Genomic DNA, 115343 nt, shown 5'->3' on the forward strand with positions numbered 1-115343 from the left:
GTGCCTATGGCCAGACTGAAATGCCGAAGCAGGAAACTGTTATCATCAAAAACGCTACTGTCTGGACGAATGAGAAAGAAGGTAAGCTGGAGAACACAGACGTAATGCTGAAGAATGGCAAGATCGCCAAAGTAGGCAAAAATCTTTCTGAGAACGGTGCCAAAATTGTAGACGGTACTGGCAAGCACGTAACGCCTGGTATCATTGATGAGCACTCGCACATTGCCCTAAACGGCGTAAACGAAGGCACACAGTCTGTAACTTCTGAGGTGCGTATGGCCGACGTGGTAAACTCCGACGATATCAACATTTACCGCCAGCTGGCAGGTGGTGTTACTACATCGCAGTTGCTGCATGGTTCTGCTAACCCGATAGGTGGCCAGTCGGCTATTATTAAGTTGCGTTGGGGCAAGAGCCCTGATGAGCTGATGGTAGAAAACGCTGACGGTTATATCAAGTTTGCATTGGGTGAGAACGTAAAACAGTCTAACAGAAATAATGCGAGCATTCGCTTCCCGCAGTCGAGAATGGGTGTGGAGCAGGTGTTTGTGGATGCCTTCCAGAGAGCTAAAGAGTATGAGCAGACCTGGAAAAACTACAACAGCCTTTCTAAAAGAGAAAAAGCTAAGACTTCTGCCCCTCGCCGCGACCTGGAACTGGATGCTTTAGTAGAGATCCTAAACGAGAAGCGCTTTATTACTTGCCACTCTTACGTGCAGTCTGAGATCAACATGCTGATGAAAGTGGCTGACGAGATGGGCTTCAAGATCAACACCTTTACGCACATCCTGGAAGGTTACAAAGTAGCTGATAAGATGAAAGAGCGTGGCATTGGCGGTTCTACTTTCGCTGACTGGTGGGCTTATAAAATGGAAGTGAAAGACGCTATCCCGCAGAACGCCGGTCTCATGAACCAGTTGGGTGTGGTAACCGCTATTAACTCCGACGATGCTGAGATGGCGCGCCGCCTGAACCAGGAAGCTGCCAAGAGCGTGAAGTATGCTAATGTAAGCGAAGAAGACGCCCTGAAAATGGTAACGCTTAACCCTGCCAAGCTGCTGCACCTGGACGACAGAATGGGAAGTATAAAAACCGGTAAAGATGCCGACGTGGTTCTTTGGAACGACAACCCGCTATCGATCTACGCGAAGCCTTTAAAGACTTTTGTGGACGGTGTTGCTTACTACGATTTAGAGCGTGACGAGCAAATGCGCGTGGAGCTAGAGAAAGAGCGTATGCGCCTGGTGCAAGCTATGCTGAACGCTAAAACTGGTGGTGCCAGAACACAGGCCCCTGTTAACAGAAGAGCCAGCGTAGTGCATTGCGAAGACGTAGAGCACGCCGAGGAAGAGTCGTATTTTGCGCATTAATTGTTAATTGCTGATTGCTAATTGTTGTATTCTATATTTTAACAATCAACAATTAACAATCAGCAATCCAAATTCAAACTGATTCGAAAATGAAGATCCATAAAAGATATATTTCTGCTTTTGTAGCGCTTATGCTGAGCGTGCCTGCGTTTGCACAGGTACCAGCTGCCGCGCCAAAGCAAAGCAAGCCGGTGCTGCTGAAGGGTGCTACCCTGCACATTGGCAACGGCCAGGTGGTAGAGAATGCCGCTGTTGGTTTTGATAAAGGCAAGATCACGTACGCAGGTCCGCAGAGTGGCGCAAACCTGAGCGGTTATGATGTAGTGGACGTTACTGGTCAGCACATTTACCCTGGTCTGATCCATCCTAACTCAACACTTGGTTTGAACGAGATTGAAAGTGTACGTGCCACAATTGACTGGCGCGAAGTAGGCGACATCAACCCGCATGTACGTTCGGTAATTGCTTACAACACTGACTCTGATATCATCCCGACTATCCGTACGAACGGTGTACTGATGACGCAGGTGACACCTGTGGGTGGTACTATTTCAGGTACATCGTCTGTAGTACAGCTGGATGCCTGGAACTGGGAAGATGCCATTGTAAAAGCTGACGAAGGTATTCACCTGAACTGGCCAAACATGTTGATCGCCACTGGCAACAGTGCTTATGATGCCCGACTTGGCCGCATGAGAGAGCAGCGTGAGGAAGCTCTGAACCAATTAACTTCTCTCTTCAGAGATGCTGCTGTTTATAAGTCTGGCAAACATGATAACGAGAACCTGAAACTGGCTTCTACTGCTGGTTTGTTCGATGGATCTAAAAAGCTGTACATTCACGCAAACTATGGCAAGGAGATCATCGAGTCGGTAAACTTCGCAAAGGAGCACGGTGTAAAAAACATTGTGATCGTGGGCGGACAGGATGCCGTTGCGGTTGCTGATTTCCTGAAGGCGAATAATATTGCCGTGATCTACTCTGGTGTGCATGCCCTGCCATCTCGTGCCGAAGAAGATGTGGATATGCCTTACAAAACACCATACCTTTTGCATAAAGCTGGCGTACAGTTTGCACTGGACTATGACCTGAGCATACACGGTATCCGTAACCTGCCTTTTATTGCCGGTACTGCCGCTGCTTATGGTTTAGATAAAGAGCAGGCGCTGGCTTCTGTTTCGTTAAACACCGCTAAAATACTGGGTATCGACAAGCAAGCCGGTTCTGTTGAGGTGGGCAAAGATGCTACGATCGTAGTATCCTCCGGCGACCTGTTAGATATGCGCACGAACAATGTAACCCATGCGTTTATTCAAGGCCGCAAAATCGACCTGAACAACAAGCAGAAGTACCTGTACGAGAAGTTTGATAACAAGTATAAGGAGGAGAAAAAAACTCCTGCTACTGTAACGACTTCTGCTGGTAAGTAAGCTCAAGTATTTATACTTTAATATGGAAGGGGAGTTACCGGTTTGGTAGCTCCCTTTTTTGTTTTGTAGTTGGTTTATACTTTTAGCTATTGCTGCTACTAAATTGCTTCTGTTTCTGTCTTTCTTTCGAGTTGCTGTTCATCCTCAGCCTTATTAGCCTATACTTTCAGCTCTGGCTTTGGTACGCTCCTAGGCCGCGTGGCCTCGTCCTCGGGCATCGCGCTGTCTATTGAAGCTGCTCCTCGCTCCGCTGCGGGCTGCCCTACGGGCACCGCAACAATAGAAGGCGCTCTCTAAAGGGGGGGGCTGCACCCCACCCGAGGACTGGGATGGACACTTCTTAGCCAGCGGCTGTTGCAACTGGCAGCCTAATTCCCCTCCCTTGTTTTTAGGGGAGGGTTAGGGAGGGGTAATTCGTAGGGACAGGTCGCGCCCAGTACTGCACAAAGCGATTCCAGCCACTCGCACCTACCCACGTCACCAGCTGGATGTTGGTGCGAGATAGAGGTTATGCACGGTGCTAAAAGTAAGCCTACGAATCTTGTTAAAAATAAAACCCCAACCTCTGTAATGGCTGGGGTTTTATCAGGAGTATAGAACAAAAAGCAAACGCAACTACAAGTTCTGCATCCAGTTAGTGCGCAGTGCTACCTGCTGTGGTGTTGCCTGCTCGTTCACTTCAAATAAATGTTTCTTTACTTCATCTATGCTCAATATCTTACATGCTATATCTTTTTGCTCGCCGTTACGCTTAATAGTAAAAGTATAAGAGTCGCCGATATTTAATGTGCTTAGTTTAGGTAGAACCTGGTTCGCATTGCCCAGCGAAACAGCTACGCCATCAAGGGCTACAAGCTCATCACCAGGTTGCAGGCCTGCTCTTTGCATTTCTTCTCCTACCTGGGTTAACGAAAGCACACCACCCGGAGCGCCAATAGCATAACCAAACCCTTTTACCTTATTACCTGTGCTTGTGGCGGCGTCGTAATTTATACCTAGTTTGCCAAAGTAAGATGCTACTGGTAACGGCTCCGCATTTTTAATATAGCGGTTCATAAAATCAGCAATCTCCGGGTAAGTTTTAGCTGTGAAGACCTCAAAGAACTCATTCTCAGGAAAAGCTTTTTTAGGGCCATACTCCTTAGAAAGTTCATTTATCACTTCACGAAGGCCACGCTTGCCACCAGATAATTCCAATAGGCGGATATCCAGTAATGTTGAGACTAAAGCACCGCGGTTGTAAATGTTAAAGTACTGTTTGTGCCCTTCCGGCGTGTAAGATGTAAGTGCCAGTTTCTGCAAACTATAGCTTTTGTCCAGTTGGTCGTCTATCATTAACTTTTGCCTGGTATCGGCCAGGTAAGCGGGTAGTGATTTCATGCCGCTGCGTAGCTGCATAATATGCGATGCCCATTCGGTTGTGCCCTCGTAAAGCCAAAGGTGCTGCGATGGCGTTGGCTGTACAAAGTTGAATTGCTCTATAATCTCGCTATGGATATTAAGCGGCGTAATAATATGGAAGAACTCATGCGCTGCAATATTGGTCAGTTGTTGAGCATATTCCGGGGTATAATCTTTTTCCTTCATCACATAACCCGAACTATACGAGTGTTCCCACGCGCCCCAATCCTGATCCTCGAAATGGTACAGGAAAGTATAGCGGTCTACCGGGAAATCAACTACAAACTTATGTGCCGACTCCAGCATAGCCGTCATGTTCGTCATCAGGTCCTGAGACTTAATTTTACCGGTTTTGGAGTAAGTATAAATGTCGATGGTAGTACCGTTATACTTGGTTTCTGCCTTTGTTAGTTGGCCGGCCATGATCGGTGAATCAACGATGTGGTCGTAGCTGGAGGCCTGGAAATAGCCATTCTTGTCGCTGCTAAGGGCAGTGCCCACTAACCATTCCTTAGGATGATCGAGCTTAATACGAGCCGGGGTTGCCTGCAAACCACGCAAGTAGCCAAATACGGCCTGGCCATTTATTAATGCGTGGTCTTGCTCCAGAGAGGTGCCGCACATGGCATAAATCTGATCCTTTTCAACTTTAGTATCAAAAGTTTCGGCAATGCTATACGTAATTTTGCGCACCTTCTCCGGCTTGCTTAGCTGCCATTGGTTCGTGCTGATTTGCTTCGCCTCCAGTTCGCGACCTTTTTTATCATAGGCTTTAAACCCTTCTACGAAGCGACCAATATCCATTGTTTGATAGGTGCCAGGTGCTGTAGCAGCAAACTGGAAAATGTCGTTTCCTGGCTTAAGCCCTTTTACATCCAATGTAACCTTAAAACGGTCATCAGCACGATCGTTTAAGTTGATGGTATAAGTTAATTCTGGCCCTTTAGCTGCCTCTGCACCTGTAGAGAAAGCAAGCATCGCTGCAAATCCGCAGGCGGCAATAATTCTTTTCATATAGCTTGGATAGGTGTTTATCAAGCTGAAAGTATAAAAGGAATTTCCTATTTTCTAATCAAATAGATAAACCTGCTCAACAACTCGACTAACCCATACTTTAGGGGTGGCTGCAGGTATAATTTTATACTTCAATCTCCGGGTTACTTAATTTAAAGTATACTTAAAGCACAATAAAACTATAGAAATAACTGAACTAGAGCTACAAACCAGATACCCGGAAAGCTAAAGCAATTCTATACAGAAACCCTAGGTTTTAATATGTTGGATGAAGGACGAAATGCAGGATTTGCCCTGGCAGTTGGTGCGTCGAGGTTATACTTTACAATAAATGCTGCGGCTGCTTTGCCTGTTAGAGTTGTTGTTAAAGCACCTGCTCAAGGCAATGTAAGCAAGTATACTTTCTTTGTTCAGACTGCTGCAGAGCATACACTTGCAAGTTAGTAGCCAGTATTAAAATTTAGTGCTGAACCAACGTTGGCGGCTGTAGCTCGTTTATAGGTAAAGTAAGAAATTAAAATTTAAAGCAACTTCACCTATGGAAAGAAACGATAGATATCAAGACAACAGGAATAACTACGGTGAAAGCCGCAACAAACCATTTGAAAACTACCGCGACCGTTATAGTGGTCGTGGCAACTACTATGGCATGCCTGATAAAGGCCATGAGTACAGAAATGTAAGAGGCACCGGTAATACAAGTTTTGGTGCCGGCGGACCGGTAGGAGGTTACGGTGCTAGCAGCTACAGAGAAGTAACCGAAAACCAAAGTGGCAGCGACCATTACCATTACGGCGACCCTAACCCATACATGGATAACAACCGAAACAGAAACTATGGCGCAGGCAACGAATTTGGCTGGCGCAGCGAGCGTGACAGCCGACACAGCAGAGGCGATAACTTTGGCAGCGACCGCTACAGCCGCCAAGACAACAGCTATCGCTACAGCGGCAGCGGCCGCCGATACGATGAGTTTGCCCGCGACGAAAACCGTACCGACGATCGCTATAGAAGCTATAATGCCGGAACCGCAGACCATTACGTAGATCGTGGCCCTATCCGTGAACGCCGCGAAGACAATGATTACGGCAGAAGCCGCATGAGTGGAGAGAGCCCTTATTACGAAGGCACCTACGACAACAGTGACTTTAAGTACAGCGGCGAAATAAGAAGCCCAAGAAACAGACGGGACGATAACTACGCTACAGGATCTTATGCTTCTAACCGCGCTTATGTAAGCGAGCAACAAAACAAGGTTGGCTCCAATGATGGTGAACGCAGAAGCAGCCGCGAAAACCGCTACGGCCGCTCAGGTCCGGACTACGGTTCGTGGAGCAGCGCCGGTACCTACGGTTACGATACATATGGCACATAATCAACTTGCCACTATACCAAGAAAGCCTGCAGCCTAAACTGCAGGCTTTTTCTTTAAACATAAGCTGTTTTATACTTTCTAGCTAGATGCTCCGTAAGGTATAAAGTATGATCACACCACACGAAATTAGCTATATGAAAAGTATATGTAAACTTTGCTTTATACTTCTGGTCGCGGCTTGTGTGCAAGCCTGTACTGCAAAGCCTGCCACACAACTAGCCGATGACGAAACAATTCTTGATGCGTATTGGATGCTGCTTTCCGTTGAGGGGCAGAATATACCGGAGGCGCAGGACAATCGGATGTCTTATATCCGTTTTCAGGAAAATGAGGCCGACGTTTTTGGGTTTGCCGGTTGCAACAAGTTTAACGGAAAGTATAAACTTACAGACACCAGCCTTCAGCTGACAGAACTTGCAAGTACCCGCATGAGCTGCCCTAACATAGATGTAGAAAACAGGCTGATGGAGGCATTGCGCAGTACAACCACATACAGAAGATCCGGGGATGTATTAACCTTGTATGCAGGAGATAAAGCGGTAGCTACCTTTAGGGCAGGGAATCCGGTAGAAGCCGGTATTGATAGGCGAGAAAGATAGTTTGGCTACCGTAGCACTACAGTCTTCTTAATGCACACTCAGATAAAGTATAAAAGGAAAGCCCCTGCAGCACTTGCTGCAGGGGCTTTCCTTTTATACTTTATACTTGTTACAGAAGGTCTACTCCAGTATAATTAAACGGTGTAATCTGCTTCAGCTCCTGTTTTATGGCATCGCTTACATTCAGGGTATCGATAAAGCTGTGGATAGACTGTTCCGTCATTTTCTCGTTTTTGCGAGTTAAAGCCTTCAATGCCTCGTATGGCTGTGGGTAACCTTCGCGGCGTAAAACTGTTTGGATACCCTCTGCTACAACAGCCCAGTTTTCTTCCAGATGATGATTAAGAGCGGCATGGTTCAGTTCCAGTTTGCTGATACCACGCTCCAAAGATTTTAAAGCAATAACAATATGCGCCAGCGGCACACCTACGTTGCGCAGCACAGTAGAGTCAGTTAGGTCGCGCTGCAGGCGTGAGATGGGCAGTTTAGCTGATAAATGCTCTAGTATAGCATTAGCGATGCCCAGGTTTCCTTCTGCGTTCTCAAAGTCAATAGGGTTTACCTTGTGCGGCATAGCCGAAGAGCCAACTTCACCAGCTTTTATCTTTTGTTTAAAGTAGCCCATCGAGATATACTGCCAGATGTCTCTTGAAAAATCCAGTAGAATCGTGTTCAGTCGTTTCAGACCGTCGAAGTATGCCGCTAAATTATCGTAGTGCTCTATCTGGGTGGTGTATTGGCTACGCTTTAAGCCAAGTGCCTGCTGCACGAATATATTTCCAAACTCGGGCCAGTTTATACTTGGGTACGCAATGTGGTGTGCGTTAAAATTACCGGTGGCACCACCAAACTTAGCCGAGAAAGGCACCTGTCGCAGCAAATCCAGTTGGGCCTCCAGGCGCTCGGCAAACACCATAAACTCTTTGCCCAAGCGGGTAGGAGAAGCAGGCTGTCCGTGTGTGTGTGCCAGCATGGGCACATCTTTCCAATCTATAGCCAGTTCACTCAGGCGCTGGTGCAGTTGCTGGTAACCGGGTTGTAGCACACGCTCATTCGCATCGCGCAGCGATAGGGGTATAGCCGTGTTGTTGATATCCTGGGAAGTAAGGCCGAAGTGAATGAACTCCTTATAATCAGCCAGATTTAGCGCATCAAACTTATTTTTTATAAAGTACTCAACTGCCTTTACATCATGGTTCGTTATTTTTTCAGTGTCCTTTATCTCAAGGGCATCGGCCTCGGTAAAGTTGTTGTAAATATCACGCAGGGCAGGGTAGAGGCTCTTATCTACGTTTTGCAGCTGTGGCAAAGGCAGTTCGCATAAGGCTATAAAGTACTCTATCTCCACAAGCACCCGGTAACGAATCAGGCCAAACTCAGAAAAATAATCGGCAAGCTCAGATGTGTTGCGGCGGTAGCGGCCATCTACCGGCGATATGGCAGTAAGTGTTGTTAAGTTCATGATAGCAGAGGTTATCAGGCAAAGATAAACAGGTTTGCCAAAGTAAGCCAATAAAGCATTACAGTAGTTTTGTACATGCTGTTTTTACTTTTGATGCGGTTTCTTACGTAGGTATAAGTATAATATGTTGATTATCTGATGGTTTTGGGTGGTAAAGTATGGCAGATAATCTGTTTATTGGCACAATGCTTGTGCACGTGCAGCAAGAAGAATAATCTTATCGTACAAACTGCCGTATGATGTTTTAGAATTGTAAGTGCAATATATAGCTGCCTCTGATTGTTACTTATGCAACTATAATTGCCTGCTCATTTTTTTAGATACAAATCTTATTAGTTAATTCGCACCTGAATATTTTGGACCGACGATTGAAAAATAAAATACTCATTTGGGGTGGCGGCGTGCTGGCCTTTCTACTGGTAATGGTAGTGTTGCTGTTCAGTTTCCGAAGCAGAGTTTTAGACTATACTATTTCGCGTGTTATCTCTAAAGTAGAAAACAAGTATCCTGCCGACCTGAACATTGGCAATGCTGAGTTTGTGGATTGGAACTCTGTAGTTCTAAATAACATCTCTTTTGTGCCCCATGGCCTCGACACGCTCTTTACAACCGACAGCGTTCATGCTACAGTAAGCTTTAGGTCTATCTTTAAAGGCAGGATTGTATTTAAGCGTCTGGAAGTAAGCGATGGCTACCTGACGGCACGAAAGAACGGCGACGTAAATAACTTTGATTTCCTGTTTAAGCGTGCAGAACCCACTCAGCCAGTAGATACCACCAAAGGCCGCAACTATGGCGCACTGCTAAACCGGGTAATAGAAACTGCTTTCGATAACGTGCCCGACCAGGTAGACTTCCGGAACCTGAATGCCTCGTATAAATCTCCGAACAGAGAAATAGATGTGAGAATGCCGTTCCTGCGCATGGATGATGGATATGTGGAGTCGCAGGTTACTATACTTGCTGACTCTATAGAGAACAACATGCGTGTGCGTGGCACCATCGACCCAAGAAACTATAATATCTCAGCCAGCTTGTATGCCTTCGATAAAAAGGGGATACGCATGCCGTACGTGAAAAAGAAATTTGACGGAGAGGTGGCCTTTGATACGCTGCATCTAAGCCTGACAAACAAACGGTTCCGAAATGAGAAGCTTACTGTACAAGGCCGCGCCATGATAGACAACCTGGTGCTGAACCACGAAAAGCTGAACGATGAGGATATACTTGTAAAGAGTAGTGCAGTAGATTACGTAGTAACGCTTGGTGAAAACTTTTTTGAAGTAGACAGTGCCACAGAGGTTCGCGTGAACAGCGCCAAAGCAAACGTATATGCCGCTTACCAAAATAAGCCTTCTAAAATTTACGACCTGAAGGTAAGAACAGAGTGGCAGCAGGCAAACGACTTTTTTGGCTCACTTCCTACAGGCTTGTTCGAAAACCTGGATGGTATAAAGGCGCAGGGAGATTTAAAGTATAACATGCAGTTCCACCTGAACCGGGATAGCCTGGAGCAAGTGGTGTTCAATTCTGACCTGGAAGCCTCAAAAGACTTTAAAATTCTAGAGTGGGGCAATACCAATATTCAGAAAATCAACGGCTCTTTTGTGCATACCGTTTATGAGTATGGCAAACCAGTCAGAACTTTTACTGTTGGCCCCGCCAACCCGTTTTATGTGCCCATTAACCAAATTTCACGGCACTTGCGCAATGCCATACTTACTGCCGAGGATGCTGGTTTCTATAGTCATGAGGGCTTCCACGAAGAGGCTTTCAGGCAGGCGATTATCAAGAACATAGAAGAAGGGGAGTTTGCCCGTGGCGCCAGTACCATTTCGATGCAGCTGGTGAAGAATGTGTTCCTGGAGCGCAAGAAAACTGTGGCTCGAAAGGTAGAGGAGGCTATTATTGTTTGGCTGATCGAGAACTTAGACCTCGTATCAAAAAACCGCATGTTCGAAGTATACCTGAACATTATTGAGTGGGGACCAGATGTATACGGTGCCAAGGATGCCAGCAGGTTCTATTTTGGTAAACAGCCTAACGAACTTAGCCTAAACGAGGCCATCTTCCTGACCAGCATCATTCCAAGCCCAAAACGCTTCCGTTCGTCTTTCGACAGCTACGGAAATCTGCGAAGCCACAAAGGCTACTACTATAGGTTAGTTGGTGGCATTATGCGCCGCCGGGGCCTGATAACGCAGGAAGAGTATGAGTATCTGTATCCGAATGTAACGCTCTATGGCCGGGCTCGTGATATTATTGTTACTGCTCCTGATGCCGGAGACGAAGACACCACACAATTTGAGCTGGAGACCATTGATCTGCTTGACTTTTAAAGTATAAAAAATAAATTGCAGCGGCCCCGGGTTCATACTTTGGGGCCGCTGCTTTTATACATGATAGCCATACTTCCACCACGTGAACAGCAAGCCACAACCTACATCGCAGCAAAACTCTAAAGGCCTGGTAGGTCTAATACCAAGAGCAGGAGCAAAAGCATCGAAGCTGGGGCTAGATTGGTTTCTGGCAGCATTAATAGGCATGATCTTGCTGGCGTATCTATGGCCACAAATAGGCATAGACCGTGAGCCGATCTCCCTGGGAGACATAGCCAATTACGGCGTATCGGTGATCTTCTTCTTTTATGGTTTGCGCCTGAGCCCTGATAAACTCAGGTCTGGCCTGAGCAGCTGGCGACTGCATGGGGTGGTGCAGCTCTGTACGTTTGTACTCTTCCCGTTGCTGGTGTTGCCTTTTCATACTTTTTTTGAAGGCAGTAAGAATGAGCTGCTCTGGTTAGGGACCTTTTACCTGGCTGCACTTCCGTCAACGGTATCGTCGTCGGTGGTGATGGTGTCGATAGCAGGAGGTAACATTCCGGCAGCCATTTTTAACGCCAGCATCTCTAGCCTGATTGGGATCTTTATTACGCCGCTCTGGATGGGCCTCTTCCTGCAAGCCAGCGCCGAGGGGTTCGATATCTGGAGCATTATGGGCAAGCTGGTGCTGCAAGTGCTGTTGCCGGTTATACTTGGCATTGTGCTGCATCGCTATTGGGGCAATTTTGCGGAGAAAAACAAAAGTAAGCTGCGCATCTTCGACCAGATCATTATTCTGCTCATCGTTTATACTTCGTTCTGCGAATCGTTTGCCCGCAATATGTTTAGCGGCTTTAGTATCAGCAACCTGTTTATACTTGGCGCTGTTATGGTGGGGCTTTTCTTCCTGGTGTACGGGCTCATCCACCTGCTAAGCAAGCTGCTAGGCTTTAACCGCGAAGACAGGATCACGGCTATTTTCTGCGGCTCCAAAAAATCGCTGGTGCACGGCACGGTTATGTCTAAAGTTCTTTTCCCGGATGCTAACATGGTAGGCATTATACTTCTGCCGATTATGATTTACCATGCGCTTCAGCTGCTGGCAGCCAGCATTATTTCACAGCGTTTGGCACGTACAGCTGCAGTTGAGGAACGTGCTGCAAGTGTGGGTTAGTTTGTTATACTTTAAGTAGGATACTAGGACCTGCTACATTTGCTAAAGTATAAATTAACTTTAATGCTTCGATTTGGTACCTCCACAAGCTACCACTTCGCATCCACCCTCACCTCAAACTTTAACTTTTCTTTAACTTCTTGTTAACAGACCTTAACTAAAAGCAATGGTCGTGGCTGCTACATTTACATAAAAAAGCAGCCTTATGAAAACTACCTTTACAATAGTCGGAACCTTGATACTGATGCTGGTATCGCAGGTGGGGTTTGCCCAAACACAGGGGGCAATTACCTATGAATCTAAGATGAACATGCACCGCAACATTCCGGCTGATCGTGCCCAAATGAAAGACATGATACCGGAGTTCAGGACTACCCGGAATATCCTCACTTTTAATGACACAGAGTCGCTGTATAAGCCGCTGATAGATGAAGAGGATGATATGGCTGCGGCAAGCGGTAGCGGTAGCGCGGTTATGATGGTTCGAATACCTCAGAACCAGACCTACATCAATACCGCGCAGGAAAGGCGCTTACAACTGCGTGAATTCATGGGCAAAAACTATATCACCCAGGACTCCCTTACCATTCTGCCCTGGAAATTTGGCGACGAGACCAAAACTATACAGGGCTATACTTGCCGCCAAGCCTTTTACACCGACGAAAAATCAGGCAAGACCACTGTAGCCTGGTATACCGATAAACTGCGCCCAAACCTGGGGCCGGATAACTTTACCTCTCTGCCAGGCGCCGTCCTGGAAATTGACTTTGATAATGGACTTCGTGTTACACGTGCTACTAAAGTTGAGTTCAGGGGTCTTAAAAAGAACGAATTAAATGAGCCTGTTAAAGGAGAGAAAGTAACAGACAAGCAGTACCAGGACATGGTGGCAGAGCAGCTGAAGCAACGAGGTGCAAACGGCGGGAATATCATCATCAGGAACTAAGCAGACTACCCTAAAAACATAAAACTATGAAGAAGCTACTACTGCTGGTTTTCCTGATCATCAGCCATGCCTCCTTTGCGCAAAAATATTCTGTAAAGGGGCGTGTGCTGGATAATACAGACGCCGCACTACCAGCTGCCACTGTGCTGGTGCTACAGGCCAAAGACTCCTCACTGGTAAACTTTGGTGCTACCGATGCACAGGGTACATTCGAGATAAAGGGGGTGCACAAAGGAGATTACCTGTTCAAGGTATCGTTTCTTGGCTTTAATCCATACTTTCAGAAAATAGTTTTTCCAGAGGCAAGTGCAGTGTTGGACCTGGGAAGTATAAAACTACAGCCACAGAGTAATGAGTTGAAAGAGGTGCTGGTGCAGGGAGAGAAAAGCCCTGTAGTGATAAAGAAGGATACGGTAGAGTTTAATGCCGGCTCCTTTAAAACACAGCCAAACGCAGCCGTAGAAGATCTCCTGAAAAAGCTGCCCGGTGTAGAGGTAGATGCCGAAGGCAACGTAACAATGCAGGGAGAGCGGGTGCAGCGTGTGACGGTAGACGGTAAAGAGTTTTTCGGAAGAGACCCTAAAATGGCCACGAAGAACCTGCCAGCCGATGCGATTGATAAAGTACAAGTGTTTGATAAGAAATCAGATCAGGCCACTTTTTCGGGTATAGACGACGGACAGCGGGAGAAAACCATTAACCTGCAACTGAAGGAGGAGAAGCGTAATAGTGCCTTTGGAAACGTAATGGCAGGTGTGGGCAACGATGAACGCTACCAGGCAAAGGCAAGTATAAACCGTTTCAGGAAAGGGCAGCAGCTATCTTTTCTGGGTATGGCCAACAATGTGAACAGCCAGGGCTTTGGCTTTGATGAGTACACCAATTTTAACGGCGGCATGTCCCGGATGGGTGGCGGTATGATCGTTATTAACAACACGGGTGCTGGAAGTACAATTAATGGAATTCCGCTGAATACGGGTGGCCGCATGAACGGCTTGATGAACACACAAGCCGGAGGACTTAATTTTAACAATCAGTTTACTAAAAAAGCGGAGGCCAACGGCAGCTACTTTTTTAACAACCTGAACCAAGTCATCAGCCGTGATGTGGAGCGCGACAACCTTTTAAATGCCGGCAACCCACGCACTACAGAGAAAACTTTGCAGGACGGCGGCAACCTGAACCACCGCGGCAACTTTACCCTTGACTATAAGCTGGACTCGCTAAACTCCCTGAAAGTAACCGGCAGCCTGAGCTATAACCAGATTACGCAGGACCAGAGCAGCCAGGTAAGTAACTTCGGCAGAGATAATGAAGTCCTAAACGCCAGCGACACCCGCTCTTACTCTAATGGTAACATCTACAACCTTAACTCAAGTATACTTTTTCGCCACCGTTTTGCAAAGCCAGGCAGGTTTATGTCGGTTAATGCAGATGTGTCGGCAAATCAGAATAACACAGACGGCACCTACGAAAGCGACCTGACTTTTGCCAACCGTGAGGACCAGCAGATAAGGCAGCGCAACGAACAGGACAGCGACACCAGAAATCTGACGCTGGGCGTTTCGCACACCGAGCCGCTGGGCAACAGGCAGTATCTCGAAACAAACTATACGCACCGGGCCAACCTAAGCGAGTCTAACAGGGAGGTATATGATTTAGAGGGCGATGCAGGCACATTAAACACTTCGCTGAGTAACATGTATGAGAGTTTATACTTGTACCACAGGCTGGGAGTGAACTATAAACTAAACCGCCAGAAGTATAACCTTACCTTAAGCACAAGCCTGCAGCAAAGCGACCTGAACGGCGAAGTATGGCTGCGTAATATGGATGGTAAACAAAACATCGACAGAGACTTCTACAACCTGTTGCCAACAGCACGCTTTAATTACGATTTTGCAAATAACCGCCGACTAAACTTTAACTACGAAACGGTGGTGCAGGAGCCAAGCATACGTCAGCTGCAACCTGTGGCCGACATCAGCAACCCGCTTAACATCTATGTGGGTAACGAGAACCTGATTCCATCCTACATGCACCAGGTAAGGCTTAACTACAACAGCTTTGATGCCGGCACACTGCGCAGCTTCTTTGGTATGGTAAACGTGATGCACACCACTAATGCCATTGTGTCCTCGCAAAGTATAGACGAGAACTCCGTAAGAACCACAAAGCCAGTAAACGTTGATTACAGCACCATGATCTCTGCTTTTGCCAACTATACTTACCCCATTAAGAAGCTGAACAGCAGGCTGCACTTCGGAGCTAACGTGCGTGACCAGAACACCATCAGTGTACTGAATGATGTGGCGAATGATGTGAACGTGAGAAGTGCCACGGGAAACATTCGTTATTCGTACCAAAAGGAGAATCTGAATTTTGGTGTTCGGGCTGATATTACCGCGCAGCGCACCAAGTATGAAGATGTGAATCAGAATGATCAGTTTTTCCTGAACAAAACGTATGCAGCCGATGCTAACTACAAATTCCTGAAACACTACAACCTAAACGCTACTTTTGACTACCTGGTGTACGACAACAATGCCACTAACTTTAATCAGACTATTCCATTGCTGAATGTGGCTGTATCAAGGCAGTTTCTAAAGAACAATGCCGGAGAGTTAAAGCTATCTGCTACCAACCTGCTGGACAGGAACACTGGCATAAACCAGACAGCCAATGCCCTTTACATTGAGCGCGAAACGCTGAACTCCTTATGCCGGTATTATATGCTTAGCTTTACTTATAACATCAACAAGCACCTGAACCCAACTAACAATGGAACAGGAGGCTCGATCAGGATTTTCCGCTAAACGTAAGATGTATCTAAAACAAAAATCCCCACCAGATGACCTGGTGGGAATTTTTATGTTTATACTTTATGTGGCTTAAGCGGCTTGCTTTTCCTTTTGTTGCTCTTCTGTTTTCTCCTCGTTCTGGAGCAGTTTCTTATCTAGTATAAAAGGGCCAAACGGCAGGAGAGAGGCTACAAAAGCTGCGGCCACCTTACCAAAAGACCATCTGTGCTCCAGCGTTACCTGCAGCAAGGCAAACATATAGGCAATAAATAACACGCCGTGTGCCCAACCTACATACTTAACAAGCTCAGGGATGCCAAGAATATACTTTACAGGCATGGCTATACCCAAAAGTAGCAAGTAAGAAAGGCCTTCGTAAAAGCCTATCACTCGGAAACGGGAAATTGGAGTCTTCATAAAAAGGTATTCTTATATTTTTGATATACTTTCTGCTTAACAGCGCAAAGGTAGAAAATGTGCCCGGCTATGTAGCATAAAACAAAATTAAAGCTGTGCCTTGTAAAGTTGCATAGGCACAGCTTTAACTTAAGCTACGGCAGACCTCCCCAAACTATCCGGCTGCGACGCCTGCAGCGCTGCTACAACAGTTTGTATCAGTCCTGCATCTAAGCCTGCTACCTGGTCCTGCTGCAGCCAGCCTTCCAGTTGCTTTTGCCATGGGCTGGCCTGTAAAACTGATGGGCTGCTTAGGCCTCCCTGGCCGCTCAGCTTTTTCGTGACTTCGGTGCGGCGCAGCAACAGCTCCATTAACTCCTTGTCCAGGAAGCCGATTTGCTTGCTAAGCTCGTCCAGCTGGTCAACCATTTGGGTGGTTTCGGTTAGTTTAACCTTTGTTACTACCGCGTTCACTAACAGCTCCAGCTCCTGCGGCATTAGTTGCTGTTGTGGGCTGCTTAGCGCCTCCACCGGGTTCACATGAGACTCGAACAGCATACCATCTACACCTAACTCAACGCCGCGCTGGCTTACCGGGTAAAGCAGGCTGCGCTTGCCGGCGATGTGGCTGGCATCGCAAAGTATAGGCAGTTCAGGTAACTGCTGTTTTAGCTCCAGCATGTGCTCCCACTTTGGGTGGTTGCGGTAGGGGTGCTGCTCGTCGGTGGCAAAGCCCCTGTGTATGGCACCTAAGTCTGTGATGCCAGCCTGGTGCAGACGCTCCAAAGCGCCGATCCACAGGCGCAGGTCTGGGTAAACCGGGTTGTTAACCAGCACCGGAATGTTAGTGCCCTGTAAGGCTGCGGCCAGGTCCTGCATAGCAAACGGGTTTACCGTGGCGCGGCCGCTGATGCAAAGTATATCCACACCGTGCTGCAGCGCATCCTGTGCCTGTTGCGCGTTGGCCACATCGCAGGTCGTTTTTAAGCCGGTTTCCTGTTTTACCAGCTGTAGCCACTCAAGACCAGTTGTACCCACTCCCTCAAAGCTGTTGGGCCTTGTCCTGGATTTCCAGATGCCTGCTTTAAAGACCGAAATGCCATTAACATTTTTCAACAGCTGGGCTGTTTTCAGCATCTGGTCTTCGGTTTCGGCGCTGCATGGCCCAGCAATTAACACCATCTGGCCATCCGCCTGGCGGAAGCTGCTCTTTGGTGTTACATTGATGGTGGTTGTACTTGCTCTCATGGCATTTTTAAGTTTAAGTTGCTCTGATGTTTAGAGACTTTTGTAAAACAAAAAGGGGGCCTGCTGCTGCAGGGCCCCTTTGGTATAGTGATGTACGTTTTCAGTATATACAATATGCTACCACAGGAGCCCCGCCAGAGGAACCTTCAGAGAATTGGCAAACATAATGCAATATGACTGGTACATGATTTCTTCTTTAAGCTACAATTAAAAGTATAAAATATCAGAAATACAAATTATCACGCTTTTATTTTACTTTCTGATCCGGCTTTTTCTCTTCCATTGGCAGCTCCGGCAGCTCATCTTTTGGTTTCGGGAACATTAAAGAAGCAATAACCGAAACAGCCAGTATACCACCTACTACCAGCAAAGCAATGCGCATGTCCAGGTGGTAGATGTCGCTTAACAGCAATTTAACTCCAATAAAAGCAAGTATAAGCGACAAACCATAGTGCAGGTAATGGAATAGCTGCATAATACCGGCCAGGGCAAAGTATAAAGCACGAAGGCCTAACAGAGCAAAAACGTTGGAAGTATAAACGATAAACGGATCTTTGGAAATGGCAAGTATGGCCGGAATAGAGTCGGCGGCAAACACCACATCGGTACTCTCAATCATGATCAGTACCAGAAACAGGGGAGTGGCAAACAGCTTGCCGTTCTGCTTTACAAAGAATTTGCCACCCACAGCCGTTTTGGTTACACGCATGTGCTTGCTTACCCAGTTCACCAGCGGGTTGTGCTCCGGGTCTATATCCTGGTCTTTGGTAAAGGCCATTTTAATGCCTGTATACACCAAAAAGGCACCTAGTATGTAAATAATAAAATGGAACTTGGCTATCAGGGCAACACCTACAACAATAAAGATCGCACGAAGTACCAATGCCCCCAATACACCCCAGAACAGGAGGTTGTGCTGGTACTTAAGTGGTACTTTAAAGTAGTTGAAGATCAGGATGAAAACGAAAAGGTTGTCAACGCTGAGTGATTTTTCGATAAGATAACCCGTCAGGAATTCAAGTGCCGGCTCCTGCCCCCTCCAGAAATAGATTAATACGTTAAAGCCCAGCGCCAGCACGATCCAGAAAAGACTGGTTAGCAAGGCTTCTTTAATTTTGACTTCATGTTCTTTTCTGTGGAAAACGAACAAGTCTAGCCCCAGAAGCAAGAGCACAAAAACGTTGAATATGATCCAGAAGACAATATCGTTCATAATAAGCGTGCGTAGGAACGCAAAAAAGGTTTTCAGACCAAGGTATACTTTACCTTAAAAGGCAAATTTAACTTAAAAGCTAGCTTGTTGTATGCCTAAACTACAGAATGATTTTGAAAAAGATAAAATACCGATTCTGTATGTTTAGGCTTGTAGCAGGAGCATTTAACTGAACCTGAAATGAAGGGTAAAAACCGAGTTGCATTAAACGAGAAACAGCAATTATACTTCGTATCTATCGTAATGGCGGAAAATACTGCTCACCTTCATCTTAAGCACGCCTAGCACGGCCTCCTTAAAAATTCCGCTCGACATTTTAGATTCGCCTTTGGTTCTGTCGGTAAAGATGATAGGAACTTCTTTTATCTTAAAGCCATACTTATAGGCCAGAAATTTCATTTCGATCTGGAAGGCGTAGCCTACAAAGCGGATCTTATTGAGTTGGATAGTTTTGAGCACTTTGCGGCGGTAGCACTTAAAGCCGGCTGTGGTATCGTGTATTGGCATGCCGGTGATCAGGCGCACGTACCAGCTGGCAAACCACGACATCAGCACTCGGTTCATAGGCCAGTTTACCACATTTACGCCTTGTACATAACGGCTGCCAATGGCTACATCATAGCCCTCTTCGGCGCAGGCTTTGTATAGGCGAACCAAGTCTTCCGGGTTGTGTGAAAAATCGCAGTCCATCTCGAAGATGTACTCGTAGTTATGGCGCAGGGCATATTTAAAACCATGGATATAAGCGGTTCCAAGGCCCAGCTTACCTTTGCGTGTTTCCAGATGCAGCCTGTTGGGGTACTCCAGTTGAAGATCGCGCACAATATCAGCAGTCCCGTCAGGAGAACCATCGTCTATGATCAGCAGATCAAACGGATGGTTCAACGACATTACCTTCCTCACCATTGCCTCTATGTTTTCCCGCTCGTTGTAGGTTGGGATAATGACCAGCGCGTCTTTCATGCTGCAAATATAGGCAATCAGCTATTCACGAGTGAAGGGCGCTTTAAATTAATTTTATGAGCGAGTTCCTTTGCGTGTTTAATACAATTGGGCACAGAAACGCCTGCCTGCCAATTAGCAGAAATAAATAAGCCGTCTTTCTCCAGTGTTTTAGCAATATCGTGGGCATCCTCAATGTATAAATCATATTGAGGTATAGAGTGCTCCCACAGGTGCGCGTGCTGAAATATGGGCTTATCTGCGTTAATATTATAAAGCCTGCGTAATTCCTCGTGCACTTTGCGCATTTGCAGTGTACGCTCTACCATTGCGTTCTGTGCGTATTGGCTGCCCCCGACAAAAGTAGTAAACATAACCTCGTGTGGGCGGCAGCGGCCATCGAACACGGAGCTAGTCCAGATAGAACCAGCCGCAAAGGTATCTTCTACTTTAGGGTGCAGTGCTCCAAAGCCTTTTAAATGGTGGCCTACGTCGTGGCGGTTATAAACTGTATACACCATGGCCATAGGTGGATAATTAATATTTTGCAAGGCTGCCGCCATGCCCGGAAAAGTAAAGTGCAGCAAATCCGAAGCCTGATGCGCTGGCAGGGCTAATACAAGTATATTATACTCTTCAGTGTCATAATCGCCGGAAGAGGCGCAGGATACTACATACTTGCCATGCGCACGGGTAATCATTTCTACGCGGTGTTGTGTGTGCAGCGACACCAGTTTTCCGGCAATAGCGTTAGGCAAAGTGCTCATGCCTTCAACAAAGCTAAACACCTCCTGCCTGTGATAAGAATCTTTATAATGTACAAGCCCACGTAAAACAGATCCGTATTTTTTCTCCATAGCCTTTAGCTGTGGTATAGCTTTGTGTATAAGCAATTGGTTGGGATCACCGGCATATATCCCATTAATAACTGGGTTCACGCCATAGGCTACAATGTCTTTGCCAAAGCGACGCTCAAAAAACTGCGAAACCGTTTCATAATCTATATCGGCGGGCGGTATGTCTTTTTCCTGAAGTATGCGGTACTTTGTTTTCCAGGAAAAAAAGTTGTTGGAGAGTAATGAGAACGGTGACGTAGGCAGCTGGTGGTACTCGCCGTCTCGCAACACATACCGTTGATGATCGAGTGGGGCTGCAGGCAAGACTTCGTGCTCCAGTTTTAGTTCTCTGATAAGCTCTTTTAGTTCTGTGCAGGTTTGCAGCGAGTTAGGGCCTAGTTCCAGAATGTAGCCATTGGTTTTAAGGGTGCGCATAGTACCACCAACCTGAGCATCTGCCTCAAATAAGTCGTAAGCTATACCCAGTTTTTGTAGGTAATATGCTAAAGCCAATCCCGAAATACCAGCACCTATAATAGCAACTCTCATACACGTTACCCTCTGCAACTTTTCTAACCCTTTTTTGCCCTGGCCTTTACATTAATAGACAGGTTTTTGGGGTTGTCTGTTGCCTATATTCTATTAAATTTTAATGTATTTGAAACGAAGAAATTCTAATTTTAGCACATCAACTACAAAACTTAAGCATGCAGCAGCAGAAATGCATTTTCCTGGACCGTGACGGTGTATTGAACAGGGAACGCGGAGAATACACGTACAGATTGGATGATTTTGAAGTGCTGCCGGGTGTGCCAGAGGCTTTGCGGTTGCTGAAGAAGAACGGATTCCTGTTGATAGTAGTTACGAACCAAGCTGGCATTGCCAAAGAATTATATAAAAAAGAAGATGTGCTGGCCTGCCACAGCAAACTACAAGAAAGCTGTGACACTTTGATAGATGCCATTTACTATGCGCCCGGCCATCCGAATTACTCAGAATCGCTTTCGCGTAAACCAAACAGCCTGATGCTGGAACGCGCCATCGCAAAGTATAACATTGACACCGCTCAGAGCTGGATGGTAGGCGACTCGGAGCGCGACCTGCAGGCAGCTGGTAAAGTAGGGGTACGTTCTATACTTGTAGGAGATAAGTATAACGCAGGTGCGCACGAGTATCAGGTGAAGGATCTTTGGGAAGCGGCACAGGTTATGCTTGGGAAGGAGAGAGTTGCCTGACATTTCGTATTTCATTTTTCCATGTAAGGTTGCCAGTTCACTATTAGCACCTTTTCTTCTGGCAGAAGCAGGTAGCCGTAATCATAGCAAAAGTGGTGGGTATTGCCTTTGCTTGTGCGGTACAGGTGCGTGAAGTGGCGGAAGTCGAAGCCTGCTAGCTGGAGCACCTCGCGCCGCAGTGTGGTTTTTCCCTCGGGGCTGGCACGCTGCAGCACCTGCCGGTTGTAGCGCAATTTGATGTTAATCTCCTTCATCAGGCGTTCGCCTGCGTTCTGTGCCTTCCGATGATTTCTAGCAGTTGCACGGCACTGGTCGCTACAGTAGCGTTTGTCCACTCTGCCTGTGATCAAAACATTACAGTTTTCACATAATTTCTTCTTAGGCTCCATTGGTTTGCTTATTTAGTTAAGGTAAATTATCTGCGTAAATACGGATAGCCCGGATACAACCGGATGTATCCGGATAATTTACGGCTAATACTAATTTTAGTGCTTGCTTGCACTGATATTGTTAGCAAAGCATTATGTACTCTCCTTCTTCTCTGCCGGTTATCTACCTCAACGCCTTAGAGCATGAGGGCAGAAAATATATTCGTATTTGGCACAAGCCTAACCCTTTTATTTTGAAGCGGCTAAAAGAAGCTATTTGGATCAAGTACAGCAAAACCTATAAGTGCTTTGTGATGCACCATAGCCCGCAGAGCATGGAAATGACATTCGCGCACTTACAGGGGCTAGCCCTGGTAAACACGAGGTATCTGTACAGGACAAAAGGCTGAAACCGAGTAAGCTCGTGCCGGTACTAACGGGCGGGCAGCAGGGGGAGCCGCTCCCAAAGCTACCTGGTCTGCCGGTGGTGAAGCTCCAGCCCATACTCACGGCAGATAATAAGACTGTGATAAGCATCACCTTTAAACCTTGTAAGAGTGTTTACGAGACGCTTATGCGCAGCAGCCTTACCAACTGGCAGCGGGAGCAGAAGTGTTTTGCCATACCCGAGGGCGGACAGTACATACAGCAGCTGACCGAGGAGCTGGAGGGCGTGGGCTGGCTGTGGCTGAGCCAGGAGTTGGTGGTGCGCAACGTGGTGCTACTGCGCGGCTCTGGGAGCAGACTTACCTTAAAGGGACAAACTACATCACCTGCCCAATCGACTACCTGGAAAAGCTCTTGTTGCTTAACTATTCCATGAATACGATCCGCACCTACCACTCGCTGCTGCTGCGCTTCCTCAACAGCCACAAAGACAGAGGCATGGATGACATAAACGCCTTTACTGAGGAAAATATTAACCAATACCACCGGCAGATGGTGCAGGCCGGGGCCTATTCCTGCTCGTTTATCAATCAGAGCATCAATGCGGTTAAGTTCTATTATCAGCGGGTGCTGGGCCGCCACGAGGTGCAGCTTAATAATGTGGTGCGGCCCGAGAAAGCCGACAGGCTGCCCACCGTGCTCAGCAAGGAGGAGGTCAGGAAAATCCTGGAGGCCACCTACAATCTCAAGCACCGTTGTATGCTGCAACTGCTCTACGCCGGGGGGCTCCGCATTGGTGAGGTAATCAACTTAAAGCTAACGGATGTGAAGTCGGACAGGAACCTGCTGCTGATTAGGGGAGGTAAGGGCAAGAAAGACCGTACCACGCTGCTCTCGCAGAAGCTGCTGGAGAACCTCAGGATCTATTATAAGGAGTACAAGCCGAAGGAATGGCTCTTTGAGGGGCAGTTCGGCGGGCAATACACAGCAGACAGCTTACGGAACGTGTTTCAAGCCTGTAGGAAAAAGGCCGGGGTAAAGACCAATGCCACCCCACACACGCTCCGGCACTCCTTTGCCACCCATCTGCTGGAGCAGGGCACCGACCTGAGGTATATCCAGACGCTGCTCGGGCACAGGAACAGCAAGACGACCGAGGTGTACACGCATGTGACCAGCTACGCCTTGGACAAAATCGTGAGTCCGCTTCACAATCTTTAGAAAAGAGCTATATTAGTGTTGCGCTATGGAGGTGACGGAAATAAAAGGCGGTCTTGAGAAGAAAGCCTGTATAAAAGGCAGCAATGCTACTCCACACATAGTGCAGATAGTAGGAGTAGATACTCCTGCTATACGGTAGTTGGCAAATACTAAAATTAATGAAAACAATCTTCCTCACCCTTATTATGGCACTTTTCGGATTTGGTAACACTAATGCACAGTCAGTGAAAGAATTTAAAGAGCCTCTAAACACAGCAGTATTTACTACCAAATTTGTGATTGAAGAAAATAAGCCAATCACTTATGTCACTCATGATTCAGATGACGGGGCTTGGCAGTTCTTCAGCGACGATGAATTTGAAGATTTTGAAAGTGTAGCTAAAATAGTTGGACTCGGCGAAATCATAAAAATGGATACGTCCATACTTGAACTGGCTGATATGCCCGAAGGCTACTACGCTTACAGAGAGAGTGTAAACGGTAAATGGGTAATTCAAAAACAGGAAGAATAGCATTTGCCAACACAATGCATGCCCAACCCTCGCTAACGCTCAGGCTCCGCATGCACGCGGCCGTTGTACTTAATTGTAGTTTATGAATTTACTCAATCCATTATTGACTGTTAAGTATGAAGACAGAAACGCTTTACAGATTATTGGGTGGTGGGAGCTAAGAAGGCCTCTCTATAACGTGATAGTTTTAGTTTGTGGATTTATTAGTATGTCAATAATGTCTCTGATGGTTAAACTGGAGCCATGGGAAGACATAGTAGAACCAATAGTAGTTTTAGGCTTTGCCTTTCTATGTAATTTAGGTTACACTCTTGGTTGGATTAGTGAAATAATGAATGTAAAAACTAAAACCTTCGGACCAAAATTGTTTAAAATAGGTTTATACTTTACTTTGTTCTGGGTGTTTTTACCAGCTCTACTACATATAATTTTGTGGATTAGTAGAGGCTTTGAGAGACTGCAATAAGAAAAATTAAGTATAACAAAGTTCATAGTTTAAGCTTCGGCTGCGCCTCGCCCACACTATGCACGAGTAACGTTGGCAGTAAGCAGTAAGAATGGAATGATAAATAGAAGTTACATATTAGTACTTACTGGCTTGGTGCTACTTTTTAACAGTTGTTCAACCAAAAATCCGTTGAGCGAAGCAGAAGTTAAAAGAAAGGCTTTTAATATTGCCCAGTCCTTTGACTCGACAAATATCGAGATTTTCAGGTCTTGGAGCTACGTGCCACGTGGTCAAGCGGGTATATGGTACAGGAACTCTGGAGATAGCAGCGTCTATAGGGTTGTTTATCTACCACAAGCAGACTCAACTAAATTGTGGGTAGTGGGGCAGGAAGAGTTCATAAAGGATTTTAGCACAGAGTTCCCCCTTGACACAACTTTGTGGCGAATAGCGTTCATTAGGGACAAGAGCGGGACACTAAAAATTTCTGGTATTAACAATAATGGGAAAGATGCCTTTGTTGCCAGTAATGTGAATCAAGATTCCATTTTTCCGCAGAGTAACCCATTCGATAAATTTGAAGAACTAACTAACTTAAAGGACTCGCTTGGATTCTTTGGAGTGCAATACTACAAAGGGCTGGGAGGCCTGATTGAGTTTCAGTTATCAGCAGAGCATATTTTAACTTATGTGCCCGATATAAATCTGATAGAGCAACCTTTCCGCAAGGTATGGGAAAGTGACTTCTCAAAGGGACAATGGATTAAGAAAAACTGGAATCTTAGGAAGCTTGATAAGCCTATTGACAATGGATAAAATGCCAGCTGCCAACACTGCACAGGCTCCATTCTCGGCTTCGCCTCGTTCGCAGCCTGTACTAACCGTTGGATGTAATACTTTCATATGGAACTTTGAAAGTAGACTACATTGATTCAAAATATGAAGAAGTTATTTTCACTTGTAGTTATCTCTTTTATAGTTACTTCCTGTAGCACGACAAAGAGTTTGCACTCAAGGGAGTTTGTGCAAACTCAACAAGAGTTAACAGATAAGTTGACCCAAATAAGTAAAACAGCCAGTTTCAACGGCTTTGGCGTAGCTTTAGTCAACGATAAAGAGGTTTTGTACCAAAACGGTTTTGGGATATCTAACATCAAGACAAGCGCCAAGTATACGGAAAATACAGTTCAGAATATTGCCTCTGTCTCTAAGACTGTCATTGGCCTTGCCGTTCTGAAAGCGCAGGAACTAGGCAAACTTAACTTAGATGATACAGTCAGTAAATATCTGTCCTTCAACGTGTTCAATCCAAAATTCCCGGAGGTCCCCATCACTATCCGGCACCTGGTAACGCACACGTCTTCTATAGTAGACACAGAAGAATACCTTACCAGAAATGTGGTACTGAGAGACACAGTTAATTTGGCTAATAACCTTAACATAGACATTTCGCCAACAAAGTTTAATCCTCCATCAACTAAAATTCCCTTAAAGGATTTCTTAAAATACCTGCTTGATACCGGAGGAGAATGGTACTCGAAAGAAGCTTTCTCAAAAAAGAAGCCTGGTAGTACTTATGAATATTCAAATGTTGGGACTTCTCTTGCTGCACTAGTTTTAGAGAAAGCAGTAGGCACTACTTATGGTAAGTTTACTACACAATATATTTTGCGCCCTTTGAAGATGAATTCGTCGGGCTGGAGTTTTGATGCAATTGATTTCTCAAACTATTCCCCCACTTATCAGGATAAACAAACATCATACCCCTACTACTCACTTATTGGGTATCCGGACGGAGGACTGCTAACCACAAGCTCAGACATGAGTAAGTATACCTTGGAACTCATAAAAGGGTATTATGGCAATGGAACCCTACTTTCTGAGCAGAGTTACAGAGAATACTTTACACCACAGCTAACGGCAGAAAACTTCATAAACAGGAGCTCCAGCGAATGCAGCGACGAGTATAATATAGGAATTACAATGGGGTTTGGTTCTACAGGTAATTTCGGGCATACCGGTGGCGACCCTGGAATGTTTTCTGTGATTTGGTTTTTCAGAGACAAAAGAATGGGTAGGTATTTTATAGTTAATACGGATTGGGATTCTAAATCATCAGGTAAAGACCAGAAAGCGATCTATGATTTGCTCGACGAATATTATATGAAGTTAGATAGCTTGAGCAAAGCAACAAAGTAGTACCGCACCTAATAGCGGCTACAAAGTTTTAAAAGGCTTATTGGCCCAACTATTAAACAAAACTGTAATCACGAAGATAAGTATGTCCATCAAGGTGAAATCTCTTGGAGAGACATTATTGTTTTGGACGCTAACGAATTAGAAGGGCCTTTAGCAATTCCCCTCTAACCACCCTACCCGGAGTAAATTATTTTATTGCAAAAGCAACCTTTCTTTAAGGTATGGCATCTTCATTTATATATTGTTATTAAGGTATATACTTATATCTTTGAAGATAAGCTCAATTTACTCCTATGAAAACTTTTCTTAATACATACTCCCTTCGCATACTCAACGCTGTTGCTGTTGAACAACCTCCTAATAGAGAATCTCTAATGCTATAACACCGTTCTATAGCCAAATCTGAGCCAACTGCTGCCGCATGATATAAAAGCACCAGCAGTAGCCGCTCATAGCCTGTATGTATACTTCATCACCTTTATATTACTGCGCATGTCTAGCAACTCGATTAAGGGCCTTCTATTATTTATACTTTTTATACTTCAGATTCCGGTTTTTGCCCAGGGCATCAGGGGCACCATTAAGAGCCGCAGCGGAGAGCCTTTGCCTTTTGCTTCGGTATTTATTACTAACCTTAACAACGGCTCGTCGAGCAACGCCAACGGGCAGTACGAGATTAAACTGCCAGCTGGTACACATACTATTGTAGTAAAGTATATTGGCTTTGAGGCGCAGCAGGTGCAGGTAGAGGTAAAGGACGGTTGGGTGCAGCGCGATTTTACGTTAGGGGAGCAGTCGTTTGCCCTGAAGGAGGTGCAGGTAAAAGGCAAGGGCGAGGACCCTGCCTACACCATTATGCGTAAGGCTATCGCCAAAAAGAAGTACCACCTGCTGCAGTACGACAGCTATCAGATGAAAGTATACGTGAAGGGTACTGGTGAACTGACCAATGCACCGTTCTTCCTGAAGAACAAGCTGAAGGAGGAGGGCGTGAAGCTGAACGAGGCTTATACCCTGGAGTCGGTGAGTGAGATAAAGTTTGCGCAACCGAATAAGTTTGACGAAAAGGTAATCTCCATCCGTACTTCCGGCGACAACAAAGGCTCTGTTTCGCCGATGACCTTTGTGAGCCAGAGTTTCTATAATGATAAAGTGGTGGAGATGGTGTCGCCGCTGGCCCGGACCGCTTTTGGGTACTATAAGTTTCAGTACGAAGGCAGCTTCAGGGAAGGCAACATCGATGTGAACAAGATAAAAGTAACCCCGCGCTCCCGTGGCGACAATGTGTTTGAAGGATATATCTACATCATCGAGAACTACTGGGCCATCCACAGCCTCGACCTAAAAACAAGTATGATGGGCTTCCCGATAAGGGTGAAGCAAACCTATGCCGAGGTAGCGCCAACTGTCTGGTTGCCTACTACACAGCAGTTTAACTTCTCTGGTAAGGTAATGGGCTTCGGCGGTGAGTTTAAGTACCTGGCATCCTGCTTCGATTACAAAGTACAGCTAAATACAAAGCTGGTGGCGCCGAAAGAGATAATTGATGAGAAGGTGGAGGATGTACCGGAAGCTATTGCCGCTATTAAGCCTGCCAAGGATGGGACAAATTTAGAGAAACTGGCCAACCAGGATAAACTCACACGTAAGCAGTTCCGGCAGATGATGGCCGGTTATGAAAAGGAGGCTGAGAAAGATCAGAAAGAGCCCGAAGTAATTTCGGAGCGAAGCTATAAAGTAGACACACTTGCCACTAAACGTGATGCAGCTTACTGGGAAACGATACGCCCGGTGCCGCTAAGCCAGAAAGAGGTAAAGGGTTATCAACGCGACGATTCGTTGGCGCAGGTAAAGTCGGCGATGCTGACAGGTAAAGACTCTACCAATGTTATAAAAAAGAAAAAGTTTAACCCCACACACATTGTTATGGGTGGAAGCTACAATCTCTCTCCCAGAACAAGATTATACTTAGAGCCTGCCTTAGCCAACACCTACTACAATACAGTAGAGGGTTTTAATGTAAATGTAGGCGCGCGCCTGCGTCACCAGTACGATAGCTTGCGCCGCTCTTTTGAGTTTGCGCCAACGTTGCGCTATGGTTTCTCAAGCGAAGACTTTTATGGCAAGGCGCGCGTGTCGCATCAGGTTAAGCAAGCCGGTAAATCGCGCTTACTTTACTTAGACGGTGGCAAATTTGTGTCGCAGTTTAGTGATGAAGATCCTATCCACCCGCACATCAACACGCTAAGTACGCTACTGTTCCGCCGCAACTACATGAAGATCTATGAAAAAACGTATGCCCAACTGGGATATGAGTACAAGCCATCGGCATGGCTTAAAGTGAACGGTAATGTGGAGTGGGCGCAGCGAAACCAGCTCTTCAATACGACTAACTATAGTTTGCTTTATTCTGATGAGAAAAGAACCTTTACACCAAGCCTGCCAAACAATATTGAGCTGGAGGATACTGCCTTTCCGGAGCATGAGGCGCTTGTGCTGGAGGCAAATGTTAGCTATAGGCCGGTGCAGAAATACCGCATCTACAACGGCCGCAAAACTCCTTTGCTAACCAACTCACCGGAACTGCTGCTGATGTACCGCAAAGGTATTTCAGGTGTGCTAGGAAGCGATGTAGATTTCGACCAGGTGCAGGTGGGCATTAACCACGGCTTTACATTTGGGGTACGAGGCAGCCTGGAGTTTGAGTTGCGTGCAGGAACCTTCCTCAACAACAGCAGCATGTACTTTATGGACTATCACCACTTCGACGGCAACCGCACCATACTTAGCAGCCTGAAACCAGCCGGTTCGTTCCGCCTCCTCGACTACTACCAGTATAGTACTAACAGCAGCTACTTTTCTGGCCATACGCACTATAAGTTCCGTAAGTTCCTGCTCACACAGCTACCGCTGGTACGCGCTACCGGCATCCGGGAAAATGTGTTCTTCAACTACCTTAAAACGCAGCACTCGCCGCACATTTACGAAGTAGGTTACTCTCTTGATAACGTGTTCCGGATTATGCGTGTAGAGGCAGCTGCCATGTTCAACAACGGTAAATTCCAGGAAGTGGGACTAAGGATTGGGTTCTCTTCGCTTTTCCAGTTTAACGCAATGTAAAAACTAAAGCGGTGGTATTGGGTTAAGTATAAACCAGCCACCAAAGTAGAACGCGAGTTTATACTTTAGTGTGTGTAGTTGAAGGATGTACGAAAAGTATAACTGAGCCAATAAATTAAAAAAGCAGCGATTGGCACCTTGTGAAAGGCCAACCGCTGCTTTTTAAATAAGTAACCAATAGTACCCGTAAATTGAGTTTTAGGTTAAAAAAGTTTTGCAAGAGTAGTAAATCCTGACAATCTGCTCTAATACTTCTTTTAGTAATTAAATTAGCCTGTTGTTCGGTAGTTATTCATTATCATTTGTTAGCTTCTCATCAACAGTTATTCAGTAAACTGTCTTTCCAGTTGCTTTAGCTCCTGAATCATACTTTCAATTCTCTTCCTTTCCTTTTTCAGAAGCCGCCTGCCCATAAAGAAATAGGCAAAAATCATCCATCCAAAGTAAATTATACCAAATCCTAGTAGAAATTGAGCGGATGCACCTGCCATTACTTCTATAAAGTATAAACCGAGCGCAAGGTTCAGGAGGATAAAGTATAGCGGTTTGTTCCATCTCAGTAGTTTTTTCCGAAAGGCGTAATATACTTCCCACTGACTTAGGTGCTGCTTTGGTACTGCGGTCTCATCGATCTGCTTTACCTGTTGGTAAGTATAGAACATGATAGCAGCCTGTGCCAGGCATAAAGCACTGACCAATGCCATTGCCCCATAAGTATACCAGTGCTCAAAATTAAAATTACCCCAGATAGCTAAGGCCGCAATAAAAACAGCTGTAAGTACAAGGCATACAGAGCCCTTTAGCTGTTCGTTTTGTAGCTTCTGTTTAGTTTGTGTAGCGGCCTTGTTAGTGTCAGGTGTATAGTTGGCAAACTGCTTTGGAGTTTCTTGCTGCCATAAATGTTTAAGTTCATCAAACTCTTGCATAGCTATTGAATATCTCTGTTAGTTGTTTTTTTATCCTGTGAATCTTCACTCTCAAGTTGTTCTCTGACATGCCTGCAATTGAGGCAATATCTTCGTAAGGCAGCTCCTCCAGCACCATCGAAATAATAAGCCTGTCTGTTTCTGGTAATTTGCTTATGCTTTTATAGAGCAGTTGCACGTTGTTTTCCTCGTTGTCCTCTTCCGCAGCCAAGTTGTGTAGTGCATCAGCATCAACTTTTTGAGGCTTAGTTTTTTCCTTGCGGAGGTACAGCAGGCAGGAGTTTACGGCTACCCGGTAGATCCAGGTGCCCCAGCTGGCTTCGCCTCTGTACTTGGGCATGTTGTTCCAAACCGCCATAAACGACTCCTGCAAAAGGTCTTCTGCTTGTGCTGCAGAACCTGTGTAGCCAAGACACAGCTTCCGGATACCAGGAGCGTACTGTTTGTACAGTTGCGTAAAAGTTTCTTGCTGCGTCATACTTACTTCAGGAAGGTATCTATCTCAGCGTTAAACCATTGGGGCTGGTCATACATAATAAAGTGCTTGCTGTCGGCTACATGTATGGTTTTGTTCTGCAATTTGTTGTACTGCTCGTTTAAGATGCGATAGCTGTTCTCTTTAGTCTGATAAATGCTGCCCAATACCAGTACTGGCTGCTTTATTGCCGCTATCTGCTCTCGTAAATCAGTTGTAGATATTTCGACCAGGGTAAGTCCGAGCGTTTTTCGGTCGCTTTTAAATTGCCAGGTTGCTATTTGGCGTGCTCTTAAACTGTCTTCTACCTGTGCTTTCATGGCCTGGGCTGTTCTGTCTATAAAACCCTCTGTGGGTAACGATTCGAAATTCTTAACCACTTGTTCCGGGTTCATGTAAGGGTTGCTTTTCATGGCCGCTGCCGTTACGCTTGGATCTCTCATAGCTGATATAAAGGGCACACCATCTACGCAAATTACTTTCCCAAATAAATCAGGTGCTTCGCTGCTTGCCCATAGGCTTAGAAAGGCACCGAGGCTATGGCCCATTAAGATAGGCTTTTTTAGTTTGTTCTGCTTTACATAGCTTATTAGTTCGTTTTTAACCGTCTGCAGAATAGGAGTATCTATAGCGGGTGCTCCGGCAAAGCCAGCCAAAGTAAGTATATGGCACTCATACTTGTCTTTGAGATGTTCAACAGTTTCTTGCCATACTTCGCCGCTGCAGCTATAGCCCGGAATGAGTAGCATAGGTTTGCCTTTGCCGATTACCTGCACCTGAAATGCTTTGTTCTGTGCAAAGGCTGTAGCTATGCAGAAAAATGTCAGTACTAAAGTAAATGCCTTTTTCATAAGTGATACAATTAAGTGTTTGTTTTAATTTATATCCCTTTGATGCACGACACACGCAATTATTACAGTTGTCTAAAAATAAATTGTAAAATATTTCTAGAGCTTTGGGAGATTAATCTTTTCAGCTCATCATAGTAACCTGCTTTCTATTTAAAGTGAGAAGCATGACTCTCACATAACAAACCCAAAGTACTACACCTGATAAACCAATACTTGTATTGGCAGGGACTACAGGAAATCTGGGTAGTCAGAGAGTATGTTGCTATAACCAAACCCCACAAACAATTAGCTACAGGTTTCGCTGTCATTAGACGCAGGAGTAGTGCAGGAGCTGAGGCTATTGAATATGAAGGGGCAGACAGTCTTAAGAAAGAGCATTTCTGGTTTGGCCGGCGAATTTAATGAGGCTCTTGACCTTATGAGGTTTGGACATGGTGTATACCTGCTTCAGATAATTACAGATAGTGGTAATGTGACCAAGCGGTTAGTGCAGAATATCGTTGAAACACTAATGTATGGATCAGTTATTAGTTTGTCGATTTATGAATCAATGCTTAAAAATGACTTTGCAGTATGGGTTTGTACCCTTAGCTCAATAGAAATGATAGCCTTGAACATTGCTTTCTTTTCAGGAGGTAATTCTACGAGCTTTAAACAAGAAACTTAATTGCCGATAAAAACAAAAAAACCGGCCAATGAGCCGGTTTTATTATTTTTATGCAGACAGCAATCAATTAGCCGTTTGCGCGCTGAACTTCAACGGTGGTTTTGTTAGATGCCGATACTTTAACCTTCTCTTTAGCAGCCTCGTTTTCCAGCTGACCTAAGTTATAGTTATAAGCTGGGCAGTACGTTTTGCAAGATGCCATTGCCAGGCATAGAGCACCGAATACTAATAACTTCTTCATATTACTGTTGTTTTGGGAATTGAGATCAAAAATATAACTTTTCAATTAAAAGCCAAAGACACTTACTAAAAACATCGTTTCTACAAAGTTATACTTCGTAGCCAAGTATCTTCAACATTGATTCATAAGTTTGTTCCGGTGCAAATTGCCAGGTTTTTAAGTTCCCCTCCTCGTCTCTATCTACGAGGATGTGCTGCGGCGATGGTATTAAACAATGCTTTATACCGCCATAACCACTTAATTGTTCTTGATATGCTCCTGTATGAAAGAAACCAATGTATAATGGCTCGTTTTTAGGGATTTTTGGTAAAAATACCTGGAACGAGTGCATCTCTGAGTTATAGTAGTCCTGGCTATCGCAGGTCATGCCGCCAAGCTGTATCTTACGGTATGATTTATCCCAATGGTTCACGGCAAGTAATGGCCAGCGTTGGTTTAGTGCCCATGCATCTGGCAGGTTCGTGATAAACGAGCCATCAATCATGTACCATAACTCTTTGTCGTTCTGTAGCTTCTCGTCAAGTATAGAGTATATGTTGGCTGCGCTTTCGCCTACCGTAAAAATACCGAACTCAGTAAAAATATTTGGTTCCGGAACACCCTCATCTTTACAAATACGCTTAATCGTACGCAGAATTTCTTCTACCATGTACGCGTAGTTATAATCTGCCTGTATAGAGGTTTTAATCGGGAAGCCTCCGCCAATATCAATCGTATCCAGCTCAGGGCATACTTTCTTTACTTCGGCATACTTATGTACAAAACGGCTAAGCTCAGACCAGTAGTACGATGTATCCTTAATACCTGTGTTGATAAAGTAGTGCAGCATCTTCAGCTCAAATCTGTCGTCCGGCTTTATCTGCTGCTCATACAGGTCTATCACATCATTGTAGCGCACACCCAGGCGCGAAGTATAAAACTCAAACTTAGGTTCCTCGTCGGAGGCCAGGCGTATACCTACTTTGGTCTTGTTTTTAACGTTCTCTTTGTAATAGTCTATCTCGCCCAGGTGGTCAAGTATAGGCATACAGTTTACAAAGCCATCGTTTATCAAATCAGTTATCCACTCACGGTAGCGCTTGCGCTTAAAACCGTTACAGATAATGTAGGTGTTCTTGTCTATCTTACCCTTCTTGTACAGCGAACGCACAATCTGCATGTCGTAACCAGAAGAGGTCTCGATATGAATATTGTTCTTAAGCGCCTCTTCCAGCACAAATGAGAAATGCGATGCCTTGGTGCAGTAGCAATAAGTATACGTGCCTTGGTAATCTAATTTCTCGATAGCCTCGTTAAACAGGCGCTTGGCACGCTGAATCTGAGAACTAATCTTTGGCAAGTATGTTAATTTTAAAGGAGTTCCATATTGCTTGATAATGTCCATTAGCGGAATGCCATTAAACAGGAGCTCATTATTCTCTACCTGGAATTCGTCTGTCGGGAAGTCGAAAGTTTGGTGAATCAGGTCGGTATATTTATCCATTCTGTGGTGGTGTAGTAAGAAAACATGCAATATTGATTGTATTTTACCATCTTTGCAAAAACTTTGTTCAGATTATGTGAAACGTTCATTAATTTATTTTAATCACACCCATTTAAGTGTGAAAAATAAATAGGTGAGCTTTGCATGTGGGCCGATAAGATCAAAAAACTAACACATGAAAAAAATCAAACTGATAGAAGTAAAGTCTGAGTTAGGTGCCGGAACACGCGGTGCAAGTATGGGCGTTGATGCCCTGCGCGTAGCCTGCTGGGACAAAGGCTGTGATTATTTTAAGCGCTTTAACTCTATTGGCGTACCGGACCTTAATTATACATTGTTTGATAAGGATGTGTTCCCAAACGCACACCGAATCGATAGCATCCTGACAGTACAAAAGAACATCGCCAACGCTGTAGAGCAGACCATTGATATGGGAATGTTCCCGCTAGTGCTTTCCGGAGATCACTCTAATGCACACGGCACCATAGCAGGTATAAAAGCAGCCCATCCAGATAAAACATTAGGCGTGATATGGGTAGATGCCCATGCCGATATACATTCTCCTTATACTTCGCCTTCTGGCAACGTGCACGGCATGCCATTGGCCATGGCTCTGAACCTGGATAACCTGGACCGCCAGATTAACGAACCGGAGCCGGAGACGATTTTCTTCTGGAACTCTTTAAAAAAACTGGGATATAACGGGCCAAAGCTAAAGCCGGAGCACCTGGTATACATTGTGGTGCGCGACACCGAAGAACCGGAAGATTACCTTATCCAGAAACACGGCATTAAGAATTTTACGTATGCTGAGTTTGTGAAAAAAGGTGCAGAGCAGGTTGCTGCCGAGGCACTTGGCCGCCTGAAAGACTGTGATATTATTTATGTGTCGTTTGACGTGGACAGCCTGGACTCGAAGTTCTCTAAAGGAACGGGTACCCCGGTAGAGGTGGGGCTTACGGTGCAGGAGGCGAAAGACCTTAACTACCACCTGTTGCAGGACCCGCGCATTGTGTGTTACGAGATGACAGAAATCAACCCGACATTAGACACCGAAAACACGATGGCCGAGAACGCCTTCGATATACTAGAGACAGCTACAGAGGCTATCTTGTTCCGAGAATCTAAAAGTACAGCCATACATTAATGCAATTACAATACGCCATTAGCCAAAGCATAAGCCAGGCGCTGCAAGCTTTGTTCAATATTACGGTTGATGCCTCGCAAATTGCCCTGCAGCCTACGCGCAAGGAGTTTGCCGGCTCTTTCACCTTCGTTACTTTTCCTTACACCAAGCAGGTGGGCAAAGGCCCTGAGCAAATTGGCCAGGCGCTGGGTGAGTACCTGAAGGAGAACGCAAAAGAGATCAGAGACTTTAACGTGGTAAAGGGCTTCCTGAACTTGGAAGTTGAGGATACAGAATGGCTGGAGTTATTCCGTGACCTAATGCAGAATCCAGACTTTGGGCAGGCAGAGGCAAGCGGCCGTAATGTAATGGTAGAGTACTCATCGCCGAACACAAACAAACCGCTGCACCTGGGGCACCTGCGCAACAACTTCCTGGGCTACTCTGTGGCCGAGATACTGAAAGCGAACGGGCATGAGGTGATGAAGGTGAACCTGGTAAACGATCGTGGTATACATATTTGCAAGTCGATGCTGGCTTACGAAAAGCTGGGTAACGGCGAAACACCAGAAAGCAGCAGCATTAAAGGCGACCATTTAGTAGGTAAATACTACGTGCTGTTCGATAAGGGCTATAAAGAGCAGATCGATGAGCTGGTAGCGCAGGGCATGGAGAAAGAGGAGGCGAAGAAAAAAGCCCCTTGGATGCTGGAAGCACAGGACATGCTGTTAAAGTGGGAGCAGGGCGACGAGCACGTGGTAAATCTTTGGAAAACCATGAACAGCTGGGTATACGCCGGCTTCGACCAAACGTACCGTACCATCGGCGTTGACTTTGATAAGTTCTATTACGAATCCGAGACATATACTTTAGGTAAGGCGCGCGTAGAGGAGGGCCTGCAGAAGGAGGTGTTCTTCAAAAAAGAGAACGGCTCTGTATGGGTTGATTTAACTGACGAAGGCCTGGACGAGAAGCTGCTTTTAAGAGCTGACGGAACTTCTGTATACATAACGCAAGACCTGGGCACGGCTGAGCTAAAGTATAACGACTTTCCATACGATCAGTCGGTGTATGTAGTGGCTGATGAGCAGAATTATCATTTCCAGGTACTGAAGGCTGCACTAAAGAAACTGGGCAAACCTTATGCTGATGGCATTTTCCACCTGTCTTACGGCATGGTAGACCTTCCTTCGGGCAAGATGAAATCTCGTGAGGGCACAGTAGTAGATGCTGATGAACTGGTGCAGGAAATGATCGACACGGCACGCCAGCAAACTGAGGAACTTGGCAAGATAGAAGGTTTTACACCGGAGCAGGCGAAGGAACTGTATCATACGTTGGCAATGGGTGCGTTGAAATACTTCTTGTTAAAAGTAGACCCGAAAAAACGCATGTTGTTCAACCCGCAGGAGTCTATTGATTTCCGTGGCAATACCGGTCCATTTGTGCAATATACCCATGCCCGAATCTCAGCTATACTTCGCAAAGCCAGTGAGTTGGGAATTGGTGTTGACGTAGCCGCATTTGATACTATCGAGAAATTGCATGAAACAGAGCAGGAGGTTATTACACAACTGGTAAACTATCCGGCTGTTGTGAAAGAGGCTGCTAATCTATATGCACCTTCTGTAATCGCTAACTATGCTTATGAGTTGGCAAAAGCTTACAACCGCTTCTATCAGGAGATTTCCATTTTTAACGAAACTGACGAGCAGGCTCGCAGCTTCCGTATTGCTTTATCGGCAATGGTAGCACGTATGATTCGCCAGAGCATGGGGCTGCTAGGCATAGAGGTGCCGGAGCGTATGTAGTGTAATATTTAGTCTCTTTATAACTAAAACAAAAAGTATAACCTGCTGTTTCTGCATAAGTATAACTAAACTCAAATGAACAAAAACATTGCTTTCTTAACTGCGGCTGCTTTAATGGCATTTTCTGCCTGTAAAGAGCCAAACAAGGCAACTAAATCAACTGAAACTATGGCAACAGAAACAGCATCAAACACCGCAACCAAAAGCGATTTCTATACTTTTAAGATGGAGTCGCTGGGGGGTAAAGAAATTGACTTCTCGCAGTATAAAGGCAAAAAAGTATTATTGGTAAATACTGCGTCTGAATGTGGTTTTACACCGCAGTATGAGGACCTGCAGAAGCTGAACGAGCAGTACAATGATAAAGTGGTGATACTTGGTTTCCCGGCAAACAACTTTGGTGGCCAAGAGCCTGGTAGCAGCGAAGAAATTGCTAGCTTCTGCCAGAAAAACTATGGCGTAACGTTCCAGATGTTTGATAAAATATCTGTAGCAGGAGAAGATAAACACCCGCTTTATACTTGGTTAGCGCAAAATGCACCTAATAACGAAGAGCCTAACTGGAACTTCTGCAAGTATCTTGTTAACGAAAACGGAGAAGTAGTAGCTTTTTTCCCTTCTAAGGCAAAGCCTATGGGAGAAGAAATTCTGGCAGCTATTCAGAAGTAATTTTATCTTGCCGTAACAAATCAATCTCGGCAAACAAATTTATACTTTGAACAACACATCACAGAACATATCACAAAATCCAGGTCTGGTAAAGGCCTGGATTTCGGCTTTTAGGCCGCGTACTTTACCTCTTGCGTTATCTTGTATTGGCATGGGGGGCTTTATGGCAGCTGCGAATGGCTACTTTAACGGGCTTATAGTAGCACTTTGTGTGCTAACGACTTTGTTCCTGCAAATACTCTCTAACCTAGCCAACGACTATGGCGATACCAAACACGGTGCAGACAGCGAACACCGTGAAGGTCCTATGCGTGCGGTGCAGGCAGGCCACATTAAAGCCGAGCACATGAAAACGGGTATGGTGGTATTTAGCATACTTTCGTTGGTTTCCGGATTGCTATTGCTTTGGGTAGCATTTGGTACAGATGGTATGCTGCTGTTTATACTTTTCCTTACCCTTGGGTTGGCCTCTATATGGGCAGCAATCAACTACACAGCCGGAGATAAACCTTATGGTTATGCTGGCTTGGGAGATGTGTTTGTGTTTGTGTTTTTTGGTTTGGTTGGCGTGTTGGGCACCTATTATTTGCAAGCGCAGCAGCTACAGCCTTTGGTTATACTTCCGGCTTTAGTCTGTGGGTTCTTCTCTACAGCTGTTCTTAATGTGAATAACATTCGGGATATAAAATCTGATACACTAGCAGGTAAGAATTCAATTCCGGTTAGATTAGGGCCTGTAAAAGCGCGTATGTACCATTTTATACTTTTGGCCGGTGGTGTGTTGAGTGCGGCAGTTTACGTGGCCATGAATTTCTATAGCTATTGGCAGCTGCTGTTTCTAATTGCCTTGCCATTGGTTATAGTTAATGGTTTAAATGTATGGCGCAAGCAGAGCTCTAAAGAACTTGACCCATACTTAAAGCAAATGGCTATAACTACGCTGCTGTTCGTGCTGCTTTTCGGGATGGGGCAAGTGCTGTAACTATAATTGTAATCTATATACAAGGCCTGTTCTTTAAGTAGAGCAGGCCTTTTTATTTACCGGCTTTTAAACTATAACTATTTCGCTAAATAAATTTTGAGTGTTGAACTTTATTAAGAATCCAAAAGTTGGTGCAATAATCTGAAGTAGCATCTGGCAGGTTAAAATATTAATGCATCTAATTTTTTCTCGCTCTTTCTAAGGTATGAAACACAAATTTACGCTGTTTAAAAAGGTTTTTGGGAGTATCATGCTGATAGGGTTATTCTCTAGCTCTATCGCTGTGGCACAGGTAAGTATGAGCAAGTATAATACTTACTACAGCCAGAATTTCGATGGGCTGCCTAGTAATTCCAATGGCACCTGGGTGAGTGGTACTGAGTATTTTACAGGTTGGAGACTGCATAGGACCAAGCCTGACCTTAACGCCCTTGTAGTTGGCGCAGGATCCTGGAATGCTGGTAATCTCTATAGCTATGGTGAATCTAACTTAACAGATAGAGCACTGGGTGCGTTAGGATCTGCAACAGCAGGTGAATTTGCTTATGGCTTGCTACTTCAGAATAATACTGGCAGCAATATTATGTCGCTTGACATAAATTATGTTGGTGAACAGTGGCGAACAGGCAATAGAACAACCGGTATTCATCATATAACGTTCTGGTATGCCATAAGCAGCGATAAAAACTCCTTTAACTTATGGCCTTCGGGCGATCAAGGCTGGACGAAAGTGAATGAGCTTACCTTCTACTCTCCGGTTTATCATACAGCAGGAATGGCGCTGAACGGTAATGCTGCCGAGAACAGGAGAATGCTTTTCCATACTTTAGCAGTTAATATTCCAGCCGGGCATTACATCATGCTGCGCTGGAAAGATGCAGATGAACCAGAAGCGGACCACGGTTTGGCCATAGATGATGTTAGCCTTACATGGAGAACAGATGCGGGTTCAGGACCGACAATCATGCCAATTGAGCTTAAAAACTTTAAGGCTACCACAAAAGCAGATAAAGTAGAATTGTACTGGGAGACTGCTTCCGAAAAAAACAATGATCACTTTTTAATTGAGCGAAGTACTGACGGGCGTGTTTTTGAAGGTATAGGTCTTATAAAGGGTGCAGGTACCTCACATCGGGTTACTACATATAATTTCTCAGATCAACAGCCCTTAAGCGGTATATCTTATTATAGATTAAAGCAAGTAGATGAAGATGGTACTTATACTTATTCTCGCCTTGTAAGCATTTCCAAGGTTGTGTCTGAAGCTGATGTGCAGGTTTATCCTACTATGGCCACGCATAATTTAAATGTACTGCTGCCTCAGGCGCAGAAGTATAGTAGAGCAGTAGTAGTAGATGTAATGGGAAAACAACTGCTGCAGGCTTCTTTAACCGGTGAGGCTGAACAAAGTATAAATATAAGTGCTTTGAGCAGTGGTATGTATGTGCTAGTGCTGCAGGATGCTAAAGGAAACAAAATCACCAAGCGCTTTAAGAAAGTATAAAGCTAGTGACATAAAACAGGAAGGGCTGCTAAAGTATAGCAGCCCTTCCTGTTTTATGTGGATTTGATTTTATACCGAGAAGCTGTCGCCGCAGCCACAGGTACGCGATGCATTAGGGTTGTTAAAGTAGAAGCCTTTACCGTTCAAGCCGTCCGAGAAGTCAAGTTCGGTGCCGGCTAAGTATAAAAAGCTCTTCATGTCCACTACTACTTTTACGCCTTTGTCCTCAAACTCCTGATCCATGGGTTTTACCTCATCATCAAAATCGAGTTTATACGAAAGGCCAGAGCAGCCGCCACCCGCAACAGAAGCGCGCAAACGGAAGGTGTCGTCCAGCTGTGCATCCTGCTTCAGCTTTATTACTTTCTCTTTTGCTTTATCTGATACTGTGATCATAATATTTTATTTTTTAGGAGACCGGATTAAGCACAACACTGAAAACGGTAATTGTGTTCATATCGCGGCCATAGTATAACTTATCAAGTGCCTCATACATATTACGCGCCCTGAAATAAGATGTCTGCAACTCTTTGTCGTCGCGGGCCATCCATTGCACGGTGTACGAGCTCTCTTTATCGCGGTAACTCTGAACATAGTCCAGCATTTTACGCAGCACATCCACTTTATCGTAACCTGTTTCGGAGTGGAACAGAAACGATTGCTGGTGGCGCGGGTTTACCGTGATCAGGTCGAGGCGCAGCTTGTTGTCTATTTGCCTGAATTCAAAAAGCAGACTGTTGCCACTTATACCTAAATGGTTCTCAATCTGCTTCTGAATACGTGCACTTTCTACGTGCACATCCGTGCTTGACTCCATTGAGTCTCGTTTTTAGTGGTGAGACTTAGGCAGCTCTAAAGCTGGTAAACCATTCTTTACTCTGTAGTCGTTGATGGCAGTTTTAATCGCATCTTCGGCCAATACAGAGCAGTGAATTTTAACCGGCGGCAATGCCAGCTCTTCCACGATGTCCATGTTGTCGATAGATAATGCCTCGTCTACAGTTTTGCCTTTCAACCACTCTGTTGCCAGCGAAGAAGAAGCGATAGCAGAACCACAACCAAATGTTTTGAACTTAGCGTCAGTGATTACCTGGTTCTCGTCTACCTCAATCTGAAGGCGCATTACGTCGCCGCACTCAGGGGCACCAACAAGGCCAGTACCAACGTTGTTTTTAGATTTATCAAGCGTACCTACGTTACGTGGGTTGCTATAATGATCAATTACTTTATCTGAATAAGCCATAGCTTTTGTTAATTACGAATTATAAATTTTTAACTATAGATGAATTAGAAACTACGAACAACTTATAATTCATAATTTCTAATTCATAATTAAAGTCCTAGTGTTCTGCCCACTCAATTGTGTCCAGGTCTATACCTTCTTTAAACATTTCCCACAGTGGAGACAGTTCACGAAGTTTGTGTACAGCTTCTTTTACGTGGTCAATGGCGAAGTCAATCTCCTCGTCAGTTGTGAAACGGCTTAAACCGAAACGCAGTGAAGAGTGCGCCAGGTCGTCGCTCAAGCCTAAGGCCTTCAGTACATAAGATGGCTCCAGGGAGGCAGACGTACAGGCAGAACCAGAAGATACTGCCAGATCTTTCACACCCATCATCAAACCTTCACCTTCTACATACTTAAACGAGATATTAGATACATGTGGCAGGCGGTGCTCCACAGAACCGTTTACATAAGACTCCTCAATCGTAAGAAGCTCTTTCTCCAAACGGTCACGCATAGCTGCGATACGCTTTGTATCAGACTCCATATCTTGCTTTGCGATCTCGGCTGCTTTGCCTAAACCAACAATGCCAGGCACGTTAAGCGTACCAGAACGCATACCGCGCTCATGGCCACCACCGTCCATTTGGGCTGTAACTTTAACACGTGGGTTCTTACGGCGTACGTAAAGCGCACCTACACCCTTAGGGCCGTACATTTTATGAGCCGAGAAAGCCATCAGGTCAATGCCGTCAGCTTCTACGTCTACAGGTATTTTACCAACTGCCTGCGTAGCATCTGTAAAGAATAAAATGCCGTGCTTCTTAGCAATGGCAGAAATCTCACGGATTGGCTGAATCACGCCAACCTCGTTATTAGCATACATTACAGAGATAAGAATTGTCTTATCTGTAATGGCTTCTTCCAACTGCTTCAGGTCAACAAGGCCTTCTGCGTTAACTGGAAGGTACGTTACTTTGCCGCCAAGCTTCTCGATGTGCTTACACGTATCAAGAACAGCTTTGTGCTCTGTGGTAAGTGTAATTACATGGTTGCCTTTAGAAGCATACATTTCGAACACACCTTTGATAGCAAGGTTGTCCGACTCCGTAGCTCCAGACGTAAAGATGATTTCTTTTGGAGAACAATTGATCAAAGAAGCGATCTGCTCGCGAGCATAATCAACTGCCTCTTCGGCATGCCAGCCAAAAGCGTGGTTACGAGAAGCAGCGTTACCAAACATTTTTGTCATGTAAGGCAGCATAGCGTCCAGCACACGCGGGTCTAATGGCGTTGTGGCGTTGTTATCCAGGTATATCGGTAATGTTAGCATATAAATCGATTTTCTCTACTTTTTGTCCTGTTATCTAAACAGTTTAAAGAAATTATTAGTTTTGAATCGGATGCAAAATTAACAAAAAAACCTTACTTAGACTAATTACAAACTCAAAATGAAAAACGTAGAACATATAGGAATAGCGGTTAAAAATTTTAGTGAGGCAAACGGTTTATACTTTAAACTTTTAGGGGTAGGGCCTTACAAAACTGAATTTGTAGAATCGGAAAACGTAAACACCTCTTTCTTTAGAGTAGGCGGCACTAAAATAGAATTACTGGAGGGTACAACCCCTGATAGCGCCATAAGTAAGTTTATAGAAAAGCGCGGCGAAGGCATACACCACATTGCCTTTGAAGTTGAAGATATCTATAAAGAGATGGAGCGCCTGAAGAACGAAGGATTTACGCTGTTGAATGAGCAACCCAAAAAAGGAGCCGACAATAAGTTTGTTTGTTTCGTACACCCAAAGAGCGCCAACGGTGTGCTAGTGGAACTAACGCAGGAGATACGGTAAATTGCTGATTGTTAATTTTTTGTTTTCATTATCAATCAATGATTAACAAGTAGCAATAGACAATTAACTATTAAAACTATGAGCCAATTAGTAAAAGAGATACAGGCCGCTGAGGAAGAAGTTATACTTGGCAACGTTATACTTTACCCCACTGATACAGTATGGGGCATTGGCTGTGATGCTGAAAATGCCGAAGCTGTAAGAAAGATTTTCAAGATCAAGGAAAGGGAAGAGTCAAAATCGATGATCCTGCTGATGGCAGACCTCGACATGCTGAAGCACTACGTTGAGGAAGTGCCAGCCGAATTGAAAAAGCTGATCGAAGAGCAGGAGAGGCCTACTACGTATGTGTTATCGGGTGCCATCAACCTGCCAAAAGAGGTAATGGCAGAGGACGGAAGTATAGCAGTACGTATTACAAAAGATGAGTTCAGCCACCGGCTGGTGCGCCAGATAGGCAGGCCTTTGGTTTCTACATCAGCCAATATTAGTGGGCAGGGTACGGCAGCTTCTTTTAAAGACATTTCCGAAAGTATAAAAGAGCGGGTAGACCATGTAGTGCGCTGGCGTCAGGAAGAAGAGGTAGATGCCAAACCATCGCGGATCGTTAAAATAGAAGCAAACGGCGCTCAGAAAGTACTACGCGATTAATGTGCAGTACTATAGTCTGCAAGTAGCCATTTGTGTAATTCGTGATTCTTAATTCGTAATTGCCATAGCATTACCTTATTTTTGCACCTCAGGCCGCGAAACTGTAGCCTGAGGTGTTTGCTTTTACTGATGGATAAAATAAAATTACCGGAACATTCCATATTTGAGGTTGTAGCTGAGGCTGCTGCTGAACTAGGTGTAGATGCCTATGTAATTGGAGGTTTCGTGCGCGACCTGGTTCTAAAAAGGCCTTCTAAAGATATTGATGTTGTATGTGTGGGAGATGGCATTGCATTGGCAACGGCTGTAGCGCTAAAGCTTCCGCACAGGCCTAAAGTATCCATCTTTAAAAACTTTGGTACTGCCATGCTCCGCGACCACGACTGGGAAGTAGAGTTTGTAGGAGCCCGTAAAGAATCGTACCGGGAGCACTCACGCAAACCGGAAGTAGAAAACGGCACATTAGATGATGACCTGAAACGTCGCGATTTTACTATAAATGCCTTAGGCATCAGCCTGAACAAGCAAAACTATGGCGAGCTGATAGATGAGTTCGACGGATTAAAGGACATGAAGCGCCAGATTATCCGCACGCCATTAGAACCGGGCATTACCTTTTCAGATGACCCGCTGCGCATGATGCGAGCCATTCGATTTGCCTCTCAGTTGGGCTTTGACATCGACCCAGATACGTTTGATGCTATTATCGATTATAAAGAACGCATCAAGATTGTATCGCAGGAGCGTGTAATTGATGAGTTGAACAAGATCATACTTTCTCCGAAGCCTAGCTACGGCTTTAAGCTGCTGTTCGCCTCAGGGCTGTTGCAACTGATCTTCCCTAAAATGGTAGAGTTGCAAGGGGTGGAGACGATAAACGGCAACACACACAAAGACAATTTTTACCATACGTTGCAAGTGCTGGATAATGTAGCCGAGGTTTCTGATGACCTGTGGTTGCGCTGGGCCGCCATTATGCACGATATTGCCAAACCAGACACCAAACGTTACCACCCAAAGGCCGGCTGGACCTTTCACGGCCACGAAGACCGCGGTGCGCGCATGCTGCCAAAGCTTTTCCGTGACCTGAAGCTGCCCCTGAACGAGCACATGAAATTTGTGCAGAAGCTGGTTAAGCTTCACTTACGGCCAATTGCGCTTGTAAAAGAAACCGTAACAGACTCTGCCATTCGCAGGCTACTGTTTGAGGCCGGCGATGATGTTGATGCCCTGATGAAACTATGTCGGGCCGACATTACCTCAAAAAATGACACCAAGGTAAAACGCTACTTGCAAAACTTTGATAAAGTAGAGAAGCGCCTGATAGAGGTGGAGGAGAGTGATAACCTGCGAAATTTTCAACCAGTGATAACTGGTGAAATTATTATGGAAACCTTCAACCTGATGCCTTCTAAAACAGTGGGCGAACTGAAGGAGGTATTAACAGAGGCTATTTTAGAGGGCAAAGTGAAAAATGAATTCGAGCCTGCGTATACGTTTTTGTTAAGGGAGGGGGAGAAAAGAGGGCTTACTGTTGCCAATATTATTACTCCAGTCGAAGTAAATAAGAGCGAAACCGAAGAATAATTTTTTCTAAAGTATAAAAGCGAGGCTAAGTTTTGCTTTAACACTTAGCCTCGCGGGTACTCTCATCAAACAACTAAACAAACACTATTTTTAAACGAGTTATACTTTGGGTTTAGTATAAGCTGGTTTATACTTATCGTCGCTTTACGCTGCTAGGGCCAGAACTATCGATTGTCGTATTTTTAGGGTTTCCGGAGTACACAATACGACTGGCTCCAGAAGCATCGGCACGCAAGGTTGTGGCTGCGTATACTTCGGCAATACTTGCGCCTGTTACGTCTACATCTACGGTATTAGCTCTTAACCCATTTGCATCTACTTTACCGGCTCCTGTGGCATCTAGCCTAAAGTTATCGGCGCGGCCTGTAAACTTACTAACTGCAGCACCAGAGATCTCAGCACGCAGATCACGCACGTTTACATCGGCTGTGGATTGTATGGCACCTGCAAAATTAATTTTAAGGTTGTCTGTTCTGATTCCAGATATATCAGCTTTAATTGCACCAGATAGATCAATAGTATTAATAGCTGGTGACGTGATCTGGATCAGTACAGGATCTCTGTCTCTGAACAGGTTAATGTTTCTCTCAGAATGCTCAATGCGCAGTTCATCGCCTCGAACGGTGGCTTTCATGTGATTTAGATCACTCCGGTCGCCTCTTACGCGCACATCGTAATTGCTGCCCTGTCGCAGTTGCACATGATACGGCCCGGAAACTACAATTGAATTAAAGTCTCTGAAGTCGAACGTCTGTACATTGCTGCTATACTCGCTTTCGTCTAGTAAAACACCGCCGCTTACTGTTGTTGCATCGTCACTATACGATCCTTCATTGTAGCTGCTGTCTTCTGTGTCCAGCGTATCAGCAGCGCAAGTTAGGCACTCCAGCATATCACCTTTTACCTGCCAGGTGTTGCGTACAATTTTATCTCGGCTGTAGTCCTCTTCGAAAGTGGCCGTTGGTAGCAGGTATGTGAACTCTCGTGTAAGGCGCAGTGGCTTGTTCTTTGGTAGTCTAAGCTCAATATTCAACTCCTGATCGCGGAAAACGGCACCTTCTTTAAATTCATAGCTGTTATCGAACCGAAGCACAGAGTCTTTTTGAACTACCTTGTACGAAATCATGCGGGCATTTTGCTGTGCATCAGCCTCTGTTTTACCTTTAGCCTCAGCGCGCTGTATAATCTGGATGTCGCTTCCGCTTGATTCCTGTACATCGATGTAAATTCTATCATAGTCAAGGTTGGTATCGTAAGCATCCAGTACAAGGATGTTATATCCGCTGGCTGGTACAGTTTGCGTGGTTACAACCTCACCGCTTCTACGGAAGTTGGAGCTGTAGATCATTGCAGTGGCAATTACAGTAAACAAAGCTACCAGCCACACCCCAAACATAGACCAACCAACTATAGGACGCATAATTGTGCGCTTGATAAGCAAGCTGATTGAAAGTATAATCAGCAGCAGCAGTGGGATAAGGCCTACAACAAAACCTGCCACCAGTCCGAGCCTGGGAAAGCCTCCTATGAAAACGGAGGCAGGAAAATCACCTAATGAGAAAGACTGTGGTTCATCAACAACGCCTAAGGAAACAAACAGAGCAGAAAACAAGGCTATGGTAAGGCTGATAGACACAATTAAAAGTATAACTCCTGCTGCCACTCTAACTAGTGTAAGCAATATAGCCAGAACAGGGCCTAACGATCGGCCAAGCCAGCTAAAGATTTGTGAGATAAGCCTGATCGGGAGAAGTATAATCTTAGCCAGCGTTGTTTCGTGGCCATTAGTGTCGCGCATGTTCAGGTTGTCTTTAAGAGAGCGCTCAATTCCTGCCAGCGTTACCGGGTCGCCCTGCATTTGCATACGCTCAGTAAGCGTAACAGCCTCTGGCACAGCTATCCATAGTACAATATAGGCAAGTATGCCAAAGCCTCCCAAAAAGATAAATATTAGGAAAAGGATACGCATAACAGCCACATCCACACCAAAGTACTTGGCAATACCAGAGCAAACACCGGCTATCTTTTTATCCTCAGGGTCACGGAACAGCTTCTTTACATTTGTTTCTGGCAGTGTAGCACTTGGTGGCATGGCTATCCAAAGTATAATGTAAAGTATAATACCAAAGCTGGTTATGCCGCCTGAGAACGGGATGCCTATCACAAGTATAACAAACAGTAACCTGATCCAGACCATGTCGATGCCCAGATAATTGGCTATGCCAGAGCAAACACCGGCTATTACCTTACGGTTAATGTCACGGTAAAGCCTTTTAGAACCGGTAGTGGTGTAGGTTCCGTCTGCTGTGTTATTAGCAGCAGGACCTGTACGTGGCATGTCTTCTTCCAGTAAAGGCTCCTCTACCTCAAAATCTGTCACGTTGCCCATGCGGGTAATCAGATACTGTACATCTTCCTGAGATATAACCTGTTTGCCCGGGTTAAGTCTGGCAGAGAAAATTTCGGCAATACGAGATTCAATATCGGCTATTATCTCTTCGTGCCCCTCATAGTTAGAGAAGTACGTTCTGATAGAAGCCAGGTATCTGCTTAGCTGCTCGTAACCGTCTTCCTCAATGTGGAAAATGATGCCTTGCAAGTTGATACTTATATTCTTTTTCATGACTGCTGCGCTTTCTTGTTTTGGATGATGTATTCTGTGGAGTCAACTAGTTCGTACCAGGTTTGCCTTAGCTCGTTCAGGAACGTTGTTCCGGTTTCGGTGAGGCGATAGTACTTTCGTGGGGGGCCAGAGGTAGATTCTACCCAGCTGTATTCTAGAAGCGACGCGTTCTTCAGGCGGGTGAGGAGCGGGTAGAGCGTACCCTCCACAACGATCATTTTGGCCGCTGTGAGCTCTTCTAACATGTCGGACGCATATACTTCACCACGAGAGATAATCTCCAGGATGCAGAATTCGAGAATTCCCTTCCTCATCTGCACTTGTGTGTTTTCTACTTTCATGATGATTCCGTTATAATGTTGAAGCAAAGATATTAAAAGGTACTATGTAAAACAAGGTACTGTTTAAAAATAATTACGACCAATATTATAAATGGTTTTAGATTAAATTAATTATAATTTTTATTCAGTAATTTTGGATAAAAATATTGAGGCCGGAAGTCAACTAAACTGCAGGAACAAGTGTTACAGGAAAATCTTGCTGGATGCTATATAAAGTAAGTGCCAGATTAGTAGCTTGATGTGTCTGAAATAAAGTTTGAGTAGAGTATTTACCGATAATGTATGTATAAGATCACCTTACGCCTTTTTCTGGTGGTGGCTTTTTTTACCTGCTGGTCTGCCGCAACAGCCCAAGTATCCACTCCAAAGTATAGCAATGAGTTTTTAAATATTGGTGTGGGAGCACGTGCATTGGGTATGGGCAACGTGCAGGCTGCCATTGCCAACGATGCTACAGCTGGCTATTGGAACCCGGCAGGCCTGCTTAACCTGCAGTATAAGTATAACATTGCTCTGATGCACTCGGAGCTTTTTGCCGGTATCGCCAAGAACGATTATGGCAGTTTTGCCATGCCCCTGGATGATAAAAGTGCTCTGGGTGTATCCATAATCCGATTGGGAGTTGATGATATCGCCGATACACGCCGCCTGCAAAATGAGTATGGCTATATACAGTACGATAGCATCAGGTTCTTTTCTGTGGCAGATTATGCTATGCTACTATCTTATGCCCGCAAAAGTAATTTGGTAGAAGGTTTGCAGTTAGGCGCTAGTGCCAAATTGATTTACCGCAACGTAGGCGAATTTGCCAATGCTTATGGGTTTGGTATAGATGCAGGTGCTCAACTTACACGAGGCACCTGGCAGTTTGGCGTAATGGCTAAAGATATTACCACCACCTTTACCGCCTGGACGCATAACGTAGAAGCTTTAGAAGAGGCTTACCAGCAAACAGGTAACGATCTGCCTGAAAGCTCCGCCGAACTTACGCTGCCCCGCCTGATACTTGGTGTAGGAAAAAGTTTTGAGATTAATGAAAAGTTTTCAGCCCTTGTCTCGTCTGATATCGATTTTACGTTCGATGGAAAGCGTAATGTATTTGTGAAATCTGATCTGATGTCAATAGACCCACACATCGGCGTGGAGTTGGCTTATGCAAAGGCTGTTTTTGTGAGAGCCGGATTAAACAATTACCAGGAAACGAAGAATTTTGACGGTAGCATGAACAAGCGCATACAGCCAAACTTTGGGGTTGGTTTTAAAACAAATGGCCTTAACCTAGATCTTGCCCTTTCCAGGGTAAACGGTAAAGAAGCTAATGCCATTGCAAGCGGTGGCATTTCTTCAGTTATAATCTCATTTGGCTACGCATTCAACTAATGAACCACTTAAAACCGTTTCAGTTCATGAACTGGCTCACTACGTGTAAGCGAACTTTGATTCTGCTCATTTTCTGCTTGCTCAGTTCTGCATCCACTGTGCAGGCTCAGCAAACCTACGGGAACGAATGGATAAAGTATGATCAAACATATTATAAGATAAATGTTGTTACTACTGGCTTGTACCGCTTAGACTATAACTACCTTAACAGTCTTGGTTTGGCCGAAGCAGATCCCCGTAACATTCAGCTTTACAGACGAGGGAAAGAGGTTCCATTATACGTGGCAGGGCAGGGTGACGGCAAGCTGGACCAGCAGGACTATATAGAGTTTATCGGAGAACGTAATAATGGTGCTCTTGATAGATCATTGTATAAGAACCCGGAGCATCAGGTACACCAGTTACATAGCTTTTATACAGATACCGCTTCCTACTTTCTGACTGTGGCTCCTACTGCTGGTAAGCGTATGCGGGAAATTAACCCAGAAAAGGGAAACAAACTTTCAGAACCATACCATCTTCAGAAGGCTATCAATGTTAGTGTTGATAGGTATAATCTAGGTAAATTCCATGGTTCAAACAGAATGCCATGGATAGATGAGGGTGAAGGGTGGTTTTCGAGCTACTCTATTAACCCCAGAAACTATAGTATAACGGGTATAAGTAATGTTGAAGCAACCGGACCTAAGCCTGTAATTGAATACGCTACAGTTGGAGCGTATCATGAGTACCATAACTTTAGCGTAAACGTAATTTCTGGTACAGCGAGAACACTAAATACTTTCTCATACGATTACTTTAGTAAGGCTAAAGATAAAAAAACACTAGAGTTCAACGATATTAACGCACAGGGTGCTATAACGCTGCAAATTGTGCCTGTAACCACACCTACTAAAGGGAATGCTATCAGTTTCTCATATGGTATATTAACATACCCCCAAAAGCTAGTTTTTTCGGGGGCTTCTAAATTTTTATACACAGATTCAACCCGCATTCAAAATCCATACTTTGAGTTCAGTAACATGCCCTCAACAGTAGTGGCATATGATCTTACAGATGCAGGGAATATTGTGCGTGTAGAAGGGAGAACAACTGGAGCCGGTAAAGGATTTGTTATCGAGACTAGCGATAAATCGCATAAGGTTTTTCTCGCAAATACTTCTAGTGCTCAACTACCGGTAGGAAAGCCTAAAAAAGTTAATTTCAGGCCTATTAATCCTGCCTCTACAAATTATATCATTCTTTCTAACAAAGTATTAGTAAATCAGCTTAATGCTCCTAAGCAATATGCGGCCTATAGAAGCTCTGCAGCAGGTGGAGGTTATGATACGCTTCTGGTTTATATTGATGACATAATAAATCAATATCATTATGGTGAATTTTCTCCTGCTTCTATAAAAAACTTGGTGTCTCATCTCTCTTCTTCTCCAAATACTAAGCAGATGATGATTCTTGGAAAAGGTATTGAGTACAACAGAATCAACCATAGAAATGCCACTCAACGATTGTTAGATATTGTTCCTACTGGAGGAATGCCCTCTTCTGATGTGATGTTCACAGTTGATTATCAGAAAAACAATTTTACACCACTGATGCCTATAGGGCGTGTTTCCGCAACATCTGCTAATGATATTATAAGTTATTTGAATAAGATAAAGGAGCATGAAGCATTGCCAGATGGTGTTGAGTGGAGGAAAAATATACTTCAGCTTGGCGGTGGTAAGTCTATCGGTGAAATTAAACAGATATCTTCTTATCTAAATTCATATGCTGATATAGCTGAAGGCCCTCTTTTAGGTGCTAATGTTGTAGAGAAATACAGAGAGAATGTAAGTGAAGTAACTGAAAATATTAATGTGTCTGATGAGCTTAACAAAGGTTTATCTATGATAACATTTTTTGGGCACAGCTCAACAAGTTCTATTGACCTTGACATCGGCTACGCATCTACTGCTATTAACAACTATAAGAATAAGGGTAAATACCCCATAATGTTAATGAACGGGTGTAACGTTGGTGATGCGTACATCCCAAATACTGTATCCTTCGGCGAAGATTGGTTAAATACTCCGGATAAAGGTGCAATTGCACTCATTGCACATTTGGGTGCAGGATATATGAACTTTTTGGACCTATATTCTTCATACTTTTATTCTGTTGCTTTCAAAGAAGAGAAGTTTTATGGCTCAACTATAGGTCAGGTACAGCAGGAGGTTATTAAACGAGTAGCCTTGAGCACAAGCAACGATATAGCAACAGCCATGATTCTTGAAATGGCATTGCAGGGAGATCCTGCCCTGAAAGTATATAATCCTGCTAAACCAGATTACTTGTTTAAAGATAACAGCTTTAGCGTATCAAGCACGAACGGCGAAACTGTTACTGCGGCAGCCGATGAGTTTACCATCACTGTTAATGTAAACAACCTTGGCAAGGCCATTACTGATTCTGTTACTGTTTCTGTTAAAAGAACGCTTACAGATAATACAGTAATAACATATGATCCAGTAAAAATTGCTCCTATCATCAAAGACAGAAAGGCTCAGTTAACTTTAAATAATAAAGGAATGGCAGCCTTAGGTCTTAATTCTTTCGAAGTTAAGCTAGATGCAACTGATGAGATTGAAGAACTGAATGAAGGAAACAATATAGCTACTTTCAGGCATTTCTTTCCTGTAAGTGGTTTGGTGGCTTTAAGCCCTGCAAATTATAGTATTGTAAATACAGCCAACGTGAAAGTGGCTGTACAAGCTACCCAGCTTAATGCAAATGACAAGGGCTTCTATTTTGAACTGGATACAACCCAAACATTCAAGAGTTCTCTTAAGCAAACGTACACTACAGGCTACGCACTGATGCCAAGTTGGGATGTTGCACTACCTAAAGGTGCCTCTGATACTGATAGTACAGTTTACTACTGGCGTGCTCGGTTCGATACGTATGCTACAGGAGAAGATACAGTATGGGCAAAAGGCTCTTTCCGTTACATACCAAACTCTGGAAACGGTTGGTCACAAAGCCATTATGGACAGTTTACTACTGCTACTACTGAAAAAATTTCAAACGAGGGATCTCAAAGTATAAATTGGAATTTTCAGCGCACTAAAGCTGAGATAGCGGTTAAAACCATAGGTGGAGATTTCAGATATACCGAACCACCTTATGGAATCTTTGTAGATGGTGACATGCTACTTGAGTGGACTTGTGGTAATCCTACTGTTAGTGCTACTCCACGCATTTTTGCAATTGTGATTGATGCCAAAACGCTGCAAAAAGTTGAAGGCATGGGTAGTTTTTATTGTGCCAGTGTCCCTTACATTTATGAATTTGGGGATATGAATGTTGCGGCGAACAGGGAGAAGATCGTAACATTTATGAACTCTGTACCTGCCGGACATTATGTTGTAGCGATGAGTGTGAATAAAGTGCCGTTTGAGAGCTTTACAGCACAACAGAAAGCAGCATTTGGCAGCATCGGATCAAATCTCATAAACAACCTTAAAAATGGGTACCCATTTGGGATTATAGGGCAAAAAGGCGCTGCACCTGGTACTGCCAATGAGCAAACTGGTGTTGCCGACGACAGTACGCCAATTACATCACAAATTGTAATGATGGATGAAATTCTGTACTCTCGCCTAACTGAAGGATCAATAACCTCTACCCTGGTTGGTCCTGCCTTAAAGTGGAACAGCCTGCACCACAATATCGAAAAGAATGGCGCTGGTAACGACTCGCACAAAATGAGTGTAATAGGCGTGAAAGCAGATGGAGAGGAAGAACTGTTAATAGATAATATCAATGAGAAGAACTTTGATCTGACTGGTGTTGATGCTACAAAGTATCCATCGCTGAGGCTGAAAGCATATGTGTCAGATACAGAAGATAGATCTGCCCCTCAGCTAAAACAGTGGATTGTACTACATGATGCGGCACCGGAAGGAGTAATCCGACCCGATTTAGTTAATGTGAATGAGGCAATCTTGACTGACCAGGCATTAAAAGGTAGCATAACAGTACCAATGGCCTTCCAAAATCTGACCCAAACTGCTTTCCAGGACTCTGTTACGGTAGAAGTCACACTTACTGGCGATAAATCAGACCCTGTGGTTACAAGGTTTAAGATCAAGCCAATAGGAGCAAATGAGGTAGTTAACTTTATTTATTCTGTTTCTACCCTGCAGTTAGAGGGCGAGTATAAACTGAGTATTTTTGTGAACCCAAGAGTGTTGCCTGAGCAGCAGTACTTTAACAACGTGTTTGAGGTTAACTTTAAGGCTAAGATGAGGCTACACCCTATACTTGATGTAGCTTTTGATGGTATTCATATTATGGATGGGGAGTTAGTGGCACCGAGTCCTCTTATAAGTATAACTGTAAAAGACGAAAACCAGCTAGTACACTTGCAGGACCCGTCTGGTATGTCTGTGGTTATGATAGACCCGGATGCAATTGAGCAAGAAATTGACTTGATGGCAAATAAGAGTGAAGTACGTTATTTCCCTGCTGATGATAAGAATGATTTTAGACTTGAGTATAAGCCTGAAAAGCTAAAGAACGGAAAGTATGTTATGGAGGTTCGTGCGAGCGATGTAGCAGGACGGGCCTCTGGTGTATCACCTTATCGCATCACGTTTGAAGTAGAAAACGACTCTAAAGTCACTAACTTTTACCCGTTCCCGAACCCGTTCTCTTCCAAAACCAATTTTATCTTTACCCTAACCGGAAGCCAGGTGCCAGAGCACCTGAAAATACAGATCATGACTGTAACGGGTAAGGTAGTAAAAGAGATTACAAAGGAAGAAATTGGGCCAATAAGAATAGGTAATAACAAAACAGAGTATGCCTGGGATGGTACTGATACGTATGGCGATAAGCTTGCCAACGGGGTTTATCTTTACCGAGTAGTAATGAGCCAGGTAGAAACTGGCATGAAGCACATGTACAAAAACGGGGATAAATCGTTTAAGAACGGCTACGGCAAAATTTACATACTGAGGTAAGTAATATCAACAACAAAAAGAAGGGGCCGCTAGTACTAGCGGCCCCTTCTTTTTATACTTTACTTTCTTCTCAGCGTCTTAAAAGTATAGTTATACTTGTTCTTTTCGTCTGGCTCATGTTTTTCCTCTGCTATTACCTCCCAATCATCGGCATTTAAATCTGGGAAAAAAGTATCGCCATCAAAGCTATGGTGAATTTTGGTAAGCTCAATGCAATCTGTTAAGGGTAAAGCCTGTTTATAAATTTCCGCACCGCCTATTATGCAAACTTGCTCATCCAGCTCTTTTGCCTTCTGGATAGCCTCCTGTACAGAAGGCGCTACAATACATCCTTCGGCTTCATAATCCTCTTGGCGGGTAATAATAATAGAAGTACGGCCAGGCAGTGGTTTCCCAATAGATTCGAAGGTTTTACGACCCATTAGGATCGGATGCCCCATCGTCAGCTGCTTAAAGTGCTTTAGGTCAGCGGGGAGGTGCCAGATGAGTTGGTTGTCTTTGCCGATAACGTTGTTCTCTGCGGTGGCTACTATTATACTTACCATACTTACTTAACATTAAAAGTATAACCTCTTAATAAATCCTGAACTGACATACGTTTTTTACCCTCCATTTGCAGGTCAAGTATAGATATGGCGCCGGCTGCAGTTTGCACGTGCAGGTACGTTTTGTTGTCGGTATGGATGGTACCTGGCTCCGAAGTATAAGCGGCGTTCTCCAATGCTTCTACTTTAAATATTTTAAAAGTTTTGTCTTGAAAGCGAGTCCAGGCGCTAGGATAGGGGCTTAGGCCACGAATGAAGTTGCGCACCTGCTGTGCCGGTTGGTTCCAGTTGATCTCACAGGTCTCTTTAAAAATTTTAGGAGCGTGCTTGGTTTCAGAAGTAGTTATTTGTGGCTGTGTTATTACTTCCCCTACTTCGATAGCCTGAACCGTACGCAGCGCTAGCTCAGCACCTGTATACTTTAGTTTCTCATACATGCTTCCAAAGTCATCTTCCTCCAGCACCGGCACCCGCTCCTGAAAGATAAGATCACCGGTATCAATTTCATGCTTTAGGAAGAATGAAGTTACGCCTGTCTCTTTTTCGCCGTTAATGATAGCCCAGTTGATAGGCGCCGCACCACGGTATTGCGGTAACAGAGAGCCATGTATATTGAAGGAGCCTAGTTCAGGCATGCTCCATACTACCTCCGGCAGCATCCTGAAAGCCACAATTATTTGCAGGTTTGCCTGATAGCTTCGCAGCTCCTCCAGAAATGTTTCCGATTTTAAGTTAGTAGGCTGCAGTACCGGAATATTCTGCGACACAGCATACTCCTTTACCGGCGACTGGTTTATCTTCTGCCCACGGCCGGCTGGTTTATCGGGGGCAGTTACAACAGCTACTACTTTGTACTTATGCTCGACAAGTGTTTGTAAGGTAGGCACGGCAAAATCAGGCGTACCCATAAATATGATGCGTAAATCTTCTTTCATATGTGTTAAAAAGTATAAAGCAACTCAGGGTTTAATGCCTGAGTTGCTCTTTAGTTATACTTTGAAAATTTATTTTAGTCAATTAGAAATTGGGTTACTCAAAGTCTGGGTACATCAGGTACTGCTTGCGCATTTTTTTATAGTTGCTTAGCTCTGGTTCCCAGGTTGCTCTGATTTCGGCTTCTGTTTTACCGGCAATTACCTGCTCTCTTAGCTTAGAGGTGCCTGCCAGTTTCTCAAAGAAATTGTTAAAGAACTTGTCTTTATTCGTTGAGTTCTGGTACATATCCAGCAAGTATGATAGATCAACTTTATCGGCAACCTTTACATTAGTTAAGTCTTTACCATAGCAAACCACATCTTTATGAGGAGGATTAGTGGCGCCTGGTGTGCTTACCGGTTTAAAGCTAAACTCTTTTTTAGTATAGTATGGGCTACCAATAACCTGAAACGGCGTTGGCGTACCACGGCCTACACTTACATCGGTACCCTCAAAAAAGCAGATAGAAGTATAAAGTTTAATAGCCTGATCGTTTGGCAAGTTAGGTGATGGTTTGATAGGCAGCGAGTAAGGCATTTTATGCGTGTAATTGGCCACAGGAATAACTGTTACCTTTGCCTGGCGCTGTCCTTCCAGCCACTTTTCACCGTTAATCATGTTGGCTAGTTCGCCAACAGTTAAGCCGTGCACAATCGGAATGGGGTGCATGCCTACAAAAGAAGTATGCTCTTTTTCCAGAACCGGGCCATCTACGTAGTGGCCATTTGGGTTCGGTCTGTCAAGTATAAGTACTTCTTTACCGTTTTCGGCGGCGGCCTCCATTGCATAATGCATAGTGCTGATGTAAGTATAATAACGTGTGCCTACATCTTGTATATCGAACAATAGCACGTCCAGATCCTTTATTTGCTCTGCTTTTGGTTTTTTGTTAGCGCCATAAAGTGAAATGATTGGCAGACCCGTTTTAGTATCTTTTGCATCTTTTACGTATGCACCTGCGTCGGCTTCGCCTCTAAAGCCATGCTCTGGGGCAAAAATGGTTGTTACTTTTACGCCGTGTGCAAGCAAAGTATCAACTAAGTGCGTGTTGCCGATGGTAGACGTTTGGTTTACAATCATGCCCACACGCTTACCTGCCAGCTTTTGCAAGTATAAATCCAGTTGCTCTGCACCAGTTTGCATTTGCTTTGCTACAGGTGTGTTTGCAACTTCTGTTTGGGCCTGCGGTGTTTCCTGCTGCGTGGCAGTAGCCTGCTTTGGCGAACAGGCATTTAAGGCTAAAAGCGCCGAAGCGTAAATGAATAGCATAGGGTGTGTCATAGTCATACAGGATAAATCAAAATTCATACCTATCTTTAAGGCAGATTAGAAACAAGCGCGAGTGAACATCTCCAAGTATATATCCGATAAAATATCCGAAGTGCAGACTGGCACGTTTACGTCGTCGGTTACAAAAATAGCAATTATAAGCATAGCAGCAGGTATTGCTATCATGATTGTGTCTTTTGCCATACTAGAAGGCTTCCGAAACGAAATCCGTGAAAAGATTTTTAGCTTTGGTTCGCACCTGCAGGTATCTAAGTATGACACGAACAACTCCTACGAAGGTGCTCCTATCAGCAAAAATATAGGCCTGACAGATTCTATACCTGGGGTAAAGCGCATACAGCCGTTTGCTCGTAAAACAGCCATTATCAAAACTGAAAATGAAGTGCTGGGTGTGGTACTAAAAGGGGTTGGCCAAGACTATGACCTGAGTGCCATGCAGCAGAACCTGAAAGAGGGAGAACTAATTTCCTATAGCGATTCTGCTTCGTCTATGGATGTGCTGCTGAGCCAGACAATTGCTTCTAAGCTTCAACTGGGGGTAGGCGATGAGGCAATTTTCTACTTTATCCAGAATCCGCCACGTGCACGCAAGCTAAAAGTTAAAGGCATATTTAACACTGGTCTGGAAGAGTTTGATGAGGTTTTTGTATTAGGTGATATCGGCCTAATACGTGAATTGAATAACTGGCCTGATACCTTGGCTGGCGGTATAGAGATAGTGCTGACGGACTTTAACCAGATTGACCAGGTGGCAGAGGAGGTGTTTGACCAGATGAATTACGACCTGCAGTTGGAAAAAATCACAGATCGCCATGCACAGCTGTTCGATTGGCTGAAGTTGCTGCAAAAGAACGTAGTAATTTTCCTGGTGCTCATCATCTTTGTAGCTACTTTTAACATGGTATCTACAGTATTTATCATGATTATTGAGCGCATAAACATGATTGGTGTGCTAAAAGCCGTTGGTGCCACTGACGCTCAAATCCGGAAGATCTTTATCTTTAGAGGGTTAAATCTTACTATCAAGGGGTTGTTATGGGGTAACCTGATTGGTCTTGGCTTCTGTGCGCTGCAATATTATTTCGAATTCATTCCGCTAGACCCTGAAAACTATTACATGGACCGCGTACCGATTAGTTGGGACTTTACAACGATATTGGCCTTGAATGTGATTACATTACTGCTCACGATGCTAGCCATACTTATACCTGCCGCTATGGTGGCTCGTATTAAACCGGTAAAAGCAATTAAGTTTGATTAAAGTATAAATAGCCAACAACAGAAAAGCCCCGGCAACTGCCGGGGCTTTTCTGTTGTTGGCTATTTCGTTACTGGCTTGACATCTGAGCTGCTCAGCATTTCTCGCTTAGGTACTGGAAGTGCTATGTTGTTGGCTTCGAAAGCTGCTTTTGCTTTCTCGGTTAAATCCCAGAACAGAGGCCAGTATTCGGTACGGTTACACCAAATGCGTGTACTGATGGTAATAGCATGCTCTGCAAAATTTGTGACCACAATGGCTGGTTCCGGCTCCGGAAGAATTCTGGTCTCTTCGTTAATTAGACTCTGCAGTATCTGACGTACTTTACCGATATCATTGTTTACAGAAACAGTAAAGAGCAACTCAATACGGCGGGTTTCTTCTACAGAAAAATTAACAACCACTGCCGATGCCAACGGGCCATTGGGCATATAAATGGTTTTGTTATCTGCAGTTTTAAGAACTGTGTTAAAAATATTGATCAGGTGTACGGTTCCGCTTTGTCCCTGCGCCTCAATAAAGTCGCCTACCCGGAATGGTTTGATTGTAAGTATAAGCACCCCACCGGCAAAGTTTGAGAGACTACCCTGTAATGCTAAACCGATTGCCAGACCAGCAGAACCTAATACGGCAATAAAAGAGGTCATCTCTAGCCCGATTTGGGAGATCACCACTACGATCAGCAGCACCCATAGCGCCACACCCATAATGCTGCTCAAAAATGGTCTCAGCGACGGGTCCACGTTACGGCGCACCATCAGGTTACTGATAAAGCGGTTTAAGCTTTTAACAATCCATGATCCGATGGCAAATATAAAAATTGCTACGATCAGCTTCATTCCGTACAGTACCACAAAATCACTAATTAGGCTTCTGTACTTTTCAATATCAAACATTCTTAAAGTATAAAATAAGGGTAAAACAATAAGGCGCTGCCTGCTGAGCAGCGCCTTAAAAGGCATTTTAGTTAAAAATTACAGTTTTTGCAAAACTATGCCAAGTGGCGGCACTGCAGAATTAAATTTGGATTAGGGCATTGTACCTCATACTTAGCTTTTTCTGTTGTAGTTCCAACACCAGGATAGTCGCCATATTTTCCTTCCATGCTGCACATCACCTGAAAGTGCAGATGCGGCGGCCAGTTGCCGTTCTCAGGGTAGGGGCCAACTTCTGCAATTTTCTCACCTTTAGCAAAGCGTCTTCCTACCTCCAGGCCATCAAGTGAAGTTCGGCTCATGTGGCCGTACAAAGTATAAAATTTAACTCCTTCCAGTTCGTGCTCCAGAATAATAGTGGGGCCATAGTCTCCGAAGTTATTGTTATCCTGAAAACTGTGCACAGTAGCATCTAATGGGGTAAACACAGCGGTGCCAGCATCCAGCCACACATCTACACCTAGGTGCAGGTTGCGGCTTTCGGCGGCTACGTCAAAGTGGCTGCTTCTGCGGTAAATAAACCTGTCCTCCAAATACCCGCCCACGCCTATACTTGCTTGCTTCTCATGCAACATTTGTTGTACGGCTGTATTAAAAGCATTCGTATCAAGTAGATCTGTTTCCTGCAGGGGGGCGTTACCTGATGTAAAGTCTAATGTGCAAACTGCATCTGAATTTAGGTCTGCATCCAGCACAGGCGCAAAGGCATGGCTATTGCGGCTTAGTATTTCACTAAGGTTATTTGTGTTATCCATAAGCTAATGAAGACGCGATAACCGCAGATGCAGTTTGCACAGAGGTTATACCATCTCCTCTTCTACATACTTAGAAAGTGTTTTTAGACTCTTTGTTTTACCGAATAGTTCTTCTGATTTTTTGCTGTAGGCAAGTGCTGCCTCTTGCAGGGTTTCGAAAGTGCCTAGGTTAATGCGTTGTTTGTTGTAGTGGATAATGGCACGATACTTTTGCGCTTCTTTATGCACACCACGCACACCTAGTTTGTTCTCTGTTTTGGCAGTGTTTCTTACAATCTTGCAGAGTGGGGCCCACTCCAGGTTTTCACGGCGGCAGTCAAGCTTATTGCCATTAATAAAGTGCACATACAGCTTTATGTCGCTTTCCGGCTTCTCCAGTAACTGTTCCCCGATCATTTTGTGCAGGTAAATAGTCTCGTTGCGGTACTTGCCGTCTTTTAATGGCCAGTTCTTCTGGAAGAACGCATAGCCATTAGAGTGAATTCGTAAATGTTTCAGGAACTCGATCTGCTGCAGATACGCGTTATTCTGAATGTACTCGTAGGTGTGGTCATCCACTACTACGGTTTTTTCACAGTTTTTGAGTGTCAGTTTGTAGAGCATTATTGTTTTCAATAGTTTTTTGCAATGGGCGGCGCGGCTTGGCCTTAGAGTAAGCCAGGTCTCGTTCTGGTGCTTGAAAGCACAGTACAAAGGTGCATTTTTTTTTTATATCAATTGCAACTAATATTTAATTAATTACATTAAATATAAAAAAAATTTAGTGAACGTTCTAAATTTAACTGACACCATCTAAGAACATGATAGAATATCGTAACTTTCAGTTCTAAATCATGTTTATAAGCAAATTTGCAAGAGATAAAGCATAACAAAATGAGTAGTTCATACTTAAATCTGAAGGTAGTAGAGATCACCCACGAAACCTCAGATGCCGTTACCATACACTTCGAACATCCTGAGAAGCAAACTATACCTTACCAGCCCGGTCAGTTTCTGACGCTTATCCTGAACATTGATGGAAAAGAGGTACGCCGGTCATACTCTTTAAGTAGCACCCCACATGAGGCACCGCGCCTAGCGGTTACAGTTAAGCGTGTATCAGGTGGTTTGATGTCTAATTACCTGCTCGATACTGTAAAGGTAGGCGACGAGATAAAAGTGATGCAGCCTATCGGTAATTTCTGCCTGACGTGTGCACCAGACAATCAGCGCCATGTTATACTTTTTGGTGCGGGTAGTGGTATAACACCTTTAATGTCTATACTTAAAGCTGTATTGCGCGAGGAGCCAAACAGCCAAGTGGCGCTACTGTACGGAAACACAAACGAAGAATCGGTTATTTTTAGAGAGCAACTGCAACAACTGGAGTCCGAGTATGCAGATAGGCTTAAGATAGCTTATATTTTTAGCCAGCCGAAGCAAGCCTGCGAAAACCGCGGCCGCATGAACCAGAGCCTGATCATAAAGATTTTGGAGCGCCTGCAGTTAGCAAAGATTAGCAATGCTGTATACTTTATGTGCGGACCCGAAGGCATGATGGAAGAGGTGCGCCATGCACTGGATGTATTACATGTACCGGCTCAAAATATTTTTAGAGAGAGTTTTGTAAGTAATAGACTGTTAGAGCAGCAACAGCAGTTGGCGCAACATGGAGATGTTCTCTCTAGTGATGACGACGGAGAGATAACTTCCCAGACTGTTACCATTATTTATGAAGGAGCAGAATACCAGGTAGAGGTGCAGCCTGACCAAACTATATTAGAGGCAGCCCTTGAGCAAGATGTTGACTTACCATACTCCTGCCAGGCTGGCCTTTGCACCGCATGCCGCGGCAAATGTTTAAGCGGAAAGGTACACCTGGATGAGCGTGAAGGCCTTTCGGATGCAGAAATGGAAGAAGGATATGTGCTGAACTGTGTGGGGCATCCGTTAACAAGTAATGTCGTAATCGAGATCGGTTAAAAAAAATTAACGTATATACATTAAATAAGGCCACATCTTCGCGTTGTGGCTTTATTATTTTTTGCACTATCGTAAGAAGTTCCTATATTACCTTTTTATTATATATTTTATAACTATGACCGTAGCCTCCAAAGCCTTAACCATTCCAAAACGAAAACAACGTACCTATCTTTCAGAGGATTTTGAAGTTCAGAAATGGGAGACCATTCAGCCATACTTTGAAGAATTAAAGTCTAGGCAGATAAATAGTGTAGAGGAGTTGGAAAAGTGGATGTACGATCGCAGTGAGCTGGAAAGTGTGCTGTCTGAGGAGATGGGGTGGCGCTATATTCGTATGACCTGCGACACGCAGAATGAAGAAACTACAAAAGCTTTTCAGTACTTTGTGTCAGAGATAGAGCCCAAGATTGCACCTTTGGATCATGAGCTTAACCTAAAGCTGATGCACTCCCCTTATGAGCCTGCCCTGGAGCGTGAAAAGTATAAAATATATTTGAGAGGTGTGGAACGTGCGCTTGAGATTTTCAGAGAAGAAAACATACCTCTTCAGACTGACATCAGTACAAAGCAGCAGCAATTTGCCACAATTTCTGGAGCTATGACTGTAACGCTTGACGGGGAGGAGATTACGTTACAGCGTGCTGCCGATCGTTTAAAGAGAACAGACAGAACTGTGCGTGAAGAAACATGGCGTGCTGTGCAGGAGCGCCGTTACCAAGACCGTGAGAAATTGGACAGTCTTTTTGACGAACTGCTGAACCTGCGCCACCAAGTGGCTGTGAATGCGGATTTCGAGAACTTCCGCGATTACATGTTCGCAGCCATGGGCCGCTTTGACTACACGCCTCAGGATTGCTTTGATTTTCATACTTCTATCAAAGAAACCATTGTGCCCCTGCTTACTCAGATAGATGAAGAGCGCAAACAACAGTTGGGAGTAGAAGAGCTTCGGCCTTGGGACTTAGATGTAGACCCGACAGGCAAAAAGCCGCTGGAACCATTCAAAACTGGCGATGAACTGCTGGAAAAAACGGTGCAGGTGTTCTACAAATTGGATACTTACCTAGGCGACTGCTTAGCTATTATGCGTGAAATGCGCCACCTGGATCTTGAATCCAGGAAAGGTAAAGCCCCAGGTGGTTATAACTATCCTCTAGATGAGATCGGGGTACCGTTCATTTTCATGAATGCAACATCCAGCTTACGCGACGTTATTACAATGCTGCACGAAGGCGGCCATGCAGTACACTCATTCTTAACCCGTGAGTTACCATTAAATGCTGCCAAACACCCACCTTCCGAAGTAGCAGAGCTTGCTTCTATGTCGATGGAGTTAATATCGATGGATTACTGGGATACTTTTTTTGAGGATGAGGACGAACTGAAGCGTGCCAAACGTACGCACCTGGAAAGTGTGCTGGAAACTTTCCCATGGGTGGCTACAGTAGATAAATTTCAGCATTGGATTTACGAGCACCCAAACCAGACACAGGAAGAACGCCAGCAGGAGTGGGTAAACATATTTGAGACTTACAATCACCAATTAGTTAGCTGGAACGGGATAGAAAAGTATAAACCGTTTATGTGGCAAAAGCAACTTCACATCTACGAGGTACCATTCTATTATGTGGAATATGCTATGGCCCAATTAGGTGCTATTGCGGTCTGGAAAAATTATAAAGAGAATCCAGCTGAAGGGCTTGCCGCCTATAAAAGCGCATTAAGCTTGGGCTATACTGTTTCTATTGGCGAGGTTTACGAAGCTGCTGGAATCAAATTTGATTTCAGTACGGAGTATATTAAAACATTAGTCGATTTTGTGAAAGAGGAGATGGCAAAGATATAATCTGGCTGACTAATTTTTCCTAAGGCTCCCTTGTTACATAATGTGTGGCAAGGGAGCTTTTTTGTTTAGAATGTAGAGTAGTGCTACTGGCGTAACTAAATGTGTTGTTTAGAGCAGGAGTTGAAAGTAAGGTGCTACAACTCTTAATCAAGCTTTAGTTTAAAAATAAGATTTTATAAGATGAACAGCAAGAGTGCTAAAAATCAGTGAACTATGATTTCAGAATGATCAGGAAAGCCAGATAAGGTACTATTTGTGTGGCTTTTATTTGTGTCATCAACAAGGTGAAATAACAGCGGTTCTGTTTAAGTCGTACTACATACTATGAAAACAAATAATATAGTGTTTTGGGCTTGGGTAGTGCTATGGTTCAGCTTTACCTCGTGCTCTAGAAACTCACTGATGGATATTGAAGACTGGCAAGATACAGAGGCTGTACTAGTAGATACAAACGTGGCACCCAATGATGTGGTAGGATCATGGCAAGGGTTTATACCTTGCCCCGGCTGCATTGGCTATACTTATGACCTGGTTTTGATGGATGATTATAAATTTGAAGAAAGAGTTATTTACGAAGATAGAAAAGGGGAGCCCGTAACCCGCATTGGTACTTGGAAAGTAACAGAGGGCATCGTAGAGCTAAGCGGTAATGAGGCTGAACAAAAACGCTTCTCTTTGGATGCTGCAGGAGAACTACGTATGCTAGACCTATCTGGTAAGCCAGTTAATCAAGACCTGAAGGCGCAGTACAGTTTAAAGCGTAACACAGCCCTCAGAGAAGAAAATACGCAATTTTGGGAAGGCAAAAGTAGCGTAGGCGTTGATTTTGTTGCTACAGGGCACAACCCTAGTTGGGTGCTGGAAATTGACAAAGAAGGTGAGGTGCTTTTTAAAACACGTCCTGAAGAGGCAGTAATGTTGAAGGCCAAAACTCCTGTACCCATTAACAAAGGGGAAGCAATCAGCTACCGTACTACAACAAATTCTGGTGAGCTGTCGGTAGAGCTAATGGAACAACCTTGCACCGATGCGATGTCTGGCGAAGAAAGGCCTTATACAGTGCGAGTAACTGCGAATGGTAAGGTTTATAATGGCTGCGGGTTGTACTTAGGTGATAGCCAAAACAAGTAAATCACAACAAAAGTATAAATAACAAGGCCGCCTGCTAAAATATAGCAGGCGGCCTTGTTATTTATACTTGTATTAAAGCGGTTTAAATTGCTCAAACATCTGTTTGCAGTTGTTACAGTAGTGCATAGAGCGGCATAATGTCGGCCCAAATGGAGTTTTTAGATCGGTGTTATCGCTGTCGCAGTAGGGGCACTTTACATGCTCCAGAATATCCAGATCAAGTATAAGATCATACTTTGGAGGTGGAGCTAAACCAAATTCTTTTAAATGCTGGCGGCCCTTTTCACTAAGTTTGTTGCTGTCCCATGGTTTATCAAAGGTCATATTAACCTTATACTTGCTGATTCCGTGCTTCTCCAGCGTACGCTCTACATCTTTTTTCATGTAGTCCATGGCAGGGCAACCGGCAAAGGTAGGTGTCATATTCACAGTTACGTGGTCATCTTCCGATATCTCCACACCCGTGATCACTCCCAAGTCCACCAGTGACAAAACCGGTATTTCAGGGTCTTTTACCTCCTCCAGCAGGGTTAATATGTTTTCCTTGGTCAGTTTCATTGTTTTAATTCGGACAAAAGACTATTTGACAAAGGACAAAAGAGATGAATTAATTATAAATTGAGTCATTTGTCTTTTGTCAAAGAAGAACTACCACTCAGCGGTAGGATCTATCTTAAATACTTCGGCCATCTCGTCCAGCAGCGGTTGCAAGTGCTCTGTGTGCTCACCGTAGCGTCCGCCGAATTTAGGTGTTATACTTTCCAGGTCGGGCAATTTCAGGTCTGTTTTCTCAATTACAGCCTGTATGCGCTTCAGCCATTCAGCTTTCACTGCTTCTTCACCGGCATAAACACCAGCTTCGATCAACTCCTGCTCATACTTTGATTTCTCGAACATGCCCAAAGCATAAGGCAGCGCATCGGCTAAAGCAGACTGTAAACGAAGTATAGCTTCCTCAGTAGACGTTCCCAGGTTTTTAATCCAGGTATTGGCGTGCAACACGTGGTATTTAACCTCACCCTTTAGCTTAGTAGCTACTTTAGCAATCGGTTCGTAGCTTGACTGTGAAAGCATCTCAAAACGGATTATCTCAGAGTTATCGTACAAAAAGTGGCGAATCAGGCTGAAATCATACTCGCCGTTTGGCAGCTCCACTAATTGGCTGTTATGAAACTGATTAGCATTGCGGGTGAAGGCAACTGTGTCTGGTTCAGCCTCGCCAAGCTCATGCAGCAAAGTATAAAATGCCAGGCTGTGGCCAATTTTATCCTGCGCCATTGATGAGAAAGCAATATCCTCTTCTAATATCGGGCCGAAGCCAGTCCATTCGGAGTTGCGGTGGCCAAGTATAAGCTGGTCATCAGCCAGTTTGTATAACAGGTCTTTTATCGCTTGCTCGTTCATTATTGGGCAGTTGTAGGTTTGTTCGCTTCTTTATACTTCGTGATCTTGTCCATTACTTTGTAGGCAATGGCTTCACGATATTTCTTCTCCGGAATAGTGGTCCACATGTCCTTGTCCTCATCCGCAGACTGCAGCACATCTTTCGATTTTACCACCCACACATTTACAATAGGGCCTTTCTCTCCAAATTGCTGCTTCGCCTCTTTTAGCGCCTCTAAGTAGGAGGTAGCTAGTACACGGCCGGCATGGTTATGGGCTTTGCCACGCTTCTTCAGATGGAAGATCTCGTATGGCTCAGGTTGCTCACTACGTTTTGTCGGCTCTTCCACACGCATCATGTCATATACATTTTCCTGATCGCCTGCATAAGGCGTTACCTGTATATTTTCGGTGCGTGCTATCCATAAGCCAACGCAAGGGAAACGACGGCTATACTGCTCTTTAGCGAACAGGAAAGCCACATCCTCGTTTGGTGCATGTACAGGGCCAACATACGTATGGGCTGCGCCTTCTTTTTTCTGGTGGAAGGCCTCATATGTTTCAAACTGATCCAGCTCTGGCTTTTCCTCCATCGGTGGTACTTCGCCATCCGGCAGGTTCAGTCGGGTTACTCTCGGGTCAAGTGACTTTAAGCTCATTCTTCGATAATTATGAATGATGAATTATTAATTACGAATTGCAAGACTATACTTTAATAATCATTCAGAATCCATAATTCTTAATTTATAATTGCTGCTATGCTAACGGCTTCACGTATTTTGCTTTTGGGTTAAGCAGAGCTCTGCGAACCCAGGCACCGCGCTCTTCAGCAGTACGGCGTACAGCAAGGCGCTCAGCGTTACAAGGTCCATCGCCGTTAATTACGCGCTTAAATTCATTCCAATCCGGCTCTGTAAATTCCCATTGGCCGGTTTCCTGGTTTTTCTTCAGCTTCGAATCCGGCACGGTCAGGCCAAGCTCCCAAATCTTTGGCACGTACATATCCAGGAACTGCTGACGGCACTCATCATTGGAAGCCATCTTCACTTTCCAGCGCATTAGCGTTTCGGTGTGCGTACTCATTTTATCAGACGGTCCGAAGAAGGTCATAATAGGTGGCCACCAACGGTTAAGCGCAGCCTGAATCATTTCGCGCTGCTTTGGAGATCCAGTTGCCATGTGTACCACGGCGTCGTGGCCATACTTCAGGTGGAAAGCCTCCTCAGCGCAGATACGCTCCAAAGCTCTTGAGTAAGGGCCATAAGAACCTTTGGCGTTTGCCATCTGGTTTACAATAGCACCCGCATCAATCAGCCAGGAAATAATGTTAGAGTCTGCCCAGGTAAAGGCAGGATAGTTAAATACGTTTGAGTATTTTGACTTGCCATTGATCAGGTCAGTAAGCATTTGCTCACGTGATTTACCCAGTGTCTCAGCGGCAGAATATAGGAGTTGTGCGTGTCCTACCTCGTCCTGCACCTTAGCCATCTGCGCCATTTTACGGCGGAAGCCAGGGGCACGGGTAATCCAAGTACCTTCCGGTAATGCACCAATAATTTCTGAGTGCGCGTGCTGCTCAATCATTCGGATCAGCTGCTTGCGGTATAGCTCCGGCATCCAGTCAGTTGGCTCAATTTTTTCGCCGCGTGCGATGCGTGCTTCAAATTCGGCCAGCTTTGCAGGGTCTTCAGTCTGCAGGTCGTCGAATTTTGTGGCTTCAAAAACGTTTCCTCCTCCGTACATAATATCTATAGTTTAAAGGTTCAAGTAAAAAAGGTGCCGGACCGCGTTACCAGTCCGGCGGTTAGTTAGTTTAGTTAGTGGTATTAAGGTGAGTCGGGGTAATCAAAAAATCTCTTTGTGTATTATTTAATCCGGTCAAAAGCATGGCCGATAGGTTATCAGCAATTTCTTCTGGCTGCATTTTACCTTCTGGCTTGTACCAGGTGTGAATCCAGTTAAGACCAGAGAATATCATCAGGGTTGCAAACTTCTCGTCAGGTACAGAAAATTCACCGCTGCTAATTCCATCACGAATAATAGACCTAAAACGGCCTTCATACTTATCACGCAGCGAAAGGTATTCTGCTAAGTGCGGCTCGCTTAGATGGCGCCACTCATGTAGAAAAACAGCCGATGCGGCCGTGTTTTTCGTTAGCACTTGCACGTGAGCCGTGATGGCACGCTGCAGGCGCTCTGTGGCAGTTCCGTTTATACTTTCGGCAGCATCCAGAGCATCAAAAAACTCTTGCGCCATTCTAAAGCAAACCCGCTGTAAAATTTCTTCTTTAGACTTAATATGCGAGTATATACTGGCAGCCTCAATACCTAATGCATTGGCCAAGTCACGCATCGATGTTGCCGAAAACCCTTTCATTTTAAAGAGGGCTGTAGCTGTTTTCTCAATTTGTTCTTTTCTGCTCAATACTGCTTCCATGTATAATTAACAAATATAAGCAACCTAACGTTCGTTAGCAAGTATTTTTATTCAATAACGTTTCATTTGTACAAAGGTTGGTGATGTACGTAAGGGTTAATAAGTGTTATATAGGTAGAGTGGTGCTAAACTCATTCTTATACTATTTATACTTTATTATATTTGAATGAATTGTTAATCTAATTATATGATGACTGAATTGACGAACGATACTATTGCACATACTATGGAGTTTGTACATTATGAGATAAAGGAACGTGTGGGCTATATCACCCTGGCGCGCGCTGAGAAAAGGAACGCCCTTAACTATGAGGTAGTAACGGAATTGAAAAAGGCTTTTGCCATTGCCGAGGAGGATGAAAACTGTAAAGTGGTTGTGCTGCGTGCAGAGGGGAAAGTATTTTGTGCCGGTGCTGACCTAGAGTATATTCAAAAGCTGCAGGAAAACGATTACCACGAAAACCTGGCAGACTCTACCCACTTAATGGAGCTCTTCAGGCTGATTTATACTTTAAAGAAAGTGGTGATTGCCCAGATACATGGCCATGCCATTGCAGGCGGTTGCGGCCTGGCGGCTATTTGCGACTTCGGCTTTACAGTTCCTGAGGCTAAATTTGGGTATACCGAAGTGAAAATCGGTTTTATACCTGCCATTGTTAAAGTGTTCTTGCTTCGCAAAATAGGAGAGTCCAGGGCTAAGCAGCTGCTGCTTACAGGTGATCTAATTTCTGCATCTGAGGCTGAAAAGTATGGATTGGTAAACTATGTGGTGCCTCACGAAGAGCTGGAAGAGCGCGTATTCGCCTTTGCTCAAAAGTTATGTACTGAAAACTCTAAGCAATCAATGGAGGTAACAAAAGAGATGATTGCGCGGGTGCAGGAAATGAGCCTGGAGGGAGGTTTGCAATATGCCGCCGAAATGAATGCCATTGCAAGAGGAAGCGAAGACTGCCAGCGTGGTATTGCTTCTTTTTTAAACAAAGAGCCGATTAAATGGTAAACTTTGTTTAATTTTTAAAACTAAATGTTAAACTTGTTGTTTGCTTAATATGATTGCTGGAATAGGAATCATGCTGCTCACCTTTATCGCGATGGAGGGAGTAGCCTGGTTAATGCATAAGTATGTATTGCACGGATTTATGTGGTTCCTGCATAAGTCACATCATACAAGCCATAAGCATAAATTCGAGCTCAATGACCTGTTTTTTGCCTATTACGGCACATTGGCTATGCTGTTCTTTGTATTCGGAACAGACCCCATTGATTACAGGTTCTGGATAGGTGCTGGTATTACTATGTATGGTGTGGCCTACTTTCTAATACACGATGTGTTTATTCACAGGCGCATAAGGTGGTTTGGTAAATCGTCTAACATTTACTTAAAAGCCTTAAACATGGCGCATAAGGTGCATCATCGTGTAAACGGAAAACATGGATCAGAATCCTTTGGGATGCTATGGGTAGCCCCACAATATTTTAAGAAGGCGAAAGAGATTGTTCATAAACAACAAGAGGAGAAACGTGGCCCAGTACACCATCAAAGAACTAGAGCACCTTTCGGGCATTAAAGCGCATACCATTCGTATTTGGGAGCAGCGCTATAATATACTTTGCCCGAAGCGTACCGAGACTAACATCCGGTACTACGACGATGCTGACCTGAAATCAATACTTAATATTTCGCTGCTGAATGAGCGGGGATATAAAATCTCTAAAATAGCTCAGATGCCACCGGAGCAGATTATGCAAAAGGTGCAACAGCTTTGCGAGGAATCCTGTCGCGGGTCTCACCATATCAGCACTTTGGTTAAAGCCATGATCGATATGGATGAGGAGGCCTTTGATAAAGCCCTATCAACGGCTGCTTTACAGCTAGGGCTGCGCGAAACCATGAATGAAGTAATCTACCCGTTTTTGACCAAGATCGGTATTTTATGGCAAACAGGTAATATTACTCCGGCCCATGAGCATTTTGTAAGTAACCTCATTCGCCAAAAATTAATTGTAGCTATTGATGGGCAGGTTGTACGACCTATTGAAAATGCCCCTGTTTACGTGTTGTATCTACCAGAGGGCGAGTTGCATGAACTGGTGTTGCTTTACGTAAATTACCTGCTGCGATCTACCAATAACAAAGTTGTTTATCTGGGTCAGAATCTTCCGTTTAAAGACTTAGAACTTACTTGTAGGCAATTCAATGCGAAATATATCTTTACTGTTCTTACTTCTGCCCCTGAGCGCGACAACGTGCAAGACTACCTAGATCAATTATCAGCCACTTTTCCTGAATGTACTGTATATGTGTACGGGCATCAGGTGCAGAGTGTAGATCTTGTTATTCCTGATAATTTAGTAAAGATAGGTTCACCTAAAGAGCTATTTACTATTTTTAATTAGATGTACTTATACTGATATGATACAAAGCCCTGTAACAATTGATTTCTGTTACAGGGTTTTTCTTTGCTGTTTACAGCAGAAAAATGTACGTACACAGGCTTTACAGTGTTGTTTGTCTATTTTGTTTAATGTATTATTAAAAAAAATTAAACAATAATGATTTTTTAAATTCTTATCACGTATATTTGTTTATGGTTTTATGATTAAAAGGTAAACAAAATGACTGCTATAGAATTCAATAATTTAATACAGGCTGTAGCGAAGTCCCTTAACCCGGCTGCTATGAACCTGACCAGAAATTCTGATGATGCTAAAGACTTGGTTCAGGAGACAATGTTAAAAGCATTATCAAATAAGGATAAGTTTAAGGCAGGCACAAACCTGAAGGCATGGTTGTATACGATTATGCGTAATACTTTTATTAACAACTATAACAAGATAACAAAGCGGAGCAGCAACATCGACAGCGCTGATTACCTGAAGTATCTTAATACTGACGAAAATTATGTAACGCAAAACAAAGGCACATCAACTTTCGTCATGCATGATATTAACAAGGCAATAGGTAAACTAAGCGAGGAGCACCGCACCCCGTTTATGATGTACTATGTGGGGTATAAGTACCTCGAGATTGCTGAGAAACTCAAAATTCCTATCGGAACTGTTAAAAACAGAATACACATAGCACGCAAAGAGCTAAAAGAGATACTAAAAGTATACAAGCAAGATGCTTAAACAATAATCTGATTAGATGTCTGTAACTAAAGTAATAGTGATCGGTTCCGGATTTTCCGGCCTTTCTGCTGCCACCACCATGGCTGATATGGGCTATGAGGTAACGGTGCTGGAGAAAAATGATACCCCCGGTGGCAGGGCCAGAAGTTTTACCACCGATGGCTTTACTTTTGATATGGGGCCAAGCTGGTATTGGATGCCTGATGTTTTTGAGTCATACTTTAACAGGTTTGGCAAAAGCGCTGCAGACTATTACAACCTTAAGCGCCTGGACCCTTCTTACACAGTTATTTTCGGAGAAGAAGATTTTGTGGATATACCGGCTACCATGCCAGAAATGCACAAGCTTTTCGAAAGTATGGAAAAGGGCAGTGCTGAGCAATTAGACAAGTTTCTGGAGCAGGCGGCTTATAAGTATGAAGTAGGCATTAACCAACTGGTATACAAACCGGGCCGCTCGGTTACAGAGTTTATGAACCCACGCCTGCTCTTAGATGTGCTGCGGATGGATGTTTTCCAGTCTTTTTACAAGCACATCAGGCGTTACTTTAAAAACGAGCGCATACTTAAACTGATGGAGTTTCCGGTTCTTTTTCTGGGAGCCCTTCCGCAGAATACCCCCGCGCTTTACAGCCTCATGAATTATGCTGATATTAAGTTAGGTACTTGGTACCCAATGGGAGGTATGCATAAAATTGTGGAGGGAATGGTGCAGTTGGCAGTAGAGAAAGGTGTAAAGTTTGAATTTGGGCAGGATGTGCAGCAAATAGAAGTAGTTAATGGCAAAGCAACCCATGTAGTAACTGTTTCCGGTGTTTTTGATGCTGATGTGGTGGTAGCGAGTGCAGATTATCACCATGTGGAGCAGCAACTGCTTCCAAAGCCTTATAGAAGCTACTCCGACAGCTACTGGAATAGCCGTGTAATGGCACCGTCCGCATTGTTATTTTACCTGGGCATAAACAAGCGTTTGCAGAACCTGCAGCACCACAACTTGTTTTTTGACGAAGATTTCGGCCCGCATGCCCATGAAATATACACAGACCCGAAATGGCCGGAAAAGCCTTTGTTCTATGTGTCAGCTCCATCTGTAACAGATGCTTCTGTAGCGCCGGATGGCTGCGAAAACCTGTTCGTGCTGGTACCTGTTGCTCCTGGCCTACAGGATACGCCTGAGATACGGGAGCTATACTTTAATAAAGTAATGGACAGGTTAGAAAATCTGACGAAGCAAAAAATTCGTAATGCTATAGTATACAAGCGCAGTTATGCGCATACTGATTTTATTTCGGATTATAATGCTTTTAAAGGCAATGCCTACGGTTTGGCAAACACGTTAATGCAAACCGCTCTACTAAAACCTAGCCTAAAAAGCCGGAAAGTACACAATTTATACTATACAGGCCAGCTTACAGTACCCGGACCTGGCGTGCCGCCATCTTTGATATCTGGGCAGGTGGTTGCAAAAGAGATCGCTAAAGAATACGCAGCACCAGTTGCGGTAAAAGTATAAATACCCAAACCAAATCAAGGCTTATGGATTTATTCAGAGAAACCTGTTTACAATGTAGTAAAATAGTTACTGAAGCTTACAGCACGTCATTCACGTTGGGTATCAAAACCCTGGATAAAAAATTCCATCTGCCTATCTACGCTATTTATGGCTTTGTACGTTGCGCCGACGAGATTGTAGACACCTTTCATGAGTACGATAAACGTAAGCTGCTGAAGGATTTCAAGAAACAGACTTTTAAAGCAATTGACGAAGGTATTAGCCTGAACCCCGTGCTGCATGCTTTTCAGTGTGTGGTAAACGAGTACGGTATAAACAGAGAATACATCGAAGCTTTCCTGAAAAGTATGGAAATGGACTTGGATGATCATGCCTACGACAGGTCGCTTTACGAAGAATACATTTATGGTTCTGCTGAAGTAGTGGGGCTTATGTGTCTGAAAGTATTTTGTGAGGGAGATGAGGAGCAGTTTAATAAGCTGGAGAAACCTGCCAGAAGTTTGGGGGCTGCATTTCAAAAAGTAAACTTCCTGCGGGATATGCGCAGCGACCATGATGAACGTGGCAGAGTTTACTTCCCGAAGGTAGATTACAAAAGCTTTAGTAATAAATGTAAGGCAGAGATAGAAGCGGACATACTAAAGGATTTTGAGGATGCTTATGCAGGAATAATGGCTTTACCGAAGTCTGCCCGGATGGGAGTTTACCTTGCTTATGTGTATTATCTCAAGCTTTTCCGGAAGATACAGAACCTGCCGGCAACCCATATACTGAAAGAACGCGTAAGAGTACCTGACAACACCAAGCTAGCATTATTGCTTGGCTCATATCTAAAGTACAGACTTAACGCTATTTAATGATTAACCTTTTATTTTTTTTACTGCTGGGCCTTGTTATAGAAGTTTCTCCGGCAGACAATACCCGAATTTATAATTTATCAACCCTGAGGCAAGAGTACCTGAAAGCAAGTAAGGATGAGGCCGCTGCAAAGCGGTTTCACAAGAAAATGGCCGCTTACGAAGAGAAGCATCCTGTGAGACTGGCTTATAGAGGTGCTTCAGAAGCTGTAATGGCTAAATATGCATGGAACCCCTATAGCAAACTGAAGCACGTAAAAACTGCTGCGGGTATTTTTGAGGAGGCAGTCGGCATGGATGAGACTAACCCTGAAATACGGTTCCTGCGGTTTACGGTAGAGCATTACATACCGCGTTACTTAAACCTGAGCGGTAATCTTGAAGCTGATAAAGCGGCGATTATTGAAGGACTTAAGAAGCATCCGAAGTCTGGTATGCCAACAGAGATGGCCAAAACCATACAAAGTTTTATGCTCACAAAAGATCATTGTACCGAAGCTGAAAAACAAGTAATCAAAAGTATAGTTATCAACTAATTGTGATAATAGGTAAATAGCGTATCGGGCACTGCTCTGCAGTTTCCGACGCCACTTGCTACTCTTAAACTAATTGAAATGTACATCTACCTGTACTTAAACATTTTTACCATACTTTTTCCGCTGTTGCTGTCTTTTGATAAAAAGGTGGCTTTTTACAGGGGGTGGCGTGCACTTTGGCCTGCCATTGCTATAAATGCAATATTCTTCATAGTATGGGATGCTATATTTACTGAACAGGGTGTATGGGGATTTAACGAAGAGTATCTTACAGGTTTATACCTATTTAACCTGCCTATAGAAGAGGTTCTATTCTTTATTACTGTGCCCTATGCCTGCGTTTTTATTTATGATGTGCTGAATGCCTATATACCAAAGGATTTTCTGCAGCCTTACGCTAAAACGATTGGTTTCTTATTGATTGTTGTACTACCAATAATAGCGATTTTCAACATCGGTAGAGTTTATACTTCTATTACGTTTGTATTGCTCTCGCTGGCACTGCTGCTGCACTTAAAGTTTTTTGATACCCGCTACCTGGGCCGCTTATTTATGGCTTACCTGGTCCACTTGGTGCCGTTTTTATTAGTAAATGGTGTACTTACCTACCTGCCTATCGTGTGGTATAACAACAACTATAATCTTGGCATCAGGATAGTATCCATTCCTGTAGAGGACACGATGTATTCTATGCTGATGCTGCTCGTTACGATTTCTATTTATGAAGGTATCAAGCAGCGGAAGAGAATAAAACAATTTCAACCTTCAGTTGTATAAAGAGTATGAACGCTCTGCAAGTAACCATCGATTCAAATTCTGGCTTCTGCTTTGGGGTAGTATATGCCATACAAATGGCAGAAGACCTGCTAGATGAACAAGGATACTTGTATTGCTTGGGTGATATTGTCCATAACGATGTAGAGGTAGAGCGCCTTCAGAAGCGCGGGCTCCGTATAATTGATCACGATCAGTTGCGCCAGCTAAACAATGAGGCCGTATTGATAAGAGCTCACGGTGAGCCTCCTGAGACTTACCAGATAGCATTAAATAATAACCTTACTCTTGTAGATGCATCTTGCCCGGTGGTGCTTAAATTGCAGAATCGTATTAAAACGTCATACGATAAGCAAGAGCCCATCTTTATTTATGGTAAGCATGGCCATGCAGAGGTGCTAGGTTTATTGGGGCAAACGAATAACAATGCAGTTGTATTTGAAAACGTAGATGAACTGTTGCAACACCAGCTTCCGCCAAAAATCACGTTATACAGCCAAACTACCAAAAGCACTAATAGCTTTTATAATATAAAACATAAGCTGGAGCAAAGCGGCTACGAAGTTAATGCCAACGATACTATTTGCAGGCAGGTATCTAATCGGGATAAAGAGCTTCGGCTTTTTGCAGCAAAGTATGATAAAGTAATCTTTGTTTCGGGTACTAAGTCATCTAATGGTAAGGTTTTGTACCAGGTTTGCAAGGATACTAACTTTTATACTTACTTTGTTTCTAAGGTAGATGAACTGCAGCCAAATTGGTTTAAAGCTGGCGATACCGTAGGTATTTGTGGTGCAACTTCAACTCCGATGTGGTTGATGGAGGAAGTAAAAGAAGCTCTGCTACACATGGAAGTATAATTTCAGCTTATCAAGTTAAACGGTAAAATGGCAATAACAAGGCAGAACGATTGGAGGGGTGTGGCCATTGCAGCGGTTATTTTAGTGTGCTGGGCTGTACTTTTAGTTTATCTCCTTACTGCTTTTGAGGTAAATTATACTTCGCCGCTTACCTACATTTTCATTTTTTTACAAACACACCTTTATACCGGATTATTTATTACTGCTCATGATGCTATGCACGGAGTTGCGGCTCCCGGTAAGCCAAAGCTCAACAGAGCTATTGGAAGTATAACAGCCTTTCTGTTTGCGTATAACTGGTATCCGCGCCTTTTGCCAAAGCACCACCAGCATCACCGCCACGTAGCCACCGACCAAGACCCGGATTACCATCATGGTTCTTTCTGGCCCTGGTACTTTAGCTTTCTCAAAAATTATATTACCTGGTGGCAAATACTGCTGATGGCCGTTACTTACAATGTGCTGCAGCTGTTCTTTCCGTTAGATAATGTAATTCTTTTCTGGATGGTGCCGGCTATACTAGCTACGTTTCAGCTTTTTTATTTTGGTACTTACCTGCCGCACAAAGGAGAACACTCTGAGGATAATCTGCACAAATCCACTACCCAGGATAAGAATCATTTATGGGCTTTTATTAGCTGTTACTTTTTTGGCTATCACTACGAGCATCACGATAAACCCTACTTGCCTTGGTGGCAGTTGTATAAAGCGAAAAGTTAGTGGCGTATTATAATAATACTATTTTTGTAATTTAGTGTTTGTTTGCAATTGGCTAGTATATAGCGTTTTATATATTTAACTATATAGCTTAAAAAATATTTGTTGTTAATTACGAAACATTTTTAAACGTTAGAAGTAAGAATCAGCTATAAGCGGAATGTCATTTTGTGCGCAAGACATGCGCACAAAACAGCACTACTTCACCCTTTTAGCAACCCTCTATGAAACCATCGTTACGTTTCTTTTATATAATCCCCATTGTTTTTCTGCTTTCTTTGTCTTCGGCTCAGGCCGGGAAAGACCCAAGTGCGCTTAAGGCAGGGGTTAGCTACATTTGGCTGTCGGAGTATGATAGCCAAGGGCTGATGTTTAGCAACAGTTTCAGCCACCATTTAAGTGACCGTTTTGCAGTTAGCTTAAACTTAGGCCTTGCTACCGGATCTCGATATGATGATGTGAAGGAGATCTATTCGATCAAGAATACTTTTTATATGGCAAACCTGGAGGCTAGCTTTGATTTGATTAACAACCAGGCAATGGCATTCAGGATTGGAGGTGGGTTAGGAGGTAGACATCGTGCCGAGATTAACTCAAATGCTGAAGACGGTACAGTAGATGGATCTGTAAAGCACATTAAAACCTCCGATATTGGCTATAATGGTTTTATTGAGAATGATTTCAATATCCTGCGTAATGGTGTGGCCGGCGGCAGAGTTGGTTACTACTATTATACAAGTGGTACTCCAGTATTTTCGATAGGCCTGCACGTTGGCTTTAAATTTTAGATAAAAGATTTTAAACAAAAAGGGGAACCAATAGCTGGTTCCCCTTTTTGTTTAAACAGAAATGTTTAGGGAGTTATGTTAATGTGCGCCAGCTTCTTTCTTGCAGCAATCATCCAGGCGTTTATAAGCACGCTCCGAAGCAGGCTTATTGTCAGCATCATAACCGGATTCGTTAACTGCTTTGCGCAAATTATCAGCGTTAGTCTTACGGCTGTCGAACACCACTGTCAAAATTTTAGAATCTACATCAAGCGACGATTTTTTTACGCCTTTCTCGTAGGCCATTGCTTTTTCCAGCGTTGTCTTACACATGTCGCAAACTGCAGAAGTTTTAATTTTAACCGTCTGTTCGTTTTTGTTTTGTGCATTTGCTCCAAAGCTTATCAGCGTAAGCGTTAGAATAACTAAAAGTGATTTAAGCATCTTCATTTTATAGTTGTAATATGATTTTAAGTTAATCAAGTTTAAATCGTAATCCGGCATAAATTACCCTACCGGTTACCGGGCCCCATACCATACTAGCATCAAAATTTGAACCAAAAGGCTCATCAGCTCCCGTAATAGGGTTCGGTTGCCTATAGTTTAGCAGGTTTTCACCACCTATGTATACTTCCCAGCGTTTAAAGGCCCTGCTTATCTGTGCATTTAAAGTATAAAACTCATCCGACTCGCTCATGTTTGCTGCTGTGCTGCTTTGTTCCATTGTGGCTAGAGGCATCAAACCAAAATACTGTCCCGTCAGGTCGGCTCGCCATTTATCAAATGGAGTTGCAAAGCCAAGGTTTACAAAGAACCGGTGCTGCGGAATCATCGGCTTTTGAATCAACTGGTTGTTGTAAGTAGTTTTTACATCAAAAAACTTATAAGCAGCCTTGACATCAAGTCCTTTTAGTACTTCATACTGTGCTTCCGCCTGAAAACTTTTGGAATAGGAGCGGCCTTGCAGATTGTAGAATATAGCTTCCCCAGGATTAGTATACATATCTAACACCACCTGATTTGTAAAGGTAGTGTAGTAGTAATCCGTTACAAAGGTGCCGGGCCTGCCGCCTAATTCGAAGTACTGTGTAAACGAGCCTCCCAAATTCCAGGCCTGCTCCGGCAGTAGCTCTTCTGTTGTTCTAATGCCCCTGGAGCTTACAAGTATAGCAGAGTTTTCTGCTATTGGGTTGGCAACCCTGAAGCCCTTGCCCGCTGCTATCCTGAATATGGTGTTAGGAGTAGCATCGAACTTTACGTTTAGCCTTGGAGTAAAAACCGTTCCATAAAGGTTATGGTAATCTACCCTAGAGCCAGCAACCACAGTCAGGTTTTTAGTGTTGGTGTAGATGTATTCCACAAAAGCGCCAGGTACGTGTTCTGTGCGATCAAAGGTGCTATCTGTTAAAGTCTCATTATAGTTATCGTAGTTATAGCTTAAACCTGCTTTATATGTATGGCCGGTATGCCCAAGTATAGATTGGAAGATCAGCCTGGCGGAGCCGCTATTCTGCTCTCCATTATAATCGCGCAAGCCGTAGCTGGAGTTAAATTTATGATGCGCCACTGATGTGATCATACCTATACTTTGGTAAGGCTTACCCGGAAAAGTATAAGATGATTTATTATAAGCCATTAATCTGTCTGTTTCGGAGTTCGTGCCGTAGTATGGCTGCTGCTCCTGTGGTACATCTTCGTTGTACTTTAGCTGGCCGCCTATTTTTGTTTCGCGCAGGGCATTTATTCCAAACTCTGATACAACATCTTTGTGGCTATATTTCCATTTGTTAAATACATTGTACTGCGTGCCCAGCGGCAGGTCCATAAAACCGTCTTTGTTACGATCTACGCGGTTACCCAAGTGGTTAGAGTGCATCATCAATATAGTATTCCACTTATCGCCAATTGAGGTAGCCAGATTCAAATTTGCATCGAACTTGGCTAAGCTGTTGCCATAGAGGTTAAAGTATAAGCGCTCGGCCTTTTCCGGGTCTTTCAGTATCACGTTTACCTGTCCCGAAATAGATTCATAGCCATTTAATACAGATCCAGTCCCCTTTATAATATCGATGGATTCTATGTATGTGCCGGAGAGATAGTTAAGCCTGTAAGGAGTGGCCAGGCCACGTAAAGCAGGTATATTATCAGTAGTCAGTAAAGTATAAGAGCCATCCAGGCCGAGCATTTGTATCTGCTTTGCGCCGGAAACGGCATCTGTAGTGGATACCTCTACCGATGCATTTGTCTCAAAGCTCTCTGCCAGGTTACAGCAAGCAGACTTTTCAAGGTCTCTGGTTGTGATAACCTGTGAGTTGGCAGGGGTGAGGGAGGAGTAGCGTGCCTGCTGCCCTTCCACCACTACTTCTTGTAGTTTGCTGGTAGGAGTGAGAGAGATTGTTATGTTGCTCTTGCCATTTACATTAATTGTATCAGGCTTATAACCAATGTAGCTTACTATTACTTCGGGTGTAAGTGCGTCTGCCGTGGAAAGTGCAAAATTACCTAGCACATCGGTAGAGGTGCCTATAGTTGTGCCTTTCCAAACCACATTGGCGCCAATAAGCGGTATACTCGTATTGGTTTGGTCTACTACTCTACCGGTTAACTGTTGCGCAGCACCCGGAAGTATGGCTGCAAAGTATAGTATAAATATGCTTGCTAATAGTCTGTTTTGCCCTTTAAGCTTAAATGCCATTGCTGTTATTGTCTAAGTAATCATCAAAATACAAATAGGTAATATCACACCCCTCTTGCAGGTGCGCTTCTTGTACTTTAAGATAATTAGACTATTAGAGTGTGTAGTTGGTGGAGCAGCTTACGGCCGTAAACAGGCGGAGAACTGTCGGAATAAGTGTAGATGCGCTCTTCAGAAGCTTTAAAAATAGCTTGCCTCAGAACAAAAGGCTGAATGTGGTGCGGTAAGTATACTGGCAGCTGTAAACTAAAGACTTTGTTCGATGAGACCGGTTCCAGTTTCTCATACAATACCTTTACAGCACAACACGAATCAGTGTCCTTTTCTGGGGCTGTTTCTTTTTTGCAGCAGTCATCAGTTTCCTCCGCAAGAGCAGATGTTTTTATACCTGCCATCAAGCATATCTGTTCGCTAAAAGCAACACCAACCGAGCCTGTTAAAATGCACAGGGTAAGGAGCGTTAAGATACTAAGGCGAATTATACTTTTCACGTTACAAATTTAAGCAATTTGCTCCACTTTCTTCCACTTTTCCATAAAAACGGTTTTTGTCTGCCACTTCGCACCACTTTTCTGTGGAAAATGCTAAAAGTATATAGTATTAACTATGTTTAAAGTTAAGTTATTGATATGCAATATGTTAATATATGGTAGGGTCGTATTTTAATCAAAAAGCATATGCAGCGCAAAAAAACTTATACCCAATATATAGCGTTTTTAGTGTGGATAATGTGGATAAGTGGTGTGGATTACCATAATTTATCCACAAAGTGGTAAAAAGTGGTAGATTGTGGTTGCTGTGTTTACCCGAATCGCTACATTTGTAATGTCCGAGAACTATACGGACCAAACTGTTATTGTCTATGAACTTCCTGTCTGGCGAATATGAATGCAAGATTGACCCGAAGGGAAGGTTGGTTTTACCTGCAAAGATAAAATCCAACCTGCCGGAGGCATCGGGCAATCATGTGGTGCTGATGAGAGGATTTGAGCCTTGCCTGGTGCTGTATCCAAAAGCAGAGTGGAAGGTGATTTATGACAAAGTAGCAGGCTTAAATGAGTTTAACGAAGAATACCGTCACTTTCAGCGTAACTTTTTCCGTGGCAACACAGAGATAGAGCTGGACGGTGCAGGCCGTTTTATTGTGCCAAAAACTATGGCGCGTTTTGCTGAGTTGGAAAAAGAGGCTGTTGTAGTAGGATTGGGCAACCGTGTAGAAATCTGGAACCCTGATAAGTATGAAGAATTCCTGATAAAGGATCAGCAGAATTTCTCGCAGCTGGCGCAAAAGTTTTTAGGAGATAAACCGGCAGAAGAGCCTTTGATTTAATGGAGTACCATCGTCCTGTATTGTTTCATGAGTCTGTAGATGCCTTGGCTATTAAGCCGGATGGCGTGTATGTTGACGTAACCTTTGGCGGCGGTGGACATTCCTCGCTTATTGTTAGTAGGCTTACAACCGGTAAGCTATTTAGTTTTGACCAGGACCGTGATGCAGAGGAGCAGTCGAAGAAGATTGATAGTCCGGCATTTCAGTTTGTGCGTGCCAACTTCAGAGATCTCAAAAAGTACCTGAGGCTTTACGGCGCAAAGCAGGTGGATGGTATTTTGGCCGATCTTGGGGTGTCGTCGCATCAGTTTAATGTACCGGAGCGCGGTTTCTCAACCAGGTTTGAAGGGCCGCTGGATATGCGCATGAACGCAGAAGCAGGCACTACCGCTGAAGAGATTCTGCAGACTTACTCTGAAGAACAGTTGCATAGGATCTTCGGCATCTATGGTGAGGTGAAAAACGCTAAAACGCTTGCCCGCACGATTGTGGAGAAAAGAGCACGAAAGTCTTTCGAAACAATCGGTGAATTTAAACAGGCGATTAGTTCCTGTACGCCGAAGGGGAAAGAGAACAAGTACTTGGCCCAGGTTTTTCAAGCACTCCGGATCGAGGTGAACGACGAGATGAAGGCGCTGGAGGAGATGCTGGAGCAGGCTGCAGAAGTGCTGAAGCCAGGTGGTAGGTTGGTAGTTATCTCTTATCACTCGCTGGAAGACAGGCTGGTAAAGAACTTTATAGCCAAGGGTAAATTCTTCGGAGAGGTAGAGAAGGATTTGTACGGAAACGAAATAAAGCCGCTTGAGGCAGTGAACCGGAAACCCATTGTGCCATCAGAGCAGGAACTGCTCGAAAACAGCCGCTCCAGAAGCGCTAAACTCAGAATAGCAGAGAAAAAATAACAACATGATTAAATAAACAGGCTAGTACATAGCTCCAAAATTATTACAGTAACTATGGCTTCAAATGTTCTGATCAAACAAACAAACCCGCCGAAGAATAACTCGGTGCGCGTGAAGCCAGAGGTGGAGCAGCCTAAAAAGCCTAAGAAAGGTACAGGCTTCAGTCTGTTTAAACTTCTCGACAAGTATGCTAATGTAGATGCTTTATTTGAAGAAGGAGTTCCGCTTAAATATCTGCCTTACATTCTTTTTACTACTCTTATTACGCTTTTCTACATCGGCAACACGCATTTTGCTGAAAAAACGATTCGCAGGATCGACAAAGTTAAAGTAGAAACAGAAGACCTTCGGGCAGATTATACTACGCTTAAGTCTGATTACATGGAAGCCAGCAAGCAGTCTGAGGTTGCCCGCAACGTAGAGCCGCTTGGTCTGATAGAAAGTTCGTCGCCACCTTATCAAGTGATTGTGCCTGCCGATGAATATTAAGAAGTCCATAGTAGTAAGGGTTCGGGTAGTTTTCCTGCTTATCTGCCTGTTTGCGTGCGCTATTGTATACAAGATCGTGCGCATTCAGTTTATGGAGGGTGAGCGATGGAAAAAGATATCTAAAGAGCGCCGTATTCGTTACCAGCCGGTATTTGCTACACGTGGCAACATTTACTCTGATAACGGAAGTATAATGGCTACATCGCTGCCGTTTTACCGTGTGGCTTTTGACCCAACAGTGGCAGATGCGGCAACATTTAATGCTGGTATAGATTCATTGTCTATGCTGCTAGCTCGATTTTATAAAGATAGGTCGGAGGATTACTACCGTCGCAAAGTTAAGAACGCGCGCCACGATGGCAGAAGGTATGTACGCCTGAATAGCCGCCAGATTAATTACCAAGACAAGAAGATGATGGCTAAATGGCCCATTTTTAGAGAGGGTAAAAACAAAGGTGGGGTCATTTTCGAGAAAGTTGAAAAAAGATTTAAGCCATTTGGTATGCTAGCTGAGCGTACGATAGGTTTTATTAATGAAGATAAGAACGGAGCGGGTCTTGAGTTTAGCTTTAACCAACACTTAGCCGGTACAGACGGTGAGGCGCTTTTTGAGCGCATTGCAGGTGGTAACAAGCCTATTTACGATGGTACAGAAGTAGAGCCGCAGAATGGTTACGATATTAAAACTACCATCGACATTAACCTGCAGGATGTAGCAGAAAACGCGCTGTACAAAGCATTGGAAAAAACCGACGCCGAGTATGGTTGTGTTATCATGATGGAGGTGAAAACCGGAGAAATCAAAGCAATTGCTAATCTAGGTAAAACAAAAGGCGGTTACATAGAGGACTATAATTATGCTGTTGGTAATCAAGGTCGTACAGAACCGGGCTCTACATTTAAACTTGCCTCAATGATGGCGCTCTTTGAGCATATGCCTGATGTGAGATTAAGTGATTCAGTGGATACAGGAGAGGGGCGTTACCGCATCAAGAACACCATCATGACAGATGCCAAGAATGGCGGTTACGGAATGCTGTCGGTGCAGGAAGTGTTTGAGAAATCATCAAACATTGGCGTCGCAAAGCTGATGGAGCAACACTTTAGCAGTAACCCGCAGGCTTATATAAATTATCTCAACAAGTTTGGCCTGAACAGTACGCTAGGGTTCCAGATGGACGGGGAGGCAAGGCCTTATATGAAAAGCCCACAGGACAGAACCTGGTATGGTACCACACTTACTTCTATGGCTATTGGCTATGAAATGAAGCTGTCGCCGCTACAGACGCTGGCCTTTTATAATGCAGTTGCAAACAATGGCGTAAAGATTCAGCCAATTATTGTGAAGGAGATCAGCAAGACAAACACAGTTATTCAATCTTTCAAGACACGTGTGCTGAATGAAAAAATCGCCTCAGATGAAACACTAAGAAAGCTGCGCACAATGCTGGAAGGAGTGGTAGAAAATGGAACAGCTAAAAACATCCTGAGCAAAGATTACAAAGTAGCTGGTAAAACAGGTACTGCCCGTAAAGTAAAGAACGGGCGCTATGTAATGGAGTATTCTACTTCGTTTGCGGGATACTTTCCGGCAGATAACCCGAAGTATAGCTGCATTGTGATTATTGATAGCCCGAAGGGTGTAAATGTATACGGGGGTGATGTGGCTGCGCCAGTGTTTAAAGAACTAGCAGATAAAGCATATGCAAGAGATTTAGCCATGCATAAGTCGCTGAAAGCTCGTGTTGTTCCGAATAAGGATAGCATGCCTCTCGTGGAGGCTGGTAGTTTAGAAGATTTAACTTATATCTGTAACAAGATCGGAATCAGTCACCATCCGAATATTACAGATGAAGAGTGGGTTAGGGTAGAACCAAAAATGCGATCTCTGGATTTTAAACCGAATCCAGTTGAGTTAAACAAAGTGCCGGATGTAGAAGGGATGACTTTACGCGATGCGCTTTACATACTTGGCAATCAGCACCTGAATGTAAAAGTGCTTGGTGCAGGTAAGCGGGTAAAGCAGCAGTCGTTGGAGCCAGGTACAGCAATTACAAAAAATACAAGAATTACGATTGTTTTGAGCTAATGCAGTTACTGCAGAACATATTAAAAGACATTAGAACTCTGGAGGTAAAAGGTCAGGTGGATGTATCCATTGAGGCAATTACCTTCGATTCGAGGCAGGTGCGCCCAGGTGTGGCTTTTGTGGCAATACGCGGTGTGCAGGCCGATGGGCATGATTTTATTTCGAAAGCAGAGGAAGCCAATGCAACTGCGATTGTTTGTGAGAAGCTTCCTGCTGAACTAAAGGAAAGTATAACCTATGTAGTGGTAGAAGATTCGGGGAATGCTTTGGGTAAAATGGCATCTGCTTTCTATGGTCATCCATCAAAAAGACTGAAGTTGGTAGGGGTAACTGGTACAAATGGCAAAACAAGTACAGTTACGCTATTGCATAAGCTTTTTAGGGAATTGGGCTACCATGTGGGCATGCTTTCTACCGTACAGAATCAGATAGATGAGGAGGTTATACCTTCTACCCATACTACACCAGATGCCGTTAAGCTGAACGAGCTACTGGCGCAGATGGTAAAGGCAGGCTGTTCTTACTGTTTTATGGAAGTAAGTTCTCATGCCATGGTGCAGAAACGTGTGGCTGGTCTGCAGTTTGCAGGCGGTGTATTTACCAACATCACCCACGATCACCTGGACTACCACCAAACGTTCGACGAGTATATTAAAGCCAAGAAATCGTTTTTTGATATTTTACCAAAAGGCGGCTTTGCGCTGGTTAATACAGACGATAAGCGCGGTTCGGTAATGGTGCAGAATACAAAAGCTGATATCCATGAGTTCTCGTTACGTAAGGCAACAGAGTTTAAAGCGCGCATTATTGATAACACGATTCAGGGTTTGCACTTGGATGTGGATGGGCATGAGATCTGGTGTAAACTAATCGGCTCGTTTAATGCCTACAATTTTTTAGGTGTTTATGCGGCTGCAGTTTTGCTTGACGAAGATCCGATTGAGGTATTAACTATACTTTCAAACCTTAATACAGCGGTCGGCCGTTTCGATTATATTGTTTCAGACTCGCAGGTAACTGGTATAGTAGATTATGCGCACACACCAGATGCATTAGAAAATGTACTGAACACGATACAGCAGATCCGCACGCCGTTGCAAAAAGTTATAACTGTAGTTGGATGTGGAGGTAACCGCGATGCAGGCAAGCGTCCTTTAATGGCAGATATTGCCTGCCGCCTCAGCGATAAGGTTATTCTTACTTCTGATAACCCGCGTTTTGAAGAGCCGCAGGCGATACTGGAGGATATGCAGAAGGGAGTGAAGCCGCTTGATTTTAAAAAGACACTATCGGTGCTGGACAGGAGAGAAGCCATTAAAACAGCTTGTATGCTAGCAGAACCAAACGATATCATACTTGTAGCCGGCAAGGGCCACGAGACATACCAGGAAATAAAAGGTGTGAAAACTGACTTTGATGATAAGCAGGTTTTGCGTGAAATGTTTCAGCAACTGGGTAAATAAAATTAGAAAGCTAAAGGTAACAGAAGTATAAGTTAATGTTATATCACCTTTTTACATACCTCGACCGTGAATTTGATTTTATTGGGGCAGGTGTGTTTCAATATATTTCATTCAGGGCAGGTATGGCTACCCTTGTATCGCTGTTAATAGCGATGCTTTTTGGAGGAAAGCTGATTAATGTGCTGCAGCGCAAGCAGGTAGGCGAGAGTATTCGCGACCTAGGGTTAGAAGGCCAGTTGGAGAAAAAAGGAACGCCTACAATGGGTGGTCTCATCATTATCCTGGCCATACTGGTGCCAACATTGCTTTTTGCCAGATTAGATAACATTTATATAATCCTTATGCTGGTTTCTACCGTATGGTTGGGCTTAATCGGTTTCCTGGATGATTACATTAAGGTTTTTAAAAAGAACAAAGAAGGGCTGGCCGGGCGCTTTAAAATTCTAGGACAGATAGGTTTGGGTCTTATTGTGGGTCTTACGTTATACTTTAACGATGATGTGGTTGTGCGACAGTACATCTTCTCAGATGGCAGCACCTCGGCTGTAAATGCCACTAAGCACTATACCGATGTGCACAGCATGATCACAACCATACCTTTCCGCAAAAACAACGAGCTTGATTACTGCAATCTGTTCTCTTTTGCGGGGCCACTGTTCCAGGACTGGTCTTGTTACCTGTACATCCCGTTCGTAATCCTGGTTATTACGGCGGTATCCAACGGTGCTAACATTACAGACGGTATCGACGGGCTGGCGGCTGGTACTTCAGCGATTATCGGATTAACACTGGCCATTTTTGCCTGGATTTCTGGTAATACTATTTTTGCCGATTACCTGGACATCATGTTTATTCCAAACTCTGGTGAGTTAACGATTTTCTGCCTTGCCTTTGTAGGAGCTTGCGTTGGCTTCCTGTGGTACAACACGTATCCGGCCCAAGTGTTTATGGGCGATACAGGCAGCTTGGCCATTGGTGGCATTATTGCCGTTCTGGCGCTGATTGTAAGAAAAGAGCTTTTGATTCCGATACTGTGCGGCATCTTCCTGATAGAGAACCTGTCTGTGATGCTGCAGGTAAGTTACTTTAAGTATACAAAGAAGAAGTATGGCGAGGGGCGCCGCATTTTTAAGATGTCGCCGCTGCACCACCACTACCAGAAACTAGGTTACCACGAGTCTAAGATTGTAGGTCGTTTCTGGATTGTAGGTATCATGTTAGCCATTTTGACACTGGCTACACTTAAACTTCGCTAAGAAAGAATTAGAAAAATGAAGATAGCAATATTAGGAGCAGGTGAAAGTGGCGTAGGAGCTGCATTACTGGCACAGGCTAAGGGCATTGATGTGTTCGTGTCGGATATGGGCCAGATCAAAGATCAATACAAAGCCAAGCTAGCTACCGCTGCTATCCCGTTCGAAGAAGGAACTCATACTTTAGATAGAATTCTTGATGCTAACGAAATCATTAAAAGTCCTGGCATTCCTGATAAAGCTGCAGTTATACAAGAAGCAGCCAAAAAGAAGATACCTGTAATCTCTGAAATTGAATTTGCCGGCAGGTATACAGATGCCAAATTTATCTGTATTACTGGTACAAATGGTAAAACAACTACCACACTGCTTACTTATCACCTGTTAAAAAATGCTGGGCTAAACGTAGGTTTAGCGGGTAATATAGGAGAAAGTCTGGCAGAGAAAGTAGTAGAGAACAAGCACGAGTATTACGTGGTGGAGCTTAGTAGTTTCCAGCTGGACAACATGTATGATTTTAAAGCGCATGTAGCCGTACTTACTAACATCACACCGGACCACCTGGACCGCTACGATTATAGCATGGACAAGTATGCTGACTCTAAGCTTCGCATCACGCAGAACATGACGGGCAGCGACTTCTTTGTGTTTAATGCAGATGACGAGAACATTGCCAAAGCATTTGACTCAGCAAACTATGCAGGTACAACTGTTCCGTTCTCTTTACAAGGTGCAGCAGGTGCCAAGGTATACTTTGAAGACTCAAGTATAAAGGTTGATGCTAAATTCTATGAAGGCATGGTTAATACTTCTAAGTCTGGCCTGATTGGAAAGCATAACCAATATAATACCATGGCGGCAGTTGCGGTGGCAAAGTTACTGGGTGTAGAGGACGGAGCCATTGCAACGGCACTGGAAACATTTGAGAACGCAGAGCATCGCCTGCAACAAGTGGGCATAGCCAAAGAAGTTACCTACATCAACGACTCAAAAGCCACTAATGTAGAAGCTGTTTGGTATGCCTTGGAAGGTATAAAGCAGCCGATTGTATGGATAGCAGGTGGCGTGGACAAAGGAAACGATTACAACTCTCTTGTTGAACTTGCTCGTGAGAAAGTGAAAGTATTGGTGTGCTTAGGCAAAGATAATGAGAAGTTGAAGCAGGTATTCGGAAGGGTAGTGCCGATTATAGCAGAGACAACATCTATTGAGTATGCAGTGCGCCTTAGCCGCTCACTGGCTACTCCAGGGGACGTGGTATTGCTATCGCCGGCATGTGCAAGCTTCGACCTGTTTAACAATTACGAACACCGCGGCCAACGCTTTAAGGAGGCCGTTGAAAAGATAGTATTAAAAAAATAAACATAACCGATTTAGCCAAAGGTTTATGATAAAGCAGTGGTTACAGAAAAACCTGAAGGGAGATCCCGTACTTTGGGGTATCGTCCTGATGTTCTCGCTTATTAGCGTGGCGGTGGTGTATTCTGCCACTGGTACTCTTGCCTACAAAAAAATGGAGGGTAACACAGAGTATTTTCTACTCAAGCATTCTTCCCTTATTCTGGTAGGTTTGGGCTTTATGTGGTTCGCTCATAAAATTCCTTACAGATATTATTCTAGGCTTTCATTGTTTGCCCTGATACTATCGGTGCCACTGTTGTTGTTCACCTTTTTCTGGGGTTCAAACATAAACGAGGCTTCCCGATGGATTACAATACCAATCATTAATCAGACATTTCAACCTTCGGATTTGGCTAAGTTAGCCCTGATATCTTACCTGGCAAGTATGCTGGCAAAGGTGCAGCAGGAGCTCGAGAACTGGAAGAAGACGCTGGTACCTATGATGATCTGGACGGCTGGCATTTGTGGCTGTATAGCTCTTACCAATACATCTACGGCTATTTTGCTTTTTGCTACGTGCATGTTGTTAATGTTTATTGGTCGTGTGCCGATAAAATATCTGGCTGCTACCTTCCTGATTGTGTTTGTTTTCGGAAGCGGAATGTTGGCGGTAGGCCAGCGTCTGGAGACGGCTATTAGCCGGGTAGAGGATTTTATGGATCCTAATGAAACTGCTTTCCAGTTAGAGCAATCATATATCGCCATTGCAACAGGTGGTATAGTTGGTAAAGGCCCCGGAAACAGTGATCAACGTGATATTCTGCCTCACCCGTACTCTGATTTTATTTTTGCCATTATTCTGGAAGAGTATGGTCTGCTTGGAGGTGTGGTAGTACTGTTTTTATACCTGGCCCTACTTTATCGGGGGCTCGTAACGGTGGCCAATAGTACAGGGGCCTTCGGAGGCCTGCTTTCTGCCGGATTAAGTTTTAGCCTGGTGATACAAGGTATGATAAACATGGGTGTGGCTGTTGGACTAGGACCTATCACCGGATTGCCGCTACCTCTGCTAAGTATGGGTGGTACGTCTTTGATCTTTACAGGTATCTCGCTGGGAATTATACTTAGTGTAAGCCGAACCGACAGGCAAATTAACCAGGATGCAACAGCGGCATCTAATAAGATGCCATTAACCTCTAACGTGCCTGTAAATGCCTGAGCAGCATAAACCATATCGGGTGATCATAAGCGGTGGAGGCACCGGAGGGCATATTTACCCTGCTGTGGCCATTGCCAACCAGCTGAAGGCGATAGATCCGGAGGCCGAGATCCTGTTTGTGGGGGCCAAGGGACGCATGGAGATGACGAAGGTGCCGGAAGCAGGTTATAAAATCGTTGGGCTATGGATTAGTGGTATTCAACGCCGCCTAACACTGGATAACCTGTCGTTTCCGCTAAAGGTGTTGTCAAGTATAAAAGCATCGTACAAAATTATAAAGGAGTTTAATCCAGATGCTGTGGTGGGTGTGGGAGGTTATGCCAGCGGCCCATTATTGTATGCTGCTACTTCGCGTAAGATACCTGCCCTGATTCAGGAGCAAAATTCTTATGCCGGGATCACCAATAAACTCTTGTCTAAGCGAGTTGATAAAGTATGCGTGGCCTATCCGAACATGGAAGCTTTCTTTCCGGCTGATAAGCTAATATTAACAGGGAACCCTGTACGCAGTGATATCCTAGACAGTAACTCTAAACGTGAGGAGGCGCTGGCGCATTTTGGAATAGAAGCAGGCAAGAAAACAATACTGGTGATTGGTGGTAGCCTCGGAGCCAGAACCATTAACCAAAGTATAACTGCCGGTTTGGAGCAGATCGTACAGGCAGGATACCAACTAATCTGGCAGACAGGTAAAGCATTTTATCCGCAGGCACAGGAGCTGGAGCAGAAGTATATAGGAAGAGGTGTAAAAGCCTTCGATTTTATAAAGCGCATGGAGCTGGCGTACGCAGCTGCTGATGTGGTAATTTCAAGAGCGGGTGCTTTATCAATTTCAGAATTGTGCCTGGTTGGTAAGCCTGCAGTATTGGTGCCGTCGCCAAATGTAGCAGAAGACCATCAGACAAAAAACGCCATGGCTTTAGTACAACAGGATGCTGCCATACTTGTGCGTGACCAGAATTCGGGAGAGAAGCTGGTACAAACAGCGCTTCAACTGGCGCAGGACGAGCAGGAGCAGGCTAGATTAAGCCAGAACATACTTAAAATGGGCAAGCCAAATGCGGCAGCTGATATAGTAAACGAATTAATTAAGCTGATCAAGTGAAACTGGAGCAGTATACATATATCTACTTTTTAGGCATCGGCGGCATCGGTATGAGTGCGATTGCCCGTTGGTTTAATGCGAAAGGGTATCCTGTTTGGGGTTACGATAAAACCCGCACGCCACTAACTGAGGCGTTGGAGCAGGAAGGGATACGTGTGCACTACGAGGATGATGTTGCGCTACTGCCACAGGAAATACTTGATAATAAAGAGCAGACTCTGATAGTGCTAACGCCTGCCATACCTGCCGAGCATACAGAGTGGGCCTACCTAAAAGAGAGCGGCTATGCAATTAAAAAGCGTTCTGAAGTTTTAGGTATCATTACTTCAGGTGCCTTTACCATTGCAGTAGCTGGTACGCACGGTAAAACCACAACATCCTCTATTGTAACGCACCTGCTGCACCATGCTGGGGTAGACTGTTCTGCTTTTCTGGGTGGTATTGCTACTAATCTGAACTCAAACCTGCTGATTGGTACCGGTGAGGGAGGTAAAGAAACAGTAGTAGTAGAGGCCGACGAGTATGACCGTTCATTCCTGACACTGTTCCCCGATGTGGCTATTGTTACTTCTGCGGATCCTGACCACCTGGATATTTATGGGGATAAGGACGAGATGAATCGAACTTTCCAGAAATTTATTGGTCAGGTAAAGCCGGGAGGTTATCTTTTTATACATGAAGGTATAGATGCCCGCTTAATTGACTTAGTACAGGAAGGTGTGCAGGTAATAAAGTATGGCTTAGATAAGGGGGAGGCGCATGTACAGAACCTAAGTATAGATGGGCGTTGGTTTGAGTTCGATGCTTCCAGTCCGCTTGGCGATATAGCTGGTCTGCGTTTAGGCTTACCTGGTTTCCATAATGTAGAGAATACATTGGCTGCCATACTTGCTGCTCAGGTAATGCAGGTTAGCGCACAAAGTATAAAAGCTGGTGTAGAAAGTTATACTGGAGTTAAAAGGCGATTTGAGTTTATTTATGAAGGGCAGGGTAAAGTGTATATAGATGACTATGCACACCACCCGAAAGAGATTGAGGCATTTATGAAGTCGCTTCGTGCTTTGTACCCGAACAAGAAGATAAAAGTGCTATTTCAGCCACACCTATACACCCGCACCCGCGACTTTGCCCAAGAGTTTGCAGAGAGCTTGAGCGTGGCCGATGAGCTGGTGTTGCTGGACATTTATCCAGCTCGTGAAAAACCAATACCGGGGGTAACTTCGGAAATGATTTTGGAGCAGGTGACGTGCAGTAAAAAGCAAATATTGCACAAAGAAAATATAGTAGAAAATTTGCTTAAGAACAGCGATTTTGATGTGCTGGCAACAGTAGGAGCCGGTGATATTGACACATTGGTAAAGCCTATCAGAAATTTTTTAGAAAAAGAACGTCATGGGCTTGAATAGTAAAATAAAATCTTTAATTTTTGCAGGTTGTAGCATCATCACTATTGGTGCTCTTGCAGGTTTTGCTAATTCTAGGCAAAATGAAAAAATCTGTAAAAAAGTGTCAATAAATATTGATAATGAGTACAACAATTACTTTATTGGGGATAAGGAAGTACGGGGACTTTTAACCCGTGAAGGAGAACGAAAATTAGAAGGACTTCCGAACCGCAATATCGATCTTAAGAACCTGGAAAAGCGCATTGAGGCAAACAAATTTGTTAAAGATGCCGAAGTATACCGGGGACTAGACGGAAACGTTCATGTAAATGTAAAACAGAATAGGCCTATTGCTAGAATTATACGACCAGACCAAGATGTCTACATCGACGTGGAAGGTAACATACTTCCACTTTCAGACAGATACACAGCTCGTGTAATACCAATAACCGGATCAGCTTTATCAAGGTCTCTAAACAGCGAGTTCTTTAAGGACTCAACAGGACAGGCCTATACTTCCTTGCTGAAGTTCATTGAGAACGATCAGTTTTGGAAGGCTCAAATTGCCCAGATGCATATAGATGGGAGGGGCAAAATTTCACTTCTGCCGCAGGTAGGAGAGCACACAGTTGAATTTGGCAAACCTAACAAGGTGGAGCAGAAGTTCAGAAAACTGATGATCTTTTATAAAGAAGTGCTGCCTGTTGTAGGCTGGGACAAATATAAAAGAGTGAATGTAGAGTACGAAGATCAGATAATTTGCGAATAAATATACAGATATGCAGAACGACAAAATAGTAGTAGGCTTGGACATTGGCACAACCAAAGTTTGCGCACTTGTTGGTCGGAAAAATGAGTTTGGAAAGCTGGAGATACTGGGCATGGGCAAGGCCGTATCGGAGGGTGTGGTACGTGGAATGGTAAGCAACATCGACAAAACAGTTGAAGCTATCAAGAAAGCGATCCGTCAGGCCGAGGAGCAGTCAGGTATCAACATTGGGGTAGTGAACGTAGGGATTGCCGGTCAGCATATCAAGAGTTTACAGCACAATGGCAGCATTACACGCCAGGTTACAGACCACGAAATAACGGTTGAGGATGTTAACCGCCTTACTAACGATATGTACCGCCTGGTAACCCCTCCTGGCAGCGAGATCATTCACGTAATGCCGCAGGAGTACAAGGTAGATTACGAAGAGGGTATCACTGACCCGGTAGGTATGTCTGGTGTTAGGCTGGAGGGTAACTTTCATATTATCACAGCGCAATCAAATGCGATCAACAACATCAACAAATGTATTACCCGTGCCGGACTTGCAGTTGATCATTTGATATTGGAACCACTTGCCTCGTGCATGTCGGTACTAAGCGATGAGGAAAAAGAGGCTGGCGTAGTATTGGTTGATATAGGCGGCGGAACAACTGACTTAGCCATTTTTAAAGACAATATTATTCGCCATACGGCAGTTCTACCATTTGGAGGTAACATTATTACTTCTGATATTAAGCAAGGCTGCATGGTGATGCAAAACCAGGCAGAGCAGCTTAAAGTGAAGTTTGGGAAAGCAATAGCCGACGAAGCTTCTGATAATGAGATTGTTTCTATACCAGGCCTACGTGACAGAACACCCAAAGAGATATCTCTTAAAAACCTTGCCTACATTATAGAGGCAAGAATGGAGGAGATAGTCGAGCTTATTTACGCAGAAATTATGCGTTCTGGGTATGGTAACCATCTGGCAGCGGGTATTGTGATCACAGGTGGTGGTTCGCAGCTTCAAAATCTGGTACAGTTAGTGGAGTATATCACTGGCATGGATACACGTATTGGTTACCCTAATGAGCACTTAGGCAAATCAAAGATAGATGCCGTTAAAAGCCCAATGTATGCGACAAGTGTTGGCCTAGTGCTAGCTGGTTATCAGTCTATTGACCAGATGGCGGCAGGTTATACAGAGACACAACAAGAACAAATAGAGTATAAGAAACCAGTTCAGAAAGTAGCCAAAGAAAAAGAAAGCAACGGCGGTCTTTTCCAGATGATTAAAGGTTTCTTATCTGACGACATAGACAATAAACAAAGTTATTAACCCATAATCGAGCAGGAGAAATTAGCATGACTTCAATGTACACTTTTGACTTACCATCTAGCAGTAAGTCCATCATTAAGGTGATTGGCGTCGGGGGCGGTGGAAGCAACGCTGTTAACCACATGTATAGCCAAGGCATCAAAGATGTCGAGTTTATCATATGTAACACCGATGCACAAGCACTTAAAAGCAGCAGCGTTCCTACCAAACTTGCCATTGGGCAAAACCTGACCGAAGGTCTTGGAGCTGGTGCTAACCCTGAAAAGGGTAAACACGCCGCTCTAGAGAGCAAAGAAGAAATCCGTGAAATGCTAAGCTCCGACACCAAAATGGTGTTTATCACAGCTGGTATGGGTGGTGGTACCGGTACTGGTGCTGCTCCGGTTATTGCTAAAGTAGCCAAAGAATTGGGTATCCTGACAGTAGGTATCGTTACAGCTCCTTTTGCCTTTGAAGGCAAAAAGAAGAAAATCGCTGCCGAAAACGGGGTGAAAGAACTGAGCGAAAACTGCGACACGATCCTGGTCATCCTGAACGACAAGCTGCGCGAGATGTTCGGTAACCTTACCATCCGTGAGGCTTTCGCAAAAGCTGATAATGTGTTAACAACAGCTGCTAAGTCTATTGCTGAAATCATTACAGTTACAGCAGAGGTAAACGTGGACTTTGAAGACGTTAAAACGGTAATGAAAGACTCTGGCGCTGCAGTGATGGGTTCTGCGACTACAGAGGGCGAAGGCCGTGCTTTACGTGCTGCCGAAGAGGCGCTTTCTTCTCCGTTGCTTAACAATACTGATATTCACGGTGCTCAGAAAATTCTTCTTTCCATTATGTCTGGTGAGCAGGCAGAATTGGAAATGGATGAATTAACTGAAATCACTGAATACATCCAGGATAAAGCTGGCCAGGAGGCCGAGGTTATTTTCGGCCATGGTATCGACTCATCATTAGGTCAGAGCATTCGTGTTACAGTTATCGCCACTGGTTTTGCCAGCAGCGCTGACAGCATTATGGAGCCAAAGAAAACAGTGTTTGACCTGGAAAGCCAAAAAAAAATTGAAGTAGCAGAGCCTGCTAAAGTAGAAACTCCTGAAGTTGCCGCGTTTGTAGCTAAGCCAGTTGTTGCTCCTGTACCAACTCCTCAGGCACAGGTTCCTGCACAAGCGCCAGCCCCTGCACCACAGCAACCTGCTTATGAGCAGCCGCAACAGGCAGCACGTAGACCGGTAGAGCAGCCACAGGCACAGCCGCAGCGCACTATTTATACTTTGGATGCAAATGCACAGAATGATTTTTTCGGTTCTGTTTCCAGAGATGAAGACCGTGCTGCCAAAGAAGCTGACAGAATTTCGGAGGAGCGTGAGTTGATGCAGCGTCGTGCGGAAGAGCGTCGTGAGCGTCTTCGCATGTTAAGCTCTGAGATTACATCTGAGGCTATAAAAGAAAAGCTGGATGTTCCAGCATACCTGCGCCGGAATGTATCTCTTGAGAAGGTGTCACACTCATCTGAGCGTAACATTTCGCGCTTTAATTTAAATGATGATAATGAGATACTTGGCGATAATCGTTTCCTGCACGATAACGTTGACTAAGTAATCAGAAGTATAAAAACAGAAAGGGCCGCAATTTATGCGGCCCTTTCTGTTTTTATACTTTTTACTAAATACAAAGTATGACTTTATACTTTAAAACTTAATAAACTGCTCCACATGCTGCTCCAGCAGTTCTTGATATAATTCATTAGTGAGTTTAGTACCGTCAAAATTATTTTCAATATGTGCAAATTTGGGCTTCATGGCCATTATATGCATACCTAAATAATTAAGTATATCTGTAAGGTGGCTTAAAGAAAGACCGCTACCCTGCATTCCCGATGATAAGCCAATTAATGCGCCTTTCTTATCGCGAAAGGTATTAGGATAAGCCAAACCATCGATAAAAGCCTTCAGTACGCCAGGGAAAGAAGAGTTATATTCTGGTACCACAAACACAAACTTATCAGAACTTGCAATCATACTGCTTAGCTTGTTAAATGCTTCATTTTTGCCCACATTATCATAAAGAGCAGAGGTCGTAAAATCAGCAGGCAAATCAGCGAGATCCAGTATCTGGTAAGTTATACTGTGGGTATTAAGTAAATCAGCATACATGTTTACAACAGCCCTTGAGTTTGATGCAGGTCGGTTAGTGCCTGATATTAAAGTGATCATTGTGCGGTTTTATCTTTTCCTTTTTTAACACATAACGCGTGCTAAAGTTATACTTGGCTGCAAGTATACGGGATATGTTACAAAAGAAAAAGGCGAGGAGCTGTTGCCGCCTCGCCTTTTTTGTAAGTGAAAATTAGAGGATTATAAATTCTCAGACGTTGCCGTTGCTGAAATATACTCTCTTCTAAGTATAGCTATGTTTTCCAGAGATATACCTACAGGGCATTCTGCAGCACAAGAACCAATGTTTGTACAAGCGCCAAAGCCTTCGATATCCATCTGAGCTACCATGTTTTCTGCACGAGTTTTACGTTCTGCTTTACCCTGTGGCAACATGGCCAGCTGAGATACCTTAGCAGAAACGAACAGCATAGCAGAAGCATTTTTACATGCTGCCACACAAGCTCCGCACTGAATACAAGTTGCCGCGTCAAAAGCCTTATCAGCGATAGACTTTGGAATTGGAATAGCGTTTGCATCAGGAACACCACCTGTGTTAACAGATACATAACCACCAGCCTGCTGAATACGATCAAAAGCAGAACGGTCAACCACTAAGTCTTTATGCACTGGAAAAGCAGCAGCTCTCCAAGGCTCGATTGTGATGGTATCGCCGTCGTTAAAGTGGCGCATGTGCAGCTGGCAGGTAGTAGTGCCACGCTCAGGACCGTGTGCACGGCCGTTGATAAACAAGCTACACATACCACATATACCTTCGCGGCAGTCGTGGTCGAATGCGATTGGGTCTTCACCTCTACGAAGCAGGTCTTCGTTCAGCACGTCCAGCATCTCCAGGAAAGACATATCCGGAGATATACCTTTAATCGGATACGTAACCATAGAACCCGCTGCATCTTTATTTTTTTGGCGCCAAACCTTTAGTGTCAGGTCCATCGGTTTAGCATTTGGATTACTTCCAGCCATTTCTTTATTAATTACGAATTATGAATTCCGAATTACGAATTAGTTAAGGAGCATTTAGCACTCGATAATAATTTCTAATTCATAACTTCTAATTTTCTATTTATAGCTACGCTGTGTTAGCTTCACGTTCTCAAACTTCAACTCTTCCTTATGCAGGACAGGTTCGTTGCCTACACCTGTAAACTCCCAGGCTGCTACATAGGCAAAGTTCTCATCGTCACGAAGAGCTTCGTTTTCAGGAGTCTGATATTCCTCACGGAAGTGACCACCGCACGATTCGTTTCTGTGTAGAGCATCGTCCACCATTAGTTCGCCTAGCTCCAAGAAGTCAGCAACCCGGTTGGCTTTCTCAAGGGTGATGTTCAACTCCTCATTTACACCAACTACTTTCACATCTTGCCAGAACTCGTCGCGCAGTTTACGTATTTCCTGCTTAGCAAATTGCAGGCCTTCAGCATTACGGGCCATACCGCAGTAATCCCACATAATCTGGCCAAGTGCCTTATGGAAATCATCAACCGTACGTGTACCGTTTATGCCTAGTAGCCTGTTATTTTTCTCGATTACGGCAGCCTCAGCCTCTTTAAAGGCAGGGTGATCAGTACTTACTTTGTCGTAAGGTGTTTTTGCCAAGTAATCCCCAATAGTATAAGGAACTACAAAGTAACCGTCCGCAAGTCCCTGCATCAAAGCAGATGCACCTAGGCGGTTTGCACCGTGGTCAGAGAAGTTACACTCACCTGTAGCATATAAACCAGGGATGTTAGTCATTAGATTATAATCTACCCAAAGGCCACCCATAGTATAGTGTACAGCCGGGTAGATACGCATTGGTCTTTCGTATGGGTTCTCGTCTGTAATCTTAGCGTACATTTCAAATAAGTTACCATACTTAGCAGCGATAGCCGGCTGGCCTTCACGCTTAATGGCGTCTGCAAAATCAAGGTATACGGCAAGGCCAGATGAGCCTACACCACGTCCTTCGTCGCAAACTAGCTTGGCGTTACGAGATGCCACGTCGCGCGGTACCAGGTTACCAAAAGCAGGGTATTTGCGCTCTAGGTAGTAATCGCGGTCTTCTTCTTTAATGTCGTTTACTGTAATCTCGCCTTTTCTTAATCTCTCGGCAATCTCAACAGTTTTAGGTACCCAAACACGGCCATCATTACGAAGTGACTCAGACATCAGCGTAAGCTTAGACTGATAGCCACCTGATACCGGAATACAGGTTGGGTGAATCTGTGTATAGCAAGGGTTAGCGAACAATGCACCTTTCTTGTGTGCTCTCCAGGCAGCTGTGGCGTTAGAGCCCATTGCATTGGTAGAAAGGAAGAATACGTTACCGTAACCGCCTGTTGCCAACACAACTGCGTGTGCACTATGCGATTCGATCTTACCTGTGATCAGGTTACGAACCACAATACCACGCGCTTTGCCATCCACCATTACCAGGTCAAGCATTTCGGTGCGCGGGTACATTTTTACTTTACCGTAAGCAATCTGGCGATTAAGGGCAGAGTATGCACCTAAAAGCAGCTGCTGTCCTGTTTGGCCACGAGCGTAGAATGTACGCGACACCTGAGCGCCACCAAACGAACGGTTTGCCAACAAGCCGCCGTACTCACGTGCAAAAGGAACACCTTGTGCCACGCACTGGTCAATGATATCTACAGACACCTGAGCCAGACGGTAAACGTTTGCCTCACGTGCACGGTAGTCACCGCCCTTAACAGTGTCATAAAACAAACGGAAAATAGAGTCGCCGTCGTTCTGGTAGTTTTTAGCAGCGTTTATACCACCCTGCGCGGCAATAGAGTGCGCACGGCGTGGAGAATCCTGAAAGCAGAATGCTTTTACGTTATAGCCAAGCTCACCAAAAGTAGCCGCCGCAGACGCACCAGCCAAACCAGTACCAACAACAATAATATCGTATTTACGCTTGTTAGCTGGGTTTACCAGCTTCACATTAAATTTATGTTTATCCCACTTTTCAGCTAAGTTGCCTTCCGGGATTTTAGAATCTAGTATCATAGTAAACTATATCAGTTTAATTATAACTCAAAGAGAAAGAAGAAGTATAGCGGAATGATAGCAAATCCCAGGCAAATGATAACAGAGAAAGCATAGCCGAACTTCTGGATAAATGGAGTGTACTTTTTATGCGTTAAACCCAGCGACTGGAATGCGCTTTGGAAACCATGAATTAAGTGATAAGCCAATGCCACCATCGCTAATACATAAATGGCAACATACCACCAGATCTGGAACGACTGAACTACACGTAAATAAAGGTTGTCATACTCTACATCCTCTACTACAACACCTTCCAGGCCACCGAAACGAGCTGGCACAAAGAAGTTCCACAGGTGGATGATCAGGAATACAAGAATTACTGTGCCTAAAAGACCCATGTTGCGAGAAGACCAAGGGCTGTTTTCTCCCGGACGGTTTTCTGCGTATCCAACCGGACGAGCCACCTTGTTGCGGCGTGTTAGTACAATAGCATCATAAATATGGAAAAGGAATCCTAACAGCAGGACGATTTCCATAGTGCGGATAACAGGGTTTGTGCCCATGAAATGAGAATATACGTTGAAAGCTGCGCCTCCATCGTCCTTAAAAAGCTGCAGGTTACCAATCAGGTGTATCACCAGGAAAGAGCACAGGAAAAGACCCGTGATCGACATGATGATCTTGCGGCCGATTGTACTGGAAAACGTTTTAGTAAACCAATTCATCTGTATTAGTTAAAGGTTAATTAATTATGCGTTTTTAATTCTCAAAGGTACTAGCAGGGCCATTATAAAACAATTTTAGCTGAATATTTTGAATCAATCTAAATTGTAATGCGTAGGACAGAAAACCTTTACTATGTAAACCTACTTTTCTTCCATTTGTTGATAATAAAATTAAACTTTTTTAGTTTACTTTATAGCTTATTTACCGCCAAACCCTATTTATATGCCAAACAGTTTACGCAAATGGTATCTGCTGCATGGCGGTCTGTTGTGGGTGTTGATATTGTTGTTGGGAGCTTTAACCGAAGCACAGGCCACGCACATTAGAGCAGGAGATATTACTGCCAAACGGGATACTACACCCAATCCTAACCCGTTGCGCTTCTTTTTCACCATGAAAATTTACACGGATGCTCCGTCTAATGCCGAGGATCCTACCGTATTGATTTCGCAAGGTGACGGGACAACACTTACAATACCACGCATAGGACCCGAAATTCCGGTTGGCGACCCCGCTGACCAAGTAAATGTGGCCATTTACAGATGGGAGTATACTTACCGTTCTCCCGGCACCTATGTGGTTTCCTGGACAGGTATAAATCGTAATCCAAGCATACTCAATATCTCTCCACCTTCAGATCAGGTTACTTTCTTTATCTCCACTACCATCAACATCAACCCGCTTCGTGGCTTTAACAGTACACCAGTACTTACTGTGGCTCCTGTTGATTTAGCTGCAGTTGGTCGTGTTTATGTACACAACCCTGGTGCTTACGATGCTGATGGCGACAGTCTTGCTTTTAAGCTGAGGGTTCCGCAGCAGCGTGGCGGTTTAAATGCAAATCCATCAAACGTGCCTGGTTACGTGCTGCCTAACCTGGTAGCAGGCGGTTGCACCCAGGCCTCTGGTACGGGTAACTCTTTTCTGAGGATAGATGTACTGACTGGGCAGTTAACCTGGGATGCCCCCTGTTTAAGAGGAGAGTATAACGTAGCTTTTGTTGTGGAAGAGTGGCGGGTGTCGGCCAATGGAGCTGTAAAAATCGGGGAGGTGGTCCGGGATATGCAGATCATCGTGAAAGAAACCCCTAACCGCCCTCCGAAGTTAGAGCCAAAAGACACCTGCATTGTAGCAGGTACGACATTGAACGGTATTGTCCGGGCAACTGACCCTGACGGAGACTTTATCAGGTTGACAGCAAATGGTGGTATCATACCTCCGGCCACTTTCCGGCAAACAGTAAACAATGCCGGAACAGCTGCCGGAGCGTTTAGCTGGTCTACCACCTGTAACGACGTACGTGAGCGCCCTTACCAGGTAATCTTTAAGGCTGAAGACGTAAGGCCGCCTAACGAAACCAAGCTGGCAGATTTGCAGCCATGGAATATTACCGTAGTAGGTCCACCGCCAACTAACCTTGCCGTTATCAGTTCTAACAGAACAGTAACCGTTACCTGGGACCCCTACATTTGCCAAAATGCCTCTACCATCCGTATTTATCGCCGGGAAGGCCCATCTGGTTTTGTGCCTGACGTGTGCCAGACAGGCGTGCCTGCCAGCACCGGCTATGTATTAATAGCAGAAGTAGGAGCCGATGAAACAAGCTACACCGACAATAACAATGGAGCAGGTTTAAAGGCAGGGGCAGAGTATTGCTACATCATTTATGCAGAGTTCCCTGGTCCGGCACGAGGCAAAAGTATAGCCTCCAACGAGGCCTGTGTTGCCATAGAGCAGGACATCCCTTATCTGACAAATGTTACCGTAGAAAGAACTGATGCAAAAAACGGTGCGATTAGAGTTAGATGGACTCAGCCGCGTGATGTATCTAGATTGACGCAGCCACTGGAGTACCGCCTGTACCGCAGAGTAGGCATGCAAACCGGCAATGACTTTGTAGAGGTGAAACGCACCCGCAACATGGCCGATACTACCTTTTTTGATGAAGGACTTAACACGGTTGAAAACGCCTACCGCTACCGCCTGGAGTTCTACCAGGCTGCTACAGCTGGGGCAGCACCTACTGAGTTGCGCGATAGTACAGAGGCCTCCAGTGTGTTCCTGACGTTAACCCTAGCTACTGGAGACCAGAAGGAGATCGCCTTAAACTGGACTTACAATGTACCTTGGGATAACCAGGTGCGCAGGCATATAATCTATCGTCAGGTTAACGGCACTTTTGTACCGATTGATAGCGTAACAGCCACAGCTACCAGCGGCACTTACACTGACCGCGGTACATTTGGCGGCACCGAACTGCAGCGTGGCACCGAATACTGCTATTATGTACAAACGGTGGGAGCCTACGAAGTGAAAGAGGTTATAGCGCCGCTGCGCAACAATAGCCAGCAAGTTTGTGCCACTTTGCCAAAGATAGTATGTGCTCCGGTGCTAAGTATAGAGCAGCTTGACTGTGCAGCCTTCAGCCAGAACCCAACACAGCCGCCTTACCAAAACGTGCTCTCGTGGGTGCCGCAGATTACCGGCGACTGTACCGATGAGATTGACTTTTACACTGTATACTTCAAACCAACTGATGATGCAGAGTATACCCAATTGGCTACTACAAAAGAGACCACCTTTACACATGAGGGGCTGCAGTCCTTTGCCGGTTGTTATGTAGTTACAGCTACAGATGTACTGGGGCGCCAAAGCCCGGTGAGCAATGAGGTGTGCAACGATAACTGTATCACGTTTATACTTCCTAACATTATTACACCGAACGGCGACGGCCTAAACGATGTGTTCCGGCCTGACAAGCGGGCAGCCTTTATCAAGAGCATGAAGTTTAAGGTGTTTAACCGCTGGGGCGTGTTGGTATTCGAGAAATCTGCCACAACCGGTGACGATGTGTTTATTAACTGGCCAGGCGTGGATAATGACGGCAACCGCCTGTCTGATGGCATATACTATTACGAGGCAGAAGTGGAGTTCTTCACCAGAAATCCGGCCGAGTCGCGTAAGAAGTATAAAGGTTGGGTAGAGATAGTCAGATAATACATGGTACAAGATAATATAGCAGAGCTTAGCAAAAGAGCCATCGTGTTTTACGATGGCTCTTGCGGCTTTTGCCAGGCAAGCGTACAACTGGTGTTAAAGTATAACAAACATCAGAATTTATACTTTGCACCCTTGCAGTCAGATTTGCTGCAAACGCTTGTGCCCGGCACCCAGTTACCCGATCCGCTGCCGGATTCCATACTTTTTTGGGAGGGTGGCAAGCTTTATACAGAGTCGGAGGCTGCATTGCGAATTGCCCGTCACCTTAATTTTCCGCTTTCTATACTTTACTATTTCCGGTTTATTCCTTTATCTTTCCGCGATTTTGTATACCGCTTTATAGCCCGGAACCGCTACAGAATTGCAGGCCGCACAGACAGCTGCATGTTGCCAAGCCCTGCACAGCGGGCCAGGTTTGTAGGGTAGTTAAATTGTTGGTTATTGTATATGTGTAGCATAGCAATTTAGCCATTCAACAATTTAACCTTTTAGAAATCAACAATCAGCAATCAAATTATTATACTATAAAATGAAGAAAGCATACGTTTTCCCGGGACAGGGCTCTCAGTTTGTGGGTATGGGTAAGGACTTGTATGAGCAGCACGAAGAAGCGCGTCAGCTGTTCGACAAAGCAAACGAGATCCTGGGTTTTAACATCACCGAGATCATGTTCAACGGCACCGACGAGGAACTGAAACAGACAAAAGTAACACAGCCTGCTATTTTCCTGCACTCTGTGGCGCAGGCAGCCGTAGCAAAGGATTTTGCTCCTGACATGGTAGCTGGTCACTCTCTGGGTGAGTTCTCTGCTTTGGTTGCCAGCAAAGTATTAAGCTTTGAAGATGGTTTGCGTTTAGTTTCTAAAAGAGCATTAGCGATGCAGGCTGCCTGCGAGGCCAATCCATCTACAATGGCGGCCATACTTGGCTTAGAGGATGAGAAGGTAGAGGAAGTATGTGCATCAATAGATGAGGTAGTAGTGGCAGCTAACTATAACTGCCCGGGCCAACTGGTAATCTCTGGCTCAAACAAAGGCATCGAAATTGCCTGCGAGAAAATGAAAGAGGCCGGTGCTAAGCGTGCGTTGCCGCTTCCGGTAGGAGGTGCGTTCCACTCACCGCTGATGAAGCCTGCCGAGGAAGAACTGGCAAAAGCTATCAACGAAACTACATTCAGCCAAGGTATTTGCCCAATCTACCAGAACGTAGATGCCAAACCGCACACCGATCCTACAGAGATCAAAGAAAACCTGATCAAGCAACTTACCGCCCCTGTTCGCTGGACGCAGTCGGTGCAGCAGATGCTGGCTGACGGCGCTACACATTTTGTAGAGTGCGGACCGGGTAAAGTACTGCAAGGCCTTGTGAAGAAGATTGAGCGTACTGCTGAGGTAAGCTCAGTAGAATAATCTTAACTTTATCAAAGTATAAATGCCCTCCCTGGCTGTGTGCCGGCGAGGGCATTTATACTTTAGAAGGAGCTCTTTTAATTGTCTATTTATTAGTTCTTGATAAACCTGAATACTTTTTTGCCTGCAGCAGACTCAACATGCAGCAAGTATAAACCAGCCGGCAAGGCTTCGATATTCATAGTGGCTGGGCCTGTTGTTGTAATGTTGCTACGCATGTACTCTGTACCACGGCTATCAAGTATTCGCCAGTTTCCTGCTATATCCTCGGTGTTAAAATCAATGGCAATATTGCTAGAGGCAGGGTTAGGGTAAACAAATTGCTTTGCATCTGCTACACTATTCTGGATACCAGCTATCGTAGTCATTGGTTTGATTTCGGAGCTGCCTAGTGTTACAGTAAGGAGGTCGTCGTGTTCCAGCAGCAGCGCGTAGCCGTTTATATGCATAAAAATGCCAATCTGCTCACCTTCTGTTAAATCAAGGCCATACTCTGTTAGCTTCGGTATTTGCAACTGGAAACTTACTTGGGTAGGCGACAAACGATTGTTAAGCTCAAAGCCAGTTTGTGACAGTTCTGTAATAATGAAATCCTGATAATCTCCGGGCGGCACAGAAGCAGCATCAAAAAGCCTGATACTGACAATGCCGCTGTTGTTGAACACTAGCCAGATATTGTCTTTGCCATGAAACATCCCATCATTATTCCCATCTATTAAAATCTCCACTTCGTTAAAATTACCTGGTATTCTGGCTCCTAAGTATAAATTGTTTTCTGAGTATGCCAAGTGAAAAGAGGCACTATCAGCGGGGTTGCGGTTAAAGAAGTAATTGCCTGCAACTGGCCACTCGGTTATACTTTGGTCGATCGATAAGTTGGATACTTTAGGCACTGTAGTTTTGATAGGGTAGAGGGGCTCTGGGTCGGTTGCATCTGGTAGGCCATCTCCATCTGTATCGGCACTTAGTGGGTTAGAAGGAGTAAAGATACCTATCATGGCTTCCTGCAGGTCAGTTAGGCCATCGCCGTCTGTATCAACCCTTGCAGAGCTACTGCCATACCTTGCTTCATCAAAAGGCACATTGGGTTCATTATCAGGTATCGTGTCAGTGTCGGCGTCTAAAGCTGTCCTTATTTTGCCCCAGTTGCCATTATTTGAGAGGTCAAACCAATCCTGGCGGTCCCAGTTAAGCACTATTTCCCTGTTCAGGTCCCAGTTACCACCGCTGCGTGGCACATACTCACCCATCGCTCTTGCTGCACCTGGGTGGTTGTGCGGATATTCCGGGTGGCCCGACGAAACAAACATAGCATCCAGAATATGGTGGAACTCATGCACAAAGAACCAGGAAAACAGATAATGCTCTTCCCACCACGGCACCTGGAAGTAGCTGCCTCTTCCCAAAATATTGTTAGTGCCCCAGGCATAGGCACCACCTCCTCTCACCACTGCACCAACGGCATCAAACGAGTCTACCGGAAAACCGCGGGCTCTAAGGTCTGCATCTACTTCATGCGGAAAAACATAGCCATTTTCATGCACACGTTCGAGTTCCTCCTCAATTACATACACTGTCCATTTCAGGTTGAAAGTCATGTATGATTGGCGCCAGTAAAACTTGTTTGTTTCTTCGAGTGCTTTGGCCAGAGAATCAGGGTAAGAATCTGGTATTGTCCCGCCGTTTGTGTTTTTGTAGACAACTACCAGGTTATTAAGTTCTACATAAGAAGTATAAGCAGGTTCTGCTGGAGTTTCTTCAACAGTGAATGTAATAGTGCGCGATGGCCCTGCTGCGCCTATGGCATTGTCGGCTGCGTAGGCAGTGGCTGTAAGCGTGTAGGTTCCGGTGTCAGGTGTCCAAGCGTTGTAGTCTCCGTCTGTATCGCCATGCAGGGCATAGGGAAATTCATCCTCTATCCTGAAGTTCTCATTTTCATTCAGGCCGAATTTTACACTTTCCGCCAGTTGCCACCCTACATCAGCCCGAATATTTAATTGTTTAGATGGGAGGGAATCGAGGTTAAGTATAGCACCATCCGATAATTCCATTATGTCTTCATCTGTGGTGGCATCAACAAGTATAAACTTTGTCTCTGGTATGGCCTCGGGTAGAACAGTAAGCTGAATGGAGAGCTGTTGGCCCCTTTTACCAATTGGTATAATGTATCTGTAAGGTGTGGCTGTAATCGTGTAGGAGCCTGTTTTCGGTAGCCAATTGGCGTAGTTGCCTTTCCTGTCTCCGCCTACTGTATAAGGGGAGGTGTTATCGAACCTGATTTGGCGGCCTTTTTCGCTGGTGCTTACAATAACTACACTTCGCACTCTTCCTTCGGTGTTAATACGGATGTTATAGGGAGTGCCGGCAGTAATGGTGTCGTTTGCCTTAAGTAATCGAATGTCATTGCCTGTTTCAGGGTCAACGAGTGTAAAGGCTTGAACGTTACCTACTGTTCTGGTAGATCTAAAAAGCTCAGTAATAAGGTTGGAGGCTGCATAACTCTTAGTGCTAAGGAGCAGCATCCATAGCAAAAGTATGGTAAATGTTTTCATAGAAGTTGTGGGTTTGGCAGATGGTTAACATAGAAAGCATAAATAAAGCAGTCACAAACTGTCGTGGTAGGGTTATTATAAATATATTTATTATTAATATGCTTATACGTTTTTGATAAGCGTTAGTAAGACCTATAAAGTATAAACACAGCCCTTTACCAGAAAAAGCTGTGTTTATACTTTGTTAAACCACCCGGTGTGGCAGGAAGCAAGTTTGTGCTTAGTAGAGCATACTCGCCTTCATATTCTCTAAGAACAGGTGTATGTGGTAACCATCTACCAGCGCATGATGCACCCGCACGCTCATCGGAAGTATAACCCTATCCTCCCTAAACTCCAGCATCCCGAAAGCCAGCTTCGGGATAGAGTCGTCTGGCTGATCGATATGTGCGTGTTCCATACCTTTTAGCGGAAACCAGGGTAAGGTAGTGGCGTGTACTAAGTCAGGGCCATTGTAGCCAGAGAACAGCCTGTTGCTCTTTTTCACTTCAGCTACAATTTCAGAGGCCTGCTTGCAAAAAGTATGGATATCGGTGTGGTGCGGCAGGTGTACAAACGACACGGTTTTGTTGTCCTTTAGTACGGTAGTGGAAATGTCCACGGCTTCATACTTTACCACGTTTTCGCCTTCCAGCCTTAACAAGAAATTTTCTGTGGCGCGCACTCCTGCGGTTGCAGCGTGCAGGTAGGCCAGAAACACTGATAGCTTCTCCTGCTTGGCATACCGGTAAAGGCTGGTGATGTCTACTTCGGTGTGTACGTTAAAGAACGGTTGCGTAAAGGCTTTGAAGAAGTGAAAATGTTCCTCCCGTTCCCAGCCTTTTGTTTCGAAGTGGGTTTTACTGTATTGTGTTTTCGTATGCATGTATTTTGTGCTGCAGCTGCTGCAGGTTTATTTCTTTTATAATCGTTTGCTGTGTTCTAATAATTTGCTCCTCCTCAAGTTGTGCCAGCAGTCTGTTTAGGTTTCGGGTTGAGGTGCCGAGTGCTTCCGCCAGCAAAGCTTTGGAAATTTGAAGTTCATTCAGTTTCGAAAACTCCCGGAGCACGATCATCAGCGAGTAAAACAACTTGTTTGTGCTTTGGATGGCTGCTTTGTGGGAGGTATTTAGTAGTTTAGAGATGACATTTCGATGGATGAGCAAGTTAAAGTCTGGCTCCTGCGAAAGCATTTTCAAGAATTGTTGCGGCGTTATCTTCCATAAAGTACAGCTTGTAATAGTCTCTACAGTGCCAAAGTGAGGCATCTCCATTATAGCCTCCACATCTCCCAGCACTTCGCCTCTATCAAAAATACCTAAAGAGTAAGCCTGCCCCAGCGATGTTGTGCGCACCACCTTCACCAACCCCGACTGAAGTATAAATATGCTGTGCGATGAAGTGTTTTGTTTTAGCAGCTGGTACTGCGGGGCGTACTGCACTTCAGCAACTTCATACTTTTGCAGTTGCAGGCGGTGGGTTTGCATGTACTGCGTTATGGCAGCCCTGTACTCGGTTAATAGTTGCTCTTGCATGTTACAAAGGTAAGGCATACTGCCATAGCCCCGAAAGGACATTTGTCCGGTGCCGCTAATTTTCCGGTAAAAGTGCAGCGGCAGGTATTGAGGTGTGTAAAGAAAAATTTTAGTAAATCTATTTAGATTAATTCCAGATAGTGTTTGAGCTTTACACTTTTACATGTAGCTTTGCCGGCCATTCATCTCGTGCAGGTGGAGGCGGGTAATTACTAGTAACAACAGGTTTTAAATAAGCGGGAAGTACAGAATACGTGAAAAAGCGGGTAAAAAAGACATATGCCATACACCATTGGCTGGGCCTTGTGGCTGGGCTTTTCCTGCTTATTTCAAGTATAACCGGTTCGGTGCTGGTGTTTCACCATGATATTGATCACGCACAATTTAAACACCTTTCCGCTTTAACCGCTCCAGCCTCAGCAATTAAGATCGATAACTCTTTTGAGCGCATCAGGCAGGAAAATCCAGAAAGCGATATTAGGATGCCGGAACTGCCTGAAAATCCAAACCAGGCACTAAAGTATGAGATTCGCAAGGGCAGTAGCCGCAAGTGGCTTTTCGTGCACCCCGAAACAGGACAGACGTTGGCTACTGTAGATCGTGCTGATAAACGCCTGGTGCACGTGCTGCTGGACCTGCACTACAATTTGCTATCGGGCACACCAGGTAAGATTATTGTGCTGCTGGGTGGTCTTTCGCTTATAGTTCTTACTATAACCGGATTTCTGCTTTACCGCAAATCAATAGTTAAAGTGCTCTCTTTTAGGCAACTGGTTTCATTTAAAAGCAGGAGGTCCTTTTTCTCAAGTCTGCACCGGGTGGTGGGAGTGTGGAGCCTTGTATTTAACCTGTTTATAAGTATAACAGGCACCTGGGTTGCCTATACCATTGTAGAATATGCGTTATCTCCGGCTGCAACCGCAGTTGCCGATGTGCAGCCAGCTACTGTGTCAGTAGACGAGGCAATCCGTCAAGTGAGGGCAAATCATCCTGAGTTTGAGGTAAACTACCTGCGCTTTGCCGGCGGCACACTTTCCGTGTTGGGCAGGCACTACCAAGATCCATCTTATTATGGGCGTACCTATAGCAACATACAAGTAGATTTAAGCACAGGAGAGATTAAGAACGTGAATATGCTGCGTGACCAGCCCTGGTACAAACGCCTGCTTACTGCTTTTAAACCGCTGCACTTCGGTGACTATGCTGGTATCTGGGTAAAACTGCTTTACTGCTTCTTTGGTATAATGCCCGGTATTCTGGCTGTTTCGGGTTTTATAGTTTGGAGGCTACGTAAGAACAAACCTGCCTTTAAGGCACCCCGCAAAAAAGTAAACAAACTTTATACTTCTCAAGCCTGATACATTAGTTCACCTTAATCTTTTAGCGTTAGTCCGTTAGCTAATTTGTATAGACAAAAGGTGCTATAACCTCCTCCTGCACCATTTACTGCCACTTTTTTAGGCTTACCTGCCACATATTTAAAAAATATATATGTTTATTTGGAATGATTCTAAATAGATTCTAATATTGCAGTGTCAATTATTTAAAATTAATCTAAATTAATATATGCGAAAGATTTTACTACTGCTCATGCTACTGGTGCTGGCTAAGTTAACTTATGCTCAAAGTAATTCAGCGAAGCTTGTGGGTACTGTAACTGACTCTACAGGTGGCGCAGTCGAATATGCAACTGTGGCACTTCTGAACACAACAAAAGGCGCTACATCAGATGCTAAGGGTAATTTTACGGTTACTGGTTTACAGGCTGGCAGGTATACAGTAGTGGTGTCGGCTATTGGCTACCAAACCACAAGGCAGGTGGTAGAGGTGCAGGACAGGGAGGAAAGAGAGCTTTCTGTTGCGCTTCAGGATGCCGGAAGTATGCTGAACGAGGTGGTAATTACATCCCGTAAACGTGACCAGCGCAAAGAGAATCTCACTTCTTCTATCACCTCTGTAAACTCTCAACTGCTACAAGAGCAACAGCAGGTAAGCAACAACCCAATTGATATCTTGGCTGTAACAGTGCCAGGTATGGGCCACGCCTCCGGAACAAGCAGTAACTGGGGCCAGACTTTGAGAGGTCGCCAGGTATTGGTAATGGTGGATGGGGTACCGCAGTCTACGCCGTTGCGCAATGGCTCTGTAGATGTTAGAACCATTGATCCACACGTGCTGCAGGGCATCGAGGTATTAAAAGGTGCTACCTCAATTTATGGTAATGGTGCTGCGGGCGGTGTGATCAACTACATCACAAAAGATGCCGACGCGATAAAGAAATTCTCTTCTAAGACTCAACTGGCTTCTACAGGTTCTTTAACCAACACGAAAGAAAGTTTAGGTGGCCGCCTGCACCAATCGTTCTATGGCAAGGCAGGTAAGTTAGGTTATATTGTAAGTGGCGGTTACGAGCAGACAGGTGTAGCCAGAGATGCAGACGGCGACATTATTGGCCCGATCTACGGCATGAGCAACCTTGAGAACCGTAATGCTTTTGGCAAACTGAGCTACGACATCACTTCAAAGCAGCGCATACAGCTTAGCTACAACTACTTTGGCAGCCAGGTAAAAACGCACCTGAGTGAGGTAATGGGAAGTATAAAAGAAGATCGTAAAACCACAGCTGTGCCTGGTACAGTGATGGGCTCACCAGAAGGTACACGCTGGAACCACAATGGTTTACTGAAGTACTCTTACGATAGCCTTTTCCTGAACACAAACGTGAATGTAAGCGCCTATGTACAGGACATCAGCACCGTATTTGTGTACAGCCCAACATTTGAAGGCGGTGGTCAGTCTACAATCCAGTCCTCTAAAAAAGGCCTGCGCTTCGATTTGAACACACCATTTGGTTTTGGCAGCAATGTAAACGGTGATCTGATCTACGGTCTTGACCTGCTGAACGACGTAACATCTCAGCCTTTACTGGATGGCAGAACATGGGTACCGAAGATGGATATGGTAAGCACGGCGCCGTTCCTGCAACTACAGGCTAAGTTCTTTAATGACCTTGTGTTTAACGGCGGTGTTCGTTTCGAAAACATTAACATAGGCGTGCCAGATTATACTACGCTTAAGCCTTACAATAACAACACGAAGACCTTTGGCAACAGTATGGATGTAAAAGGCGGAGAGCTGCAGTACAATAACCTGGTGTTTAACAGCGGCCTGAAGTATAACCGTTTCGATGTGTTTAAGCCATTCGTTAATTTCTCGCAGGGTTTCTCTGTGGCAGATTTGGGTGTGCTGCTTCGTAGAGCAACAGTAAACGACATTGCGCTTATCCAGACAGAGGCTGTAGTTGTGAACAACTACGAAGTAGGCTTTGCCAGCGAGAACCGTATTTACAGAGTAGAGGCAGCAGCATACATCAGCCAGTCTGACCTGGGTTCGAGCTTTATGGAACAGAACGGCTTTTACAACATCATCCGCCTGCCGGAGCGCGTGCATGGTTTTGAGGTTGCAGCAGACGTTAACCCAACCCGCGACTTAACAGTAGGGGCTACTTACTCTTATGTAGAAGGTAAACGCGACGTGAACGATAACGGTAGTTTTGATGATACAGAAGATACATACCTGGGCGGAGAGCGAATTTCTGCGCCGAAGTATACAGCCTATGTGCGCTATACTCCAATCAAAAGCCTAAGCCTACGAGCTGATCTAATTGGTTCTGGTGAAAGAGATCGTTTTACAGTGCAGGAGGCAACTGGGCTTTACAAAACCTATGAAGGCAGGATTAGCCCATACAGCATCGTGAACTTTGCCGCCTCTTATAGAATGTCGCCTTCTACTACTTTTAACCTGGGTGTGGAGAATGTGCTGAATGCAGATTACTTTCCGGCACGTTCGCAGTTCCTGATGTTCGACCAGTACTACATTAAAGGCCGCGGTGCTAGCTTTACACTTGGTTTAACAGTGGAGATATAATATCAAAAATGCCCGCTTAGTTTTGCTTAGGCCATCCCGGTTAATCTGGGGTGGCCTTTTTTTATGGTATGCTCTTTCAGAGTAGGAGAGTTTGATGTAATTTACTCACTTTAAGTTACCTTTTTAATTTTGTGAAGAACCACTACCGAAAGAATAAAACAGCTATACGCTTTGCTCTTACTGCTTGGCTGCTGCTAATGCTGCTGGTCTGGCTGCTGCCGGTGGCCTTCTGCGGTTACCTGAACGATGACGCAGATACCAGTTTTTGGTATTTTCTGTCGGAGTCGGGAGGGGTTTATGGCACTACTATACTTGCTCTTATACTTTGCAGTGTGGCCGCCTTTCAGCAGAACAGTGCCTGGCATAAAATACGGGCTTTTGTAGCAGGTTTTGGTTTTCTGCTGATAACCTTAGGCGGAATAGCTGCCTTAAATGAGTACGTTATCAAACCGATTACACAGGTGCCGAGGCCAAGCCACTTGTACCTGCTCACCGAAGCAAACCAGCTGCCACAGTTTTATGGGCAAAGTATAACCGAACGTCAAATATACTTACAAAACTATATCCAGCTGAACCCGGAGAAGTATGCTTACATTTCGCCGCTGGTGTTGGCGCATTGGGT

At 44.5% G+C, this 115343-nt stretch carries 102 protein-coding genes (2 of these 102 cut by a window edge); 62 read left to right on the forward strand and 40 right to left on the reverse strand.

Going from position 1 to position 115343, the window contains the following annotated elements; translation table 11 throughout:
- Together WG943_RS06275 and WG943_RS06280 are read left to right on the forward strand one after the other, a co-directional pair.
- Positions 1–1370: the final stretch of an amidohydrolase family protein gene (locus WG943_RS06275; protein ID WP_340407549.1), read on the forward strand. The gene continues 1654 nt to the left of window position 1, outside the view; 1370 of the gene's 3024 nt are visible here — the last part of the coding sequence; its start codon lies beyond the left edge, outside the window; its stop codon occupies positions 1368–1370.
- An 89-nt stretch (positions 1371–1459) separates the two neighbouring features.
- On the forward strand, positions 1460–2800 hold the full coding sequence (locus tag WG943_RS06280) for an amidohydrolase family protein (RefSeq protein ID WP_340407551.1): 1341 nt from the start codon (positions 1460–1462) through the stop codon (positions 2798–2800).
- Between the two features lie 615 nt (positions 2801–3415).
- Here the strand turns inward: WG943_RS06280 and WG943_RS06285 are convergent.
- Positions 3416–5215, reverse strand: coding sequence for a M61 family metallopeptidase (locus WG943_RS06285; RefSeq protein ID WP_340407553.1), 1800 nt, complete (start codon positions 5213–5215; stop codon positions 3416–3418).
- 261 nt (positions 5216–5476) lie between these two features.
- Between WG943_RS06285 and WG943_RS06290 the strand changes: the two genes are divergently transcribed.
- From WG943_RS06290 to WG943_RS06300, 3 genes are all read left to right on the forward strand, one after another.
- The gene (locus tag WG943_RS06290) at positions 5477–5659 is read left to right on the forward strand and encodes a hypothetical protein (protein WP_340407555.1); all 183 of its coding nucleotides are present in this window, start codon (positions 5477–5479) and stop codon (positions 5657–5659) included.
- Positions 5660–5753: 94 nt separating this feature from the next.
- Positions 5754–6590: a hypothetical protein gene (locus WG943_RS06295; protein ID WP_340407557.1), complete on the forward strand. Its 837-nt coding sequence runs from the start codon at positions 5754–5756 to the stop codon at positions 6588–6590.
- Between the two features lie 107 nt (positions 6591–6697).
- The gene (locus WG943_RS06300; RefSeq protein ID WP_340407559.1) at positions 6698–7189 is read left to right on the forward strand and encodes an META domain-containing protein; all 492 of its coding nucleotides are present in this window, start codon (positions 6698–6700) and stop codon (positions 7187–7189) included.
- A gap of 109 nt (positions 7190–7298) precedes the next feature.
- On the opposite strand, the gene purB is transcribed toward WG943_RS06300, so the two are convergent.
- Positions 7299–8651 carry an adenylosuccinate lyase gene (gene purB, locus WG943_RS06305; RefSeq protein WP_340407561.1) on the reverse strand — a complete coding sequence of 451 codons (1353 nt, stop codon included), beginning with the start codon at positions 8649–8651 and terminating at the stop codon, positions 7299–7301.
- 368 nt (positions 8652–9019) lie between these two features.
- Between purB and WG943_RS06310 the strand changes: the two genes are divergently transcribed.
- The 4 genes from WG943_RS06310 to WG943_RS06325 all read left to right on the forward strand — a co-directional run bounded on the left by WG943_RS06310 (position 9020) and on the right by WG943_RS06325 (position 15908).
- Positions 9020–10990, forward strand: a complete 1971-nt coding sequence (locus tag WG943_RS06310; RefSeq protein ID WP_340407563.1) for a biosynthetic peptidoglycan transglycosylase — start codon at positions 9020–9022, stop codon at positions 10988–10990.
- Between the two features lie 139 nt (positions 10991–11129).
- Complete coding sequence (locus WG943_RS06315) at positions 11130–12146, forward strand: bile acid:sodium symporter family protein (RefSeq protein ID WP_340407690.1); 1017 nt, start codon at positions 11130–11132, stop codon at positions 12144–12146.
- A 205-nt stretch (positions 12147–12351) separates the two neighbouring features.
- Positions 12352–13092 carry a GLPGLI family protein gene (locus WG943_RS06320; RefSeq protein WP_340407565.1) on the forward strand — a complete coding sequence of 247 codons (741 nt, stop codon included), beginning with the start codon at positions 12352–12354 and terminating at the stop codon, positions 13090–13092.
- 26 nt (positions 13093–13118) lie between these two features.
- Positions 13119–15908 (forward strand): outer membrane beta-barrel protein, encoded by a 2790-nt coding sequence (locus WG943_RS06325; protein ID WP_340407566.1) that lies wholly within the window; start codon positions 13119–13121, stop codon positions 15906–15908.
- A 75-nt stretch (positions 15909–15983) separates the two neighbouring features.
- On the opposite strand, the gene WG943_RS06330 is transcribed toward WG943_RS06325, so the two are convergent.
- The 5 genes from WG943_RS06330 to hemG all read right to left on the reverse strand — a co-directional run bounded on the left by WG943_RS06330 (position 15984) and on the right by hemG (position 21077).
- Entirely contained in the window at positions 15984–16310 is a 327-nt protein-coding gene (locus tag WG943_RS06330) for a DUF3817 domain-containing protein (protein ID WP_340407567.1), read from the reverse strand.
- Positions 16311–16439: 129 nt separating this feature from the next.
- Complete coding sequence (locus WG943_RS06335) at positions 16440–17537, reverse strand: 3-deoxy-7-phosphoheptulonate synthase (RefSeq protein ID WP_340407568.1); 1098 nt, start codon at positions 17535–17537, stop codon at positions 16440–16442.
- 247 nt (positions 17538–17784) lie between these two features.
- Positions 17785–18750 carry a TerC family protein gene (locus tag WG943_RS06340; protein WP_340407569.1) on the reverse strand — a complete coding sequence of 322 codons (966 nt, stop codon included), beginning with the start codon at positions 18748–18750 and terminating at the stop codon, positions 17785–17787.
- 222 nt (positions 18751–18972) lie between these two features.
- Complete coding sequence (locus WG943_RS06345; RefSeq protein ID WP_340407570.1) at positions 18973–19713, reverse strand: polyprenol monophosphomannose synthase; 741 nt, start codon at positions 19711–19713, stop codon at positions 18973–18975.
- Between the two features lie 17 nt (positions 19714–19730).
- Positions 19731–21077 (reverse strand): protoporphyrinogen oxidase, encoded by a 1347-nt coding sequence (hemG, locus tag WG943_RS06350; RefSeq protein WP_340407572.1) that lies wholly within the window; start codon positions 21075–21077, stop codon positions 19731–19733.
- A 158-nt stretch (positions 21078–21235) separates the two neighbouring features.
- Here hemG and WG943_RS06355 point away from each other — a divergent pair, with 158 nt between their 5' ends.
- Positions 21236–21763, forward strand: a complete 528-nt coding sequence (locus WG943_RS06355) for a D-glycero-alpha-D-manno-heptose-1,7-bisphosphate 7-phosphatase (protein ID WP_340407573.1) — start codon at positions 21236–21238, stop codon at positions 21761–21763.
- 11 nt (positions 21764–21774) lie between these two features.
- Here WG943_RS06355 and WG943_RS06360 read toward each other — a convergent pair whose 3' ends face one another.
- Positions 21775–22113 (reverse strand): hypothetical protein, encoded by a 339-nt coding sequence (locus WG943_RS06360; protein ID WP_340407575.1) that lies wholly within the window; start codon positions 22111–22113, stop codon positions 21775–21777.
- 442 nt (positions 22114–22555) lie between these two features.
- Between WG943_RS06360 and WG943_RS06365 the strand changes: the two genes are divergently transcribed.
- The 7 genes from WG943_RS06365 (at position 22556) to WG943_RS06395 (ending at position 30018) form a co-directional block, all read left to right on the forward strand.
- Entirely contained in the window at positions 22556–22954 is a 399-nt protein-coding gene (locus WG943_RS06365) for a hypothetical protein (RefSeq protein WP_340407576.1), read from the forward strand.
- On the forward strand, positions 22951–23739 hold the full coding sequence (locus tag WG943_RS06370; protein ID WP_340407577.1) for a tyrosine-type recombinase/integrase: 789 nt from the start codon (positions 22951–22953) through the stop codon (positions 23737–23739). The genes WG943_RS06365 and WG943_RS06370 overlap by 4 nt, the downstream gene beginning before the upstream one ends.
- 158 nt (positions 23740–23897) lie before the next feature.
- On the forward strand, positions 23898–24251 hold the full coding sequence (locus WG943_RS06375; protein ID WP_340407579.1) for an immunity protein Imm33 domain-containing protein: 354 nt from the start codon (positions 23898–23900) through the stop codon (positions 24249–24251).
- A gap of 82 nt (positions 24252–24333) precedes the next feature.
- The gene (locus tag WG943_RS06380) at positions 24334–24717 is read left to right on the forward strand and encodes a hypothetical protein (RefSeq protein WP_340407581.1); all 384 of its coding nucleotides are present in this window, start codon (positions 24334–24336) and stop codon (positions 24715–24717) included.
- A 171-nt stretch (positions 24718–24888) separates the two neighbouring features.
- On the forward strand, positions 24889–25515 hold the full coding sequence (locus WG943_RS06385; protein ID WP_340407582.1) for a hypothetical protein: 627 nt from the start codon (positions 24889–24891) through the stop codon (positions 25513–25515).
- A 123-nt stretch (positions 25516–25638) separates the two neighbouring features.
- Complete coding sequence (locus tag WG943_RS06390; RefSeq protein WP_340407583.1) at positions 25639–26898, forward strand: serine hydrolase domain-containing protein; 1260 nt, start codon at positions 25639–25641, stop codon at positions 26896–26898.
- Positions 26899–27390: 492 nt separating this feature from the next.
- Positions 27391–30018, forward strand: coding sequence for a DUF5686 and carboxypeptidase regulatory-like domain-containing protein (locus WG943_RS06395; protein ID WP_340407584.1), 2628 nt, complete (start codon positions 27391–27393; stop codon positions 30016–30018).
- A gap of 323 nt (positions 30019–30341) precedes the next feature.
- Here WG943_RS06395 and WG943_RS06400 read toward each other — a convergent pair whose 3' ends face one another.
- The 3 genes from WG943_RS06400 to WG943_RS06410 are packed head-to-tail and all read right to left on the reverse strand — an operon-like array spanning position 30342 to position 32270.
- Positions 30342–30944: a hypothetical protein gene (locus tag WG943_RS06400; RefSeq protein ID WP_340407585.1), complete on the reverse strand. Its 603-nt coding sequence runs from the start codon at positions 30942–30944 to the stop codon at positions 30342–30344.
- Entirely contained in the window at positions 30931–31422 is a 492-nt protein-coding gene (locus tag WG943_RS06405; RefSeq protein WP_340407586.1) for an RNA polymerase sigma factor, read from the reverse strand. The genes WG943_RS06400 and WG943_RS06405 overlap by 14 nt, the downstream gene beginning before the upstream one ends.
- A 2-nt stretch (positions 31423–31424) precedes the next feature.
- Entirely contained in the window at positions 31425–32270 is an 846-nt protein-coding gene (locus WG943_RS06410) for an alpha/beta fold hydrolase (RefSeq protein WP_340407588.1), read from the reverse strand.
- Positions 32271–32592: 322 nt separating this feature from the next.
- On the opposite strand from WG943_RS06410, the gene WG943_RS06415 reads away from it, so the two are divergent.
- Positions 32593–32937 (forward strand): T9SS type A sorting domain-containing protein, encoded by a 345-nt coding sequence (locus tag WG943_RS06415; RefSeq protein ID WP_340407589.1) that lies wholly within the window; start codon positions 32593–32595, stop codon positions 32935–32937.
- A gap of 67 nt (positions 32938–33004) precedes the next feature.
- On the opposite strand, the gene WG943_RS06420 is transcribed toward WG943_RS06415, so the two are convergent.
- Together WG943_RS06420 and WG943_RS06425 are read right to left on the reverse strand one after the other, a co-directional pair.
- The gene (locus tag WG943_RS06420; protein ID WP_340407591.1) at positions 33005–33178 is read right to left on the reverse strand and encodes a hypothetical protein; all 174 of its coding nucleotides are present in this window, start codon (positions 33176–33178) and stop codon (positions 33005–33007) included.
- A gap of 88 nt (positions 33179–33266) precedes the next feature.
- Positions 33267–34661 carry an arginine decarboxylase gene (locus WG943_RS06425; RefSeq protein WP_340407592.1) on the reverse strand — a complete coding sequence of 465 codons (1395 nt, stop codon included), beginning with the start codon at positions 34659–34661 and terminating at the stop codon, positions 33267–33269.
- 175 nt (positions 34662–34836) lie between these two features.
- On the opposite strand from WG943_RS06425, the gene rocF reads away from it, so the two are divergent.
- The 5 genes from rocF to WG943_RS06450 all read left to right on the forward strand — a co-directional run bounded on the left by rocF (position 34837) and on the right by WG943_RS06450 (position 40753).
- On the forward strand, positions 34837–35808 hold the full coding sequence (gene rocF, locus WG943_RS06430) for an arginase (protein ID WP_340407594.1): 972 nt from the start codon (positions 34837–34839) through the stop codon (positions 35806–35808).
- The gene (argS, locus tag WG943_RS06435) at positions 35808–37598 is read left to right on the forward strand and encodes an arginine--tRNA ligase (RefSeq protein WP_340407595.1); all 1791 of its coding nucleotides are present in this window, start codon (positions 35808–35810) and stop codon (positions 37596–37598) included. The genes rocF and argS overlap by 1 nt, the downstream gene beginning before the upstream one ends.
- A 75-nt stretch (positions 37599–37673) precedes the next feature.
- On the forward strand, positions 37674–38267 hold the full coding sequence (locus WG943_RS06440; protein WP_445323621.1) for a glutathione peroxidase: 594 nt from the start codon (positions 37674–37676) through the stop codon (positions 38265–38267).
- A gap of 46 nt (positions 38268–38313) precedes the next feature.
- Complete coding sequence (locus WG943_RS06445; protein WP_340407596.1) at positions 38314–39249, forward strand: 1,4-dihydroxy-2-naphthoate polyprenyltransferase; 936 nt, start codon at positions 38314–38316, stop codon at positions 39247–39249.
- Positions 39250–39454: 205 nt separating this feature from the next.
- Positions 39455–40753, forward strand: a complete 1299-nt coding sequence (locus tag WG943_RS06450) for a T9SS type A sorting domain-containing protein (RefSeq protein ID WP_340407597.1) — start codon at positions 39455–39457, stop codon at positions 40751–40753.
- 69 nt (positions 40754–40822) lie between these two features.
- Here the strand turns inward: WG943_RS06450 and WG943_RS06455 are convergent, their stop codons facing one another.
- From WG943_RS06455 to WG943_RS06470, 4 genes are all read right to left on the reverse strand, one after another.
- Positions 40823–41149 carry a HesB/IscA family protein gene (locus WG943_RS06455; protein WP_219878646.1) on the reverse strand — a complete coding sequence of 109 codons (327 nt, stop codon included), beginning with the start codon at positions 41147–41149 and terminating at the stop codon, positions 40823–40825.
- Between the two features lie 13 nt (positions 41150–41162).
- A complete protein-coding gene (locus WG943_RS06460) occupies positions 41163–41570 on the reverse strand; it encodes a hypothetical protein (RefSeq protein ID WP_340407599.1) in 408 nt (135 codons plus the stop codon).
- 12 nt (positions 41571–41582) lie between these two features.
- On the reverse strand, positions 41583–41996 hold the full coding sequence (gene iscU / locus WG943_RS06465; protein WP_187068641.1) for a Fe-S cluster assembly scaffold IscU: 414 nt from the start codon (positions 41994–41996) through the stop codon (positions 41583–41585).
- Positions 41997–42093: 97 nt separating this feature from the next.
- A complete protein-coding gene (locus tag WG943_RS06470; RefSeq protein ID WP_340407600.1) occupies positions 42094–43308 on the reverse strand; it encodes an IscS subfamily cysteine desulfurase in 1215 nt (404 codons plus the stop codon).
- Positions 43309–43426: 118 nt separating this feature from the next.
- On the opposite strand from WG943_RS06470, the gene mce reads away from it, so the two are divergent.
- The 3 genes from mce to WG943_RS06485 all read left to right on the forward strand — a co-directional run bounded on the left by mce (position 43427) and on the right by WG943_RS06485 (position 46066).
- Positions 43427–43828 (forward strand): methylmalonyl-CoA epimerase, encoded by a 402-nt coding sequence (gene mce, locus WG943_RS06475; RefSeq protein ID WP_340407601.1) that lies wholly within the window; start codon positions 43427–43429, stop codon positions 43826–43828.
- A gap of 78 nt (positions 43829–43906) precedes the next feature.
- On the forward strand, positions 43907–44479 hold the full coding sequence (locus tag WG943_RS06480; protein WP_340407602.1) for an L-threonylcarbamoyladenylate synthase: 573 nt from the start codon (positions 43907–43909) through the stop codon (positions 44477–44479).
- A gap of 129 nt (positions 44480–44608) precedes the next feature.
- Complete coding sequence (locus tag WG943_RS06485) at positions 44609–46066, forward strand: CCA tRNA nucleotidyltransferase (protein ID WP_340407603.1); 1458 nt, start codon at positions 44609–44611, stop codon at positions 46064–46066.
- 133 nt (positions 46067–46199) lie between these two features.
- Here the strand turns inward: WG943_RS06485 and WG943_RS06490 are convergent, their stop codons facing one another.
- Together WG943_RS06490 and WG943_RS06495 are read right to left on the reverse strand one after the other, a co-directional pair.
- On the reverse strand, positions 46200–48689 hold the full coding sequence (locus WG943_RS06490) for a PspC domain-containing protein (RefSeq protein ID WP_340407604.1): 2490 nt from the start codon (positions 48687–48689) through the stop codon (positions 46200–46202).
- Positions 48686–49030: a PadR family transcriptional regulator gene (locus WG943_RS06495; protein ID WP_340407605.1), complete on the reverse strand. Its 345-nt coding sequence runs from the start codon at positions 49028–49030 to the stop codon at positions 48686–48688. The genes WG943_RS06490 and WG943_RS06495 overlap by 4 nt, the downstream gene beginning before the upstream one ends.
- A gap of 282 nt (positions 49031–49312) precedes the next feature.
- On the opposite strand from WG943_RS06495, the gene WG943_RS06500 reads away from it, so the two are divergent.
- Together WG943_RS06500 and porU2 are read left to right on the forward strand one after the other, a co-directional pair.
- On the forward strand, positions 49313–50410 hold the full coding sequence (locus tag WG943_RS06500) for a putative type IX sorting system protein PorV2 (RefSeq protein WP_340407606.1): 1098 nt from the start codon (positions 49313–49315) through the stop codon (positions 50408–50410).
- Positions 50410–55413 (forward strand): putative type IX secretion system sortase PorU2, encoded by a 5004-nt coding sequence (gene porU2 / locus WG943_RS06505; RefSeq protein WP_340407607.1) that lies wholly within the window; start codon positions 50410–50412, stop codon positions 55411–55413. Before WG943_RS06500 ends, porU2 begins: the two co-directional genes overlap by 1 nt.
- 59 nt (positions 55414–55472) lie before the next feature.
- Here the strand turns inward: porU2 and WG943_RS06510 are convergent, their stop codons facing one another.
- The 3 genes from WG943_RS06510 to WG943_RS06520 all read right to left on the reverse strand — a co-directional run bounded on the left by WG943_RS06510 (position 55473) and on the right by WG943_RS06520 (position 58241).
- A complete protein-coding gene (locus WG943_RS06510) occupies positions 55473–55958 on the reverse strand; it encodes a dihydrofolate reductase (protein ID WP_340407608.1) in 486 nt (161 codons plus the stop codon).
- Positions 55959–55960: 2 nt separating this feature from the next.
- Positions 55961–56893 (reverse strand): methionyl-tRNA formyltransferase, encoded by a 933-nt coding sequence (gene fmt / locus WG943_RS06515; RefSeq protein ID WP_340407610.1) that lies wholly within the window; start codon positions 56891–56893, stop codon positions 55961–55963.
- A gap of 94 nt (positions 56894–56987) precedes the next feature.
- On the reverse strand, positions 56988–58241 hold the full coding sequence (locus WG943_RS06520) for an exo-beta-N-acetylmuramidase NamZ family protein (protein ID WP_340407611.1): 1254 nt from the start codon (positions 58239–58241) through the stop codon (positions 56988–56990).
- A gap of 34 nt (positions 58242–58275) precedes the next feature.
- Here WG943_RS06520 and WG943_RS06525 point away from each other — a divergent pair, with 34 nt between their 5' ends.
- Positions 58276–59484, forward strand: coding sequence for an ABC transporter permease (locus WG943_RS06525; protein ID WP_340407613.1), 1209 nt, complete (start codon positions 58276–58278; stop codon positions 59482–59484).
- Between the two features lie 59 nt (positions 59485–59543).
- Here WG943_RS06525 and WG943_RS06530 read toward each other — a convergent pair whose 3' ends face one another.
- The 3 genes from WG943_RS06530 to WG943_RS06540 are packed head-to-tail and all read right to left on the reverse strand — an operon-like array spanning position 59544 to position 61774.
- Positions 59544–60443: a mechanosensitive ion channel family protein gene (locus tag WG943_RS06530; RefSeq protein ID WP_340407614.1), complete on the reverse strand. Its 900-nt coding sequence runs from the start codon at positions 60441–60443 to the stop codon at positions 59544–59546.
- A gap of 29 nt (positions 60444–60472) precedes the next feature.
- On the reverse strand, positions 60473–61171 hold the full coding sequence (locus WG943_RS06535; RefSeq protein WP_340407616.1) for a peptidoglycan DD-metalloendopeptidase family protein: 699 nt from the start codon (positions 61169–61171) through the stop codon (positions 60473–60475).
- 45 nt (positions 61172–61216) lie between these two features.
- A complete protein-coding gene (locus WG943_RS06540) occupies positions 61217–61774 on the reverse strand; it encodes an HNH endonuclease (protein ID WP_340407618.1) in 558 nt (185 codons plus the stop codon).
- Positions 61775–62044: 270 nt separating this feature from the next.
- On the opposite strand from WG943_RS06540, the gene WG943_RS06545 reads away from it, so the two are divergent.
- The 3 genes from WG943_RS06545 to WG943_RS06555 all read left to right on the forward strand — a co-directional run bounded on the left by WG943_RS06545 (position 62045) and on the right by WG943_RS06555 (position 66110).
- On the forward strand, positions 62045–63133 hold the full coding sequence (locus tag WG943_RS06545) for a ferredoxin--NADP reductase (RefSeq protein WP_340407620.1): 1089 nt from the start codon (positions 62045–62047) through the stop codon (positions 63131–63133).
- A 115-nt stretch (positions 63134–63248) separates the two neighbouring features.
- On the forward strand, positions 63249–64979 hold the full coding sequence (locus WG943_RS06550; protein WP_340407622.1) for a M3 family oligoendopeptidase: 1731 nt from the start codon (positions 63249–63251) through the stop codon (positions 64977–64979).
- 324 nt (positions 64980–65303) lie between these two features.
- Complete coding sequence (locus tag WG943_RS06555; RefSeq protein ID WP_340407623.1) at positions 65304–66110, forward strand: copper resistance protein NlpE N-terminal domain-containing protein; 807 nt, start codon at positions 65304–65306, stop codon at positions 66108–66110.
- A 72-nt stretch (positions 66111–66182) separates the two neighbouring features.
- Here the strand turns inward: WG943_RS06555 and paaD are convergent, their stop codons facing one another.
- From paaD to WG943_RS06580, 5 genes are all read right to left on the reverse strand, one after another.
- Complete coding sequence (paaD, locus tag WG943_RS06560; RefSeq protein WP_340407625.1) at positions 66183–66668, reverse strand: 1,2-phenylacetyl-CoA epoxidase subunit PaaD; 486 nt, start codon at positions 66666–66668, stop codon at positions 66183–66185.
- A gap of 90 nt (positions 66669–66758) precedes the next feature.
- Complete coding sequence (gene paaC / locus WG943_RS06565) at positions 66759–67514, reverse strand: 1,2-phenylacetyl-CoA epoxidase subunit PaaC (protein ID WP_340407626.1); 756 nt, start codon at positions 67512–67514, stop codon at positions 66759–66761.
- Entirely contained in the window at positions 67514–68152 is a 639-nt protein-coding gene (locus tag WG943_RS06570; protein WP_340407627.1) for a phenylacetic acid degradation b, read from the reverse strand. The genes paaC and WG943_RS06570 overlap by 1 nt, the downstream gene beginning before the upstream one ends.
- A 97-nt stretch (positions 68153–68249) precedes the next feature.
- Positions 68250–69236: a 1,2-phenylacetyl-CoA epoxidase subunit PaaA gene (gene paaA, locus WG943_RS06575; protein ID WP_340407629.1), complete on the reverse strand. Its 987-nt coding sequence runs from the start codon at positions 69234–69236 to the stop codon at positions 68250–68252.
- Between the two features lie 70 nt (positions 69237–69306).
- Positions 69307–69930: a TetR/AcrR family transcriptional regulator gene (locus WG943_RS06580; protein ID WP_340407631.1), complete on the reverse strand. Its 624-nt coding sequence runs from the start codon at positions 69928–69930 to the stop codon at positions 69307–69309.
- 226 nt (positions 69931–70156) lie between these two features.
- Between WG943_RS06580 and WG943_RS06585 the strand changes: the two genes are divergently transcribed.
- The 11 genes from WG943_RS06585 to WG943_RS06635 all read left to right on the forward strand — a co-directional run bounded on the left by WG943_RS06585 (position 70157) and on the right by WG943_RS06635 (position 79107).
- A complete protein-coding gene (locus WG943_RS06585; RefSeq protein WP_340407632.1) occupies positions 70157–70930 on the forward strand; it encodes an enoyl-CoA hydratase/isomerase family protein in 774 nt (257 codons plus the stop codon).
- A 49-nt stretch (positions 70931–70979) separates the two neighbouring features.
- The gene (locus WG943_RS06590) at positions 70980–71498 is read left to right on the forward strand and encodes a fatty acid hydroxylase (RefSeq protein WP_340407634.1); all 519 of its coding nucleotides are present in this window, start codon (positions 70980–70982) and stop codon (positions 71496–71498) included.
- Positions 71452–72327: a MerR family transcriptional regulator gene (locus tag WG943_RS06595; RefSeq protein ID WP_340407636.1), complete on the forward strand. Its 876-nt coding sequence runs from the start codon at positions 71452–71454 to the stop codon at positions 72325–72327. The genes WG943_RS06590 and WG943_RS06595 overlap by 47 nt, the downstream gene beginning before the upstream one ends.
- A gap of 219 nt (positions 72328–72546) precedes the next feature.
- Positions 72547–73062 (forward strand): RNA polymerase sigma factor, encoded by a 516-nt coding sequence (locus WG943_RS06600; protein WP_340407637.1) that lies wholly within the window; start codon positions 72547–72549, stop codon positions 73060–73062.
- Positions 73063–73078: 16 nt separating this feature from the next.
- Positions 73079–74575: a phytoene desaturase family protein gene (locus tag WG943_RS06605; protein ID WP_340407638.1), complete on the forward strand. Its 1497-nt coding sequence runs from the start codon at positions 73079–73081 to the stop codon at positions 74573–74575.
- Between the two features lie 23 nt (positions 74576–74598).
- The gene (locus tag WG943_RS06610; protein WP_340407639.1) at positions 74599–75432 is read left to right on the forward strand and encodes a phytoene/squalene synthase family protein; all 834 of its coding nucleotides are present in this window, start codon (positions 74599–74601) and stop codon (positions 75430–75432) included.
- Positions 75432–75968: a hypothetical protein gene (locus WG943_RS06615; RefSeq protein ID WP_340407641.1), complete on the forward strand. Its 537-nt coding sequence runs from the start codon at positions 75432–75434 to the stop codon at positions 75966–75968. The genes WG943_RS06610 and WG943_RS06615 overlap by 1 nt, the downstream gene beginning before the upstream one ends.
- A 78-nt stretch (positions 75969–76046) precedes the next feature.
- The gene (locus WG943_RS06620; RefSeq protein ID WP_340407642.1) at positions 76047–76745 is read left to right on the forward strand and encodes a lycopene cyclase domain-containing protein; all 699 of its coding nucleotides are present in this window, start codon (positions 76047–76049) and stop codon (positions 76743–76745) included.
- Between the two features lie 5 nt (positions 76746–76750).
- Positions 76751–77602, forward strand: a complete 852-nt coding sequence (locus tag WG943_RS06625; protein ID WP_340407643.1) for a 4-hydroxy-3-methylbut-2-enyl diphosphate reductase — start codon at positions 76751–76753, stop codon at positions 77600–77602.
- Between the two features lie 27 nt (positions 77603–77629).
- Positions 77630–78322, forward strand: coding sequence for a fatty acid desaturase (locus WG943_RS06630; RefSeq protein WP_340407645.1), 693 nt, complete (start codon positions 77630–77632; stop codon positions 78320–78322).
- A 221-nt stretch (positions 78323–78543) separates the two neighbouring features.
- On the forward strand, positions 78544–79107 hold the full coding sequence (locus WG943_RS06635; protein WP_340407647.1) for a hypothetical protein: 564 nt from the start codon (positions 78544–78546) through the stop codon (positions 79105–79107).
- Between the two features lie 78 nt (positions 79108–79185).
- Here WG943_RS06635 and WG943_RS06640 read toward each other — a convergent pair whose 3' ends face one another.
- The 3 genes from WG943_RS06640 to WG943_RS06650 form a co-directional block, all read right to left on the reverse strand.
- Positions 79186–79536, reverse strand: coding sequence for a heavy-metal-associated domain-containing protein (locus tag WG943_RS06640; RefSeq protein ID WP_340407648.1), 351 nt, complete (start codon positions 79534–79536; stop codon positions 79186–79188).
- A 25-nt stretch (positions 79537–79561) separates the two neighbouring features.
- Positions 79562–81781, reverse strand: a complete 2220-nt coding sequence (locus tag WG943_RS06645; RefSeq protein WP_340407650.1) for a TonB-dependent receptor — start codon at positions 81779–81781, stop codon at positions 79562–79564.
- Positions 81782–81867: 86 nt separating this feature from the next.
- Positions 81868–82272: an HYC_CC_PP family protein gene (locus tag WG943_RS06650; RefSeq protein ID WP_340407651.1), complete on the reverse strand. Its 405-nt coding sequence runs from the start codon at positions 82270–82272 to the stop codon at positions 81868–81870.
- A gap of 371 nt (positions 82273–82643) precedes the next feature.
- Between WG943_RS06650 and mraZ the strand changes: the two genes are divergently transcribed.
- The 13 genes from mraZ (at position 82644) to ftsZ (ending at position 98039) form a co-directional block, all read left to right on the forward strand.
- Positions 82644–83111: a division/cell wall cluster transcriptional repressor MraZ gene (gene mraZ / locus WG943_RS06655; RefSeq protein WP_187068606.1), complete on the forward strand. Its 468-nt coding sequence runs from the start codon at positions 82644–82646 to the stop codon at positions 83109–83111.
- Positions 83111–84013: a 16S rRNA (cytosine(1402)-N(4))-methyltransferase RsmH gene (rsmH, locus tag WG943_RS06660; protein WP_340407653.1), complete on the forward strand. Its 903-nt coding sequence runs from the start codon at positions 83111–83113 to the stop codon at positions 84011–84013. The genes mraZ and rsmH overlap by 1 nt, the downstream gene beginning before the upstream one ends.
- A gap of 54 nt (positions 84014–84067) precedes the next feature.
- A complete protein-coding gene (locus WG943_RS06665; protein ID WP_340407654.1) occupies positions 84068–84502 on the forward strand; it encodes an FtsL-like putative cell division protein in 435 nt (144 codons plus the stop codon).
- The gene (locus tag WG943_RS06670) at positions 84492–86591 is read left to right on the forward strand and encodes a penicillin-binding protein (protein ID WP_340407656.1); all 2100 of its coding nucleotides are present in this window, start codon (positions 84492–84494) and stop codon (positions 86589–86591) included. The genes WG943_RS06665 and WG943_RS06670 overlap by 11 nt, the downstream gene beginning before the upstream one ends.
- Complete coding sequence (locus WG943_RS06675) at positions 86591–88054, forward strand: UDP-N-acetylmuramoyl-L-alanyl-D-glutamate--2,6-diaminopimelate ligase (RefSeq protein WP_340407657.1); 1464 nt, start codon at positions 86591–86593, stop codon at positions 88052–88054. Before WG943_RS06670 ends, WG943_RS06675 begins: the two co-directional genes overlap by 1 nt.
- 35 nt (positions 88055–88089) lie before the next feature.
- The gene (gene mraY, locus WG943_RS06680; protein WP_340407658.1) at positions 88090–89310 is read left to right on the forward strand and encodes a phospho-N-acetylmuramoyl-pentapeptide-transferase; all 1221 of its coding nucleotides are present in this window, start codon (positions 88090–88092) and stop codon (positions 89308–89310) included.
- Positions 89311–89325: 15 nt separating this feature from the next.
- Positions 89326–90669 carry a UDP-N-acetylmuramoyl-L-alanine--D-glutamate ligase gene (murD, locus tag WG943_RS06685; protein ID WP_340407659.1) on the forward strand — a complete coding sequence of 448 codons (1344 nt, stop codon included), beginning with the start codon at positions 89326–89328 and terminating at the stop codon, positions 90667–90669.
- 25 nt (positions 90670–90694) lie between these two features.
- Positions 90695–91867: an FtsW/RodA/SpoVE family cell cycle protein gene (locus WG943_RS06690; protein WP_340407660.1), complete on the forward strand. Its 1173-nt coding sequence runs from the start codon at positions 90695–90697 to the stop codon at positions 91865–91867.
- Complete coding sequence (gene murG, locus WG943_RS06695; protein ID WP_340407661.1) at positions 91860–92972, forward strand: undecaprenyldiphospho-muramoylpentapeptide beta-N-acetylglucosaminyltransferase; 1113 nt, start codon at positions 91860–91862, stop codon at positions 92970–92972. The genes WG943_RS06690 and murG overlap by 8 nt, the downstream gene beginning before the upstream one ends.
- Positions 92969–94378 carry a UDP-N-acetylmuramate--L-alanine ligase gene (murC, locus tag WG943_RS06700; RefSeq protein ID WP_340407663.1) on the forward strand — a complete coding sequence of 470 codons (1410 nt, stop codon included), beginning with the start codon at positions 92969–92971 and terminating at the stop codon, positions 94376–94378. Before murG ends, murC begins: the two co-directional genes overlap by 4 nt.
- 100 nt (positions 94379–94478) lie before the next feature.
- Positions 94479–95126, forward strand: coding sequence for a cell division protein FtsQ/DivIB (locus WG943_RS06705; RefSeq protein ID WP_340407665.1), 648 nt, complete (start codon positions 94479–94481; stop codon positions 95124–95126).
- Between the two features lie 10 nt (positions 95127–95136).
- Positions 95137–96447: a cell division protein FtsA gene (gene ftsA / locus WG943_RS06710; RefSeq protein WP_340407666.1), complete on the forward strand. Its 1311-nt coding sequence runs from the start codon at positions 95137–95139 to the stop codon at positions 96445–96447.
- 26 nt (positions 96448–96473) lie between these two features.
- Positions 96474–98039: a cell division protein FtsZ gene (gene ftsZ, locus WG943_RS06715; protein WP_340407667.1), complete on the forward strand. Its 1566-nt coding sequence runs from the start codon at positions 96474–96476 to the stop codon at positions 98037–98039.
- Between the two features lie 93 nt (positions 98040–98132).
- Here the strand turns inward: ftsZ and WG943_RS06720 are convergent, their stop codons facing one another.
- The 4 genes from WG943_RS06720 to WG943_RS06735 all read right to left on the reverse strand — a co-directional run bounded on the left by WG943_RS06720 (position 98133) and on the right by WG943_RS06735 (position 102319).
- A complete protein-coding gene (locus WG943_RS06720; protein ID WP_340407668.1) occupies positions 98133–98657 on the reverse strand; it encodes an NADPH-dependent FMN reductase in 525 nt (174 codons plus the stop codon).
- Positions 98658–98798: 141 nt separating this feature from the next.
- The gene (locus tag WG943_RS06725) at positions 98799–99551 is read right to left on the reverse strand and encodes a succinate dehydrogenase/fumarate reductase iron-sulfur subunit (protein WP_340407692.1); all 753 of its coding nucleotides are present in this window, start codon (positions 99549–99551) and stop codon (positions 98799–98801) included.
- 126 nt (positions 99552–99677) lie between these two features.
- On the reverse strand, positions 99678–101612 hold the full coding sequence (locus WG943_RS06730; protein WP_340407669.1) for a fumarate reductase/succinate dehydrogenase flavoprotein subunit: 1935 nt from the start codon (positions 101610–101612) through the stop codon (positions 99678–99680).
- 20 nt (positions 101613–101632) lie between these two features.
- Positions 101633–102319, reverse strand: a complete 687-nt coding sequence (locus WG943_RS06735; protein ID WP_340407670.1) for a succinate dehydrogenase cytochrome b subunit — start codon at positions 102317–102319, stop codon at positions 101633–101635.
- 223 nt (positions 102320–102542) lie between these two features.
- On the opposite strand from WG943_RS06735, the gene WG943_RS06740 reads away from it, so the two are divergent.
- From WG943_RS06740 to fabD, 3 genes are all read left to right on the forward strand, one after another.
- Positions 102543–105317 (forward strand): T9SS type B sorting domain-containing protein, encoded by a 2775-nt coding sequence (locus WG943_RS06740; RefSeq protein WP_340407671.1) that lies wholly within the window; start codon positions 102543–102545, stop codon positions 105315–105317.
- A 3-nt stretch (positions 105318–105320) separates the two neighbouring features.
- Complete coding sequence (locus WG943_RS06745) at positions 105321–105746, forward strand: thiol-disulfide oxidoreductase DCC family protein (protein WP_340407672.1); 426 nt, start codon at positions 105321–105323, stop codon at positions 105744–105746.
- A 103-nt stretch (positions 105747–105849) separates the two neighbouring features.
- A complete protein-coding gene (fabD, locus tag WG943_RS06750; protein WP_340407674.1) occupies positions 105850–106728 on the forward strand; it encodes an ACP S-malonyltransferase in 879 nt (292 codons plus the stop codon).
- A gap of 92 nt (positions 106729–106820) precedes the next feature.
- Here the strand turns inward: fabD and WG943_RS06755 are convergent, their stop codons facing one another.
- From WG943_RS06755 to WG943_RS06765, 3 genes are all read right to left on the reverse strand, one after another.
- On the reverse strand, positions 106821–109280 hold the full coding sequence (locus WG943_RS06755) for a T9SS type A sorting domain-containing protein (RefSeq protein ID WP_340407675.1): 2460 nt from the start codon (positions 109278–109280) through the stop codon (positions 106821–106823).
- A gap of 220 nt (positions 109281–109500) precedes the next feature.
- The gene (locus tag WG943_RS06760) at positions 109501–110145 is read right to left on the reverse strand and encodes a CatA-like O-acetyltransferase (RefSeq protein WP_340407676.1); all 645 of its coding nucleotides are present in this window, start codon (positions 110143–110145) and stop codon (positions 109501–109503) included.
- Entirely contained in the window at positions 110120–110794 is a 675-nt protein-coding gene (locus WG943_RS06765; protein WP_340407677.1) for a Crp/Fnr family transcriptional regulator, read from the reverse strand. Before WG943_RS06765 ends, WG943_RS06760 begins: the two co-directional genes overlap by 26 nt.
- Before the next feature lie 254 nt (positions 110795–111048).
- On the opposite strand from WG943_RS06765, the gene WG943_RS06770 reads away from it, so the two are divergent.
- From WG943_RS06770 to WG943_RS06780, 3 genes are all read left to right on the forward strand, one after another.
- Positions 111049–112152 carry a PepSY-associated TM helix domain-containing protein gene (locus tag WG943_RS06770; RefSeq protein WP_340407679.1) on the forward strand — a complete coding sequence of 368 codons (1104 nt, stop codon included), beginning with the start codon at positions 111049–111051 and terminating at the stop codon, positions 112150–112152.
- A 208-nt stretch (positions 112153–112360) separates the two neighbouring features.
- Positions 112361–114721, forward strand: coding sequence for a TonB-dependent receptor (locus tag WG943_RS06775; RefSeq protein WP_340407681.1), 2361 nt, complete (start codon positions 112361–112363; stop codon positions 114719–114721).
- 131 nt (positions 114722–114852) lie between these two features.
- A protein-coding gene (locus WG943_RS06780) for a phosphatase PAP2 family protein (protein ID WP_340407682.1) crosses the window boundary here: on the forward strand, positions 114853–115343 show its 5' portion. 286 nt of this gene lie beyond the right edge of the window; the window shows 491 of its 777 coding nt (coding positions 1–491); the start codon lies at positions 114853–114855; the stop codon falls past the right edge of the window.

Source organism: Pontibacter sp. H249 (assembly GCF_037892465.1).
Taxonomy (GTDB): domain Bacteria; phylum Bacteroidota; class Bacteroidia; order Cytophagales; family Hymenobacteraceae; genus Pontibacter.

Excerpts from the sequence above, each read along its gene's own strand:
- fabD (WP_340407674.1), top strand. The coding sequence starts at position 105,850 with ATGAAGAAAGCATACGTTTTCCCGGGACAGGGCTCTCAGTTTGTGGGT.
- WG943_RS06330 (WP_340407567.1), bottom strand. The coding sequence starts at position 16,310 with ATGAAGACTCCAATTTCCCGTTTCCGAGTGATAGGCTTTTACGAAGGC.
- iscU (WP_187068641.1), bottom strand. The coding sequence starts at position 41,996 with ATGGCTTATTCAGATAAAGTAATTGATCATTATAGCAACCCACGTAAC.
- fmt (WP_340407610.1), bottom strand. The coding sequence starts at position 56,893 with ATGAAAGAAGATTTACGCATCATATTTATGGGTACGCCTGATTTTGCC.
- WG943_RS06420 (WP_340407591.1), bottom strand. The coding sequence starts at position 33,178 with ATGAAGAAGTTATTAGTATTCGGTGCTCTATGCCTGGCAATGGCATCT.
- WG943_RS06690 (WP_340407660.1), top strand. The coding sequence starts at position 90,695 with ATGATAAAGCAGTGGTTACAGAAAAACCTGAAGGGAGATCCCGTACTT.
- WG943_RS06370 (WP_340407577.1), top strand. The coding sequence starts at position 22,951 with ATGAATACGATCCGCACCTACCACTCGCTGCTGCTGCGCTTCCTCAAC.
- argS (WP_340407595.1), top strand. The coding sequence starts at position 35,808 with ATGCAATTACAATACGCCATTAGCCAAAGCATAAGCCAGGCGCTGCAA.
- WG943_RS06585 (WP_340407632.1), top strand. The coding sequence starts at position 70,157 with ATGGAGTTTGTACATTATGAGATAAAGGAACGTGTGGGCTATATCACC.
- WG943_RS06400 (WP_340407585.1), bottom strand. The coding sequence starts at position 30,944 with ATGCAAGAGTTTGATGAACTTAAACATTTATGGCAGCAAGAAACTCCA.
- paaA (WP_340407629.1), bottom strand. The coding sequence starts at position 69,236 with ATGTACGGAGGAGGAAACGTTTTTGAAGCCACAAAATTCGACGACCTG.
- WG943_RS06735 (WP_340407670.1), bottom strand. The coding sequence starts at position 102,319 with ATGAATTGGTTTACTAAAACGTTTTCCAGTACAATCGGCCGCAAGATC.
- WG943_RS06640 (WP_340407648.1), bottom strand. The coding sequence starts at position 79,536 with ATGAAGATGCTTAAATCACTTTTAGTTATTCTAACGCTTACGCTGATA.
- murD (WP_340407659.1), top strand. The coding sequence starts at position 89,326 with ATGAAGATAGCAATATTAGGAGCAGGTGAAAGTGGCGTAGGAGCTGCA.
- WG943_RS06395 (WP_340407584.1), top strand. The coding sequence starts at position 27,391 with ATGTCTAGCAACTCGATTAAGGGCCTTCTATTATTTATACTTTTTATA.
- WG943_RS06740 (WP_340407671.1), top strand. The coding sequence starts at position 102,543 with ATGCCAAACAGTTTACGCAAATGGTATCTGCTGCATGGCGGTCTGTTG.
- WG943_RS06590 (WP_340407634.1), top strand. The coding sequence starts at position 70,980 with ATGATTGCTGGAATAGGAATCATGCTGCTCACCTTTATCGCGATGGAG.
- WG943_RS06520 (WP_340407611.1), bottom strand. The coding sequence starts at position 58,241 with ATGAATTTTGATTTATCCTGTATGACTATGACACACCCTATGCTATTC.
- WG943_RS06460 (WP_340407599.1), bottom strand. The coding sequence starts at position 41,570 with ATGGAGTCAAGCACGGATGTGCACGTAGAAAGTGCACGTATTCAGAAG.
- WG943_RS06490 (WP_340407604.1), bottom strand. The coding sequence starts at position 48,689 with ATGAAAAAGAATATAAGTATCAACTTGCAAGGCATCATTTTCCACATT.
- mce (WP_340407601.1), top strand. The coding sequence starts at position 43,427 with ATGAAAAACGTAGAACATATAGGAATAGCGGTTAAAAATTTTAGTGAG.
- WG943_RS06775 (WP_340407681.1), top strand. The coding sequence starts at position 112,361 with ATGCGAAAGATTTTACTACTGCTCATGCTACTGGTGCTGGCTAAGTTA.
- WG943_RS06600 (WP_340407637.1), top strand. The coding sequence starts at position 72,547 with ATGACTGCTATAGAATTCAATAATTTAATACAGGCTGTAGCGAAGTCC.
- WG943_RS06410 (WP_340407588.1), bottom strand. The coding sequence starts at position 32,270 with ATGAAAAAGGCATTTACTTTAGTACTGACATTTTTCTGCATAGCTACA.
- WG943_RS06725 (WP_340407692.1), bottom strand. The coding sequence starts at position 99,551 with ATGGACCTGACACTAAAGGTTTGGCGCCAAAAAAATAAAGATGCAGCG.
- WG943_RS06550 (WP_340407622.1), top strand. The coding sequence starts at position 63,249 with ATGACCGTAGCCTCCAAAGCCTTAACCATTCCAAAACGAAAACAACGT.
- WG943_RS06390 (WP_340407583.1), top strand. The coding sequence starts at position 25,639 with ATGAAGAAGTTATTTTCACTTGTAGTTATCTCTTTTATAGTTACTTCC.
- WG943_RS06340 (WP_340407569.1), bottom strand. The coding sequence starts at position 18,750 with ATGAACGATATTGTCTTCTGGATCATATTCAACGTTTTTGTGCTCTTG.
- ftsZ (WP_340407667.1), top strand. The coding sequence starts at position 96,474 with ATGACTTCAATGTACACTTTTGACTTACCATCTAGCAGTAAGTCCATC.
- WG943_RS06745 (WP_340407672.1), top strand. The coding sequence starts at position 105,321 with ATGGTACAAGATAATATAGCAGAGCTTAGCAAAAGAGCCATCGTGTTT.
- WG943_RS06405 (WP_340407586.1), bottom strand. The coding sequence starts at position 31,422 with ATGACGCAGCAAGAAACTTTTACGCAACTGTACAAACAGTACGCTCCT.
- WG943_RS06500 (WP_340407606.1), top strand. The coding sequence starts at position 49,313 with ATGTATAAGATCACCTTACGCCTTTTTCTGGTGGTGGCTTTTTTTACC.
- WG943_RS06375 (WP_340407579.1), top strand. The coding sequence starts at position 23,898 with ATGAAAACAATCTTCCTCACCCTTATTATGGCACTTTTCGGATTTGGT.
- WG943_RS06295 (WP_340407557.1), top strand. The coding sequence starts at position 5,754 with ATGGAAAGAAACGATAGATATCAAGACAACAGGAATAACTACGGTGAA.
- WG943_RS06480 (WP_340407602.1), top strand. The coding sequence starts at position 43,907 with ATGAGCCAATTAGTAAAAGAGATACAGGCCGCTGAGGAAGAAGTTATA.
- mraY (WP_340407658.1), top strand. The coding sequence starts at position 88,090 with ATGTTATATCACCTTTTTACATACCTCGACCGTGAATTTGATTTTATT.
- WG943_RS06285 (WP_340407553.1), bottom strand. The coding sequence starts at position 5,215 with ATGAAAAGAATTATTGCCGCCTGCGGATTTGCAGCGATGCTTGCTTTC.
- WG943_RS06615 (WP_340407641.1), top strand. The coding sequence starts at position 75,432 with ATGATTAACCTTTTATTTTTTTTACTGCTGGGCCTTGTTATAGAAGTT.
- WG943_RS06510 (WP_340407608.1), bottom strand. The coding sequence starts at position 55,958 with ATGGTAAGTATAATAGTAGCCACCGCAGAGAACAACGTTATCGGCAAA.
- WG943_RS06760 (WP_340407676.1), bottom strand. The coding sequence starts at position 110,145 with ATGCATACGAAAACACAATACAGTAAAACCCACTTCGAAACAAAAGGC.
- WG943_RS06545 (WP_340407620.1), top strand. The coding sequence starts at position 62,045 with ATGAGTAGTTCATACTTAAATCTGAAGGTAGTAGAGATCACCCACGAA.
- WG943_RS06380 (WP_340407581.1), top strand. The coding sequence starts at position 24,334 with ATGAATTTACTCAATCCATTATTGACTGTTAAGTATGAAGACAGAAAC.
- WG943_RS06495 (WP_340407605.1), bottom strand. The coding sequence starts at position 49,030 with ATGAAAGTAGAAAACACACAAGTGCAGATGAGGAAGGGAATTCTCGAA.
- mraZ (WP_187068606.1), top strand. The coding sequence starts at position 82,644 with ATGAACTTCCTGTCTGGCGAATATGAATGCAAGATTGACCCGAAGGGA.
- WG943_RS06455 (WP_219878646.1), bottom strand. The coding sequence starts at position 41,149 with ATGATCACAGTATCAGATAAAGCAAAAGAGAAAGTAATAAAGCTGAAG.
- purB (WP_340407561.1), bottom strand. The coding sequence starts at position 8,651 with ATGAACTTAACAACACTTACTGCCATATCGCCGGTAGATGGCCGCTAC.
- WG943_RS06290 (WP_340407555.1), top strand. The coding sequence starts at position 5,477 with ATGTTGGATGAAGGACGAAATGCAGGATTTGCCCTGGCAGTTGGTGCG.
- murG (WP_340407661.1), top strand. The coding sequence starts at position 91,860 with ATGCCTGAGCAGCATAAACCATATCGGGTGATCATAAGCGGTGGAGGC.
- WG943_RS06570 (WP_340407627.1), bottom strand. The coding sequence starts at position 68,152 with ATGAGCTTAAAGTCACTTGACCCGAGAGTAACCCGACTGAACCTGCCG.
- WG943_RS06540 (WP_340407618.1), bottom strand. The coding sequence starts at position 61,774 with ATGCTCTACAAACTGACACTCAAAAACTGTGAAAAAACCGTAGTAGTG.
- WG943_RS06555 (WP_340407623.1), top strand. The coding sequence starts at position 65,304 with ATGAAAACAAATAATATAGTGTTTTGGGCTTGGGTAGTGCTATGGTTC.
- WG943_RS06720 (WP_340407668.1), bottom strand. The coding sequence starts at position 98,657 with ATGATCACTTTAATATCAGGCACTAACCGACCTGCATCAAACTCAAGG.
- WG943_RS06620 (WP_340407642.1), top strand. The coding sequence starts at position 76,047 with ATGTACATCTACCTGTACTTAAACATTTTTACCATACTTTTTCCGCTG.
- WG943_RS06675 (WP_340407657.1), top strand. The coding sequence starts at position 86,591 with ATGCAGTTACTGCAGAACATATTAAAAGACATTAGAACTCTGGAGGTA.
- WG943_RS06470 (WP_340407600.1), bottom strand. The coding sequence starts at position 43,308 with ATGCTAACATTACCGATATACCTGGATAACAACGCCACAACGCCATTA.
- WG943_RS06530 (WP_340407614.1), bottom strand. The coding sequence starts at position 60,443 with ATGCCTTTTAAGGCGCTGCTCAGCAGGCAGCGCCTTATTGTTTTACCC.
- WG943_RS06440 (WP_445323621.1), top strand. The coding sequence starts at position 37,674 with ATGAACAAAAACATTGCTTTCTTAACTGCGGCTGCTTTAATGGCATTT.
- WG943_RS06345 (WP_340407570.1), bottom strand. The coding sequence starts at position 19,713 with ATGAAAGACGCGCTGGTCATTATCCCAACCTACAACGAGCGGGAAAAC.
- hemG (WP_340407572.1), bottom strand. The coding sequence starts at position 21,077 with ATGAGAGTTGCTATTATAGGTGCTGGTATTTCGGGATTGGCTTTAGCA.
- WG943_RS06625 (WP_340407643.1), top strand. The coding sequence starts at position 76,751 with ATGAACGCTCTGCAAGTAACCATCGATTCAAATTCTGGCTTCTGCTTT.
- ftsA (WP_340407666.1), top strand. The coding sequence starts at position 95,137 with ATGCAGAACGACAAAATAGTAGTAGGCTTGGACATTGGCACAACCAAA.
- WG943_RS06335 (WP_340407568.1), bottom strand. The coding sequence starts at position 17,537 with ATGAGAGCAAGTACAACCACCATCAATGTAACACCAAAGAGCAGCTTC.
- WG943_RS06635 (WP_340407647.1), top strand. The coding sequence starts at position 78,544 with ATGAAACCATCGTTACGTTTCTTTTATATAATCCCCATTGTTTTTCTG.
- paaC (WP_340407626.1), bottom strand. The coding sequence starts at position 67,514 with ATGAACGAGCAAGCGATAAAAGACCTGTTATACAAACTGGCTGATGAC.
- WG943_RS06645 (WP_340407650.1), bottom strand. The coding sequence starts at position 81,781 with ATGGCATTTAAGCTTAAAGGGCAAAACAGACTATTAGCAAGCATATTT.
- WG943_RS06355 (WP_340407573.1), top strand. The coding sequence starts at position 21,236 with ATGCAGCAGCAGAAATGCATTTTCCTGGACCGTGACGGTGTATTGAAC.
- rocF (WP_340407594.1), top strand. The coding sequence starts at position 34,837 with ATGAAAAAAATCAAACTGATAGAAGTAAAGTCTGAGTTAGGTGCCGGA.
- WG943_RS06670 (WP_340407656.1), top strand. The coding sequence starts at position 84,492 with ATGAATATTAAGAAGTCCATAGTAGTAAGGGTTCGGGTAGTTTTCCTG.
- rsmH (WP_340407653.1), top strand. The coding sequence starts at position 83,111 with ATGGAGTACCATCGTCCTGTATTGTTTCATGAGTCTGTAGATGCCTTG.
- WG943_RS06450 (WP_340407597.1), top strand. The coding sequence starts at position 39,455 with ATGAAACACAAATTTACGCTGTTTAAAAAGGTTTTTGGGAGTATCATG.
- paaD (WP_340407625.1), bottom strand. The coding sequence starts at position 66,668 with ATGAAACTGACCAAGGAAAACATATTAACCCTGCTGGAGGAGGTAAAA.
- WG943_RS06730 (WP_340407669.1), bottom strand. The coding sequence starts at position 101,612 with ATGATACTAGATTCTAAAATCCCGGAAGGCAACTTAGCTGAAAAGTGG.
- WG943_RS06325 (WP_340407566.1), top strand. The coding sequence starts at position 13,119 with ATGAAGAAGCTACTACTGCTGGTTTTCCTGATCATCAGCCATGCCTCC.
- WG943_RS06755 (WP_340407675.1), bottom strand. The coding sequence starts at position 109,280 with ATGAAAACATTTACCATACTTTTGCTATGGATGCTGCTCCTTAGCACT.
- WG943_RS06425 (WP_340407592.1), bottom strand. The coding sequence starts at position 34,661 with ATGGATAAATATACCGACCTGATTCACCAAACTTTCGACTTCCCGACA.
- WG943_RS06535 (WP_340407616.1), bottom strand. The coding sequence starts at position 61,171 with ATGGATAACACAAATAACCTTAGTGAAATACTAAGCCGCAATAGCCAT.
- WG943_RS06605 (WP_340407638.1), top strand. The coding sequence starts at position 73,079 with ATGTCTGTAACTAAAGTAATAGTGATCGGTTCCGGATTTTCCGGCCTT.
- porU2 (WP_340407607.1), top strand. The coding sequence starts at position 50,410 with ATGAACCACTTAAAACCGTTTCAGTTCATGAACTGGCTCACTACGTGT.
- WG943_RS06320 (WP_340407565.1), top strand. The coding sequence starts at position 12,352 with ATGAAAACTACCTTTACAATAGTCGGAACCTTGATACTGATGCTGGTA.
- WG943_RS06765 (WP_340407677.1), bottom strand. The coding sequence starts at position 110,794 with ATGCAAGAGCAACTATTAACCGAGTACAGGGCTGCCATAACGCAGTAC.
- WG943_RS06610 (WP_340407639.1), top strand. The coding sequence starts at position 74,599 with ATGGATTTATTCAGAGAAACCTGTTTACAATGTAGTAAAATAGTTACT.
- WG943_RS06665 (WP_340407654.1), top strand. The coding sequence starts at position 84,068 with ATGGCTTCAAATGTTCTGATCAAACAAACAAACCCGCCGAAGAATAAC.
- WG943_RS06280 (WP_340407551.1), top strand. The coding sequence starts at position 1,460 with ATGAAGATCCATAAAAGATATATTTCTGCTTTTGTAGCGCTTATGCTG.
- WG943_RS06485 (WP_340407603.1), top strand. The coding sequence starts at position 44,609 with ATGGATAAAATAAAATTACCGGAACATTCCATATTTGAGGTTGTAGCT.
- WG943_RS06300 (WP_340407559.1), top strand. The coding sequence starts at position 6,698 with ATGATCACACCACACGAAATTAGCTATATGAAAAGTATATGTAAACTT.
- WG943_RS06630 (WP_340407645.1), top strand. The coding sequence starts at position 77,630 with ATGGCAATAACAAGGCAGAACGATTGGAGGGGTGTGGCCATTGCAGCG.
- WG943_RS06580 (WP_340407631.1), bottom strand. The coding sequence starts at position 69,930 with ATGGAAGCAGTATTGAGCAGAAAAGAACAAATTGAGAAAACAGCTACA.